91 protein-coding genes, 2 tRNA genes, 2 pseudogenes and 1 riboswitch (1 of these 96 cut by a window edge) are annotated in these 115343 nt (G+C 70.6%); of the genes and pseudogenes, 60 read left to right on the forward strand and 35 right to left on the reverse strand.

Features of this window, described 5'->3' with window-relative positions:
* Nucleotides 1–2537: the 5' portion of a S41 family peptidase gene (locus OG878_RS23560; RefSeq protein ID WP_328888613.1), read on the reverse strand. The gene continues 742 nt to the left of window position 1, outside the view; 2537 of the gene's 3279 nt are visible here — the first part of the coding sequence; its start codon is at nt 2535–2537; its stop codon lies off the left edge, out of view.
* 175 nt (nt 2538–2712) lie between these two features.
* Between OG878_RS23560 and OG878_RS23565 the strand changes: the two genes are divergently transcribed.
* Both OG878_RS23565 and OG878_RS23570 read left to right on the forward strand, forming a co-directional pair.
* A complete protein-coding gene (locus tag OG878_RS23565) occupies nt 2713–3285 on the forward strand; it encodes a TetR/AcrR family transcriptional regulator (RefSeq protein WP_328888614.1) in 573 nt (190 codons plus the stop codon).
* Between the two features lie 116 nt (nt 3286–3401).
* Nucleotides 3402–5633, forward strand: coding sequence for an MMPL family transporter (locus OG878_RS23570; RefSeq protein ID WP_328888615.1), 2232 nt, complete (start codon nt 3402–3404; stop codon nt 5631–5633).
* Nucleotides 5634–5761: 128 nt separating this feature from the next.
* Here the strand turns inward: OG878_RS23570 and OG878_RS23575 are convergent, their stop codons facing one another.
* Nucleotides 5762–6127, reverse strand: coding sequence for an SsgA family sporulation/cell division regulator (locus OG878_RS23575; RefSeq protein ID WP_328888616.1), 366 nt, complete (start codon nt 6125–6127; stop codon nt 5762–5764).
* A 187-nt stretch (nt 6128–6314) separates the two neighbouring features.
* On the opposite strand from OG878_RS23575, the gene OG878_RS23580 reads away from it, so the two are divergent.
* The 5 genes from OG878_RS23580 to OG878_RS23600 all read left to right on the forward strand — a co-directional run bounded on the left by OG878_RS23580 (nt 6315) and on the right by OG878_RS23600 (nt 10954).
* Nucleotides 6315–7361 (forward strand): energy-coupling factor ABC transporter permease, encoded by a 1047-nt coding sequence (locus tag OG878_RS23580; RefSeq protein WP_328888617.1) that lies wholly within the window; start codon nt 6315–6317, stop codon nt 7359–7361.
* Complete coding sequence (cbiQ, locus tag OG878_RS23585) at nt 7361–8122, forward strand: cobalt ECF transporter T component CbiQ (protein WP_328888618.1); 762 nt, start codon at nt 7361–7363, stop codon at nt 8120–8122. Before OG878_RS23580 ends, cbiQ begins: the two co-directional genes overlap by 1 nt.
* Complete coding sequence (locus OG878_RS23590; RefSeq protein ID WP_443049154.1) at nt 8119–8886, forward strand: energy-coupling factor ABC transporter ATP-binding protein; 768 nt, start codon at nt 8119–8121, stop codon at nt 8884–8886. The genes cbiQ and OG878_RS23590 overlap by 4 nt, the downstream gene beginning before the upstream one ends.
* Nucleotides 8887–8999: 113 nt before the next feature.
* Nucleotides 9000–10163 (forward strand): serine hydrolase domain-containing protein, encoded by a 1164-nt coding sequence (locus OG878_RS23595; protein WP_328891349.1) that lies wholly within the window; start codon nt 9000–9002, stop codon nt 10161–10163.
* A complete protein-coding gene (locus OG878_RS23600) occupies nt 10160–10954 on the forward strand; it encodes an SDR family NAD(P)-dependent oxidoreductase (protein ID WP_328888620.1) in 795 nt (264 codons plus the stop codon). Before OG878_RS23595 ends, OG878_RS23600 begins: the two co-directional genes overlap by 4 nt.
* 58 nt (nt 10955–11012) lie before the next feature.
* On the opposite strand, the gene OG878_RS23605 is transcribed toward OG878_RS23600, so the two are convergent.
* From OG878_RS23605 to OG878_RS23625, 5 genes are all read right to left on the reverse strand, one after another.
* Nucleotides 11013–11921, reverse strand: a complete 909-nt coding sequence (locus OG878_RS23605) for a helix-turn-helix transcriptional regulator (RefSeq protein WP_328888621.1) — start codon at nt 11919–11921, stop codon at nt 11013–11015.
* Between the two features lie 342 nt (nt 11922–12263).
* Nucleotides 12264–13115 (reverse strand): DMT family transporter, encoded by an 852-nt coding sequence (locus OG878_RS23610; RefSeq protein ID WP_328888622.1) that lies wholly within the window; start codon nt 13113–13115, stop codon nt 12264–12266.
* Nucleotides 13112–13621: a YbaK/EbsC family protein gene (locus OG878_RS23615; RefSeq protein WP_328888623.1), complete on the reverse strand. Its 510-nt coding sequence runs from the start codon at nt 13619–13621 to the stop codon at nt 13112–13114. Before OG878_RS23615 ends, OG878_RS23610 begins: the two co-directional genes overlap by 4 nt.
* A gap of 81 nt (nt 13622–13702) precedes the next feature.
* The gene (locus OG878_RS23620) at nt 13703–15337 is read right to left on the reverse strand and encodes a penicillin-binding transpeptidase domain-containing protein (RefSeq protein ID WP_328888624.1); all 1635 of its coding nucleotides are present in this window, start codon (nt 15335–15337) and stop codon (nt 13703–13705) included.
* A 133-nt stretch (nt 15338–15470) separates the two neighbouring features.
* Nucleotides 15471–17249 (reverse strand): dolichyl-phosphate-mannose--protein mannosyltransferase, encoded by a 1779-nt coding sequence (locus tag OG878_RS23625; protein WP_328888625.1) that lies wholly within the window; start codon nt 17247–17249, stop codon nt 15471–15473.
* A 53-nt stretch (nt 17250–17302) separates the two neighbouring features.
* Here OG878_RS23625 and rsmI point away from each other — a divergent pair, with 53 nt between their 5' ends.
* The 10 genes from rsmI to OG878_RS23675 all read left to right on the forward strand — a co-directional run bounded on the left by rsmI (nt 17303) and on the right by OG878_RS23675 (nt 29954).
* Nucleotides 17303–18196 carry a 16S rRNA (cytidine(1402)-2'-O)-methyltransferase gene (rsmI, locus tag OG878_RS23630; RefSeq protein WP_328888626.1) on the forward strand — a complete coding sequence of 298 codons (894 nt, stop codon included), beginning with the start codon at nt 17303–17305 and terminating at the stop codon, nt 18194–18196.
* 160 nt (nt 18197–18356) lie between these two features.
* A complete protein-coding gene (locus OG878_RS23635; RefSeq protein WP_328888627.1) occupies nt 18357–18728 on the forward strand; it encodes a hypothetical protein in 372 nt (123 codons plus the stop codon).
* Nucleotides 18729–18760: 32 nt separating this feature from the next.
* On the forward strand, nt 18761–19627 hold the full coding sequence (locus OG878_RS23640) for a TatD family hydrolase (protein WP_328888628.1): 867 nt from the start codon (nt 18761–18763) through the stop codon (nt 19625–19627).
* Nucleotides 19628–19781: 154 nt separating this feature from the next.
* Nucleotides 19782–21110 carry a ubiquitin-like domain-containing protein gene (locus tag OG878_RS23645; RefSeq protein WP_443049266.1) on the forward strand — a complete coding sequence of 443 codons (1329 nt, stop codon included), beginning with the start codon at nt 19782–19784 and terminating at the stop codon, nt 21108–21110.
* A complete protein-coding gene (gene rsmA, locus OG878_RS23650; protein ID WP_328888629.1) occupies nt 21107–22057 on the forward strand; it encodes a 16S rRNA (adenine(1518)-N(6)/adenine(1519)-N(6))-dimethyltransferase RsmA in 951 nt (316 codons plus the stop codon). The genes OG878_RS23645 and rsmA overlap by 4 nt, the downstream gene beginning before the upstream one ends.
* Nucleotides 22054–22947 (forward strand): 4-(cytidine 5'-diphospho)-2-C-methyl-D-erythritol kinase, encoded by an 894-nt coding sequence (locus OG878_RS23655; protein ID WP_328888630.1) that lies wholly within the window; start codon nt 22054–22056, stop codon nt 22945–22947. Before rsmA ends, OG878_RS23655 begins: the two co-directional genes overlap by 4 nt.
* Nucleotides 22948–23136: 189 nt before the next feature.
* Complete coding sequence (locus OG878_RS23660) at nt 23137–24954, forward strand: ABC-F family ATP-binding cassette domain-containing protein (protein WP_328888631.1); 1818 nt, start codon at nt 23137–23139, stop codon at nt 24952–24954.
* A 352-nt stretch (nt 24955–25306) separates the two neighbouring features.
* Complete coding sequence (locus OG878_RS23665; RefSeq protein ID WP_328888632.1) at nt 25307–27172, forward strand: outer membrane protein assembly factor BamB family protein; 1866 nt, start codon at nt 25307–25309, stop codon at nt 27170–27172.
* Between the two features lie 88 nt (nt 27173–27260).
* The gene (locus OG878_RS23670; protein WP_328888633.1) at nt 27261–29018 is read left to right on the forward strand and encodes an outer membrane protein assembly factor BamB family protein; all 1758 of its coding nucleotides are present in this window, start codon (nt 27261–27263) and stop codon (nt 29016–29018) included.
* 240 nt (nt 29019–29258) lie between these two features.
* Complete coding sequence (locus OG878_RS23675) at nt 29259–29954, forward strand: helix-turn-helix transcriptional regulator (protein WP_328888634.1); 696 nt, start codon at nt 29259–29261, stop codon at nt 29952–29954.
* Between the two features lie 36 nt (nt 29955–29990).
* On the opposite strand, the pseudogene OG878_RS23680 reads toward OG878_RS23675, so the two are convergent.
* A pseudogene (locus OG878_RS23680) lies at nt 29991–30532 on the reverse strand (sodium:solute symporter family transporter); the annotation flags it as partial.
* A gap of 201 nt (nt 30533–30733) precedes the next feature.
* Between OG878_RS23680 and galT the strand changes: the two are divergent.
* From galT to galK, 3 genes are read left to right on the forward strand one after another with little or no spacing between them, the layout of a single operon-like run.
* Nucleotides 30734–31777 carry a galactose-1-phosphate uridylyltransferase gene (gene galT / locus OG878_RS23685; protein WP_328888635.1) on the forward strand — a complete coding sequence of 348 codons (1044 nt, stop codon included), beginning with the start codon at nt 30734–30736 and terminating at the stop codon, nt 31775–31777.
* 32 nt (nt 31778–31809) lie between these two features.
* Nucleotides 31810–32790, forward strand: a complete 981-nt coding sequence (gene galE, locus OG878_RS23690) for a UDP-glucose 4-epimerase GalE (protein WP_328891351.1) — start codon at nt 31810–31812, stop codon at nt 32788–32790.
* On the forward strand, nt 32787–33965 hold the full coding sequence (gene galK, locus OG878_RS23695; protein WP_328888636.1) for a galactokinase: 1179 nt from the start codon (nt 32787–32789) through the stop codon (nt 33963–33965). Before galE ends, galK begins: the two co-directional genes overlap by 4 nt.
* A gap of 9 nt (nt 33966–33974) precedes the next feature.
* Here galK and OG878_RS23700 read toward each other — a convergent pair whose 3' ends face one another.
* Nucleotides 33975–34418 carry a GNAT family N-acetyltransferase gene (locus tag OG878_RS23700; RefSeq protein WP_328888637.1) on the reverse strand — a complete coding sequence of 148 codons (444 nt, stop codon included), beginning with the start codon at nt 34416–34418 and terminating at the stop codon, nt 33975–33977.
* A 275-nt stretch (nt 34419–34693) separates the two neighbouring features.
* On the opposite strand from OG878_RS23700, the gene OG878_RS23705 reads away from it, so the two are divergent.
* Nucleotides 34694–35467, forward strand: a complete 774-nt coding sequence (locus OG878_RS23705; protein WP_328891352.1) for a response regulator transcription factor — start codon at nt 34694–34696, stop codon at nt 35465–35467.
* Here the strand turns inward: OG878_RS23705 and OG878_RS23710 are convergent.
* The gene (locus OG878_RS23710) at nt 35426–35923 is read right to left on the reverse strand and encodes a MarR family winged helix-turn-helix transcriptional regulator (RefSeq protein ID WP_328888638.1); all 498 of its coding nucleotides are present in this window, start codon (nt 35921–35923) and stop codon (nt 35426–35428) included. The two genes, OG878_RS23705 and OG878_RS23710, sit on opposite strands and share 42 nt — an antisense overlap.
* 88 nt (nt 35924–36011) lie before the next feature.
* Here OG878_RS23710 and OG878_RS23715 point away from each other — a divergent pair, with 88 nt between their 5' ends.
* A complete protein-coding gene (locus OG878_RS23715) occupies nt 36012–36818 on the forward strand; it encodes a trans-aconitate 2-methyltransferase (RefSeq protein ID WP_328888639.1) in 807 nt (268 codons plus the stop codon).
* Complete coding sequence (locus tag OG878_RS23720; RefSeq protein ID WP_328888640.1) at nt 36818–37180, forward strand: VOC family protein; 363 nt, start codon at nt 36818–36820, stop codon at nt 37178–37180. Before OG878_RS23715 ends, OG878_RS23720 begins: the two co-directional genes overlap by 1 nt.
* Before the next feature lie 75 nt (nt 37181–37255).
* Here OG878_RS23720 and OG878_RS23725 read toward each other — a convergent pair whose 3' ends face one another.
* Nucleotides 37256–38923, reverse strand: coding sequence for an FG-GAP repeat domain-containing protein (locus tag OG878_RS23725; RefSeq protein ID WP_328888641.1), 1668 nt, complete (start codon nt 38921–38923; stop codon nt 37256–37258).
* A gap of 285 nt (nt 38924–39208) precedes the next feature.
* Between OG878_RS23725 and OG878_RS23730 the strand changes: the two are divergent.
* Nucleotides 39209–39466: pseudogene (locus tag OG878_RS23730) on the forward strand (VOC family protein); the annotation flags it as partial.
* A 75-nt stretch (nt 39467–39541) separates the two neighbouring features.
* Here the strand turns inward: OG878_RS23730 and OG878_RS23735 are convergent.
* The 3 genes from OG878_RS23735 to OG878_RS23745 form a co-directional block, all read right to left on the reverse strand.
* On the reverse strand, nt 39542–41314 hold the full coding sequence (locus OG878_RS23735) for a VCBS repeat-containing protein (protein ID WP_328891353.1): 1773 nt from the start codon (nt 41312–41314) through the stop codon (nt 39542–39544).
* Nucleotides 41315–41574: 260 nt separating this feature from the next.
* Nucleotides 41575–42261, reverse strand: coding sequence for a TetR/AcrR family transcriptional regulator (locus OG878_RS23740; protein WP_277326622.1), 687 nt, complete (start codon nt 42259–42261; stop codon nt 41575–41577).
* Nucleotides 42258–43244 (reverse strand): acyl-CoA desaturase, encoded by a 987-nt coding sequence (locus OG878_RS23745; protein ID WP_328888642.1) that lies wholly within the window; start codon nt 43242–43244, stop codon nt 42258–42260. The genes OG878_RS23740 and OG878_RS23745 overlap by 4 nt, the downstream gene beginning before the upstream one ends.
* 352 nt (nt 43245–43596) lie before the next feature.
* Between OG878_RS23745 and ppc the strand changes: the two genes are divergently transcribed.
* Complete coding sequence (gene ppc / locus OG878_RS23750; RefSeq protein WP_328888643.1) at nt 43597–46326, forward strand: phosphoenolpyruvate carboxylase; 2730 nt, start codon at nt 43597–43599, stop codon at nt 46324–46326.
* A 69-nt stretch (nt 46327–46395) separates the two neighbouring features.
* Here the strand turns inward: ppc and OG878_RS23755 are convergent, their stop codons facing one another.
* From OG878_RS23755 to OG878_RS23790, 8 genes are all read right to left on the reverse strand, one after another.
* The gene (locus OG878_RS23755; protein ID WP_328888644.1) at nt 46396–47100 is read right to left on the reverse strand and encodes an LPXTG cell wall anchor domain-containing protein; all 705 of its coding nucleotides are present in this window, start codon (nt 47098–47100) and stop codon (nt 46396–46398) included.
* 244 nt (nt 47101–47344) lie between these two features.
* A complete protein-coding gene (locus OG878_RS23760; RefSeq protein WP_328888645.1) occupies nt 47345–47815 on the reverse strand; it encodes a hypothetical protein in 471 nt (156 codons plus the stop codon).
* 86 nt (nt 47816–47901) lie between these two features.
* Nucleotides 47902–48495, reverse strand: coding sequence for an aminoacyl-tRNA hydrolase (gene pth / locus OG878_RS23765; protein ID WP_328888646.1), 594 nt, complete (start codon nt 48493–48495; stop codon nt 47902–47904).
* Between the two features lie 127 nt (nt 48496–48622).
* Nucleotides 48623–49210, reverse strand: coding sequence for a 50S ribosomal protein L25/general stress protein Ctc (locus OG878_RS23770; protein ID WP_328888647.1), 588 nt, complete (start codon nt 49208–49210; stop codon nt 48623–48625).
* A gap of 182 nt (nt 49211–49392) precedes the next feature.
* Entirely contained in the window at nt 49393–50367 is a 975-nt protein-coding gene (locus OG878_RS23775) for a ribose-phosphate diphosphokinase (protein WP_030976866.1), read from the reverse strand.
* Between the two features lie 119 nt (nt 50368–50486).
* Entirely contained in the window at nt 50487–51935 is a 1449-nt protein-coding gene (gene glmU, locus OG878_RS23780) for a bifunctional UDP-N-acetylglucosamine diphosphorylase/glucosamine-1-phosphate N-acetyltransferase GlmU (protein WP_328888648.1), read from the reverse strand.
* 109 nt (nt 51936–52044) lie between these two features.
* Nucleotides 52045–52115, reverse strand: a tRNA-Gln gene (locus OG878_RS23785).
* A gap of 11 nt (nt 52116–52126) precedes the next feature.
* Nucleotides 52127–52999: a hypothetical protein gene (locus OG878_RS23790; protein ID WP_328888649.1), complete on the reverse strand. Its 873-nt coding sequence runs from the start codon at nt 52997–52999 to the stop codon at nt 52127–52129.
* Between the two features lie 155 nt (nt 53000–53154).
* On the opposite strand from OG878_RS23790, the gene OG878_RS23795 reads away from it, so the two are divergent.
* Complete coding sequence (locus OG878_RS23795; protein WP_328888650.1) at nt 53155–54471, forward strand: sensor histidine kinase; 1317 nt, start codon at nt 53155–53157, stop codon at nt 54469–54471.
* Nucleotides 54472–54589: 118 nt separating this feature from the next.
* Here OG878_RS23795 and OG878_RS23800 read toward each other — a convergent pair whose 3' ends face one another.
* Together OG878_RS23800 and OG878_RS23805 are read right to left on the reverse strand one after the other, a co-directional pair.
* Nucleotides 54590–55138 carry an SUKH-3 domain-containing protein gene (locus OG878_RS23800; protein WP_328888651.1) on the reverse strand — a complete coding sequence of 183 codons (549 nt, stop codon included), beginning with the start codon at nt 55136–55138 and terminating at the stop codon, nt 54590–54592.
* A 10-nt stretch (nt 55139–55148) separates the two neighbouring features.
* On the reverse strand, nt 55149–55670 hold the full coding sequence (locus OG878_RS23805; RefSeq protein WP_328888652.1) for a YwqJ-related putative deaminase: 522 nt from the start codon (nt 55668–55670) through the stop codon (nt 55149–55151).
* 302 nt (nt 55671–55972) lie between these two features.
* Between OG878_RS23805 and OG878_RS23810 the strand changes: the two genes are divergently transcribed.
* From OG878_RS23810 to OG878_RS23820, 3 genes are all read left to right on the forward strand, one after another.
* A complete protein-coding gene (locus OG878_RS23810) occupies nt 55973–56950 on the forward strand; it encodes an SMI1/KNR4 family protein (protein WP_328891354.1) in 978 nt (325 codons plus the stop codon).
* Nucleotides 56951–56955: 5 nt separating this feature from the next.
* Complete coding sequence (locus tag OG878_RS23815; protein ID WP_328891355.1) at nt 56956–59499, forward strand: SUKH-4 family immunity protein; 2544 nt, start codon at nt 56956–56958, stop codon at nt 59497–59499.
* 187 nt (nt 59500–59686) lie between these two features.
* Nucleotides 59687–60580 carry a cellulose-binding protein gene (locus OG878_RS23820; RefSeq protein ID WP_328888653.1) on the forward strand — a complete coding sequence of 298 codons (894 nt, stop codon included), beginning with the start codon at nt 59687–59689 and terminating at the stop codon, nt 60578–60580.
* Between the two features lie 154 nt (nt 60581–60734).
* Here OG878_RS23820 and OG878_RS23825 read toward each other — a convergent pair whose 3' ends face one another.
* The 3 genes from OG878_RS23825 to OG878_RS23835 all read right to left on the reverse strand — a co-directional run bounded on the left by OG878_RS23825 (nt 60735) and on the right by OG878_RS23835 (nt 64570).
* Nucleotides 60735–62357, reverse strand: a complete 1623-nt coding sequence (locus OG878_RS23825) for a sodium/solute symporter (protein ID WP_328888654.1) — start codon at nt 62355–62357, stop codon at nt 60735–60737.
* The gene (locus OG878_RS23830; protein ID WP_328888655.1) at nt 62354–62815 is read right to left on the reverse strand and encodes a DUF485 domain-containing protein; all 462 of its coding nucleotides are present in this window, start codon (nt 62813–62815) and stop codon (nt 62354–62356) included. Before OG878_RS23830 ends, OG878_RS23825 begins: the two co-directional genes overlap by 4 nt.
* Before the next feature lie 147 nt (nt 62816–62962).
* Nucleotides 62963–64570 (reverse strand): MFS transporter, encoded by a 1608-nt coding sequence (locus tag OG878_RS23835; protein ID WP_443049155.1) that lies wholly within the window; start codon nt 64568–64570, stop codon nt 62963–62965.
* Between the two features lie 428 nt (nt 64571–64998).
* Here OG878_RS23835 and OG878_RS23840 point away from each other — a divergent pair, with 428 nt between their 5' ends.
* The 3 genes from OG878_RS23840 (at nt 64999) to mfd (ending at nt 72208) form a co-directional block, all read left to right on the forward strand.
* Nucleotides 64999–65787 carry an ABC transporter ATP-binding protein gene (locus OG878_RS23840; protein WP_328888656.1) on the forward strand — a complete coding sequence of 263 codons (789 nt, stop codon included), beginning with the start codon at nt 64999–65001 and terminating at the stop codon, nt 65785–65787.
* Nucleotides 65784–68369, forward strand: coding sequence for an ABC transporter permease (locus tag OG878_RS23845; protein WP_328888657.1), 2586 nt, complete (start codon nt 65784–65786; stop codon nt 68367–68369). The genes OG878_RS23840 and OG878_RS23845 overlap by 4 nt, the downstream gene beginning before the upstream one ends.
* Nucleotides 68370–68677: 308 nt before the next feature.
* Nucleotides 68678–72208, forward strand: a complete 3531-nt coding sequence (mfd, locus tag OG878_RS23850; protein WP_328888658.1) for a transcription-repair coupling factor — start codon at nt 68678–68680, stop codon at nt 72206–72208.
* Here mfd and OG878_RS23855 read toward each other — a convergent pair.
* Nucleotides 72186–72761 carry a TetR/AcrR family transcriptional regulator gene (locus OG878_RS23855; RefSeq protein WP_328888659.1) on the reverse strand — a complete coding sequence of 192 codons (576 nt, stop codon included), beginning with the start codon at nt 72759–72761 and terminating at the stop codon, nt 72186–72188. The genes mfd and OG878_RS23855 overlap by 23 nt on opposite strands.
* 105 nt (nt 72762–72866) lie before the next feature.
* Between OG878_RS23855 and OG878_RS23860 the strand changes: the two genes are divergently transcribed.
* Together OG878_RS23860 and OG878_RS23865 are read left to right on the forward strand one after the other, a co-directional pair.
* The gene (locus OG878_RS23860; RefSeq protein ID WP_328888660.1) at nt 72867–73733 is read left to right on the forward strand and encodes an SCO6745 family protein; all 867 of its coding nucleotides are present in this window, start codon (nt 72867–72869) and stop codon (nt 73731–73733) included.
* Nucleotides 73734–73881: 148 nt separating this feature from the next.
* Nucleotides 73882–74625, forward strand: a complete 744-nt coding sequence (locus OG878_RS23865; protein WP_328891357.1) for an HNH endonuclease family protein — start codon at nt 73882–73884, stop codon at nt 74623–74625.
* A gap of 334 nt (nt 74626–74959) precedes the next feature.
* On the opposite strand, the gene OG878_RS23870 is transcribed toward OG878_RS23865, so the two are convergent.
* On the reverse strand, nt 74960–75697 hold the full coding sequence (locus OG878_RS23870; RefSeq protein WP_328891358.1) for a metallophosphoesterase: 738 nt from the start codon (nt 75695–75697) through the stop codon (nt 74960–74962).
* Between the two features lie 178 nt (nt 75698–75875).
* On the opposite strand from OG878_RS23870, the gene OG878_RS23875 reads away from it, so the two are divergent.
* Both OG878_RS23875 and OG878_RS23880 read left to right on the forward strand, forming a co-directional pair.
* Nucleotides 75876–76490 carry a CGNR zinc finger domain-containing protein gene (locus OG878_RS23875; protein WP_328888661.1) on the forward strand — a complete coding sequence of 205 codons (615 nt, stop codon included), beginning with the start codon at nt 75876–75878 and terminating at the stop codon, nt 76488–76490.
* 105 nt (nt 76491–76595) lie between these two features.
* On the forward strand, nt 76596–77342 hold the full coding sequence (locus OG878_RS23880; RefSeq protein WP_328888662.1) for an N-acetyltransferase: 747 nt from the start codon (nt 76596–76598) through the stop codon (nt 77340–77342).
* 496 nt (nt 77343–77838) lie between these two features.
* On the opposite strand, the gene OG878_RS23885 is transcribed toward OG878_RS23880, so the two are convergent.
* Entirely contained in the window at nt 77839–78672 is an 834-nt protein-coding gene (locus OG878_RS23885) for a DUF4190 domain-containing protein (protein WP_328888663.1), read from the reverse strand.
* 232 nt (nt 78673–78904) lie between these two features.
* On the opposite strand from OG878_RS23885, the gene OG878_RS23890 reads away from it, so the two are divergent.
* The 3 genes from OG878_RS23890 to OG878_RS23900 all read left to right on the forward strand — a co-directional run bounded on the left by OG878_RS23890 (nt 78905) and on the right by OG878_RS23900 (nt 83379).
* The gene (locus OG878_RS23890; protein WP_328888664.1) at nt 78905–81088 is read left to right on the forward strand and encodes an N-6 DNA methylase; all 2184 of its coding nucleotides are present in this window, start codon (nt 78905–78907) and stop codon (nt 81086–81088) included.
* A gap of 207 nt (nt 81089–81295) precedes the next feature.
* A complete protein-coding gene (locus OG878_RS23895) occupies nt 81296–81850 on the forward strand; it encodes a hypothetical protein (RefSeq protein ID WP_328888665.1) in 555 nt (184 codons plus the stop codon).
* Nucleotides 81847–83379 carry a serine/threonine-protein kinase gene (locus tag OG878_RS23900; RefSeq protein ID WP_328888666.1) on the forward strand — a complete coding sequence of 511 codons (1533 nt, stop codon included), beginning with the start codon at nt 81847–81849 and terminating at the stop codon, nt 83377–83379. The genes OG878_RS23895 and OG878_RS23900 overlap by 4 nt, the downstream gene beginning before the upstream one ends.
* Nucleotides 83380–83700: 321 nt before the next feature.
* Here the strand turns inward: OG878_RS23900 and OG878_RS23905 are convergent, their stop codons facing one another.
* Nucleotides 83701–86247, reverse strand: a complete 2547-nt coding sequence (locus tag OG878_RS23905) for a YfhO family protein (RefSeq protein WP_328888667.1) — start codon at nt 86245–86247, stop codon at nt 83701–83703.
* Between the two features lie 135 nt (nt 86248–86382).
* Here OG878_RS23905 and OG878_RS23910 point away from each other — a divergent pair, with 135 nt between their 5' ends.
* The 13 genes from OG878_RS23910 (at nt 86383) to OG878_RS23970 (ending at nt 100679) form a co-directional block, all read left to right on the forward strand.
* On the forward strand, nt 86383–87342 hold the full coding sequence (locus tag OG878_RS23910) for a glycosyltransferase family 2 protein (protein WP_328888668.1): 960 nt from the start codon (nt 86383–86385) through the stop codon (nt 87340–87342).
* A complete protein-coding gene (locus OG878_RS23915) occupies nt 87339–87740 on the forward strand; it encodes a GtrA family protein (protein WP_328888669.1) in 402 nt (133 codons plus the stop codon). The genes OG878_RS23910 and OG878_RS23915 overlap by 4 nt, the downstream gene beginning before the upstream one ends.
* 138 nt (nt 87741–87878) lie before the next feature.
* Nucleotides 87879–88535 carry a SurA N-terminal domain-containing protein gene (locus OG878_RS23920; protein ID WP_328888670.1) on the forward strand — a complete coding sequence of 219 codons (657 nt, stop codon included), beginning with the start codon at nt 87879–87881 and terminating at the stop codon, nt 88533–88535.
* Between the two features lie 13 nt (nt 88536–88548).
* Complete coding sequence (locus OG878_RS23925) at nt 88549–89511, forward strand: nucleoside triphosphate pyrophosphohydrolase (RefSeq protein WP_328888671.1); 963 nt, start codon at nt 88549–88551, stop codon at nt 89509–89511.
* 9 nt (nt 89512–89520) lie between these two features.
* Complete coding sequence (locus OG878_RS23930; protein WP_328888672.1) at nt 89521–90906, forward strand: cytochrome P450 family protein; 1386 nt, start codon at nt 89521–89523, stop codon at nt 90904–90906.
* 106 nt (nt 90907–91012) lie between these two features.
* Nucleotides 91013–91942 carry a transglycosylase family protein gene (locus OG878_RS23935; protein WP_328888673.1) on the forward strand — a complete coding sequence of 310 codons (930 nt, stop codon included), beginning with the start codon at nt 91013–91015 and terminating at the stop codon, nt 91940–91942.
* Nucleotides 91943–92242: 300 nt separating this feature from the next.
* Nucleotides 92243–92414: riboswitch (cyclic di-AMP (ydaO/yuaA leader) on the forward strand.
* Nucleotide 92415: 1 nt separating this feature from the next.
* A complete protein-coding gene (locus tag OG878_RS23940) occupies nt 92416–93126 on the forward strand; it encodes a transglycosylase family protein (protein ID WP_328888674.1) in 711 nt (236 codons plus the stop codon).
* A gap of 281 nt (nt 93127–93407) precedes the next feature.
* A complete protein-coding gene (eno, locus tag OG878_RS23945; protein ID WP_328888675.1) occupies nt 93408–94694 on the forward strand; it encodes a phosphopyruvate hydratase in 1287 nt (428 codons plus the stop codon).
* A gap of 227 nt (nt 94695–94921) precedes the next feature.
* On the forward strand, nt 94922–95392 hold the full coding sequence (locus tag OG878_RS23950; RefSeq protein WP_328888676.1) for an FtsB family cell division protein: 471 nt from the start codon (nt 94922–94924) through the stop codon (nt 95390–95392).
* An 81-nt stretch (nt 95393–95473) separates the two neighbouring features.
* Nucleotides 95474–96031 (forward strand): DUF501 domain-containing protein, encoded by a 558-nt coding sequence (locus OG878_RS23955; RefSeq protein ID WP_328888677.1) that lies wholly within the window; start codon nt 95474–95476, stop codon nt 96029–96031.
* Nucleotides 96032–96077: 46 nt separating this feature from the next.
* The gene (locus tag OG878_RS23960; protein WP_328888678.1) at nt 96078–97019 is read left to right on the forward strand and encodes a Ppx/GppA phosphatase family protein; all 942 of its coding nucleotides are present in this window, start codon (nt 96078–96080) and stop codon (nt 97017–97019) included.
* Nucleotides 97020–97656: 637 nt separating this feature from the next.
* On the forward strand, nt 97657–99042 hold the full coding sequence (locus OG878_RS23965; RefSeq protein WP_328888679.1) for an NAD(P)/FAD-dependent oxidoreductase: 1386 nt from the start codon (nt 97657–97659) through the stop codon (nt 99040–99042).
* Between the two features lie 332 nt (nt 99043–99374).
* Nucleotides 99375–100679, forward strand: coding sequence for a cyclopropane-fatty-acyl-phospholipid synthase family protein (locus OG878_RS23970; RefSeq protein WP_328888680.1), 1305 nt, complete (start codon nt 99375–99377; stop codon nt 100677–100679).
* Between the two features lie 80 nt (nt 100680–100759).
* On the opposite strand, the gene OG878_RS23975 is transcribed toward OG878_RS23970, so the two are convergent.
* From OG878_RS23975 to OG878_RS23985, 3 genes are all read right to left on the reverse strand, one after another.
* Nucleotides 100760–103288, reverse strand: a complete 2529-nt coding sequence (locus tag OG878_RS23975; protein ID WP_328888681.1) for an ABC transporter permease — start codon at nt 103286–103288, stop codon at nt 100760–100762.
* A 64-nt stretch (nt 103289–103352) separates the two neighbouring features.
* Complete coding sequence (locus tag OG878_RS23980; RefSeq protein WP_328888682.1) at nt 103353–104123, reverse strand: ABC transporter ATP-binding protein; 771 nt, start codon at nt 104121–104123, stop codon at nt 103353–103355.
* 195 nt (nt 104124–104318) lie between these two features.
* A complete protein-coding gene (locus OG878_RS23985; protein WP_328888683.1) occupies nt 104319–105341 on the reverse strand; it encodes a LacI family DNA-binding transcriptional regulator in 1023 nt (340 codons plus the stop codon).
* A 222-nt stretch (nt 105342–105563) separates the two neighbouring features.
* Between OG878_RS23985 and OG878_RS23990 the strand changes: the two genes are divergently transcribed.
* From OG878_RS23990 to OG878_RS24025, 8 genes are all read left to right on the forward strand, one after another.
* The gene (locus OG878_RS23990) at nt 105564–107300 is read left to right on the forward strand and encodes an ABC transporter substrate-binding protein (RefSeq protein ID WP_328888684.1); all 1737 of its coding nucleotides are present in this window, start codon (nt 105564–105566) and stop codon (nt 107298–107300) included.
* A 142-nt stretch (nt 107301–107442) separates the two neighbouring features.
* Entirely contained in the window at nt 107443–108438 is a 996-nt protein-coding gene (locus OG878_RS23995; protein ID WP_328888685.1) for an ABC transporter permease, read from the forward strand.
* The gene (locus tag OG878_RS24000) at nt 108435–109361 is read left to right on the forward strand and encodes an ABC transporter permease (RefSeq protein ID WP_328888686.1); all 927 of its coding nucleotides are present in this window, start codon (nt 108435–108437) and stop codon (nt 109359–109361) included. The genes OG878_RS23995 and OG878_RS24000 overlap by 4 nt, the downstream gene beginning before the upstream one ends.
* A 4-nt stretch (nt 109362–109365) precedes the next feature.
* Nucleotides 109366–110307, forward strand: coding sequence for an ABC transporter ATP-binding protein (locus OG878_RS24005; protein WP_328888687.1), 942 nt, complete (start codon nt 109366–109368; stop codon nt 110305–110307).
* A complete protein-coding gene (locus OG878_RS24010) occupies nt 110307–111206 on the forward strand; it encodes an ATP-binding cassette domain-containing protein (protein WP_328888688.1) in 900 nt (299 codons plus the stop codon). Before OG878_RS24005 ends, OG878_RS24010 begins: the two co-directional genes overlap by 1 nt.
* The gene (locus OG878_RS24015; RefSeq protein ID WP_328888689.1) at nt 111203–113608 is read left to right on the forward strand and encodes a glycoside hydrolase family 2 protein; all 2406 of its coding nucleotides are present in this window, start codon (nt 111203–111205) and stop codon (nt 113606–113608) included. Before OG878_RS24010 ends, OG878_RS24015 begins: the two co-directional genes overlap by 4 nt.
* Nucleotides 113609–113910: 302 nt before the next feature.
* Nucleotides 113911–113996, forward strand: a tRNA-Leu gene (locus OG878_RS24020).
* 147 nt (nt 113997–114143) lie between these two features.
* The gene (locus tag OG878_RS24025) at nt 114144–115031 is read left to right on the forward strand and encodes a Bax inhibitor-1/YccA family membrane protein (protein ID WP_328888690.1); all 888 of its coding nucleotides are present in this window, start codon (nt 114144–114146) and stop codon (nt 115029–115031) included.
* 78 nt (nt 115032–115109) lie between these two features.
* Here OG878_RS24025 and OG878_RS24030 read toward each other — a convergent pair whose 3' ends face one another.
* Complete coding sequence (locus OG878_RS24030) at nt 115110–115337, reverse strand: DUF4287 domain-containing protein (RefSeq protein ID WP_277326568.1); 228 nt, start codon at nt 115335–115337, stop codon at nt 115110–115112.
* Nucleotides 115338–115343 lie beyond the last annotated feature (6 nt).

A 115343-nucleotide genomic window follows, 5' to 3' on the forward strand; every position in this document is an offset into this window, starting at 1 on the left:
CCGGGGCGGAAGGTGAGCTCCACGGTGGTGCCGCCGGCTGCGGCGAGGAGGGGGTAGGGGCCCGTGACGGGGTCGATCGGGCGGCCGTCCACGTGCGTGAGGATCGCGCCGTCCCGGATGCCCGTTCCGGACAGCGGTGAACGGGCCTTGGAGTCCGACGAGTCACCGGGCAGGATCCGCCGGACCACCCAGACCCCGTCCCGGCACACGAGATTTGCACCGAGCAGCCCGATCGGCCGCTGGTAGTGCGGCGGTCCTTCGTTGCGCCGGGCGGGCGCCACATACGCGTGCGAGGTGCCCAGTTCGCCGAGCACCTCGCGCAGCAGGTCGGCGAACTCGTCGGGAGTCGCGACCCGTTCGACGAGCGGACGGTACTGGTCGAGCACGCCCTCCCAGTCGATGCCGCACATGTCCGGCTCCCAGAAGTAGGAGCGGATGATGCGGCCCGCTTCCCCGTAGGCCTGCCGCCATTCCGCCGGCGGATCGACGTCGTGGAGGATCCGCCGCAGGTCGAGGTAGACCGTCGAGTCGCTGTCGCCGGTCTCGGTGGCCGGTACGGCGCGCAGGTCGCCGTCGTCCATGACGACGAGCCTGGTTCCGTCGCCGCTGACGGCGAACCAGTCGAGATGGCCGACGAGTTCGGTCTTCCTGGCTTTGGTGATGTTGAAGTGTTCGAGGGTGGGGCGCCCTGAGGTGTCGGCAGGGTTGACGAACGTCTCGCCGAGGGCGCCGGAGATCGGCCAGCGCAGCCAGACGAGCCCGCCGCCGCTGACCGGGCGGAGAGCCGAGTACTTCGAAGCGGTGACCGGGAAGGGGGTCACCCGGTTCTCCAGCCCCTCGAACTCAACCGTGACCGTGGCTCCTTCGGCCGGAGCCGTCTCCGGGGCGTCGACCGGGTCGAGGCCACCTGCCGCCGGACGTCCTTCCGGTGAGAGTGCGAACGGCGACGGGGTGGCCGAGGAGAGCGGGACCAGGTACGGGCGGCAGCCGAGCGGGAAGGAGAGGTCGCCGGTGTGGACGTCGTACACCGGGTCGAAGCCGCGCCAGGAGAGGAACGCGAGGTAGCGGCCGTCGCCGGTGAAGACCGGGTTCTCGTCCTCGAAGCGGCCGTTGGTGACGTCGACGATGATCGGTGCGCCGGGCCCCATGATCCGGGCCAGCTTGATCTGCCGCAGGGAGCGGCCGATCCCGGGATGCGACCAGGTCAGCCAGGCCCCGTCGGGCGAGAACGCCAGGTCGCGGACGGGACCGTTGGTGGAGCAGATCAGTTCGGTCGGTCCGCCGGTGGACTCCTCGGCGGTCTCCAGGAGCAGCAGACGGCCGTCGTTCGTGGCGATCGCGAGCCGTTCGCCCTCCGAGTCGGAGATGAACTCCTCGACGCGGCCCACCTGCCCGGAGGCCAGCCGGCGCGGGGCCCTGTCGCCGCTGGCGCGAGGCAGGTGGGCGATCTCGATCGCGTCCGCGCCGTCCGCGTCCGTGACGTACGCGACCTGGCCGGTGCAGCCGAGCATCTCGGGCAGCCGGACGCGGACCCCCGGGGTGTCGGCGATCGTGCGGGCGGGCCCGTCGCGGTGGGTGAGCCAGTACAGGCTGCCGCGTACCGCGACGGCGCTCGCCCGGCCCGTCTCGTCCACCGACAGCGAGTCGACATGGCTGGATGCCGGTACCTGGTACGGACGCCGTCCGGCCCGCGGCCCGCCGAGCCGCACTTCCAGCTTCCGCGGCATGGCGTCCGGTGACAGGTCGTCGACGAGCCACACCTCGCCCGCGCACTGGTAGACGACCCGGCTGCCGTCGCTGGACGCGTGCCGGGCGTAGAACGCGTCGTGGTCGGTGTGGCGGCGCAGATCGCTTCCGTCGGGCAGGCAGGAGTACAGATTGCCGACGCCCTCGTGGTCGGAGAGGAACGCGATCCGGCCCTGGACGAACATCGGCGAGTCGAGATGGCCGCCGATATCGGGCAGCAACCGCACGCCGTGCAGCCACAGCCGCCCGGTCGCCCCGCCCCGGTACCGCTTCCAGGCGGCCGGTTCGTGCGGCGGCGTGCCGGTGAGCAGCAGGGTGCGCCGCTCGCCGTCGATCTCCCCGACCGCGATGTCGGAGACCGGGCCCCAGGGGAGCTTCGCGCCGGGGGAGCCGTCCGTGGGCACGTTGTACGCCCAGGAGAAGTACGAGAACGGCTGGCCGTGCGAGGACACGGCGAGGATCTGGGACTGCTCGCCCGGATCGGGGGTCCAGCCGCAGACCCGTGCGTCGGTCGACCCCCAGTAGGTGAGCCGGCGGGCCGGCCCGCCGTCGACCGGGGCGAGATGGATCTCGGGGTCGAGACTGCGCCAGGTCGTGTACGCGATCCGGGTGCCGTCGGGGGAGAAGCGCGGGTGGCTGACCCGCGTCCGGTCGACGGTCACCCGCCATGCCCGGCCGGGCCGCTGCCCCTCGGGGACGAGGGGGGCGACCCAGAGGTCGTCCTCGGCCGCGAAGCAGAGCAGGTCCTCGTGGAGGTGCGGGAAACGGAGATACGCGACGTCGTCACTCACCCCCCAATGTTTTCCGGGTCGGGGGGCCGCGGCAACTTGTGGTGCAACACACAAGCGAAACGATGCAGTTTCGCTGTAGCGGCGGAGTACCGTCGAGGTGTACGAAACAGTTTCGTTCGGCGAACTGCCGTACGAAACCGGCCGGCGCGCAAGCCGAAGAGCAGGAGGTTGCACCATGGCACGCACCAGGCTCACCGCTGAGCGCGAGAGCGAGATGTACGCCGCGGTGCTCGACCTGCTGCGCGAGGTCGGCTACGACGCCCTGACCATGGACGCCGTCGCCGCCCGCACCCGTTCCAGCAAGGCCACCCTCTACCGCCAGTGGGGGAGCAAGCCCGAGCTGGTCGTCAAGGCGCTGCGGCACAACAAGCCGGGCGGCCTCGCCGAAGTCGACACCGGGTCGCTGCGCGGTGACTTCCACGCAGCACTGGGCCGTACCGACGACTGTCAGATGGAGAAGGACTCGGCGCTGATGCGGGGCCTGATGCATGCCGTTCACGACAATCCCGATCTCCACCAGGCGCTGCGCGAGCTGCTCATCGAGCCGGAGATGACCGGCCTCGACATGCTGCTGCGCCGAGCCGTGGACCGAGGTGAGCTGCGCCCGGACAACCCGGCGCTGCCCTATGTACCGCACATGCTGATCGGCGCCTTCGCCGCTCGGCAGCTGGTCGAGGACCGCGCCGTCGACCAGGCGTTTCTCGTCGATTACGTCGACTCCGTGATCCTCCCCGCTCTCGGTGTCTGACCCCTCGTCCCTCCCGTACGGCCCTCCCCAAGCCTCACCTGACACGCCGCTCTCGTCGTCGGGCTGGTTCCTCACGCCCTTTTCCACTCATACGACCTGACCGGGAGTACGCCTCCGTGGCCACATTCCTCTACAAAATCGGACGGTTCGCCTTCCGGCGCCGACGCTATGTCGCCCTCGTCTGGGTGGCGCTGCTGGCGCTCGCCGGATTCGGCGCGGCCTCCGCGTCCACCGCCACCTCCAGCTCCTTCTCCATTCCGGGCACGGAGGCTCAGAAGGCCTTCGACCTGCTGGAACAGCGCTTCCCCGCCGCCAGCGCCGACGGCGCGACCGCACGGGTCGTCTTCAAGGCGCCCGACGGCGAGAAGATGACGGACCCGGCCAACAAGGCCGAGGTGCGCAAGATCGCGGACGAGTTGAAGTCCGGCTCGGACCAGATCGCCTCGGTGACCGACCCGTACACGGCGCATGCCGTCAGCAAGGACGGTTCCACCGCCTACGTCTCCGTCTCCTACAAGGTCAACTCGATGGAGCTGACCGACGCGACCCGGGACGACCTCCAGGACGCGGGCAAGGCGGCGCAGCACAGCGGGCTCACCGTGGAGATCGGCGGTGACGCGCTCCAGGTGATGCCGGAGACCGGCGCCACCGAGATCATCGGTGTGGCGATCGCGGCGGTCGTGCTGGTCATCACCTTCGGGTCGCTGATCGCGGCCGGGCTGCCGCTGCTCACCGCGCTCATCGGCGTCGGCATCGGTGTCTCGACGATCACGGCGCTGGCGAACGTGCTCGACCTGGGTTCCACCACCTCCACCCTCGCGATGATGATCGGCCTCGCGGTCGGCATCGACTACGCGCTCTTCATCGTCTCCCGCTACCGCGCCGAGCTGGCCGAGGGCCGCGAGCGCGAGGAAGCGGCGGGGCGGGCGGTCGGCACGGCCGGTTCCGCGGTCGTCTTCGCCGGCCTCACCGTCGTCATCGCCCTGGTCGGCCTGGCCGTCGTCAACATCCCGATGCTGTCGAAGATGGGCTTCGCCGCAGCCGGTACGGTCGCGATCGCCGTCCTGATCGCGCTGACCCTCGTCCCGGCGATGATGGGCTTCGCGGGCAAGCGGGTGATGGGACGCAAGGCGCGCAAGGCCGCCGAGGCGGAGACCGCGGTGGCTCCGAAGCCGAACATGGGCACCCGGTGGGCGCGGTTCGTGCTGCGCAGGCCGGTCTGGGTACTGCTGGTCGGAGTCATCGGCCTCGGGACCGTCGCCGTACCGGCCGCCTCGCTGGAGATGGGCCTGCCCGACGACGGTTCGCAGCCCACCAGCACCACCCAGCGCCGCGCCTACGACCTGCTCTCCGACGGCTTCGGCCCCGGCTTCAACGGGCCGCTGATGGTCGTCGTGGACACGGCGAACAGCTCGGACGGCAGGACCGCGGTCACTCGGGTCACCGACGACATCTCCGGTATCCCGCACGTCGTCGCCGTCTCCCCGGCCACCTTCAACAAGGCCGGCGACACCGCGATGATCACCGTCGTCCCGCAGGACCGGCCGAGCTCCGCCGAGACGGAGAACGTGGTCCACGCGATCCGCGACGCCGGCAAGGACATCAAGTCCGACACCGGCGCCGAGGTCCTGGTCACCGGCTCCACGGCGATGAACATCGACTTCTCGCAGAAGATGAACGACGCGCTGCTGCCGTATCTGGCGCTTGTCGTCGGCCTGGCCTTCCTGCTCCTGATGGTGGTCTTCCGGTCGGTTCTGGTGCCGCTGAAGGCGGCCCTCGGCTTCCTGCTCTCGGTCGTCGCGGCCCTGGGCGCGGTCGTCGCGGTCTTCCAGTGGGGCTGGCTCGGCTCGCTCTTCGGCGTCGAACAGACCGGCCCGATCATGTCCATGATGCCGATCTTCATGGTGGGTGTGGTCTTCGGTCTCGCCATGGACTACGAGGTCTTCCTCGTCACCCGGATGCGCGAGGCGTACGTCCACGGGGAGAAGCCCCCGCAGGCGATCGTCACCGGCTTCAAGCACGGTGCCCGCGTCGTCACCGCCGCGGCCGTGATCATGATGGCGGTCTTCTCCGGGTTCATCGGCTCCAGCGAGTCGATGATCAAGATGATCGGCTTCTCGCTCGCCATCGCGGTCTTCTTCGACGCGTTCGTCGTCCGGATGGCGATCGTGCCCGCGGTCCTCGCCCTGCTCGGCAAGCGGGCCTGGTGGCTGCCGCGCTGGCTGGACCGGCTGCTGCCCAACGTGGACGTGGAGGGCGAGGGGCTGCGCAAGCAGCTCGGCGAGACGCCCACCGACGGTGACGGCCGCGGTGACGCCCAGGGTGAGCGCGAGCTGATCCGCGTCTGATCCTTACGGGCTCCGGGGCCCGCGTGTGAGCGGAGCGCGGCCCCGGACTGCGCCGGTTGCCTGTGGGGACGGGGGGCCGGAGCGACGATGAGCCCCCGTGCGAGCGGCACGGGGGCTCATCCATGCCGTCACGTCCGGGTGGTCACCGTCCGTGCGGCCTCAGGACTGCTCTCGTCGTGAATGCGGTCCAGGAAGCGGTTCATCGACGCGTTGTCGAACTGCACCACCTCGACGCCGTCCGCCGAGTGCTTCTCCACGACCAGCTGCGCCCGGCCGCAGGGCCATATCCGGATGGCGCCGCGCCTGGCGGGGGAGCGCATCCCGCCTTCCAGCAGGTCGCGGCCGAAGGCCCAGTCGGTGCCGCCGGGGAAGGAGACATGGACGGTACGGGGGTCGGAGGTGGCGTCGTACCGCAGGTCGACGGGGACCGCGAAGGTGTCGGTGGCCTCGGTGATGAGCCGGGCTTCTGTGTGCTCTTCGATCACGAGGGACATGGCCGACTGCTCCTTTTCGTTCATTCTTGCCCTCTAATGTCCCATATTTTGACCGGTCGGCGCGGCGAGGGCGTGGGATGGCGGGCGCAGCTGTGAAGTATGCGCTCTTGCGAATGGTTCGCAACAAGGCCCTATTATCGAGAGGTTCATGCCCCCGCGCAGCAACGCAGGAAGCGGAGCCTCCTCTATGCATGTACCCGACGGATTCATCAACGCACCCGTCTCCGCCGCCGCCGGTGTCGTCGCCGCGGGTGCCGTTGCGGTCAGTCTGCGGGGCGCCCGCCGCGAGCTCGATGAGCGCACCGCGCCGCTTGCGGGCCTGGTCGCCGCGTTCATCTTCGCGGTGCAGATGCTGAACTTCCCGGTCGCTGCGGGTACCAGCGGCCATCTCCTGGGCGGGGCGCTGGCCGCGATCCTGGTCGGTCCCTGTACCGGAGTGCTCTGCCTATCCGTCGTCCTGCTCATGCAGGGCATCCTCTTCGCGGACGGCGGGCTCACCGCGCTGGGCGTCAACATCCTCGACATGGGCATCACGACCACCGTCGTCGCCTACGCCCTCTTCCGCGGCCTGCTCCATGTACTGCCGCGGACCCGCCGCTCCGTGACGGCCGCGTCGTTCGTGGCCGCGCTGGTCTCCGTACCGGCCGCGGCGGTCGTCTTCACGCTGATCTACTGGATCGGCGGCACCACCGACATCCCGATCGGCAAGGTCTTCACCGCGATGGCCGGCGTGCACGTCCTGATCGGGATCGGCGAGGCCCTGATCACCGCACTGACCGTCGGCGCCGTCATCGCCGTCCGCCCCGACCTGGTGCACGGCGCCCACGGACTCACCGCACCGCTCAAGCTCCGGGTCGGCGGCGAGCTCGTCGACGCACCGGCCCGGGAGACCGCCCCCGTCGCCCGGTCGACGCGCAAGGTCTGGGTCACCGGACTGGTCACCGCCCTCGTCCTCGCCGGCTTCGTCTCCTTCTACGCCTCCGCCAGCCCGGACGGCCTGGAGAAGGTCGCCGCCGACCAGGGCATCGACAAGAAGGCCGAGCCGCACGCGTCCAAGGACTCCCCGCTCGCCGACTACGGCGTCCGGGACGTCTCCGACGCCCGTGTCTCCGGCGGCCTCGCCGGAGTGATCGGGGTCGGTGCCACGATCGTGGTCGGCAGCGGGGTCTTCTGGGCCGTACGCCGCCGCCGTACGGCGGACGCCCTTGCAATGCGCACCGAGGAGACCGTCTGATGGGCGCCGGCCATGCGCACAAGCTCTACCGGCACGGGCACTCCCCGGTCCATGAGCTGCCGCCGCACTGCAAGCTGGCCGCCGTCTTCTGCTTCGTGGTGGTCGTCGTCTCGACGCCGCGCGAGGCGGTCTGGGCGTTCGCGCTGTACGCGGTGCTGATCGCCGGGGCCGCCGGGGTGGCCCGGATCCCCGCCGGCTTCCTCCTCAAGCGGCTGCTGATCGAGGTGCCGTTCGTCGCGTTCGCGCTGCTGATGCCGTTCGTGGTGCCCGGCGAGCAGACCGAACTCCTCGGGATCTCCGTCAGTGTCCCCGGCCTCTGGGGCGCCTGGAACGTGCTCGCCAAGGGCACGCTCGGTGTCGCCGCCTCCGTACTGCTGGCCTCCACCACCGAACTGCGCGCCCTGCTGCTCGGCCTCCAGCGGCTGAGGCTGCCGCCGCTGCTCGTCCAGATCGCCTCGTTCATGATCCGGTACGGGGATGTGGTCTCCGGCGAGATGCGGCGGATGTCGATCGCCCGCCGCTCCCGGGGTTTCGAGGCACGCGGCGTACGGCAGTGGGGCGTGCTCGCCGCCTCGGCGGGCGCGCTCTTCATCCGGTCCTACGAGCGCGGTGAACGCGTTCATCTCGCCATGGTCAGCCGTGGCTACACCGGCACCATGCCGGTCATCGACGACGTGACGGCGTCCCGTGCCCAGTGGGCGTACGCCTCGGCACTCCCCGTCCTCGCCCTTGTCGTCTGTCTGCTGGGATGGAACCTATGAGCCTGCCCCCTGTCACCGCACCGTCCCTCGAGGTCGGCGGCCTCGCCTACGCCTACCCCGACGGTCACCAGGCGCTCTTCGGCGTCGACCTGACCGTCGGCCGCGGCGAACGCGTCGCCCTGCTCGGCCCGAACGGCGCCGGCAAGACCACTCTCGTTCTCCACCTCAACGGCATCCTCGAGGCGGGTGCGGGTACCGTCCGCGTCGCCGGGCTCCCGGTGGAGAAGCGCAACCTCGCCGAGATCCGGCGCCGCGTCGGCATCGTCTTCCAGGACCCCGACGACCAGCTCTTCATGCCGACCGTCCGTGAGGACGTCGCTTTCGGGCCCGCCGCCTCCGGGCTGCGCGGTGCCGAACTGGAGCAGCGGGTCGTCGAGGCGCTCGAGCAGGTCGGCATGGAGGGGTTCGCCGACCGGCCCCCGCACCACCTCTCCTTCGGCCAGCGCCGCCGTGTCGCCGTCGCCACCGTGCTCGCGATGCGCCCGGAGATCCTCGTCCTGGACGAGCCCTCGTCCAACCTGGACCCCGCATCCAGGCGTGAGCTCGCCGACATCCTGCGGTCGCTGGACGTCACTGTGCTGATGGTCACGCATGACCTGCCGTACGCCCTGGAGCTCTGCCCGCGCGCCGTCATCCTCAGCGACGGTGTCATCGCCGCCGACGACCGCACGCAGGAACTGCTCTGCGACGAGGAGCTGATGCGCGCCCACCGGCTGGAGCTGCCCTTCGGCTTCGACCCGCGCTCGGTGACCGTGGGCGCGTGACCGGCGCGGGACGTGCGACCGCCCCGGTCGTACCGGGATGAAGGTCACCCGCGGTACAGCTCACCTGCGGCGCGATGCACCATGGGGGGATGAGCGGGAGTGCAGGAGCAGGCGTGGACGTACGGGGCACGGTGGCCGCCGGATTCGAACCGGTCAGGGACGCGTTCATCCGTAACTTCGAACAGCGCGGCGAGCGGGGGGCCGCGGTCGCCGTCTACCGGGACGGGCGCAAGGTCGTCGATCTGTGGGCCGGCACGAGGGACGTCGACGGCGTCGAACCGTGGGCGGTCGACACCGTGCAGATCGTCCGCTCGGCGGGCAAGGGCATCGCGGCCGCCGTACCCCTGCTGCTGCACCAGCGCGGCCAGGTGGACCTGGACGCGCCGGTCGGCACGTACTGGCCGGAGTTCAAGGCGGCCGGCAAGGAACGGGTCCTCGTCCGCCATCTCCTCGCCCACCGGGCCGGAGTCCCCGCCCTCGACCGTCCGCTGACGCCGCAGGAGGCCGCCGACCCGGTCTCCGGGCCGCTGGCCGTCGCCGCGCAGCGCCCGCAGTGGGAGCCCGGCACCGCACACGGCTACCACGCGCAGACGTACAGCTGGCTCGTCGGCGAGCTGGTGCGCAGGGTCACCGGGCGCACCGTGGGCCGCTGGATCGCCGAGGAGATAGCCCGCCCGCTCGGCCTGGACTTCTGGTTCGGGCTCCCGGCGGACGAGGCGCACCGGGTGGGCCGGATCGGTCCGGTCGAGCCTCCCGCCCTCCCGGACAACGGCGGTGCACTGCGGATACGCCCCAAGCGGTCGGTCGTCGACGCCTACCGCGACCCGGAGTCGCTGACCCGCCGTGCGTTCGGGGCGATCGACCCGCTGCCCGACGAGAACGACGACGCCTACCGGGCGGCCGAACTTCCCGCCTCCAACGGCATCGCGACCGCCCGCGCCCTGGCCCGCTGCTACGCCGCGATGATCGGCCCGATCGACGGCCACCGGCTGTTCGCCCCGGCCACCCTCACCCTGGCCCGCACCGAGGAGTCCGCGGGCCCGGACCGGGTGCTCGTCGTGAACACCCGCTTCGGCCTCGGCTACATGCTGCACGGCCCGGCCGCCCCGCTCCTCGCCCCCGGCTCCTTCGGCCACCCGGGACGCGGCGGTTCGCTCGGCTTCGCGGACCCCGAATCCGGCATCGCGTTCGGCTATGTGACGAACGGTCTGCAGAAGGGAGTCACCGCCGACCCCCGTGCCCAGGCCCTGGTCCGAGCAGTACGGTCGGCGCTATGACTCCTACCGGTGATTCCAGGTTCGACGGATACGGCGTACTCATCACGGGCGCGGGACAGGGCATCGGCGCGGCAACCGCCCGCCGGCTGGCCGGCGAGGGCGCGCGCGTCCTGGTGACCGATCTGGACGGTGACCGCGCCGAGCGCGCGGCGGCGGCGATACGCAAGTCGGGCGGCACTGCGGAGGCGCTCGCCTGTGACGTGGGCGACCGGGCGGCGGTCGAGGCGGCGGTGGCCCGTACCGTCGACGCGTTCGGCTCGCTCGACGTCCTGGTCAACAACGCTTACGGGTGTACCCCCGACGCCCCCCTCTTCGAGGACGAGCCCGACGACGTATGGCAGCGTGATCTGGACGCCACGCTCACCGGCCCGTACCGCTGCTCGCGCGCGGCGCTGCCGCATCTGGTGGCGTCGGGGAGGGGAGCGATCGTCAACATCGGCTCGGTCAACGGCGAGCAGAGTTTCGGCAATCACGCCTACAGCGCCGCCAAGGCCGGCCTGGGCAGTCTGACCCGTACGCTCGCCGGCCATGCCGGTCCGCGCGGGGTCCGGGTCAATCTGGTGGCGCCCGGCACGATCCGCACGGACGCCTGGGCGGGGCGCGACGCCGAACTGGACCGGGTGAGTACGGTCTATCCCCTCGGCCGGGTCGGCGAACCGGACGACATCGCGGCAGCGGTCGCTTTCCTCGCCTCGCGCGACGCGTCCTGGATCACGGGGACGACGCTGCGGGTGGACGGCGGCCTGCTCGCGGTGAACACGGGCTTCCGCAGGGCGATCGCGCAGGAGTGAGCCCGATGGCGGCCGCCGGCCTTGCCCGTTGCGTACGCACGTGCCGGGCGGTCCTCGGTCAGTGACTGTTGCGTCGTTCCGCCGGACGCGGCGCTCGATGTGCATGCCGCGGTGGAACATGTGCCCGGCGCGGACGCCAGGAGAGTGCCGTCAGTTTGCTCTCGGTCTCGGTGCCGGGCTGCGGAATCCCGAGAACGATCCGCTGCCCCGAGCAGTCGTCGACGACGAGTGCGATCTCCTCCAGCACCAGCCGGCCGACACGGGGGTGCTTCACTTCTCGTGCGGTGACGCGGTGCCGCTCGACCTCGTGCTGCTGCCACCATCCGTTGAATTCCGCGCTGTTCCAGCTCAGTTCACCGACCAGATCGGTGAACCACGGTTCGTGGACGTACATTCCGGTGGCCGCGCGGAATTCGGCCAGCAGGGAGCGGGCGCTCGGCTCCCAGTTCAGAATGAGTTCGCGCAGATGGCCGCCGAAGAAGAGCCGCAGCATGTGGCGGTGCTCGGGAGGAACGGCGGTCAGATCGCCGTAGACATCGGTGGTGGCGCGGTTCCAGGCGAGAATGTCGAAACGGGGACCGAGAACGAATGCCGGATGCGGCTGCTGGCTGTCCAGGATGCGCTGGAGCGTCGGCGGCACACCGTCCGAGGGAGCGCTCGCGCCGGCACGCGTGTCACCGCCCTCGCTGGCCAGGGCGAAGAAGTAGTCGCGCTCCTCGGCGTTGAGGCGCAGCGCCTCGGCCAGCGAGGTGAGGACGTGCTCGGACACCCGGATGTCCCGGGCCTGCTCGAGGGAGGAGTACCAGGAGACGCTGATGCTCGCGAGGTCCGCGACGTCTTCCCGCCGCAGGCCGGGCGTCCGTCGCCGCGACGCCCGGGATGCCAGGCCGACCGCTTCCGGTTGAAGGGCCAGCCGTCGTGTCCTGAGGAAATCCGCGAGCTCCGCTCGCCGTTGGTCGTGATTCATCCGTTGTCCCCTGTGCTGGGTGGACAGTTGCGGACATTCATTACCCTGCGATCCCCGGTACCAGGATAATGGCTTGCTGTGCGCACCGCCTCGCGTGACGACGCAAAGGCGCTGCCGCCCGGTTCGGCAGCGGAAACCATTCAAAGTCCACCGACGGGCGCCTGTATTTCGTATGTCATTCCGCAGCCGGAAAACCTCTCCAGCACGCCCGTCGGCCCGCCGTACCGGCGGCCACGGACCGGGATTGCCGCGCACCGTGAGCGTGTCGTTCCGGAGTGTGACCGCGCGTGGCCGGCCCCGCTGGCCGCCGCTCGCCGGGCCCGTCACGGCAGGTCCGCACGCTCAACTCGTGTGCAGCATCAGTCCGATCCCGACGACCATCAGCCCTGCCGCCGCGATCCTCGGTGCGCCGAACCGCTCCTTGAAGAACACCGCCCCTATTGCCGCGCCCACGATGATGGACGATTCGCGCAGGGCGGCGATCGGGGCCAGCGGTGCCTTCGTCTGCGCCCACAGGACCAGCCCGTACGCGGTCACCGACAGGGCCGCGCCGAACAGTCCCCGTACCGCGAACGGCCTCAGCTGGGTCATCAGTTGCCGACGGCGGCGGTACAGCGCGTACGCCGGCACGGCGAGCCCCTCCAGGATCATCAGCCAGGCGATGTAGCCGAGCGGGGTGCCGGAGGCGCGGACGCCCACCCCGTCGACGGTGGTGTACCCGGCGATCGACAGACCCGTTGCCAGCGCGGCGACGATCGCCGGCCATTGCGGGCGGCTTCGTCTGTCGCGGATGCCCCACAGTGCGATGCCGAGCAGCCCCGCGCAGGCGACCGCGACCCCCGTCGTCGCCCAGCCGTCCGGCCGCTCGCCGATGAAGACCGCCGCCAGCACCGTCACCACCAAGGGCGCGGTGCCGCGCGCGATCGGGTACATCTGGCCGAAGTCGCCCAGCGTGAACGACCGCATCAACAGCACCATGTAGCCGACATGGAGTACCGCCGAGGCGACGAGACTGGGCCACGCCTCCGCGGCGGGCAGCGGGACGAAACAGGCCGTCACCGCACCGATCAGTACCCCGCCGCCGGAGATCAGGGTGAAGGAGAGCAGTTGGTCCTTGATGGCGTGGGCGATCGCGTTCCAGCTGGCGTGCGTGACGGCCGCGACCAGCACCGCGAGGACGACCAGCGGCGTCACTCGGACTGCTCGCGCACGTCCACCACGGTGCCGCCGGCGTGCTTGATGACCGAGGTGGGGTCGAGCGGGAAGACTGTGTGCGGGGTGCCTGCCGCGGCCCACACCACGGGGTGGTCGAGCAGTCCGCGGTCGGCCAGCACCCGGGTCTTCGTACGGTGACCGAAGGGCGGCACCCCACCGATCGCGTACCCGGTGGTCTCCCGGACCAGATCGGCCCCGGCGCGCTTCACCTTTCCGGCGCCCAGCTCCTGCCGTACGAGCTCCACGTCGACGCGGGACGAGCCGTCCATCAGGACCAGTACCGGCGCTCCGTCCGCCTCGAAGACCAGCGACTTGACGATCGCGCTGAGCTCGCAGCCGATCGCGGCCGCGGCCTCGGCGGCGGTGCGCGTGGCATCGGGGAAGCGGCGGATCTCGACCTCCAGGCCCAGTTCGCCGAGGGCCTCGGCGAAGCGGGGGTGGGCGTCGGAGGGGGAGGCGGCGGGGGTGGTGTCGGGTGTACTCATGCCTTGCACGCTAGCGGTCGGTGTACCGGGCATGCGACGCGGTTTCGGAGTGCCTCCGGATCGTCCGTCCGATGAGGCCGCTCAGGACCCCGCCCGCAGCACCGCCGCCACCACCGGGCCGGCCGCGTCGCCGCCGTGGCCGCCGGACTGGACGACCGCCGCGGCCGCGAGGTCGTTGCTGAAGCCGGTGAACCAGCTGTTGGAGGTGGCCTGTCCGTCGACCTCCGCCGAGCCGGTCTTGGCGCCCTTGTCGCCGCCGACCGGGGCCATCGCCGCCTTGGCGGTGCCCCAGCTCGCGGTCTGCCGCATCATGTTGGTCACCTGCTGGGAGACGGACGCGGGCAGCGAACGGGACGCGGTGGCGAGGGGGCGGCCGTCCAGGTCCTGGGGGACCAGGACCGGCTGGCGGAAGGTGCCGTTCCGTGCGGTGGCGGTGATCGACGCCATGTTGAGTGCGTTCATCTGGATGGTGCCCTGGCCGATGTACTGCGCGGCGGCCTCACCGCCGACGGCCTCGGGCACGCTGCCGTCGAACGAGGCGATGCCGGTCTGCCAGTCGAGGCCGATCCCGAAGACGTCCCGGGCCTCCTTGGCGAGTGCGGCGTCGTCGTGCGTGTCGTCGATCAGCTTGATGAAGGCCGTGTTGCACGAGCGGGCGAAGCTGGTGGTGAGCGTGTCGGTGGCCGGGAGCGAGAAGTTCTCCAGGTTGTGGAAGGTGCGGCCCTGGTACATCACGTCCTTCGGGCACTCGACCGGACGGTTCGCGGCGGCGACCCCCTTCTCGATCAGCATCGACGCGGTGACGATCTTCATCGTCGAACCGGGCGCCTGCTTGCCGAGCATGGCCGCGTTGAAGCCGGTCGCAGGGTTGTTGGCCACCGCGCGGATCGAGCCGGTGGACGGCCGGACGGCGACCACCGAGGCCTGGCTGTACTGCTTGACGGCCTTCTCGGCCGCCGCCTGGACAGTGGCGTCCAGCGTGGTCTGCAGCGTGCCGGGCTTCCCCTTGGACAGCGTCAGCAGCGTCTCGTCGGGGGTGTCCTCGTTCGAGGACTCGATCCAGGTCTCGATGCCCGCGGTGCCGCCGGCCCTCTCCCCGTACTTCTCGCGCAGCGTGTCCAGGATCGGCCCCAGCGACGGGTACTTCTCCTTCGTCAGCACCCGGCCGTTGTGGTCGAGCGCCTCGATGGACGGGGTCGACGCCTCGCCGGTCTTCAGCGACTCGCCGTCCGCCAGCTCCGGATGGATCACCGAGGGTTTCCAGTCGACCAGCGGCCGGCCGGTGGTCAGGCCGCGCACCACGGTCAGCTCGGAGGAGTACGACCAGGGCTTGGACTTCCCCTCGTAGCTCACGGTCGCCTTCACCGTGAACGGCACCGTCGTGCCGGTCGCCGGGCCCGGCGTGATCACGGCGTCGGTGACATGGGCATCGGTGCTGTATCCGCTGAGCGCCGTTTCGGCCTCGGTCGCGTTGTTGGTGAGCTGGGACGCCTGCGCCGCCTCTCCAGCCGCCCAGGCGTCGAGGAACTTCTTCGACGTCTCGCCGATCTCCGCCTTGCTCGGCGGCCCCGTCTTCACCTCGGCGGAGGTGGAGCGGCTGTCCGTGCTGCCCCCGCCGCCCAGCCCGTCGAGCACGTTGTACGCCCCGTACCCCACCCCGCCGACCACCAGCGCGAACACTCCGCCGACCACGGCGACCTTGGCTCCACTGCGCATCCCTGCAGTCCCCCTCCCCAGGAGGCTCCCTTGAACATGTTCAAGAGAGCGCTTGTGGGCACTCTACGGGACGGTAGTGACGGGGGAGGCAGTTGTTATTGGACTGCTATCGGCAATGGCGTGAACGGGCCGGTCAGATCCAGGTATCCAGCCACATGCGGTTGCGCCAGGAATTCTCGGGAATCGACATGCCCGTATACAGCGGCCAGAAGTAGATGAAATTCCAGATGATGAGCAGGACGAGCACGCCCGCCGCGATCGCCCCCACGGCCCGGCGCCGTTCACCGGACGGATCGCCCGTCACCAGGCCCAGTTCCCGCTTGGTCCCGGTGCCCGCCGCAGGACCGATCATCGCGCCGATCATCATCGCGACCGCGAGACAGAGGAACGGCACGAAGACGACCGCGTAGAAGAAGAAGATCGTCCGTTCCTGGTAGAAGAACCACGGCAGCCAGCCCGCCGCCACACCGCAGGCGATCGCGCCCGCCCGCCAGTCACGCCGGAAGAACCACCGCCACAGCACGTACACGAGGGCGAAGCAGCCGGCCCACCACAGCAGCGGCGTGCCGAGCGCCAGCACCTCGCGGGCGCACTTGCCGGTCTCCGAGGCGGCGCAGCCGTTCTGCTCGTCGTAGAAGTACGAGACGGGGCGGCCCAGGACGATCCAGCTCCAGGGGTTGGACTGGTAGGTGTGGCCGGACGTCAGGTTCACATGGAACTCGTAGACCTGATACTCGTAGTGCCACAGGCTGCGCAGCCAGTCCGGCAGCCAGGTCCAGCTACCTCCCCTGCCGTCGGTGGTGGCCCAGTTCCGGTAGTAACCGTGGTGTGCCGGATCGTTTCTGACGATCCAGCCGGTCCACGACGCGAGGTACGTCAGGATCGCGACCGGCACCGTCGAGACGAACGCGGGCAGCAGATCCCGCGTGATCACCGCCTCGTACGGCCGTACCGCTCCCGCCGTCCGGCGCGCACCGACGTCCCACAGGACCGTCAACAGGCCGAACGCGACCAGGATGTACAGGCCGTTCCACTTCGTGCCGAACGCCAGACCCAGCGAGAGACCCGCCGCGATCCGCCACGGCCGCCATCCCAGCCGCAGTGTCCGGGCGATCTGCGCGTCCGGGCGCAGCACCCCGTCGGCGTCGACGGGCAGCGCCGCGGCGAGCCTGCGCCGCGCCCAGTCCCGGTCGATCAGCAGGCAGCCGAACGCCGCCAGCACGAAGAACATCAGCACGAGGTCGAGCAGCGCGGTGCGGCTCATCACGAAGTGCAGGCCGTCGACGGTGAGCAGCGCGCCCGCCAGGCACCCCAGGAACGTCGACCGGAACAGCCGCCGCCCGATCCGGCACAGCATCAGCACGGACAGCGTGCCGAGCACTGCCACCATGAACCGCCAGCCGAACGGTGTGAACCCGAAGAGCTGCTCGCCGAACCCGATGATCCACTTGCCGACCGGCGGATGTACCACATAGCCGGGATCCGTCGGCACCGGCACCGCCGAGGGATCGGCCAGGATCGACTTGTCGACGTCCTTCGGCCAGGACCCCTCGTACCCCTGCTTGATCAGTGCCCAGGCGTCCTTGGCGTAGTACGTCTCGTCGAATATCACCGCCTTCGGGCTGCCCAGGTGCCAGAACCGCAGCACCCCCGCGACCAGCGCCACCAGCAGCGGCCCGCCCCACGCCGACCACCGCACCAGCCGGTCGGCGGTCGGCGGCGACACCCCCAGCACCGCCCACAGCTGCGGGCCCGGCCGCGTGTACGGCGGGACCAGCCGTTCCCGCAGCCCGATTCCGGGGCGCGGCGAATGGCCGAAGCGGCGCAGCCGCTGCTGCCAGGAAGGCGGCTCTTCGCAGCGCTGTTCCCTGGCGTCTTGACCCTGCTGGGCTTCGGGCGCAGTACTCGTCACCGCGCCATCGTAGGGAACGCATCTGTGCGACTGCTGTCGCCCGTGCTGCGAGGATGGCTGATGTGACTGGAACGACTGGAACGCTGGTACTCGCAGGGACCCCCATCGGTGACGTGGCGGACGCCCCGCCACGGCTTGCCAAGGAACTGGAGACGGCGGACGTCGTCGCCGCCGAGGACACCCGGCGGCTGCGCCGGCTGACGCAGGCGCTCGGCATCCACACCACAGGGCGTGTCGTGTCCTACTTCGAGGGGAACGAGTCGGCGCGTACGCCCGAACTCGTCGAGGCGCTGAGCGGCGGGGCCCGGGTACTGCTGGTCACGGACGCCGGGATGCCGTCCGTCTCCGACCCCGGCTACCGGCTCGTCGCCGCCGCCGTGGAGAAGGACATCAAGGTCACCGCGGTGCCCGGCCCGTCCGCCGTGCTCACCGCGCTCGCCCTGTCCGGTCTGCCCGTCGACCGGTTCTGCTTCGAGGGTTTCCTGCCGCGCAAGGCGGGCGAACGGCTCGGCCGGCTCCGCGAGGTCGCCGACGAGCGCCGCACCATGGTCTTCTTCGAGGCCCCGCACCGGCTCGACGACACCCTCGCCGCGATGGCCGAGGTGTTCGGCGGCGACCGCCGGGCCGCTGTGTGCCGCGAGCTGACCAAGACGTACGAGGAAGTCAAGCGCGGCCCGCTGGCGGAGCTGGCGGTCTGGGCGGCCGAAGGCGTACGCGGCGAGATCACCGTCGTCGTCGAGGGCGCGGCGGACACGGCCGAGGAACTGGACGCCGCCGAGCTGGTACGCAGGGTGCAGGTGCGCGAGGAGGCGGGGGAGCGGCGCAAGGAGGCGATCGCCGCCGTCGCCGCGGCGGCGGGGCTGCCCAAACGGGAGGTCTTCGACGCCGTCGTGGCGGCGAAGAACGCCTCGCGCACCGGTCCAGCGGAGGGCAAAGGACTATCCTGAAAAGCAAAGCACGAGCCGCGCACCTGCCCCTTTTTGCCACGAGATGGCCAAGACCGCTCCAATACTCGACAGGGCTTGGTGCGCTCCCGCCGGTATGGGCGTCCACTGGATCAGGGACACACTCTCCGGAGTGCTTGTCCGGCGGACAAGAGGAGCAGGCATGAGCGAGATCGCAGCAACCACCGTGCATGAGGCGTACGCCTTCGCGTGCATGAGGTGCGGATACGGCTGGGAACAGGCCTACGAGATCGAGCACCACGTCGACGGTTCCAACAACGACTTCATCATCTACAAGGCGGACGGGGAACGTGTGCCGTCCCCCCTGTCCAGGCCCACCTGCATGAACTGCGGAGGCCATGTGGTCCGGATCATGCGGTCCGGCCGGGTCTCGACCGTCCAGCGGACGCTCTTCCCGGAGGAGAACGGACCTGCCGAGGGCGTCGACACCCGTGAACGCGAGGCCGCCGCGCCGGCGGCCTCGGAGCACCACTGGCACCTCTCCGACCTGCTGCACCCCTTCCACCGCAAGTGAGGGCGGCGCCACGGTCCTCGTACGATCGTGGCATGAGCCGTACGGAAGCCCCGCCGCTGCCCGAACCCCTGCGGGTACCGGTCGCCGATTCGCACACCCATCTGGACATGCAGGACGCCACCGTCGAGGAAGGCCTGGCCAGGGCCGCCGCGGTCAACGTCACCACAGTGATCCAGGTGGGCTGCGACGTGCAGGGGTCGCGCTGGGCGGCCGAGACCGCGGCCGCGCATGCCGGTGTGTACGCGGCGGTGGCCCTGCACCCCAATGAGGCGCCGCGCATCGTGCACGGGGACCCGGACGGGCGGTCGCGCCAGGGGGCGCGGGAGCCGGGCGGGAAGGCGGCGCTGGACGAGGCGCTCGCCGAGATCGACAAGCTGGCCGCCCTCGACCGGGTGCGCGGCGTCGGCGAGACCGGGCTCGATCACTTCCGTACCGGACCGGAGGGCATGGCCGCCCAGGAGGAGTCCTTCCGGGCCCATATCGAGATCGCCAAGCGGCACGGCAAGGCGCTCGTCATCCACGACCGCGAGGCGCACGCCGATGTGCTGCGCGTCCTCGCCGACGCGGGCGCGCCCGAGCGGACCGTGTTCCACTGCTACTCCGGTGACGCCGAGATGGCGCGGATCTGTGCGGACGCCGGGTACTTCATGTCCTTCGCGGGGAATGTGACGTTCAAGAACGCCCAGCCGCTGCGGGACGCGCTCATGGTCGCGCCGATCGAACTGGTGCTGGTCGAGACGGACGCGCCGTTCCTCACCCCCGCCCCGTACCGCGGACGGCCCAACGCGCCGTATCTCATTCCCGTGACGCTGCGCGCCATGGCGGAGGTGAAGGGCGTCGACGAGGACACCCTGGCGTCGGCGATCAACGACAACACCGCTCGCGCATTCGATTACTGACGGATCACACAGCGACGGTGTGTGGTCGCGCCGCTTTGGAGAGTGACCGAAGCTCCACTATCGTCCCGGACGCCCATCGGGCCACCGGGACGAACGGACCTTCTGGAGCGTCGTGATCAATGCGCAGGGCAGTCACCGTGCGAAGCCGGGCGGAGTGCGTACGGGACGTACAGCGGTGGCGACACCGCCGTACGTCCCCGCGCCCCCGCCGTTCCACGAGGAGCAGACACTCGGTGCTCCCTGGCCGCTCCACGACCCGACCGTCGTGGACGGTGCGGTCCCGCCCCGCCCGGCGGCCGGGCCCGGGACCGGCGACCCTCGCACCGTCCCCCGCCCCGGCGGCCGCGCCGAGGCCCGGCGGGCCGCGCGCCGGCGCAAGGCCGCCGCCCGTCCCGAGAACCTGCGACGGCTCGTCCCGCAGGCCCTGGTCGTCGCCTTCCTGGCCGGCGGCACCAGCGCGTTCGTCGCCCACGACAAGGCGGTCAGGCTCACCGTCGACGGGGAGCCGCGCACCTTGCACACCTTTGCGGACGACATCGGTGAACTCCTCGACGACGAGGGCATCGCCGTCGGCGCCCACGACGTCGTCACCCCAGCGCCCCGCGGCGACCTCGACAACGACGACGAGATCACCGTCCGCCACGGACGCCCGGTGACCCTCACCCTCGACGGGGTACGGCACGTGGTGTGGACCACCGCAGGCACCGTGGACGGCGCCCTGCGCCAGCTCGGGGTGCGCGCCGAGGGCGCCTACCTCTCCGTCGCCCGCGCCTCCTCGATCGGCCGCACCGGGCTCGCTCTCGACGTCCGTACCGAACGCACCGTGACCCTCATGGCCGACGGCCGCGAGCGCACCGTCCGCACCAACGCGGCGACCGTGGCCGAGGCACTCGCCGAGGCGGGCATCACCCTGCACGGCGAGGACACCACCTCCGTGGCCCCGCAGAGCTTCCCGCGCGACGGCCAGACGGTCTCCGTGCTGCGGATCACCGGCTCCCGCGAGGTGCGCGAGGAGTCCATCCCGTACAGCGAACAGAGGTCCGAGGACAGTTCGCTCTTCGCCGGCACGGAGGTCGTCGAGCGCGAGGGCAGAACGGGCGCCCGCCGGGTCACGTACGCGCTGCGGACCGTCAACGGCGTCCGGCAGCGGCCGCGGGTCCTGGACGTGGACGTCGTCCGTTACCCGGTCGACCGGATCGTGAAGGTCGGCACCAGGGTCCGTCCGCAGTCGGTGGCGGGCGCCGACGGGCTGAACTGGCACGGGCTCGCGGCCTGCGAGTCCGGCGGCCGGTCCGACGCGGTCGACTCCAGCGGTACGTACGGCGGGCTCTACCAGTTCGACACGCAGACCTGGCACACCCTCGGCGGCCGCGGACGCCCGCAGGACGCCCCGGCGTCCGAGCAGACGTTCCGGGCGAAGAAGCTGTACGTGCAACGGGGGGCGAGCCCGTGGCCGCACTGCGGCCGTAGGCTTACCGGGTGAGCACCACAGAGCCCGACGCCCTCCTGGGCCCCGCAGACATCCGCGAACTGGCCGCGAAGCTGGGGGTACGCCCCACCAAGCAGCGCGGACAGAACTTCGTCATCGACGCCAATACCGTCCGCAGGATCGTGCGGACCGCGGAGGTCCGCGCGGACGACGTGGTGGTCGAGATCGGACCCGGTCTGGGCTCGCTGACGCTGGCGCTGCTGGAGGCGGCGGACCGGGTCGTCGCCGTCGAGATCGACGATGTGCTGGCCGCTGCGCTGCCGGACACGGTCCAGGCCCGGATGCCGGGCCGCGCCGACCGGTTCTCGCTGGTCCACTCCGACGCGATGCTGGTCACGGAGCTGCCGGGCCCGGCGCCCACCGCCCTGGTCGCCAACCTGCCGTACAACGTGGCCGTGCCGGTCCTGCTGACGATGCTGGAGCGGTTTCCGACCATCGAGCGGACCCTGGTCATGGTGCAGGCCGAGGTCGCCGACCGGCTGGCCGCCCGGCCGGGCAACAAGGTCTACGGCGTGCCGTCGGTGAAGGCCAACTGGTACGCGGAGGTCAAGCGGGCCGGGTCCATCGGCCGTACGGTCTTCTGGCCCGCCCCGAACGTCGACTCCGGGCTGGTGTCGCTGGTCCGGCGTACCGAGCCGATCACGACCACCGCGAGCCGGGCCGAGGTCTTCGCGGTCGTCGACGCGGCGTTCGCCCAGCGCCGCAAGACGCTGCGGGCGGCCCTGGCCGGCTGGGCGGGCTCCGCACCCGCCGCCGAGGCCGCCCTGGTCGCGGCCGGGATCTCGCCGCAGACGCGGGGCGAGGCGCTGACGGTCGAGGAGTTCGCGGCCATCGCGGAGAACAAGCCCGCAGCGCAGAAGCCGGACACGGACGAGTCCGCCACGACCGGGTCCGACACGGGCGGGTCCACCGGGAACGAATCCGCCGGGAGCAGCGAGTGAGCGTCACCGTCCGCGTCCCCGCCAAGGTCAACGTGCAGCTCGCGGTCGGCGCCCCGCGCCCCGACGGCTTCCACGACCTGGCCAACGTGTTCCTCGCCGTCGGCCTGTACGACGAGGTCACCGTCACCCCCGCCGACGCGCTGACCGTCACCTGCTCGGGCCCGGATGCCGCCCAGGTTCCGCTGGACGCCACGAACCTCGCCGCCCGCGCCGCGATCGCGCTCGCCGAACGTCACGGCATCGCGCCCGACGTGCACATCCACATCTCCAAGGACATCCCCGTGGCGGGCGGCATGGCGGGCGGCAGCGCCGACGGCGCGGCAGCCCTGGTGGCCTGCGACGCCCTCTGGTCCACCGGCGCCACCCGGGACGAGCTGCTCGCCATCTGCGCGGAGCTCGGCAGCGACGTGCCGTTCTCCCTGGTCGGCGGCGCCGCGCTCGGCATCGGCCGCGGTGAACAGCTGACCCCGGTCGAGACCGGCGGTACGTTCCACTGGGTGTTCGCGGTGGCCGACGGCGGGCTCTCCACCCCGGCCGTCTACGGCGAGTTCGACCGGCTCACCGCGGGCACCGACGTCCCTGTACCGGAAGCCTCCCCGGCGCTCCTCGACGCCCTGCGCACCGGCGACGCCACCGCGCTCGCCGAGGCGCTCTCCAACGACCTGCAGCCCGCCGCGCTCTCCCTGCGGCCCTCGCTCGCCGACACCCTCGCCGCGGGTACCGGGGCAGGTGCCCTGGCGGCACTGGTCTCCGGCTCAGGGCCGACCACCGCGTTCCTGGCGGCGGACGCGGAGTCGGCACGGAAGGTCGCGGACGCGCTTCTGGCGTCGGGAACCTGCCGCACCGCGCGGGTCGCGGAGTCCCCCGCGCCGGGTGCCACGGTCGTCTGACGGCGGCTGCCGGGCGGGCACCGGGCACGGTGGCCGCACCGCACCTGCTCGGCGAGCCCGTCGCCCGTACCCGTACAGGGTTTCGCGCCGCGGAAGTCCCCGTCCCTGCCCCTGAGGGATCACCGCACGCTGTCCCAGCCGCGCGGCGACTACCCTGGGATGTCGATCGATCCCCCTGTCAGGAGTGAAATGGCCGTCAATCTGGTCAATGTCGAGCAGGTCAGCAAGGTGTACGGCACCCGTGCCCTGCTCGACGGTGTGTCCCTCGGTGTGTCCGAGGGGGACCGGATCGGAGTCGTCGGCCGCAACGGCGACGGAAAGACGACCCTCATCCGGATGCTCGCCAAGCTGGAGGAGGCGGACAGCGGCCGCGTCACCCACAACGGCGGCCTGCGCCTCGGCGTCCTCACCCAGCACGACTCGCTCGACCCGAAGGCGACCATCCGCCACGAGGTCATCGGCGATCTCGCCGACCACGAGTGGGCGGGCAGCGCCAAGATCCGTGACGTACTCACCGGACTCTTCGGCGGCCTCGGCCTGCCCGGCTTCGAGCACGGCCTGGACACCGTCATCGCGCCGCTCTCCGGCGGCGAGCGGCGCCGGATCGCCCTCGCCAAGCTGCTCATCGCCGAACCGGACCTGATCGTCCTCGACGAGCCGACCAACCACCTCGACGTCGAGGGCATCTCCTGGCTGGCCCGGCACCTGCAGAACCGGCGCTCGGCACTGGTCTGCGTCACCCACGACCGCTGGTTCCTCGACCAGGTCTGCACCCGCATGTGGGACGTCCAGCGCGGCACGGTCCACGAGTACGAGGGCGGCTACAGCGACTACGTGTTCGCCCGGGCCGAGCGGGAGCGGATCGCCGCGACCGAGGAGTCCAAGCGGCAGAACCTGATGCGCAAGGAGCTGGCCTGGCTGCGGCGCGGCGCCCCCGCCCGTACGTCGAAGCCCCGCTACCGCATCGAGGCGGCCAACGAACTGATCGCCGACGTGCCGCCGCCGCGCGATACCAGCGAGCTGATGAAGTTCGCCAACGCCCGGCTCGGCAAGACCGTCTTCGACCTGGAGAACGTGACCGTCCAGGCCGGACCCAAGACGCTGCTCACCCACCTCACCTGGCAGCTCGGCCCCGGTGACCGGATCGGGCTGGTCGGGGTCAACGGCGCGGGCAAGACCTCGCTGCTGCGGGCGCTGGCCGAAGCGGCCCGCACCCAGGGCGACGAGCAGCCCGCCGCCGGGAAGATCGTCGTCGGCAAGACGGTCAAGCTCGCCTACCTTTCCCAGGAGGTCACCGAGCTCGACTCGAACCTGCGGGTGCTGGAGGCGGTGCAGCAGGTACGGGACCGCGTCGACCTCGGCAAGGGCCGCGAGATGACCGCGGGCCAGCTCTGCGAGCAGTTCGGCTTCTCGAAGGAGAAGCAGTGGACCCCGGTCGGCGACCTGTCCGGCGGCGAGCGGCGCCGGCTGCAGATCCTGCGCCTGCTGATGGACGAGCCGAACGTCCTCTTCCTCGACGAGCCCACCAACGACCTCGATATCGAGACGCTGACGCAGCTGGAGGACCTCCTCGACGGCTGGCCCGGATCGATGATCGTGATCTCGCACGACCGGTTCTTCATCGAGCGGACCACGGACCGGGTGATGGCGCTGCTCGGCGACACCTCGCTGCGGATGCTGCCGCGCGGCATCGACGAGTACATCGAGCGCAGGCTGCGCATGGAGGCGGAGTCGATGCCCGCCTCGGCCGGCGCACCGGCGGCGAAGGAGGCCTCGGCCGCGACGGCCGTCTCGCCGCAGGCCGCGCGTGCGGCGAAGAAGGAACTGCAGAAGATCGAGCGGCAGCTCGACAAGGTGTCGAGCAGGGAGACGACCCTGCACGCCCAGATCGCCGACCACGCAACGGACTTCGAGAAGGTGGCGAAGCTCGACGCGGAGCTGCGTGAACTGGTCGCGGAGCGCGACGAGTTGGAGATGCGCTGGCTGGAGCTGGCCGAGGAGGCCTGATCCGGCAGGGGACTTGCCGGCTCCGGTGCCGCTGTTCGACGAGCGGCGCCGGAGCCGGTTCCGGTGGACGGGCAGGGAGCGGCTTCGTGGCGGCGGGCCCGAACCGGCGGCCGTTCACGAAGAGTTGAATCGGCTGCGTAACGGCGGCATCACGGGGCGGTTCTCCCTTGGGAACAGGGGAGGGACCGATTCGGCGTGCGATGTGTTGCGGGTGGTACAAAGAAGCCCCGCTCGACTGTCGTAACGCCGCGGAAGCCATGCCCGATTCGCTCCTTTCCGAGGGGAATTCAGCCCAGCGGAATCGCGGGGGAGACCGGAACGGACACCGGACCGCACGAAGGGGGACGTGCTGATGACCCAGCCGCCCAGCCAGCAACCGCCGCAGGGAGGCTTCGGCGCTCCGCAGGAGCCGCCGCAGGGGAGTCCTCAGCCGGCGGCACCCGGGCAGCCGCCGCAGAGCCCGCCGCCGCAGGGTCAACCGCCCGCCCAACCACCGCAGATGCCGGCCGCGCCACCGACGCCGCCGCCCGCCCAGACGGGTTACGGCTACCCGCAGCCGCCGGCTCAGGCCCCTGGCTACGGCTACCCGCAGCAGCCGGGGCCGTACAACCAGCCGGGTCCGTACGCCCAGCAGCCCGGTCCGTACGGCCGGCAGCCGGGTCCGTACGCCCAGCAGCCCGGCCCCTACGGCCAGCAGCCGCAGCCCGGTTACGGCTACCCGCAGCAGCAGTACCCCGGCGCCCCGGTCCCCGGCGGTACGGGCGGTGGCAACCCCTTCAAGGGCAAGCCCGCCGTCATCATCGCCGCCGCGGTCGCGGCCGCGGTGGTCATAGCCGGTGGCGTGTTCCTCGCGACCGGCGGTGGTGACGACGACAAGAAGCCCGTCGCGCACGAGAGCAATGACGGCAAGGCGCCGAGCGGTTCGCCCTCCGTCGACGAGGGCGACGGCAACGGCGACGGACGGCAGGCCGACGACGACCTCAACGCCGGGCGCAAGCCGGGCGAGGCGAAGGCCCTCTGGCTGCAGACGAACGATGTCGACCTGCCGCGCAACGGCGCGGACGTGTACGGCCCCTGGGTCGTCGGTGACACCGTCGTCAAGGGCATGTACCGCGCGGTCTCCGGCTACTCGGTGGCCGACGGCAAGCAGAAGTGGACGCTGAAGCTGCCGGCCGACATATGTGCCGCGCCCGCGCAGCCCACCACCGACGGCAAGATCGTCATCGGGGTCGAGAACGGCACCACCGACAAGGCGGACTGCTCGGACCTCCAGATGATCGACCTCAGCACCGGCAGGGCCGGGTGGAAGAAGTCGATCACGAAGAACGGCATCTGGGACATGATGTCGGACATCTCCCTCGCCATCAGCGCCGACACCGTCACGGTCGGCCGGACCGGCAACTCCAACGCGTACCGGGTCAGCGACGGCAAGGAGCTGTTCGGTAAGCAGGAGGGCAACTGCCAGCCGTTCGCCTTCGCCGGCGGCTCCAAGCTGATTGCCGCGTCCAGCTGCCGTACGGACGACGTGGACAACCCGCAGCACCAGCTCCAGGAAGTCGACCCGGTCACCGGCAAGCCCAGGTGGACGTACCGGCCGGCCCGCGGCTGGGAGATCGACCGGGTCTATTCGGTGAGCCCGCTCGTCGTCTCACTGACCCAGCGCGAGAAGAAGAAGTGGAGCATCCTCGCCATCAAGGAGAACGGCACGCTCCGCTCCCAGCTGATCGGCGACAAGGGTGACAAGTTCGCCCCGGACTGCGGCAGCACGTTCGCGGTCTTCGGCAAGTCGCTGGACGGCTGCACCGGTGTGACCGCCGACGCCAACACCTTCTACATGGCGACCCAGCCCGACTCCAGCGGCTCCGCCCGTACGAACAAGGTCGTCGCGTTCAACCTGAACACCGGCAAGCCGAAGTGGAAGGCCGCGGCCCCGGCCGAACAGACCGTGAAGCCGCTGCGGATGGAGGGCGGCAACGTGCTGCTCTACGTGGAGTGCGGCTACAACAAGGGCGGCGGGATCGCCACCCTCGCCCCGACCGGCGGCGCCCCGCAGATGCTGCTCCGGCACCCCGAGTCGACGTCGCAGATCGAGAGTTCGTTCTGGGAAGCGAAGATCGTCTATGCGGGCGGCCGCTCCTTCATCGCGAGCGGACGGGTCAGCGCGAGCAACGACAAGGAAGAGCTGGAGACGAAGACCATGATGGCCTTCGGCAAGTGACGGCTCACGCAGGCCCCCGACGGACCCCGGCCGACCACGACGGGTTCCGACCGACCGACTTCCCTTCCTCCGACGAGGTACGTACGCCATGACTCAGCCGCCCCAGCCGCCCAACGAGCCGCCCCAGGGCGGTTTCGGCGCCCCGCAGACCCCGCCCGCCGGTGGTTTCGGCGCTCCGCAGACGCCGCCCGCCGGTCCGCCGCAGCAGCCAGGGTACGGATACCCGCAGGCGCCCCCGCAGCAGCCCGGCTACGGCTACCCGTCCGGCCCCCCGGCCGGACAGGGGCTGCCGCCCGGTCAGCCGCCGCAGCAGGGCTACGGTTACGGCTATCCGACCGCACCGATGCAGCCGCAGTACGCGTCGCCGCAGCAGGGCGGGAACGGCGGCAAGAAGTTCTCCACGCAGACGCAGATCATCGTGGCCGCGGTCGTCGCGGTGGCGCTGATCGTCGGCGGCGGGATCTTCCTCGTCTCCGGCGGCGACGACAAGAAGGGCGACACGTCCCAGTCCGACTCCGGCGGCACCACCGGCGGGGACAAGGGCGGCGAGGACCAGGGCATCGGTGGCGGCGGCAAGGAGAAGGCGCCGGCGAACACCAAGGCCACCGTCGGGTTCCAGCTCCCGCAGCCGAAGGTCACCGACGTCACGAAGCTCGACGGCTCCTGGCTGACCGACAAGGCCTATGTGAAGACCGGCGTCTACGAGATCGTCGGCTACGACAAGGCCAAGGGCACCAGGCTCTGGTCGATCCCGCTGCAGGGCCAGCTCTGCGCCGCCTCCCGGCACATGTCGAAGGACTACAAGACGGCCATCGCCTTCGAGGCGAGCAAGCCGACCAAGGAGCAGAAGTACCCGCAGTGCAACCAGATCGGCGCACTCGACCTGAACACCGGCAAGCTGATGTGGAGCAAGTCGGTGACCGCCGCGACCGGCGGTGACGAGCCGATCAGGTTCGACGAGATCACGCTCAGCGGTACCACGGTCGCCGCGGGCGGCACCGACGGCGGCGCCGCCTTCGACCTGAACACCGGCGCCGAGCGCTGGAAGCCGAAGGTCGCCACCGACGGCTGCTACGACAAGGGATACGGCGGCGGCGACGCGCTCGCGGTGGTCCGCAAGTGCGGTACGTACGAGAGCCCGCAGCTCGTCATCCAGGCGCTGAACCCGACTACGGGCGCCCCGCTCTCGTCGTACAAGATGCCGCCCGGCGTCGAGTACGCGAGCATCGTCTCCACCAAGCCGCTGGTCGTCGCGGCCGATGTCGGCGACACCGCCGGTGACGGCAGCGGGATCTCGGACTTCTTCTCGATCGACGCATCGACCGGCAAGCTCCTCACGAAGATCGCCGCGGACGCCGAGAAGTACGCCGCCAGCTGCCGCTCCACCGAGGTCGAGAGCTGCCAGCAGCTCGTCGTCGGCAACAACCGGCTCTACCTGCCGACCGAGGAGCACGAGGGCACCGGCGACTACGGCAACACCAACGAGATCGTCTCGTTCGACCTCACGACCGGCAAGCCGACCAGTGACAAGGCCGACGCGGGCGACCGGTACACGATGTTCCCGATCCGTATGGACGGTTCCAACATCCTTGCGTACAAGGCGCCCCCGTACGACAAGGGCGGTCAGATCGTCTCCATCGACGGCGCCACCTTCAAGCAGACCGTGCTGATGGAGAACCCGAGCGACGAGTCCGTCCGGGAGGCGGAGACCAGCTACTCCCTCGACTACGCGGAGATCCTCTTCGCGGACGGGCGGATGTACATCTCCGAGGTGATGGCGAGCAAGCCGACCACGACCACGCTCGACGACAAGCGCTACCTCGCGCTCTCGTTCGCCACCGGCTGACCCGGCGGCGGCACCGCGCGCACACCGGCCCTGCCGGTCGATCACTCGACCGGCAGGGCCGGTCGTTTCTGTACGCCCACTGATCCACTTGTGTCCGTCCCGCACCCGTCAACCGAACCGGAACGGCACATAATTCGGCTTTCCGGGGGTCTTCTGCCTGGTAAGGGGCGCGCCACGTCGAACAAGCGTGTAGCTTGCCGGGTCAAAGGGCCGGGGGGCCCAGGCCTTGGGGGTCAATCAATGGGCGTGCGGCTCATGGTGGTCGATGACCACCGACTGCTCGCCGAGGCGCTCGCCTCGGCGCTGAAATTGCGGGGTCACCGGGTGCTCGCGGCCGCCGCGCCTACCTCCGGTGCGGCGGAGCTCGTGGTGAGCAGGGCCCCGGAGGTCTGCCTGTTCGGCACGGCGACTCCGGCCGAACCGGGTGCGTTCGACCCGATCGCGCGGATCAAGCGGGAGCGCCCGCAGGTGGCGGTGGTGGTGCTCGGGCCGGTGCCCAGCCCCCGCGGGATCGCGGCGGCGTTCGCGGCCGGAGCCGCCGGTTACGTCCGGCACGACGAGCGGATCGAGGGGGTCGAGCGCGCGATGGTCAGGGCGCGCTCCGGGGAGGCGGCGATCGCACCGCAACTGCTGCAGGGCGCCTTCGCGGAGCTGCTCAACCCGGCCGCCCAGCCGGACGACGAGGGGCAGCGGCTGCTGCAGATGCTCACGCCGCGCGAGATCGAGGTCCTGGTGCGGGTCGCGGAGGGCGAGGACACCCGGCTGATCGCGGCCGGGATGCGGATCGCGCCGAGCACCGCGCGCACCCATGTGCAGCGGGTGCTGATGAAGCTGGGCGTCGGCTCCCGGCTGGAGGCGGCGGCGCTGGCGGCCCGCACCGGGCTGCTGGACCGGGCGCCGGTGGTCCCGCAACAGCAGGGGCCGGACGCCGGGTGACATCCGGCCCCTGCTGTGCGGTGCACTTGATCAGGCGAAGTAATTGATCACCGCGGCGATGGTGCCCGCGACGAGCCCCCGGACCCCGGACTTCATCGAGGCGCGCTTCCAGAACATGCCGATGATGAGGACCGCGGACATCGGGACGCCGAAGAACGAGAACGGCGTCCGGAGGTAGCTCGTGATGTTCGAGAAGCCGGCGGCGACGAAGGCCGTGCCGACCGAGGCGAGCATCCCGGCCGCCGTGATCATCCGGCCGAACCGCAGGTGGTACGCGGCGGGCCGGTCCTTCTGCACGTAACGCGCCCGGACGTCGGTCGTGACCACCGCGTGGAACGACGAGACGTCGGCCGCCATGCCGGCCATGAAGGCGGCCGGCAGACCGGTGACCGCGATGCCGGGCACGCCGTTCGGCAGCAGCTCCTGCATCAGCAGCGCGATGGCGTCGTCGTACGTGAGGCCGGACCCGGCACACCGATCTTCGGTACGAGCACGGCGGCGACCGGGCCCGGGATCATCACGAGGAAGACGATGAAGATCTTCGGGAACGTGGCGATCAGCGGTGTGCGCCGGGCGAACTGCAAGGAACGTGCGCTCCGACCGCCACAAATGAACAGTTCCGATGGGGACCTTTGTCGGATTCTGATCGCATGAGTGCGAATCCCTGTTTCCGGGGGCATGAGTGTGCGCGAGATCCGGGTCACATGCGGTGGTGTCGGACCATTGACGTGCGTGTTGGCTTGTGATTTGTTGTGTGCGGTTATGTTTGGAGGAACCTGGTGAAGAAGACGGTTACGACGCTCGCCGACGGCCGTGAGCTGCTCTACTACGACAGCCGCGACGACGTGGTCCGCGACGCCGTCGACCGGCGGCCGCTCGACGCCGTGTCGACCTCCTCCGAAGTCCGCCGCGACCCGCTTCTCGGCGACAGCGTCGCCATCGCCTCGCACCGCCAGGGCCGCACGTACCATCCGCCGGCCGACGAATGCCCGCTCTGCCCGTCCCGGGACGGGCGGCTCAGCGAGATCCCCGACGACCAGTACGACGTGGTCGTCTTCGAGAACCGCTTCCCCTCGCTCGCCGGCGACTCCGGCCGCTGCGAGGTCGTCTGCTTCACCTCCGACCACGACGCGTCCTTCGCCGACCTCACCGAGGAGCAGGCGGCTCTGGTCCTCGACGCCTGGACCGACCGCACCGCCGAACTCGCCGGGTTCGAGCAGGTCAAGCAGGTGTTCTGCTTCGAGAACCGGGGCGCCGAGATCGGTGTGACGCTCGGCCATCCGCACGGGCAGATCTACGCGTACCCCTTCGTCACCCCGCGCACCGAGCTGATGCTCCGCTCCATGGAGGCGCACCGCGAGCGGACCGGCGGCAATCTCTTCGACGACGTCGTGGCCCGCGAGCTGGCCGACGGCGACCGCATGGTGCTGACCGGCGAGCACTGGGTCGCCTTCGTCCCGTACGCCGCCCACTGGCCGTACGAGGTCCATCTGTACCCGCGCCGCCGAGTCCCCGACCTGCGGGCACTCGACGACGCCGCACGCACGGAGTTCGCACAGGTCTATCTGGAACTCTTGAGGCGATTCGACCGGATCTTCGGCCCCGGTGAGCCGCCGACCCCGTACATCGCAGCCTGGCACCAGGCGCCGTTCGGGGTTGCGGGTCGTGAGGAGTTCGGGCTCCACCTCGAGCTTTTCACCATCCGACGCACCTCGGGCAAGCTGAAGTTCCTCGCGGGTTCCGAATCCGGCATGAGTGTGTTCATCAACGATGTGCCGCCGGAGGCCGCGGCCCAGCGACTGCGAGAGGTAGCGAGCGAGTGAGCAAGCCCCGGAGCGACGTCCAGAGCGACCCCCTGCCCAGCCCCCGGAAGAAGTACCTGGTCACCGGCGGCGCAGGCTACGTCGGCAGTGTGGTCGCCGCGCATCTGCTCGAAGCCGGTCACCGGGTGACCGTCCTCGACGACCTGTCGACCGGATTCCGCGAGGGCGTCCCCGCCGGTGCCGAGTTCATCGAGGGCCGCATCCAGGACGCCGCGCGCTGGCTGGACCCCTCCTACGACGGGGTGCTGCACTTCGCCGCGTACTCCCAGGTCGGCGAGTCCGTCGTCCACCCCGAGAAGTACTGGGTGAACAACGTCGGCGGCACGACCGCGCTGCTCGCCGCGATGCGCGACGCCGGGGTGCGGACCCTGGTCTTCTCCTCCACCGCCGCGACCTACGGCGAACCGGTCTCCAGCCCCATCACGGAGTCCGACCCGACCGCCCCCACCAACCCGTACGGCGCGACGAAGCTGGCCGTCGACCACATGATCAGCGGCGAGGCGGCCGCGCACGGACTGGCCGCGGTCTCGCTGCGCTACTTCAACGTGGCCGGCGCGTACGGCAGCCACGGGGAGCGGCACAGCCCCGAGTCGCATCTGATTCCGCTGGTCCTCCAGGTCGCGCTCGGCCGGCGCGAGTCGATCTCCGTCTACGGCGACGACTACCCGACCCCCGACGGCACCTGCGTCCGCGACTACATCCACGTCGCGGACCTCGCCGAGGCCCACCTCCTGGCCCTGGACGCGGCCACCGCGGGCGAGCACCTGATCTGCAACCTCGGCAACGGCAACGGCTTTTCGGTACGCGAGGTCATCGAGACCGTCCGCAAGGTCACCGGCCACCCGGTCCCCGAGACCGCGGCCCCGCGCCGCGCCGGGGACCCGGCCGTGCTGGTCGCCTCCGCCGCCACCGCCAGGGAACGGCTCGGCTGGCAGCCGTCCCGCGCCGACCTGGCCGGAATCGTCACCGACGCCTGGACGTTCGCCCGCCGAGAGGAGCCCACCGCGCCATGACCGACCACACGGCCGACAACGCAGAGCTGGTCACCGCCTTCACCGAGCTGTACGGCGCTGCCCCGGAAGGAGTCTGGGCGGCGCCCGGCCGGGTCAACCTGATCGGTGAGTACACCGACTTCAACGACGGTTTCGTGATGCCGCTCGCGCTGCCGCACACCGCGCGCGCGGCCGTCGCCCGCCGTACCGACGGAGAGCTGAGGCTGCACTCCACCGACGTGCCGGGCGGTGTCGTCCGGCTCCGCGTCGACGAGCTGGCCCCGCACTCCGGGCACGGCTGGGCGGCCTACCCGGCCGGCGTCGTCTGGGCGCTGCGCGAGGCCGGCCACCAGGTCACCGGCGCGGACATCCAGCTGACCTCGACCGTCCCCACCGGCGCCGGACTCTCCTCGTCCGCCGCCCTCGAAGTGGTCACCGCACTCGCCCTCAACGACCTCTTCGAACTCGGCCTGTCCGCCTCCGAACTGGCGGTCCTGTCGCAGCGCGCCGAGAACGCGTTCGTCGGCGTGCCGTGCGGCGTCATGGACCAGATGGCGTCGGCCTGCTGCACCGACGGCCACGCCCTGCACCTCGACACCCGCGACCTCACCCAGCGCCAGGTCCCGTTCGACCTGGCCGCGCACGGACTGCGGCTGCTGGTCGTCGACACCCGGGTCAAGCACGAGCTGGGCGACGGCGCGTACGCGGAGCGGCGGGCCGGCTGCGAGGCGGGTGCGCGGGCGCTCGGCATAGGGACGCTGCGCGACCTTCCGTACGAGGGTCTCGGCGCTGCACTCGACACCCTCGCCGAGGCCGGCGCGGACGAGTCGGTCGTGCGGTACGTACGCCATGTCGTCAGCGACAACGCGCGGGTGGAGCAGGTCATCGCACTGCTCGACGCGGGCGATGTGCGCTCCGCGGGCCCCGTTCTGACGGCCGGCCATGTCTCGCTCCGCGACGATCTGCGGGTCTCCTGCCCCGAACTGGACCTGGTGGTCTCCGCGGCGAATGCGGCCGGGGCGCTCGGCGCGCGGATGACCGGCGGCGGCTTCGGCGGCTCGGCGATCGTGCTGGTGGAGGAGAGCGACGCGGACGCGGTCACCAAGTCGGTGCTGGAGGCGTTCACTTCGGCGGGATACGCGACGCCCGGGGTCTTTCCGGCGGTCCCGTCGGCCGGCGCCCGCCGCACCGGCTGAGCCCGTGGGTCAGCCGAAGGACTTCGTCAGGATGAACTCGGTGACTCCGGGCGGGTAGTCGTCGACCTGCCCGCTCACCTCGTACCCCCGCTTCCGGTAGAAGCCGGGAGCCTGGAACCCCCAGGTCTCCAGCCGGGAGCGGGTGCAGCCGCGGTCCGCCACGGCCACCCGCTCCGCCTCGGCGAGCAGCTGCGAGCCGAGGCCGGAGCCGCGGTGCTCCTCGCCGACCCAGAGCAGATCCACATGGAGCCAGTAGGCCCAGGTGCGTCCGGCCAGCCCGCCGGCCAGCGCACCTCGGTCGTCCATCGCCCACACCTCGAGCGGGAGTTCGTGCTCGGCCGGCGTGGCGAGCAGGGTGCGGAGCTCCGGTGAGCGCTCCGTATTGCTGTGATGCAGCCGTTCACCCAGCAGAAGACGACGATCTTTGTCTACTTCTGTCTCAAGACGAAACATGAACCACACCCTAAACACCGAGGTCCATCAGTTCTGTCAATTGCCTTCCGCTTCGGGCCCTCAGCCGTACGCTGATGCACAGCACCGGTGGGGGCCGGTGCTGATTCAGGGGTACGAGACGGTCGGGTACGACGCCCGGGGCGGGGTGGCAGCCGGCACACGGCGGCGGCCGTGGCATTGCGGTTCACCTCAGCGCTCCGGGCGTCGTACCCGCACTTGTCCGCCCCGTCGGGGTGCCGGGGGTGGCCCCGGGCCAGACGCAGCTGGGGGTTCCTGTGGTCCGTATCCGGGTTCTCGTGGTGGACGACCACCGCATTTTCGCCGAATCGCTTGCGGCGGCCCTCGCGGCCGAGCCGGACGTCGAGGTGTCCGCGGCGGGCAGCGGCCCCGCCGCGCTGCGCTGCCTGGAGCGCGCGGCCGCCGAAGGCCGCACGTACGACGTGATGCTCGTCGATGCCGAACTGGGCAGCCTGTCGCCGGGCGGACGCGCCGTCCCGGGCCCGGTCCCCGTCCCGCGCAGTGGTGACAGCCCGGTCGACGGGATCTCGCTGGTCGCCGGGGTCCGTGCGGGCCAGCCGTCCGTCCGCACGGTGGTGCTCGCCGAGAAGGACGACGCGCGCCGGGCCGCGCTTGCGCTGCAGGCCGGAGCGTCGGGCTGGGTGGCCAAGGACTGCTCGCTGCAGCGGCTGCTCACGGTCATCCGCGGGGTGCTGCGCGACGAGACGCACCTTCCGCCCGCGCTGCTCACCGGCGTGCTGCGGGAACTGACGGCGGCCCGCAAGCACCGCACCGAGAGCGAGCGCCTGGTCGAGTCGCTGACCCCGCGCGAGCGCGAAGTGCTGCGCTGCATGGTGGCGGGACTGGGCCGCAAGGCGGTGGCGGAGCGGCTGTTCCTCTCGCCGCACACGGTGCGTACGCATATGCAGAACGTGCTGGGGAAGCTGGGCGTGCACTCGACCCTGGCCGCGGTCGCCCTGGCCCGGCGGGCCGGTGTCGGACCTGCCGAGCTAGCCGGGGATGTTGTCGAACGGGGCGGTCAACTGGCGTAGCAGCGAGGCCAGTTCGAAACGCTGCTGACGGGAGAGTTCGCCCAGGATGGCCCGTTCCTGGGCGAGCAGCCCGGCCAGCGACTGGTCGGCCTTGTCGCGCCCCTCGGCGGTGAGCCGGACGAGGACGCCGCGCCGGTCGCTGGGGTCGGGGAGCCGCTCGACGAGGTTCTTCTTGGTCAGCCGGTCGATCCGGTTGGTCATCGTGCCCGAGGTGACCAGGGTCTGGGTCAGCAGCTGGCCGGGGGAGAGCTGGTACGGGGCGCCCGCGCGGCGCAGCGACGTCAGCACGTCGAACTCCCACGGCTCGAGGTTGTGCTCGGCGAAGGCGATCCGGCGGGCCCGGTCGAGGTGACGGGCGAGGCGCGAGACGCGGCTGAGCACCTCGAGCGGTTCCACGTCGAGGTCGGGGCGCTCGCGGCGCCATGCTGCGACCAGTCGGTCGACCTCGTCCTCCATGTGGATCAGTGTAAAGGGTCTGTCGACATGAAGTCTCTTGAATTCAAGTGTCTTGACATCAAGATAGTGGGCTGGTGATCCTTGCTGCATGACGACACCCACCTGGGACCCGCAGCAGTACCTGCGCCACGCCGACCACCGCACCCGCCCGTTCCACGACCTCCTGGCCCGCATCCCCGAGCCCCCGGCCGCCCCCGCACCGCGCATCGCGGACCTCGGCTGCGGAGCCGGCAACGTCACGGCCCTCCTCGCCGACCGCTGGCCCAAGGCCCGCATCACCGGCTACGACAACTCCCCCCAGATGCTGGAACGGGCCCAGGCCCACGCCACCCCCCTCCTGGACTTCGCCGAGGCCGACGCGACGACCTGGACGCCGCCGGAGCCGCACGACGTGATCGTCTCCAACGCGCTGCTCCAATGGGTCCCCGGCCACGCCGACCGCTTCCCGGCCTGGCTCGACGCCCTCACCCCCGGCGGTACGTTCGCCTTGCAGGTCCCCGGCAACTTCGACCAGCCCACCCACGTCCTGATGCGCGAACTGGCCGAGTCGCCCCGCTGGCGCTCCCGCCTGGGCGGCATCCTGCGCCACGGCGACGCGGTCCTGACGCCCACCGCCTACCTCGACCGCCTCACCGCCCCCGGCATCACCGCCGACGTCTGGGAGACCACCTACCTGCATCTCCTCCAGGGCGAGGACGCCGCCCTGGACTGGGTCAAGGGCACCGGTCTGCGCCCGGTCCTGACGGCGCTCGCGGACGACCCGCAGGCCAGGGACGCCTTCCTCGCCGAATACCGCGATGCACTGCGCACCGCGTACCCGAAGGGCCCGCACGGCACGGTCTTCCCGTTCCGCCGCATCTTCGCCGTGGCGCACAAGTCCCGGCGGGAGAGCTGATGATCGCCGCCCTCGACCACGTCCAACTGGCCGCCCCGGAAGGTGCGGAGGACCTTCTGCGCGCCTACTACGCCGGCACCCTCGGCATGACGGAGATCCCGAAGCCGCCGGTCCTGGCCGTCCGCGGCGGCTGCTGGTTCCAGGCGGGTCCGGTCCAGCTCCACCTGGGCGTCGAGAAGGACTTCCGCCCGGCGAGGAAGGCGCACCCCGGCCTGCGTGTCACGGACATCGAGGCGTATGCGTCGCGGCTGGAGGCCTGCGGCGCGGAGGTCCGCTGGGACACCGGTCTGCCGGGCCACCGGCGTTTCTTCTCCCACGACCCGGTGGGCAACCGGCTGGAGTTCCTGGAGCCGGTGGGATGAGTCCCGGCGCGGGCACGCAGGAGCGCCCTGCCGCCGGAAGCCCGGCCGCAGGGCGCTCTGTGTGGTGCGGGGTGCTCAGTACAGGTTGCGGTAGGTGTTCCAGCCGCCGCCGACCCGGACCTTCGCCGCGAACTTCCCGGTTCCGGTCGAGGTGTAGCGGTAGAGGTCGCCGGCGGAGTTGACGCCGACGATGTCGCCCTTGCCGTCACCGTTGATGTCGCCGGGTGCGGCGAGCTTGTTGTAGGTGTTCCAGCCGGCGCCGATGGAGACCCGCGACTTGAACGGGGCGGAGGCGTTGCCCGTGCCCGCGTACAGGTAGAGGGTGCCGCCGGTGGTGCGGGCCAGGAGGTCCGTGCGGCCGTCACCGGTGTAGTCGCCCGCGCCGAGGAGCTTGTTGTACGCACCCCAGCCGGAACCGACCTTGATCCGGGTGGCGAACGCGCTGCCCGTGCCGTTGCCGCGGTACAGGTAGAGGTTGCCGGACCGGTCCCGCGCCAGCAGGTCGCCCTTGCCGTCGCCGCTCAGGTCGCCCGGACCGACGAGGCTGTTGTAGATGTCCCAGCCGTTGCCGATCGTGTAATCGCCGTTGTAGAGCGTGCCCTTGTACACGATCGGCAGGTCGGACTGGCCGTCCTTGTCGAAGGACGAGGCCAGTGTGAAGCTGAGGCCCGACGGGAACTGGTCGATGAGCTGGCGGTCGCCGAATGCCCCGTTGTTCTTCGCGTAGTACCAGTACAGGTTGTTCTTGCCGTCCAGCCCCATCAGGTCGTTCTTGCCGAAGTCGGGGTTTCCGCCCGCTCCGAGGAACAGCGATGCGACGTTCCAGTTCGTCCCCCACGTGCTGCGGGGGAGGAAGGTGCCGTACCCGGTCGACTCGTAGTAGTACATCGTGCCGGACTGGGTGCGCACGAGGAGGTCGGCCAGGCCGTCGCCGGTCTGGTCGTCGATCCCGATGAGCTGGTTGTACGCGTTCCAGCCGTTGCCGACCTTCACCCGGCCCTTGAACGGGGTTGCGGCGGTGCCGGTGCCGGCGTAGAAGTACAGCTCGCCGGCGGTCGTACGGGCGATCAGGTCGCCGATGCCGTCGCCGTTCATGTCGTTCGCGCCGACGAGCTGGTCGTACGCGCCCCAGCCGTTGCCGACCTTGACCCGCGAGGTGAACGGGTTGCTCTCGACCGCGCCCGTGGTCGTGTAGAGGTACAGCTCACCCGAGGGCGTACGGGCCAGGACGTCGCCCCGGCCGTCCCCGTTCAGGTCGCCGGGAGCGAAGACCTTGTTGTAGATCTGCCAGCCCTTGCCGGACCAGGTGGCGTAGCCGGTGCTGTCCGCCCCCCAGCTCTGGAAGAGCGAGAGGGTGCCGGTCGCCGACAGGGTGAAGAAGTCGGGACCGCCGCCGCCGTCGAGGTCGCCCGGCGCGATGATGTCCTTGTACTGCTCCTCGTAGTCGCCGTTGATCGTGTAGGTGTGGCTTTCGGCACCGGCCGACGGGTAGACGTACAGCTGTCCGTCGATGCCGCGTTCCATCAGGTCGCTGTACCCGTCGCCGTCCACGTCCTGACGCGGCTTCGCCGGGATGACCGCGTCGGCCTCGCCCGCGACACGCGCGGCCGGGGACTTCTTGGCGGTGCGCTGCGGCAGCGTGAGCGTCGGCAGCCGGTCGAGCCGGGGCTGCGCGGGCCGCTCGACGGCCGGGGCGTGCGGTGCGGGTGTGGCATCGGCCGAGGCCGGGGCGGCCAGCAGCATGCCGGCCGAGAGAACAAGAGCGGTGCAAGCCGCGATCCGGCGCGCGCGCTTCGGGCGCGCGGGCACGGACAGGGCGGGTTCCACAGAAGACAAAGCCCCCCCAGGGGTCAGTGGTGGAACCGGGTCGAACGGATTCACAGATGCGTTACATGCATGGTGAATCAATGCCCGGGATAGCCACAGACTCTACAGCTGTGACCCACGGGACTGAAGTGGTTTAACGATTGAGTAATAACGGAGTTCCCGCCGTTCGGAACGGCAGGGCGGCAGTACAGAAGCCGCGACCCGCCGGTCCTGGCCGCTCGTGGCGGCTGCTGGTTCCAGGCGGGCCCGGTCCAGCTCCACCTGGGCGTCGAGAAGGACTTCCGCCCGGCGAGGAAGGCGCACCCCGGCCTGCGCGTCACGGACATCGACGCGTACGCGTCGCGGCTGGAGGCCCGTGGCGCGGAGGTCCGCTGGGACACCGGTCTGCCGGGCCACCGGCGTTTCTTCTCCCACGACCCGGTGGGCAACCGGCTGGAGTTCCTGGAGCCGGTGGGATGAGTCCCGGCGCCGGCACGCAGGAGCGCCCTGCCGCCGGAAGCCCGGCCGCAGGGCGCTCTGTGTGGTGCGGGGTGATCAGTTCAGGATGCTGTACGTGTTCCAGCCGCCGCCGAGCCTGACCGGGGCGGCGAACTGGCCGGAGCCGTTCGAGATGTAGAGGTAGAGGCTGCCGTTGCGGTCGACCCCGACGAGGTCGGCCTTGCCGTCCCCGGTGAGGTCGCCGGGCGCGGCCAGCTTCGTGTAGGTGTTCCAGCCCCTGCCGACGGGGAACGGGGACTGGAACGGCTTGTACTTGTCGCCGGTGCCCCGGTACATCTTGAGCACCCCCGCGGAGTCGCGGGCCACCACGTCGGTGCGGCCGTCCCCGGTGAAGTCGCCGGCGCCGATGATCATGTTGTACGCGTTCCAGCCGCCGCCGACCCTGATGCGGGCATCGAAACCGCTGCCTGTGCCGTTGCCGGGATGGATGTACAGGTAGCCGTCGGTGTCGCGGGTCAGCACGTCACCCTTGCCGTCGCCGGTCAGGTCGCCGGGGCCGACGGTGACGTTGTAGCTGCCCCAGGCGCTGCTCATCCTGTGAACGCTGTCCATGTAGGTGTAGTTGTAGAGCCCGCCGTCGAACACCTCCAGCAGACTGGCCAGGGTGGTCTCCTTGAGCGAGGACGCGCCGACGGGCTTGGCGCCCTTCCACCCGCCCACGTCGCTCCAGCGGGCACGCGGGCTCAGCTTGCCGTTGTTCAGCGACCAGTAGGCCCAGAGCGTGCCCTCGGAGTCGAGCCCGAGGAGATCGCTCTTGCCGTAGTCAGGGGCGCCGCCCGTGCCGGCGATGAGCGATGCCACGTTCATACCGGTGCCGCCCGCCACACGCGTCGCGAGTTCGCCGCCGGTGCCGGTGGCGAGGTAGACGTAGACGTCCCCGTTGACCGCGCGGCCGAGCAGGTCGCCCCGGCCGTCGCCGTTCAGGTCGTCGACGCCGATGACCTGGTTGTAGATCTTCCAGCCACGCCCGACGTGGTCGGGATCGGTGAACGGGGCTGCCGTGGAGCCGGTGCCCGTGTAGAAGTACAGCTCGCCGGAGACGGTCCGCCCGTAGAGGTCGGCGATGCCGTCCCCGGTGACGTCGTTCGCCCCGATGAGCTGGTCGTACGCGCCCCAGCCCTTACCGATCAGCACCCGTGCGGAGAAGGGGGAGGCGGCCGTGTTGCCGGTGGCCGCGTACAGGTACAGCTCGCCCGCAGGCGTGCGGGCCAGCAGGTCGGACCGTCCGTCGCCGGTCAGGTCACCGGGCGAGAGCACCTTGTTGTAGATCTGCCAGCCCTTGCCGGTCCAGGTCGAGTTCCCGGTGCCCGCCGCCGACATACCCGCATGGAACGAGAGCGAGCCGTACGGCGACAGGGTCAGGACGTCCGCGACCCCGTCGCCCGTCTGGTCGCCGACCGGAATGACGTCCTTGTGCACGTCCGGAGCCTTGCCGGGGATCTCGAACGCATGCGCCTGATCGGCGGTGCTCGGCGAGATGAGGAGTTCGGCGTCGTACGTCCGGTAGATCAGGTCGGAGTAGCCGTCGTCGTCGAAGTCCGCACGGGGCTTCGCCGCAACGGCCGCGCCGCCCGCACCTTCCGCCGCTGCCGCCTTCTGCTTCCGGGCGGTGTGCTTCGGCAGGGTCAGGGTCGGCCGCAGGCCCGTCGAGGACGTGGGCCGCTCCGTCACAGTGCGGTGCGGTGCGGGTGTGGCATCGGCCGAGGCCGGGGCGGCCAGCAGCATGCCGGCCGAGAGAACAAGAGCGGTGCAAGCCGCGATCCGGCGCGCACGCTTCGGGCGTGCGAGCGCGGACAGGGCGGGTTCCACAGAAGACAAAGCCCCCCCAGGGGTCAGTGGTGGAACCGGGTCGAACGGATTCACGGATGCGTTACATGCATGGTGAATCGGTGCCCGGGACAGTCGCAGACTCTACAGCTGTGACCCACGGGGCCGAGGTGGTTTAACGATTGAGAAGTAACGGGGTTCTGCTGTTCGGAGTGGCGGTACGGAGGCCGCAGAAGCCGCAGAAGCCGCAGAAGCCGCGTAAGCCGCAGGCGCGCGGGTGCCGGGTGGGCGCCCCGCGCCGCTCAGCTCTTGCGGTGTCCGATCAGCCGCGGCTTCGACTCCAGGTTCTCCAAGCCGTGCCAGGCCAGGTTCACCAGATGCGCCGCCACCTCGGCCTTCTTCGGCTTGCGCACGTTCAGCCACCACTGACCCGTCAGCGCCACCATGCCGACCAGCGCCTGCGCGTACAGCGGCGCCAGCTTCGGGTCGAAGCCGCGGGCCTTGAACTCCAGGCCCAGAATGTCCTCCACCTGAGTGGCGATGTCGCTGATCAGGGACGCGAACGTACCCGTCGACTGGGCGACGGGAGAGTCACGGACCAGGATGCGGAAGCCGTCCGTGTACGTCTCGATGTAATCGAGCAGCGCGAACGCCGCCTGCTCCAGGAGCTCACGCGGATGACCCGCCGTCAGTGCGCTGGTCACCATGTCGAGCAGCTGGCGCATCTCACGGTCGACCACCACCGCGTACAGGCCCTCCTTGCCGCCGAAGTGCTCGTACACGACCGGCTTGGAGACACCGGCGCGGGCCGCGATCTCCTCGACCGACGTGCCTTCGAAACCCTTGTCGGCGAAAAGGGTGCGGCCGATGTCCAGCAGCTGCTCGCGGCGTTCCTTGCCCGTCATCCGCACGCGGCGGGTGCGCCGGGTGGAGGAAGGCCGGTTCTTCTCGCTGCTCGTGCTGCCGTCGGTCGCCACGCCGTCAATCATGCCGCGTCGGCCCGTGCGGGCTTGCGCCGGGAGTCGATCCGGGACGCGTCCGGCCAGCGCACGTCGTACGCCCAGCCGAGCTTCTCGAACCACCGGATCAGCCGGGCACTGGAGTCGACCTGGCCCCGCAGCACCCCGTGCCGGGCGCTCGTCGGGTCCGCATGGTGCAGGTTGTGCCACGACTCGCCGCAGGACAGAACCGCCAGCCACCACACATTCCCGGACCGGTCACGGGACTTGAACGGGCGCTTGCCGACCGCGTGACAGATCGAGTTGATCGACCACGTGACGTGGTGCAGGAGCGCCACCCGTACGAGAGAGCCCCAGAAGAACGCCGTCGCCGCACCCCACCACGACATCGTCACCAGACCGCCGACCAGCGGCGGAACCGCCAGCGAGACGATCGTGAAGGTGAGGAAGTGACGGGAGACCCCGCGAACCGCCGGGTCCTTGATCAGGTCCGGGGCGTACTTGTGCTGCGGCGTCTGCTCCTCGTCGAACATCCAGCCGATGTGCGCCCACCACAGGCCCTTCATGAGCGCCGGGAGCGACTCCCCGAACCGCCACGGCGAGTGCGGATCGCCGTCGGCGTCGGAGAAACGGTGATGCTTGCGGTGGTCCGCCACCCAGCGCACCAGCGGCCCCTCCACCGCGAGCGACCCGGCGACGGCCAGGGCGATACGGAGCGGGCGCTTCGCCTTGAACGAACCATGGGTGAAGTAGCGGTGGAAACCGATCGTGATGCCGTGGCAGCCGATGTAGTACATGGCGACCAGCAGACCCAGATCGAGCCAGCTCACCCCGCGCCCCCACGCCAGCGGCACCGCCGCGACCAGGGCCACGAACGGCACCACGATGAACAGCAGCAGGGCGATCTGCTCGATCGACCGCTTGTCGTCGCCACCGAGCGTGGCGGAGGGGAGATCCGGACCGTCGGCCGCCGGTTCCCGGGCGTCGCCGATCACGTCGGGGGTGGTGTTCATGGGGAGCCCCTGGAGGGTGAGGAGTACGACGGAAAGCTCTGGCTACGCATCCGTAACCTACGGCTTCGTAAGTATGACAGCGCGGAGGCCCGCAGCACGAGAGCCCGACCGGGCGGGTGCGAGCCCCCGGGCCCGACGGAACACCGAGCGGGCCGCGAACCGCACCGACGCCGTCGACACCTATCCTGGAACCGTCGGACAGCGCGGTCCGCACTCTGCTTTCCCGGGCGGGTGACCGCATCATGCGCCCCCCGGACCCCCTGACAGACGTGCCCACCCGTCTCCCGCCACCACCCTTGTAGGGAGACGCTTCGCCACGCACCTCCTCATCCGCTGCAAGGAGCCGCACACTGTGAGCAGTGCCGACCAGACCCCCGCCGCCAGCCCCGAACTGCGCGCCGACATCCGCCGCCTGGGTGATCTGCTGGGCGAGACCCTCGTACGCCAGGAGGGCCAGGAACTCCTCGACCTCGTCGAGCGCGTCCGTGCCCTGACCCGCACCGACGGCGAAGCCGCCGCCGAACTCCTCGGCGACACGGACCTGGAGACCGCCGCACAACTCGTGCGCGCCTTCTCCACCTACTTCCACCTCGCCAACGTCACCGAGCAGGTCCACCGCGCCCACGAGATGCGCGACCGGCGCGCCGCCGAGGGCGGGCTCCTGGCCCGCACCGCCGACCGGCTGAAGGACGCCGACCCGCAGCACCTGCGCGAGACCGTCAAGAACCTCAACGTGCGGCCCGTGTTCACCGCCCACCCCACCGAGGCCGCACGGCGCTCCGTGCTCAACAAGCTCCGCCGCATCGCCGAACTGCTCGACACCCCCGTCATCGAAGCCGACCGGCGCCGCCACGACCTGCGGCTCGCCGAGAACATCGACCTCATCTGGCAGACCGACGAACTGCGCGTGGTCCGCCCGGAACCCGCCGACGAAGCCCGCAACGCCATCTACTACCTCGACGAACTGCACGCCAACGCCGTCGGCGACGTACTCGAGGACCTCGCCGCCGAGCTGGAGCGGGTCGGCGTCCAGCTGCCCGCAGGCACCCGCCCCCTGACCTTCGGCACCTGGATCGGCGGCGACCGCGACGGCAACCCCAACGTGACCCCCGCCGTCACCTGGGAAGTACTGATCCTCCAGCACGAGCACGGCATCACCGACGCCCTGGAACTCGTCGACTACCTGCGCGCCCAGCTCTCCAACTCCATCCGCTACACCGGCGCCACCGACGAACTGCTCACCTCCCTCGAAGCCGACCTGGAACGACTCCCCGAGATCAGCCCCCGCTACAAGCGGCTGAACGCCGAGGAGCCGTACCGCCTCAAGGCCACCTGCATCCGGCAGAAGCTCGTCAACACCCGCGAACGCCTCGCCGGCGGCACCCCGCACCGCCCCGGCTGCGACTACCTCGGCACCAGCGAACTCATCGCCGACCTCGCACTCATCCAGACCTCCCTGCGCGAGCACCGCGGCGGCCTCTTCGCCGACGGCCGGATGGACCGCACCATCCGCACACTCTCCGCATTCGGCCTGCAGCTCGCCACCATGGACGTACGCGAACACGCCGACGCCCACCACCACACCCTCGGCCAGCTCTTCGACCGGCTCGGCGAGGAATCCTGGCGCTACGCCGACATGCCGCGCGACTACCGGCAGAAGCTCCTCGCCAAGGAACTCCGCTCCCGCCGCCCGCTCGCCCCCACCCCGGCCCCCCTCGACGCCGCGGGCGAGAAGACCCTCGGCGTCTTCCACACCATCAAGGAAGCCTTCGAACGGTTCGGCCCCGAAGTCATCGAGTCGTACATCATCTCGATGTGCCAGGGCGCCGACGACGTCTTCGCCGCCGCCGTACTCGCCCGCGAAGCCGGACTGCTCGACCTGCACGGCGGCTGGGCCAAGATCGGCATCGTGCCGCTCCTGGAGACCACCGACGAACTGCGCGCCGCCGACGTCATCCTCGACGAAATGCTCGCCGACCCCTCCTACCGGCGACTCGTCTCCCTGCGCGGCGACGTCCAGGAGGTCATGCTCGGATACTCCGACTCCTCCAAGTTCGGCGGCATCACCACCTCCCAGTGGGAAATCCACCGCGCCCAGCGCCGGCTGCGCGACGTCGCACACCGCTACGGCGTACGCCTGCGCCTCTTCCACGGCCGCGGCGGCACCGTCGGCCGCGGCGGCGGGCCCTCGCACGACGCGATCCTCGCCCAGCCCTGGGGCACGCTGGAAGGCGAGATCAAGGTGACCGAACAGGGCGAGGTCATCTCCGACAAGTACCTCATCCCGGCACTCGCCCGGGAGAACCTGGAACTGACCGTCGCGGCCACCCTCCAGGCCTCCGCGCTGCACACCGCACCCCGCCAGTCCGACGAGGCCCTCGCCCGCTGGGACGCGGCCATGGACACCGTCTCCGACGCCGCCCACGCCGCCTACCGCAAGCTGGTCGAGGACCCCGACCTGCCCGCGTACTTCTTCGCCTCCACCCCCGTCGACCAGCTCGCCGAACTGCACCTGGGGTCCCGCCCGTCACGCCGCCCCGACTCCGGCGCCGGCCTCGACGGACTGCGCGCCATCCCGTGGGTCTTCGGCTGGACCCAGTCCCGGCAGATCGTGCCCGGCTGGTACGGCGTCGGCTCCGGGCTCAAGGCACTGCGCGAAGCCGGCCTGGACACCGTCCTGGACGAGATGCACGAACAGTGGCACTTCTTCCGGAACTTCATCTCGAACGTCGAGATGACACTCGCCAAGACCGACCTGCGGATCGCCCGCCACTACGTCGACACACTCGTCCCCGACGAACTGAAGCACGTCTTCGCCGACATCGAGGCCGAGCACGCACTGACCGTACGGGAAGTCCTCAAGGTCACCGGCGGAACCGAACTGCTCGGCACCAGCCCGGTGCTCCAGCAGACCTTCGCCATCCGCGACGCCTACCTCGACCCGATCTCCTACCTCCAGGTCTCCCTGCTGGCCCGCCAGCGCGCGGCCGCCGAACGCGGCGAGGAAGCCGACCCGCTGCTCGCCCGAGCCCTGCTGCTCACCGTGAACGGAGTCGCCGCAGGTCTGCGCAACACCGGCTGACCCTCTCACCCGCAGCACGACAGTGCCCCCACCGGACGCATCCGGTGGGGGCACTTCGCTGCGCGGACGTCAGTGCTGCTGAGCCTTGCGGCGACGCATCACCAGGAAGCCGCCGGCCGCGGCGAGCGCCACGGCGACTGCCGCCAACATGCCGACCGGGGCACTGCTTCCGGTCTCGGCGAGGTTGCCGGACGCGCCGTCCTGGGTAGCCGAAGCGCCGGCCGGGGTGCTTTCCGAGGGCGACGGGGCGCCGGACGGCTGCTCGCCACCGGGAGCGGAAGGGCCGGTGGACGGCGTGGCCGAGGGCTCCTCGCCGGGCTTCGTGGGCTCTTCACCGGGCTTCGTGGGTTCCTCGCCGGGCTTGCCCGGCTCGCAGTCGCTCTTGAAGACCTTGTGCTTGGCCTTGCCGTTCTCGCCCTCGAAGTTCCAGAACAGCTTGTACTGGCCGTCGGGCAGGGTCATGTCGGTGGTACGGCCGTGGCCGGAACCATCGAGCGCGAAGTCGCCCGTCCTGACCGTCTCGCCCTTGTCCAGGTCGTTGTTGGCCCAGGCCTCGATGTGCCACTGGACCTTCTGGGTGGCGTCGAAGCCGAAGGCGTCGAGGTAGAAGGAGCAGACCTTCGGCTCGTTCCTGCGAAGCTCCTCGCCGGTCTTGGCGTCGTGGATCTTCACCGTGCCGTTGTCGCCCTTGGGCGTCGCGGAGGCGGAAGGTGCCAGCAGCAGCGAGGCGGTCACCGCGGTGACCAGAGCGCCGGCGGGAATGAGTATGCGCATGGGCAGTCCAACGTGAGAGATGAGGGATGCCGTGGGGGGGAGGGCTCAGCTTCCTGTGGCTGCTTCAGCCCGTCAAGGTTGATGTGTTCACATCCGCCCCCTGTGCATCGCTCTGCCCCAATGGTCTCGGATAACGATCGGGCGAACACACAGCTCCCGCACAGGCGTCCGCGCCTCTGGGCGTTCGGGGGAAGGGCCCGGAGTGCGGCCCGGGAGTCGCTCGGGGCGCGGCTCGGGGCACGGCTCAGAGGGCGATGAACGTCGCCACCAGCAGGACCGCGCCCGCGATCCCGGTTCCCCATGCGGTCCGGGTGAGCCGCAGACCGCCGCCGATGACCAGGGCGGCGAGCAGCAGTGCGCCGCCGAGCGGCACCCAGGCATGCAGAAACCCCGGAAGCCCCGTGCGCACGACAACGTCGGTCCCGGGCTTCACCACGACCGGATACCTGCCGCCCTTCCGCACCGCGACGGACTTCTCGACCCTCACACGCGCACGCGCGGTTGCATCGTCGGCCGGGGCGAACGAACCCGTACAGACATCCGCGCCGCAGCCGGTCACCGTCATCGTGCCGTGCTCACGGCCCTTGGCGAGGACGATGTGCTGCGCCGAGGACCAGGACGACAGGACGCCCGCGACGAGCAACAGCAGGACGACGCAGCCCAGGGCGGCGCTGCGGCCGTAGAGCAGTGCGCGGTGGGAAGTGCTCCGCTTCATGGGGAGCGATCCTTGGGCAGGCGAACGCTTTCGGTCAACTTCACGTCGGACCCTGGTCGGAAATGATCCGGGATCGCCCTGCTATCTCATGAGTTGTACGCGCTCTGTGCGCGCTCAAGACCCTCCGCGAGCAGGCACTCCACCGAGTCCGCCGCCCGGTCCACGAGATAGCCGAGCTCCTTGCGCTCGGTGGACGAGAAATCCTTCAGCACGAAGTCGGCGACCTGCATCCGGCCCGGCGGGCGGCCGATCCCGAACCGGATCCGGTGATACTCCGAGCCCATCGCCTTCGTCATCGACTTCAGCCCGTTGTGCCCGTTGTCGCCGCCGCCCAGCTTCAGCCGCAGCATCCCGTAGTCGATGTCCAGCTCGTCATGGACCGCCACGATGTGATCGGTCGGCACCTTGTAGAAATCGCGCAACGCCGTGACAGGGCCACCGGAAAGATTCATGTACGACATCGGCTTGGCCAGAATCACCCGGCGGTTCGCCGGCCCCGGCGGACCGATACGCCCCTCGACGACCTGCGCCTGGGCCTTCTGCGCCCGCTTGAACTTCCCGCCGATCCGCTCCGCGAGAAGGTCGGCGACCATGAAGCCGACATTGTGCCGGTTCGCCGCATACTCGGGACCGGGATTGCCGAGGCCCACGATGAGCCAGGGGTCGGTGGCTTCGGACATCTGCGCTCGGTCTCCTTCGCGTACGGATGGTTCCGGATGGCCCGGATACAGGCCGACGGGGCGGCAGGTCCCCGGAGAAGGAACCGCCGCCCCGTCAGTCAAGCAGGTCAAGCGTGAAGGGCGAGGCTCAGGCCTCGGCGCCCTCGGCCTCGGCCGACTCGGCGGCCGGCTCCTCGGCCTGCGCGGCGACGACCTGCAGGACGACAGCGTCCTCGTCGCCGGCCAGCACCGAGCCGGACGGCAGCGGGATGTCCTTGGCGAGGATGGAGTCACCGGCGTCCAGGCCCGCGACGGAGACCGTGACGGACTCGGGGATGTGGGTGGCCTCGGCCTCGACGAGCAGGGTGTTCTGCACGTACTCGAGAAGGTTGCCGCCCGGGGCCAGCTCGCCCTCGACGTGCACCGCGATCTCGACGTTGACCTTCTCGCCGCGCTTCACGGTCAGCAGGTCGACGTGCTCGATGTCGCCCTTGAGCGGGTTGCGCTGCACAGCCTTCGGGATGACCAGCGCGTTCTTGCCGTCGAGCTCCAGGCCGATCAGAACGTTCGGGGTACGCAGCGCCAGCAGCAGCTCGTGGGCCGGCAGCGTGATGTGGACCGGCTCGGCGCCGTGGCCGTAGACGACCGCGGGAACCTGGTTGTCACGACGGGCGCGGCGGGCAGCACCCTTGCCGAACTCGGAACGGGGCTGGGTGGCGAGCTTGATCTCGGCCATGACTGCACTCCTCGTGGGGTGACGAAAACGGGATGGTCACCCGGCCCACGACAGGCCTGCTACGAAGAGCGCGTCGATAACGGACCGCCGTACCCATGAGTACGGCCTCCCTCGCCGAGCAACTCGCTGAGTCTACCCGGCGGGGAGGCCGCACCCAAAGTGGATCTTTTCCGCAGTGCTGCTTACTGCTCCTCGAAGAGGCTCGTCACCGAACCGTCCTCGAAGACCTCACGCACCGCACGCGCGATCGTCGGCGCGATCGACAGCACCGTGATCTTGTCGAGCTCCAGCTCACCCGGCGTCGGCAGCGTGTCCGTGAACACGAACTCGCTGACCTTCGAATTCTTCAGCCGGTCCGCCGCCGGACCCGACAGCACACCGTGCGTCGCCGTCACTATGACGTCCTCGGCACCATGCGCGAACAGGGCGTCCGCAGCGGCACAGATCGTGCCACCGGTGTCGATCATGTCGTCGACCAGGACACACACCCGACCCTTGACGTTGCCGACGACCTCGTGGACGGTCACCTGGTTGGCGACGTCCTTGTCGCGGCGCTTGTGGACGATCGCCAGTGGCGCGTCCAGGCGGTCGCACCAGCGGTCGGCGACGCGCACACGTCCGGCATCCGGGGAGACGATCGTCAGCTTCGAACGATCGACCTTCGCACCGACGTAGTCGGCAAGGATCGGCAGCGCGAAGAGGTGATCGACCGGACCGTCGAAGAAGCCCTGGATCTGGTCGGTGTGCAGGTCGACCGTGAGGATGCGGTCCGCACCCGCGGTCTTCATCAGATCAGCGACCAGACGAGCCGAGATCGGCTCGCGGCCACGGTGCTTCTTGTCCTGGCGCGCGTAACCGTAGAACGGCACGATCACCGTGATCGAACGGGCCGACGCGCGCTTCAGCGCGTCCAGCATGATCAGCTGCTCCATGATCCACTTGTTGATCGGAGCCGTGTGGCTCTGGATCAGGAAGCAGTCGGCGCCGCGGGCGGACTCCTGGAAACGGACGTAGATCTCACCATTGGCGAAATCGAAGGCCTTCGTCGGCACGAGGCCGACACCCAACTGGTGCGCAACCTCCTCGGCCAGCTCGGGGTGGGCGCGGCCGGAGAAGAGCATCAGTTTCTTCTCGCCGGTCGTCTTGATCCCGGTCACAGCACAGTCTCCTCAGACGTGTTCCTGGCGCTGCACGCATGTGTCCGATGTGCAACGAGCCAGCCGAAATGGGGTGAGCATCTATCACGGTACGCCGTGCGCGACGCAGCCGTTTCCGGTCAGCTTTCGTCGTCGCCTTCCTGCGCCGCCGCCTGAGCCGCTTGCGCAGCCGCACTGCCCGGACGCTTACGAGCCACCCAACCCGCGATATTCCTTTGCTGGCCACGGGCGACAGCCAGCGAACCGGGCGGTACGTCCTTGGTGATCACCGAGCCCGCAGCGGTGTACACACCGTCCCCGACCGTGACAGGTGCCACAAACATATTGTCCGAACCGGTCCGGCAGTGAGACCCGATCGTCGTGTGGTGCTTCGCCACACCGTCGTAGTTCACAAAGACACTCGCGGCACCGATGTTCGTGTGATCACCGATCGTCGCGTCACCCACATAACTCAGATGCGGCACCTTCGTGCCCTCACCGATCGTGGCGTTCTTCATCTCCACATACGTACCGGCCTTCGCCTGCGCACCGAGCCTCGTACCAGGACGCAGATACGCGTACGGGCCGACCGTCGCCCCCGGCCCGATCTCCGCCCGGTCCGCAACCGTGTTGTCCACCCGCGCCCCCGCATGGACGGTCGTGTCCGTCAACCGCGAGTTCGGACCGACCTCCGCGTCCTCCGCAAGATGCGTGGTGCCCAGCAGCTGCGTACCCGGGTGCACGATCGCGTCCTGCTCGTACGTCACCGTGGCATCCATCGCCGTCGTCGCCGGATCCACCACGGTCACACCCGCCAGCATCGCCCGCTCCAGCAGCCGCTGGTTCAGCAGCGCACGGGCCTGCGCGAGCTGCACCCGGTTGTTGATCCCGAGAATCTCGCGGTGGTCGGCCGCGACCGACGCACCGACACGGTGCCCGGCCTCACGCAGGATGGACAGCACGTCGGTGAGGTACTCCTCGCCCTGGCTGTTGTCGGTACGGACCTTGCCGAGCGCGTCCGCGAGCAGCCGCCCGTCGAACGCGAACACGCCGGAGTTGATCTCACGGATCGCGCGCTGGGCGTCGGTCGCGTCCTTGTGCTCGACGATCTCGGTCACCGCACCGCTCGCCGCGTCGCGGACGATCCGGCCGTAACCCGTGGCGTCCGGGACCTCCGCGGACAGCACGGTGACGGCGTTGGCATCGGCCGAGTGGGTGGCCGCGAGCGCGGTGAGCGTGTCGCCGGAGAGCAGCGGGGTGTCGCCGCAGACGACGATCACGGTGCCCTCGATCACGCCGCCGAGCTCTTCGAGCGCGACGCGCACGGCGTGGCCTGTACCGCCCTGAACGGCCTGGTAGGCGGTCCGCACCTGACTGTCGACGGTGGCGAGATGCGCGGTGACCTGCTCACTCGCATGGCCCACGACCACGACGAGGTGCTCGGGGTCCAGCTCGCGGGCTGCGGTGACGACATGCCCGACGAGCGAGCGCCCGGAGATCTCGTGCAGGACCTTGGGGGTCTTCGACTTCATGCGGGTGCCCTCACCCGCTGCGAGGACGACGACGGCTGCCGGGCTGTGGACGCTCACAGATATGCCCTTCGGCTTTGGGTGGTGGACAACCGCAGGATACCGGGGGCGTACGGGGCGGACATGAGTGCGGGCCCCGACCGGTGAGGTCGGGGCCCGCACTCAGGGGCTCCCGGGGAAGGAATCGAACCCTCATTCAATGGACCAAAACCATTTGTCCTGCCATTAGACGACCCGGGATGGTGTGCGCCTTATGTCCGATTTTGATGATCGGCTCGTTTTGCAGCCCCTACTATGCCGCACCACCAGCCTTCGATGCGACGGTACAGGTCGGCGCTTTTGAGAACGCGTACGACCAGGCAGCCCCGGTAGCCCTCGCCGACGTTCTTCCGGTTCGTCCTGGGGTTGTGTTTCTTGATCGACGTCTTGCCGAACGACGCGCTGTCGGCGCCGGTCAGGTCCCTCCAGTACTGCTCGGCCGCGGTCACGTCCGCCGTCTCGTGGATGTGTACGTGAAAGCGCAACTGCTGCGCACTCACGCCGAGGAGCTGGAGCCATGTCAGGAAGACCTCGATCATTCGAGGGTCGCTGTTGATGAAAGTGACTCTCTCCGCGAGGCGGTGAGGTTTGGACTTCGACCCCTCCGACCAGTAAAGGCCGACGCCCAGCAGGAAGAGTTCGCGATCGCTCATCGCACCGATCTCGTCCGTCGCATCCTGCTGCGTCTTCCGGCGTTCCGTCTCGCGCCTGTGAAGCGTTGCCTCCCAGCCGCGCCGGGCGATGGCTGAGGCTTCCTCCTGCGTTCGGTTGCGCGCCGGCTTCGGCAGATCCCGCACCCACAGCGAGATGGAACTCTTGGAGCAGCCCAGCTCCACCTGTATCCGGTCATAGGTCATGCCCCGGCGGCGCAGCTCCCGGGCCTTTTCCCGCAGCTCGTCCTTGGTGTTCGGGCGCTTCGTCCACTCCGGGGCGGGCTCGCCCTCGAGGAGGCGGTTGAGGATGTCGTTGTTGTTCACGAGCAGCCGGTCGCGGATCTGGCGGCGGCTGAGGCCTTCGCGATGCAGAGCGACGGCTTGTTCGCGGAGGCTTTCGAAGTCGGCGTATTTGCTGGTGATGTCTGTCACGGATCAAGTGTTGTCCGGAATGCGGACGTCTGGGTCGAATGAGCGGTCGATTCGCCATTTCGGGCGATCGTCGCTCATTTCGTCGCCGTTCGAACGCGGTACGTGCTGTCCAGGTCGCCCGAAAATGGGATGCGGCCGCCCGTAGTCTGGATGCCATGACCGCAACGGGGGAACACCGGGAAGGCGCGGGATCGACCACTCGCGGCTATGCGTGGTGGGAGCGACGGCGCAGTGTCGTCCTGGATGTGTGGCTGGCGCTGCTGTCCGCGCTGGAGTGCGCGTTGGAGGGGGTGCGTTTCGCGGGGGACGCCGGGGTGCCGGTGCCTTTCGGAGTGGTTTTCGGGCTGCTTGCAGGGTCCGTGCTGGTGGTGCGGCGGCGCTGGCCGATCGCCGTGGTGCTGGTCTCGATCGCGACGACGCCCGCCGAGATGGGCTATCTGATGGGCCTGGTCGGTCTCTACACGCTGGCCGCGTCGGATGTGCCGCGCAGAATCACCGCGGTGCTGACGGGGATGTCCTTGGTGGGCACGTTCATCGTCGCGTACGTGCGGTTGCAGCAGAGTGTCTCGGTGCACGCCGGGGACCTGGGGCACGGTGACTGGTATGTGCCCGTGCTGTCCCTTCTGATGTCGCTGGGGCTGACGGCCCCGCCGGTGCTGTTCGGTCTTTACATAGGGGCGCGGCGCCGGCTGATGGAGAGCTTGCGGGAGCGGGCGGATTCGTTGGAGCGGGAGTTGTCGCTGCTCGCGGACCGGGCCGAGGAGCGGGCGGAGTGGGCGCGCACGGAGGAGCGGACGCGGATCGCGCGGGAGATGCACGATGTGGTGGCGCACCGGGTCAGCTTGATGGTGGTGCATGCGGCGGCTCTGCAGGCGGTGGCACCGAAGGATCCGGCGAAGGCGGTGCGGAACGCGGCGTTGGTCGGCGATATGGGCCGACAGGCGTTGACCGAGTTGCGCGAGATGCTGGGTGTGCTGCGCACGGGTGATCCGGCGGTGGCGCGGGTGGCGAAGGTGCCGTTGGCCGCGGTGGGCCGGGCGGCGGCTGCGGCGGCTGCGGCGGCCACGGAGGAGGGGCCGCGGCTTCGCGAGGTGGAGGTGCTGGTCGGGCAGTCCCGGGCGGCGGGGATGACGGTGGAGTTGTCGGTGGACGGTGAGGCGCGCCCGTATGCGCCGGAGGTGGAGCAGACGGCGTACCGGGTGGTGCAGGAGGCGTTGACGAACGTCCACAAGCATGCGGCGGGTGCGAGGACGTGGGTGCGGTTGGCGCATCGTGGTTCGGAGGTTGCGATGCAGGTGGAGAACGGTCCGTCGGACGGTGCTGCGGCGGATGCGGGGCTGCCGAGCGGTGGCAACGGTCTGGTGGGGATGCGGGAGCGGGTGCTGGGTCTGGGGGGTGTGTTCGTGTCGGGTCCGACGGACGCGGGTGGTTTCCGGGTTTCGGCGGTGCTGCCGGATCAGGGACCGGCGTAGCGGGCGACGGGGCGGTCGTGCCGGACCGGGGGCGGGCTGTCGAGCCCGTCCGGCGATCGAGGGCGGGACGGCCGCGGGGCGGGCGTGGCCTGCCGTTGTGCCCGCCGCGGAATCCGGTTCAGCCGGACGTCAGCCGTTCCGGCTGGATTCCCCCGACCAGCGTTGCCAGTGCTTCGTCGATGCCGGCGCCGAGGTACCAGTCCCCGGTGTGATCGATGCTGTAGACGCGTCCTTCGATGTCGATCGCGAGGACTGCCTGTCCGTTCCCTTCTTCGCCGAGCGGGCTGACCTCGGTCTCCAGTGCCCGCCCGAGGTCGGCGAGTGTGCGGGCCATGTGCAGGGCGCTGAGTGGGTCGATGCGTACGGAGGCGGGTGCGATGTGCCGCCCGGGTGCGGAGGCCGTGATGAGCAGGCCGCCGAATTCGGCCCATGCCTCCACCGCTGCGGGGAAGACTGCGTGCTGGTGGCCGGCGGGGGAGGCGTGGGCGCGCAGTGCGTCGGCCCATTCCTCTGCTTGCCGGATGTCCCAGCGGCCGGGCTGCCAGCCTGCGGTGCGCAGGGCGGCGTCGACGTCGGCGGGGAAGCGTGCGGTCGTGGCGGTGCGGTCCGCGTGGGTGGTGCGGTCGGCCTGTTCGGGCAGGTCGGGATGGTCGGTTCGGTCGTGCATCGGCGCGCGATCAGCCCTTCTCGGCGGTGGTTGCCGCGCTGGTGGTGAGGTCGACGGGGCGTACGCCGAAGTGGGCGAGCATCGCCGTGCAGGATCGGCAGGGCGGTGCGTAGCTGCCGTGCAGGGGGTCGCCGTCCTCGCGGATGCGGCGTGCGGTGAGCCGTGCGTGTTTGAGTGCGCGGCGGGCTTCGCCGTTGGTGAGCGGTTTGCGCTGGGCGCGCTTGGACCGTTCGGTCTCGGCGGCGGTGAGTTGCCGGGAGAGCAGTATGGCTTCGGGGCAGCGGCCGGTGAAGCGTTCGCGCTGGTTGCTGGTGAGGGTGTCGAGGAAGTCCTGGACGAGTGGGTGGAGTACGGGCGGTTGGTCGCCTTTGCCCGCTGTGCAGGTCAGTGTCTCGCCGCGGACGGACAGTGCTGCGGCCACGGCGGGCAGGATGCCGTCGCGGCGGTGGTGCAGGCGGGGTGTGCGGCTGGTCTCGGTGCTGCTCCAGCTGAGGCGCGGGTCCCCGGATGTGACTGTTTGTGCTGTGTGCATGGTGTGGATGTCCCTCCCGTGCCCGCAGCGGCAGCTGCAGGTGTGCACGTCCCCGGGTTGCGGTGACAGCCTGCCAAATGTGCCAGGTGGTGGGGAAGCTGGGGCGGTGAAACGTGTCTGCGTGTCGCGGGGAGTGGCCGGACCGTCGCTTGTCCGTCACCCGCTCGTGACGGTTCGTGATCGGAACGGGGGGTGAAGTGGAGGGGCGGGTCCCCCTGTTGCGCCACCGCATAGGCTGTGCGAGGACCGCCCCCATGGGCCGGTCGGTCCTCATCGGTCAGACGCAGCAGGGGGCAACCGCCATGACGACAGGTCGGCTCGGGCAGCAAGCCGCGCCACCGAACGCGGCCTATGCCGGGCAGGTCGTGCACTTCCCGGATCCGGTCCGGGCGTCGCGCCACCCGAGGGGTGTGCGCGTGGACGAGAACGGCTGTCCGGTTTTCACGCCGTATGCGCGTGCCGCCGCCGAGATAGCGGAGCCTCCGCAGGGCTTCGGTGTCGATGAGTTGAGGCTCACCGATTACGTTTCGGCCAATGCGGCGTTGGCTGCGGCCGGTCATGAGCTGTGGGACACGATTCCGGCGGTGGCCACTCCGCATGGTTGGACCTGGCATCACGTGCCGGGCGGCCGGCGGATGGAGCTCGTGCCGGTCGAGGCCAAGGCGTTGCTGCGGCATCACGGTGGTCTGGCCACGGCTGCGGTCGATCAGAGCAAGCGGGGTACGCGTCCGTTGCAGGAGACGCGGCCTGCGCACTTCCGGCTTCCGAAGGGGTCGGTGGCGGTCGGTGAGCAGCAGATCCTGGGTGTGGAGGAGGATCTCGGATACCGGCTGCCGGGTGCGTATCGCTCGTTCTTGAAGGCGGCGGGTGGTTCGGCGCCGGTCGGTGCGGCGCTGTATGCGGAGCTGGGTCTCCTGGTCGACCAGCCGTTCTTCACGGTGCGCGACGAGGCCGCGGTGAATGACCTGGTGTATGTGAACAAGTGCCTGCGGGACCATCTGACCAAGGACTATCTGGGGGTCGGTTTCGTCCAGGGCGGCATTCTCGCGGTGAAGGTCCGGGGTGACGGGGTCGGTTCGGTCTGGTTCTGTGCGTACGACGATGCCAGGGATCAGGACGGCTGGGGTGTGCAGGAGCGCGTGGACCGGCTGTTGCTGCCGTGCGGTGCGGACTTCGACGCGTTTTTGCAGCGGTTGGCGGGCAACCCGCCGGAGTTGGAGACCGTGGCAAACCTGATGGTGGACGGTGGCTTTGCGTACGCCGTCCCGGTGGAGGGGTGAGCGCGATGGTGACCTTCGCGCAGGCGCAGGAGCGGGCGGACGAGTGGGTCAACGGTGAGGTGCCCGCGTATCAGCATCGTGAGGTGCGGGTCCGTGAGTTCGAGCTGGGTTTCGTGGTGTGGGCCGAGGACCGTGCGGAGGGTCCGGTCTCGGACGGTGGCCGGCAGCGGCTGGTGATCGCGCGGGACAGCGGTGAGGCCACGTTGTGGCCGGGGTTGCCGGTGGGTGAGGTGATACGGCGGTACGAGGAGGAGTACGGCGCGGTCGATGCGGCGCCGGCGGCTCCGGAGCCGCCGCAGCGTGTCGATCTGAATCAGACGTCGTTCCTGCTGAGTCCGCCGGAGTGGCTCCAGGAGGCGGCGGACAAGCTCGGGATTCCGGATCGCCGGGCGGAGCGTTCGGGGGAGACTCCCCCTCCTTCTCCGTCTTCTTCCTCTTCTTCTCCTCAGGCTGTGGATGCTTCGGGGGCGCCGTCGGGTGGGACGCCGTGGGCGGCTCCCGCTGGGCAGGTCGCGTACGAGCCGACGGCGCAGGACGGCGTTCCGGCGTCGTCGCCGAGCGGGTCGACGCCGTGGGCGGGTACCGATACCAATGCGGACTCCGACGACGGGGCGGTCGAGCTGCCGGCCACGGTGTTCGCGCCGCCGCTCTCGGGCGCCGATGACGACGGCACTCCGCCGCCGGTGGTGTCGGCGGATGCGCCGACCGCGCTGATGTCCGGCGGCAGTCAGCTGCCGCGGACGGCGGTCGCTCCGGGGCTGAATCCGCAGGGTCCGGGTGCGCAGGGTCCTGGTGCGCCGGCCGGTCCCGGGAGCGGTGACATCGCGGATGCGGCGACCAGCAAGGCCGTGCGGCCGCCGCGTGGTGCGCGTGGGGGCGGTCCGACGGCTCCGCCGCCGCCGGGTGCTCCCGGTACGCCGGGTGCCCGGCCGGGTGTGCCGGTGCCGCCGCCTTCGGGGCCGGGTACGCCCGGTGTTCCGGCGGGCGGTTATGTGCCGACGCAGCTCGTCTCGCAGGCCGGTCCGCCGGGTGCGCCTCAGCGGCCCGGTCCTCCCGGCCCGCCCGCGCCCCCTGCTCCTGCTGCTTCGACGCCGCCGCCCGGTGGCGGTTTCGACCGGGCGGCGACGATGCTGGCCGATCCGGGTCCGGGTGGTCCGAGTGCGCCGAGGCCTCCGGGTCCGCCCGGTGCGCCCGGTGTTCCGCAGCCTCCCGGTCCGCCCGGTCCTCCTGGTTCGACGCCGCCGCCCGGTGGCGGTTTCGACCACGCTGCGACCGTGCTGGCCGATCCGAGCCTGGGTGGTCCGAGTGCCCCGAGGCCTCCGGGTCCGCCCGGTGCGCCGCAGCCGCCCGGCCCGCCCGGTTCCACGCCGCCGCCTCCGGCGCCGCCCGGTGGCGGTGCGCACCATGCCGCCACAATGCTCGCGGGTCCCGGCCAGGCCGGGCCGCCCGCTCCGCAGCCTCCTGGTCCGCCCGGTGCGCCCGGGATGCCGCCGGTCGGCGCCCCCGGTCCCGTACCGCCGAATCCGCACACCCCGCCGCCCCCGGCGTACGGCTATCCGCAGGCACCGGCGGGTCAGCCGACCGTCGGCCCCGGGTATCAGGCCGTGCTGCGTTTTCGCGCGCCCGACGGCAGCGAGCAGCAGTTGATCCGCCGGTCGGCGCCCGGCACCCCGCACCCCGAGTGGCAGATGCTGCACGAGTTGCGGGCCATGAATGTGCCGCCGCAGCAGGTCATCGAGCTGCACACCGAGCTGGAGTCGTGCGAGCTGCCCGGTGGCTACTGTGCGCGGATGATCCGGGAGACCTGGCCGCAGGTCCGGATCACCAGCGTGGCTCCGTACGGCACCGATCACGCCAGTCGTCAGCAGGGCATGCAGCATCTGCTCACGCACCAGGGCGAGCTGCACCAGGTGGCGGACGGTCCGGCGCGGCCGGCGCCGGTGCGGGCCCCGTTGCCGCAGATGCCGCCGGCGATGCCGCTCCCGCCGGAGGCCGTCGCGGAGGAGCTGATGCAGTCCTTCGGGCCGCAGGGTGTGCTCCGTTTCGACCAGCGTGCGGTGTCCCGGCAGGGGGTGCCGGAGATCGTGGCGCGGACGTTGGTGTGGGCGGGTCTGCCCGCCGACTTCGGTCCGTTCTTCTGGGCGCAGCCGGGTCAGCCGGTGGTGCCGACGCTGGCGGAGCTGGCTGTGCAGCGGCAGGTGCAGCCGGCTGCCGATGCGGGGTCGTATCTCGTCATGGGGTCCGACTTCGGGCGGGCGATCTGTGTGCAGTACGGCACGGCGAACATCGTGGCCGTGCCGGTCGAGGCGGGTCCCGGTGGGCAGTCGGTGCCGCCGCAGTTCGTGAACACCGGGTTGCCGGAGTTCGTGCGTTCGATGGCGCTGCTGGGCCGGATGTGGCGGCTGCGCTTCGGTCTGAATCCGGAGCAGGCGGGTCGCTGGACGGTCGATTTCCAGGCGCAGCTGGTGGCGCTGGACGCGGCGGCGCTGGCGTCGCCGGAGAGCTGGTGGTCGGTGCTGCTGGAGCAGATGTGGGACGGCCTGATCTGACCTGCTGTTCTGTGTGAGAGGCGCCCGGACCCCGTGAGGGGCCGGGCGCCTTTCTGTGTCCGGTGCCGGTCCTGTGAGACCCGTCGCTTCCGTCCGGAAAGAAGCGAAACGATTCGGACTTCTCAGCCAATTGCCGCATCCTTGGCGTATTGCTTGGTGGTCGGAGAGTCGGAGAGAGGCGTCAAGGATGAGTGCTGCACCGGTGTCCGCGCATGGCTTCGTCGCGGTGCGCGGACGTGGTTACCGCCCGGAGCAGGTGGACGGGACCGTGGCCGGTCTGTCGGCGGAGCGGGACGCGGCGTGGGCGATGCTGTCCCGGCTGACCGCGCGGGCCGAGGAGCTGGGGGCCGAGTCGGCCCGGCTGGCCGAGGCCGTGGCCGCGCTCGCTCCGCCGACGTACGACTCGCTCGGTGAGCGGGCGCAGGAGATCCTGTCACTCACCGAGGGGGAGGCCGAGGCCGTGCGCAGTGCCGCGCTGGAGGAGGCGCAGGCGCTGCGGGATGCGGCGGATGCGGCAGCGCGTACGCTCCGCGACTCGGCCCGTGCGGATTCCGACGCGATCCGGTCGGCCGCCGAGGCGCAGGCCGACCGGACGGTGTCCGCCGCGCAGCGGAGCGCCGACGAGATGGTTGCCGCGGCCCGCAAGGGTGCTGCGGAGGTGCGCGACGAGGCGGAGGCCGCGATGTCCGGGACGCGCCGCCGTACTGCGGGCGTGCTGGCCCACCAGGAGCAGGAGCACAGCGAGCGGTGGCAGGCGTCCGAGCGTGAGCTGGCCGACGCCGAGGCGGCGCAGGCCGTGCGTCTCGACGCGCTGACGGAGCAGGCGGAGGCCCGCCTGGACGAGGCGCGGCGGGCGCTGGCGGAGACGGTGGAGGCGGCGCGGCACGGCCAGCAGGACGCCGAGGCGCAGGGCGCGGAGCTGATCGCGGTGGCGCGGGTGCGTGAGGAGCGGGTGGTCCGGGAGACGGAGCGGGTCCTGCGGGAGCACGACGAGGGCCGCGAGGAGGTCCAGGCGCACATGGCGCACGTACGGAACTCGCTCGCGGCGCTCACCGGGCGTGGGGCTCAGGTGGGGGACTGAGCACCCCGGGACCGAGCACCCCGGGACCGAGCGCCCCGGGGCCGAGCGCCCCGGGGCCGGGTGTCGCGGGGCCGGGTGTCGCGGGGCCGAGCGGACGGAGACGGAGTCCGCGCGTGGACCGGTCCCGGTCGGTCCGTGCAGGGGTGCGCGAGGGTCAGCGGCGTGTCGCTGCCGGGGGTGCGCCTGCCAGGATCCACGGTTCGACGGCCTCGTACTGGCTGCGTTCCTCGGTGGCCGTACGCCGGCTGCGTACCGTGCCCAGCCAGCCCGCCAGGAAGCCGATCGGGATGGAGACGAGGCCCGTCGTGGTGAACGGGAACCAGTTGAAGTCGTGTCCGGGGAAGACGGCGCCGGGGGAGCCGGAGACCAGATTGGTGCCGGTGATCAGGACGAATACGGCGGTGGTGCCGCCGATGAGGGTGCAGAGCAGGCCCGTACGGGTGTAGCGCCGCCAGAACATGCTGTAGACGAGCGCGGGGGCCAGTGCCGATGCCCCGACGCAGAAGGAGAGCGTCACCATCGCCTGGAGGTTCCAGTGCCGGGCGAGGACCGCGAGAGTGATCGCGAGCAGGCCGACGGCGACTGCGGCTCCTTGCGCCGTGCCCATTTCGATGCGGCCGGCGACCGGTTCCTTGTTCCGGTTGCGTGTTCCGTGCAGCCCGTGGGCGAACAGGTCGTGGGCGAGGGAGTTCGCGCAGGCCAGGATCATGCCGGCGACGGAGGCGAGCAGTGTCAGGAAGATGGCCGTCGTCATGGTCGTGACGACCAGCGCGCCGAGCCCGCTGCTGCCCGCGACCGCCCCGCTGACCTGCAGGATCGCACCGTTGCCCTGGGCTCCGGCGGCGACGATCAGGTCGTGGCCGACGAGAGCCGCGGCGCCGAAGCCGATCACGGTGAGCAGCAGGCAGAGTCCGACGACCACGGAGATCGCCCAGGACAGTGAGCGGCGGACGTCCTGTGCGCTGCGGCCGCTCGACATGCGCATGGTGATGTGCGGCAGGCAGGCGGCGCCGAGCACCACGGTCAGTTCGGAGCTGACCATGTCGAGGCCGCTGCCGCCGAACTGGAGCCCCGAGTGGAGATAGGCGGCCCCGGCGCCGCTGCCGTGCTGTGCTGCTGCGAGGAGTGCGCCGGTGGACCAGTCGTAGTGGTTCATGACGAGTACGGCGATGGTGAGGCAGGCGGCGACGAGGAAGACCGTCTTGAGGATCTGGATGAGGGCGGTGCCCTTCATCCCGCCGATCGCCGCATAGCTGATCATCACGATGCCGAGCACGATGATCGCGCCGGTGCGGAACCCGGAGTTGTCGAATCCCAGGATGAAGGCGAGCAGGTCACCGCTGCCCGCGAGCTGTACGACCATCAGGGGGAGGAGTGCGGCGAGGGTGACCGCGCACGCGGCGATGCGGACCGCGCGGCCGGGGGCGCGGCGGGTGAGTATGTCGCCCATCGTGAACCGGCCCGCATTGTGCAGGGGTTCGGCGAGCAGGAACATCAGCAGGACGAGCGAGAGGGCGGTGCTCAGGGCGAGTACGAGCCCGTCGTATCCGGTGAGAGCGATGATTCCGGTGGTGCCGAGGAGGGTGGCGGCGGAGAGGTAGTCGCCGGCGATGGCGAGGCCGTTGCGGATCGGGGAGAGCGAGCGGTAGCCGGTGTAGAACTCGTCGAGGTCGTCGCGGTCCGGGCCGGTCATCACGCAGAGCAGCAGGGTGACGGTGGCCACGGCGATGAACGCCACCAGGGACATCGTCTGTGCGGACTCGTTGAATCCGTTCATCGGGCCCCTCCTGTTCTGCGGAGTTCGGCGGAGAGCGGATCGACCGTGTGCCGGGCGGTCCGTTCGTACAGGGCGATCGCGAGCAGGGTCACCGGGAGCTGGCACAGCCCGAGTGCGAGTCCGGTGGTGACGCCGCTGCCGAGGGGGTGGGTCATCAGGCCCGGTGCGAAGCCGGACAGCAGGAGGAAGAGCGTGAAGAAGCCGAGCGCGGTGAGCGTCGCGCCGCGCCGCAGTATGCGGTAGGCGGCGCGCAGTCTGCGCAGGTCGCTGTGGTGGCCGGGGGCGGGGACGGGGGTGACGGGCGGATTCGGCCACTGCGGTGGGGTCGCGGGCGCCGAACTCTGCCAGGGCAGCAGGAAGCCGGGGTCCTGGGGAGGCTGGTACTGGGGCCGGTGGGAGGGCTGCGGCCGTTGGTGGCGGGGCTGGTACCGGGGGTGGTTCGGAGGCTCGTACGACATGAGGGTGCTGCTCCTTGCATGGCTCGGGCCCGGGGAAGGACTGCAAGGCAGAAGCGCGTGTGCGCTGTTGGAAGCGCGTACGTTACTAGCGAGTATCTCCGCTGGGGAGGGGTTGGTCGAAACTACCTACGGTAACCCTTCAGATGTCTAGTCCCGTGGTGCTTCGGCGGCGCTCTCGGTGGCGGCGTCGGTCTCCTCGGCAAGGACCGGGAAGCGTCGCGGCGCCACGAAGACCAGCACCAGCAGAGCCACCGCCGCGGCCGCCGCGGCCCCGAGGTAGACCTGGTCGACGGCCGCGTCGACGGCCCGCCGCAGATAGTCCGTCGCCGCGGCGGAGATCGCCCCCGGGTCGTCCAGTGCGTGGGAGATCGCATCGAGGTCGCCGGGCAGTCCGGCGACGGGCGCGTCGGCGAGACGGTTCGCGAGGACGCCGTTGGCGACGGCCCCGAACAGCGCGGCGCCCAGGCTCTGGCCGACCTGCCGGCAGAAGAGCACGGAGGCCGTCGTCGTACCGCGTTCGGACCAGCCGACCGTCGACTGGACCCCCACGATCAGCGGCAGTTGGAACAGCCCCAGTGCCGCACCGAGCAGCAGCATGATCAGGGCGGGCTGCCACGGTTCGCCGGGATACGGCAGCAGCGGGAAGGACAGCAGGATCAGCAGGGCGGCGCCCATGCCGATGATCGCGGTACGGCGGAACCCGATGCGGTTGTAGACCCGGTTGGACAGTGCCGCCGAGACCGGCCAGCTCAGCGTCATCACGGAGAGCACGAAACCGGCGGCGATCGGGCCGAGGCCGAGGACCGACTGGGCGTACGTCGGCAGGAAGACGGTCGGGGCGACCATCAGCAGGCCCATCGCGCCCAGGGCCAGATTGACCGAGGCGATGGTCCGCCGCCGCCACACCCAGCCGGGGATGACCGGGTCGGCGGCGCGCCGCTCGATGACGACGGTCAGTGCGGCCAGGGCTGCGCTCGCGGCCAGCAGGCCGAGCGACGGCGCCGACAGCCAGGGCCAGGCGACACCGCCCTGCACGAGTGCGGTCAGCAGCAGGGCGCCGGTGGCGAACACGGCGAGGGCGCCCGCCCAGTCGATCCGGAGCCGGGGTGTGCCGGGGGCGGGGCGGGTGCGGGAGGGTTCCTGGAGGTGGCGTACGACCAGCCAGAGGGCGACCGCCCCGACCGGCAGATTGATCAGGAAGATCCAGCGCCAGTCCGCGTACGCCGCGAGGAGTCCGCCGATCACCGGTCCTGCGACGGCGGAGGTGGCCCAGACGGTGGACAGCTTGGCCTGGATCCTGGGGCGTTCCTTGAGCGGGTAGAGGTCGGCGGCGATCGTCTGGACCGTGCCCTGCAGCGCGCCGCCGCCGAGTCCCTGGACGACGCGGAAGGCGATCAGGGCGGCCATGCTCCAGGCGGCGGCGCACAGGACCGAGCCGGCGAGGAACAGGATGATGCCGGCGATCAGGACGGGTTTGCGGCCGAAGGTGTCGGAGAGCTTGCCGTAGACCGGCAGGGTGACGGTGACGGCCAGCAGATAGCCGGAGAAGAGCCAGGAGAAGACGGCGAAGCCGCCGAGATCGCCGACGATCTGCGGGACGGCGGTGGAGACGATGGTGCCGTCGATCGCGGCCAGGGCCATGCCGAGCATCAGCGCGGCCACGACCGGGCCGCGGCCCCGGGGCGCGGCGGTGGAGGGTGCCGGGTCCAGTCCGGACCCGGAGATCGCTTCGGTACCGCCGCCCGCGCCGTTCACAAAGATCCCTTCCCTATGCACGTACTTTCCCGGGGACACTGTCTCACCTGCTGCCGCGCCGGTGCGGCGGAACGGTCCTCCGCCACCTCCGGGTGGAGTCCCTGAGAGCCGGCTCCGCCCGGGGGCGCAGACCCCTAGGGGTAGCTCCTCACTTGTGCCCAGGGGCGGTTCCTCCCGGCGGAGGAGGTGGGGCCGGGGAGCCGTTCCCTAACGTGGTTGTGCGCCGCGATTGCGGCTGACCGCAGGGGGCGGGGTGGGGAAAACCCCACTCCAAGACTGCACTGGGCACCAGCGCGCCGGACCACTTCCGGACGCGAGACTCAGTGCGTACACCACGACGTTCCGGGCATGGCCCGCCATCCGGGGTCCGACCCGGCACAACGGCATCAACTGCCGTACAGGCATCGACCGACACAAGGAGAATCACCGTGACAACGGCTGTAACCATTCCCAGGCACGGGGGCACTGGAGGGCGTACGGCCGTCGCTGCGCGGGCGCGGCAGGTCGTCAAGGCGTACGGGGCCGGGGAGACCCGGGTCGTGGCGCTCGACCATGTCGATGTGGACATCGCCCGCGGGCAGTTCACGGCGATCATGGGGCCGTCCGGCTCCGGCAAGTCGACCCTGATGCACTGCCTGGCCGGTCTGGACACGGTGACCTCGGGCGAGATCCATCTCGACGAGACCGAGATCACCAAGCTCAAGGACAAGAAGCTCACCCAGCTGCGCCGGGACCGGATCGGCTTCATCTTCCAGGCGTTCAACCTGCTCCCGACGCTCAATGCGCTGGAGAACATCACGCTGCCGATGGACATCGCGGGCCGCAGGCCCGACGCGGGCTGGCTGCAGCAGGTCGTGGAGACGGTCGGCCTCGCCGACCGGCTGAAGCACCGGCCCACCGAGCTGTCCGGCGGCCAGCAGCAGCGGGTCGCGGTGGCCCGGGCCCTCGCCGCCCGACCGGAGATCATCTTCGGTGACGAGCCCACCGGGAATCTGGACTCGCGGGCCGGCGCCGAGGTGCTGACCTTCCTGCGCAAGTCCGTCGACGAGCTGGGCCAGACCATCGTCATGGTCACCCACGACCCGGTGGCCGCCTCCTACGCGGACCGGGTGCTGTACCTCGCGGACGGGCGCATCGTCGACGAGATGCAGAACCCGACGGCCGACCAGGTCCTCGACCGCATGAAGGACTTCGACGCGCGCGGGCGGACGTCATGACCATCTGGAAGACCTCGGTACGCAACTTCTTCGCGCACAAGGGGCGGATGGCGCTCTCCGCCGTCGCGGTCCTGCTGTCGGTGGCGTTCGTGTGCGGCACGCTCGTCTTCACCGACACGATGAACACCACGTTCGACAAGCTGTTCGCGGCGACCTCGGCCGATGTCACCGTCAGCCCCAGGAACGCGCAGGACGTCGACGACATGCCGCAGAGCGGCAAGCCGGTCTCCCTGCCGGCCGCCGCCGTCGAGCAGGCCGGGAAGGCGGACGGGGTGAAGACCGCCGAGGGCGCGGTCACCAGCATGTCCGTCACCGTCGTCGACAGCCACGACAAGAACATGGGCTCCTCGACCGGCGCCCCGACGATCGCGGGCAACTGGACGCAGAACGACCTGCGTTCGATGGAGATCACCTCCGGCCACGCACCGCGCGGACCGACCGAGGTCATGGTCGACGCCGACACCGCGGACAAGCACCACCTGAAGATCGGTGACGAGCTGCGCACCATCGCCGTCACCGGCGACATCAGGGCAAGAATCAGCGGTATCGCCTCCTTCAAGGTCACCAACCCGGGTGCGGCCGTCGTCTACCTCGACACCGCCACCGCGCAGACCAAGCTGCTCGGCAAGCCCGATGTGTTCACCCACATCTCCGTCACCGCCGAACCCGGTGTCAGTGACACGCAGTTGAAGAAGAACGTCGCCGCCGCCCTCGGTGACAGCGCCGCGTACAAGCTCCAGACCCAGCAGGAGGCCGCGGACGCCAACAAGGACTCGATGGGCTCCTTCCTCGACGTGATGAAGTACGCGATGCTCGGCTTCGCCGGGATCGCCTTCCTCGTCGGCATCTTCCTCATCGTCAACACCTTCTCGATGCTGGTCGCCCAGCGCACCCGCGAGATCGGCCTGATGCGGGCCATCGGCTCCAGCCGCAGGCAGGTCAACAGGTCCGTGCTGGTCGAGGCGCTGTTCCTCGGCATCGTCGGCTCGGTCCTCGGTGTCGGCGCGGGCATCGGACTCGCCGTCGGGCTGATGAAGCTCATGGGCGCCATGGGCATGGAGCTGTCCACCGACGACCTCACCGTCGCCTGGACGACCCCCGTGATCGGCCTGGCGCTCGGCGTCATCGTCACCGTCGTCGCCGCGTACGTCCCGGCCCGCCGGGCCGGGAAGATCTCCCCGATGGCCGCCCTGCGCGACGCCGGAACCCCGGCGGACGGACGCGCCGGACGGGTACGGGCCCTGATCGGTCTGGTCCTCACGGCCGCCGGTGGCGCCGCCCTGTACACCGCGGCGCAGGCCGACGAGGCGACCGACGGTTCGCTCTTCCTCGGTGCGGGTGTGGTCTTCACCCTGATCGGCTTCATCGTGATCGGCCCGCTGCTGGCCGGCTTCGTGGTCCGGGTGCTCAGCACGGTGGTGCTGCGGATGTTCGGCCCGGTCGGACGGATGGCGGAGCGCAACGCGCTGCGCAACCCGCGGCGTACCGGAGCGACCGGAGCGGCCCTGATGATCGGCCTCGCGCTGGTCGCCTGCCTCTCCGTCGTCGGCTCGTCGATGGTCGCCTCGGCGACCGAGGAGCTCGACAGGTCGGTCGGTGTGGACTTCATCGTCCAGCCGAGCGGCAACCCGCCCCAGCCGATCGTGCCGCAGGCCGCGAAGGCGCTGGAGGCCGTCCCGGGTATCGAGCACATCACCCACTACAAGTCGGTCGGTGCCAAGCTCACCTCCCCCGACGGTGCGGTCGAGGACGAGGGTGTCGTCGCCGCGGACCCGACGTACAGGGACGACCTGCGCCGGGAGACGGTCTCCGGGAACCTGGCCGATGCCTACGGCAAGGACGCCATGTCGGTCGGCGACGGGTACGCCACCCGGCACAAGGTCGAGGTCGGCGACCGGATCACCGTCGCGTTCAAGGACGGGGAGACGGCGAAGCTGAGGGTCGCCGCGATCACCTCGGACGACACGAACGTCGACAAGGGTGCGATGTACACCAACATCACGACCGCCGAGAAGTACGTCCCCGCCGACAGGATGCCGAAGAACATGCTCATGTTCGCCGAGGCGCAGGACGGCAAGGAGAAGGAGGCGTACGCCGCCCTCAAGGACGCGCTCGCCGCGTACCCGCAGTACAGCGTGCAGAACCAGGCCGACTTCAAGCAGGACCTGAAGGACCAGATCGGCCAGCTGCTGAACATCGTCTACGGTCTGCTGGCGCTCGCGATCATCGTCGCGGTGCTCGGCGTGGTGAACACCCTGGCCCTGTCGGTGGTCGAGCGGACCCGTGAGATCGGTCTGCTGCGCGCCATCGGCCTCTCCCGCCGCCAGCTGCGCCGCATGATCCGCCTGGAGTCGGTGGTCATCGCCCTCTTCGGAGCCCTGCTCGGCCTCGGTCTGGGCATGGGCTGGGGCACGGCGGCCCAGAAGCTGCTGGCCCTGGAGGGTCTCCAGGTCCTGGAGATCCCGTGGCCGACGATTCTCACGGTCTTCGTCGGCTCGGCCTTCGTCGGTCTGTTCGCGGCCCTGGTCCCGGCGTTCCGGGCGGGCCGGATGAACGTGCTGAACGCGATCGCGACCGAATAGCGGGCGCAGGTCCACGTAGGATGACGGATCCGGCCCCGGGGTGTTCCTCCAAACACCCCGGGGCCGGGCGCGTTGCGGCTGCGGCGGTGCGCCGTCTCGCCGGGAGAAAACTTGTTCACCCAGGTGAGGGCAGACGTGCCGGCGGCGCCGCAATCCGGCCCGGTGCGCCGGATTGCGGGCGCGGGTGTCACAGGGGAGTCGTACGCTGGGAACCCCCGGCCCGTGATACGTGTCGGGCCCTTCGCGTTGCCCCCTGGCAGCAGCCGGCTGCCGGAACCTCGCCCTCGTAACCCGGACGGAAGCGCTTCATGAGCCTGCACGGTCTGCTGGATGCCGTCGTACGTGACCCGGCACTCGCCGAAGCGGTGAAGGCCGCCACCGACGGCCACCGCATGCATGTCGACCTCGTCGGCCCGCCCGCCGCCCGCCCCTTCGCCGTGGCCGCGCTGGCCCGTGAGGCCGGGCGGACGGTGCTTGCCGTGACCGCGACCGGGCGGGAGGCCGAGGACCTGGCCGCGGCCCTGCGGACGCTGCTGCCGCCGGACAGCGTCGCCGAGTTCCCGTCCTGGGAGACCCTGCCGCACGAGCGGCTCTCGCCGCGCTCGGACACGGTGGGCCGCCGCCTGGCCGTGCTGCGACGGCTCGCGCACCCGAGGGCCGACGATCCGGAGACCGGCCCGGTGAGCGTCGTCGTCGCACCGGTGCGTTCCGTGCTGCAGCCGCAGGTCAAGGGGCTCGGCGACCTGGAGCCCGTGGCGCTGCGCATCGGCCAGGGCGCCGATCTCGGCAAGACCGTCGACGCGCTGGCGGCAGCCGCGTACTCCCGGGTCGAACTGGTCGAGAAGCGCGGCGAGTTCGCCGTCCGCGGCGGCATCCTGGATGTCTTCCCGCCGACCGAGGAGCACCCCTTGCGGGTGGAGTTCTGGGGCGACGACGTCGAGGAGATCCGTTACTTCAAGATCGCCGACCAGCGGTCGCTGGAGATCGCCGAGCACGGACTGTGGGCGCCGCCCTGCCGTGAGCTGCTGCTGACCGACGAGGTACGCGCACGGGCCGCCGCGCTCGCCGAACTCCACCCGGAGCTGGGCGAACTGCTCGGCAAGATCGCCGAGGGGATCGCGGTGGAGGGCATGGAGTCCCTCGCGCCGGTCCTCGTCGACGACATGGAGCTGCTGCTCGACGTGTTGCCGAAGGGCTCGATGGCGCTGGTCTGCGACCCGGAGCGGGTCCGCACCAGGGCGGCTGACCTGGTCGCCACCAGCCAGGAGTTCCTGCAGGCTTCGTGGGCTGCGACGGCCGGTGGCGGCGAGGCACCCATCGATGTCGGTGCCGCGTCCCTGTGGGGGATCGCGGACGTCCGCGACCGGGCCCGTGAGCTGAACATGATGTGGTGGTCGGTCTCGCCGTTCGCCGCCGACGCAGAGCTCGACGAGGACACCCTGAAGCTCGCGATGCACGCCCCGGAGTCGTACCGCGGCGACACCGCCCGGGCGCTCGCCGACACCAAGGGCTGGCTCGCCGACGGCTGGCGCACGGTGTACGTCACCGAGGGGCAGGGCCTCGCCTCCCGCACCGTCGAGGTGCTCGGCGGCGAAGGCATCCCGGCCCGTTTCGACCCGGACCTGGCGGAGATCGCGCCGTCCGTCGTCCATGTCTCGTGCGGTGCGATCGACCACGGCTTCGTGGACCCGGTGCTGAAGCTCGCCGTGCTCACCGAGACCGACCTGACCGGTCAGCGCACCGCCACCAAGGACCTGGGCCGGATGCCGGCCCGCCGCCGCAAGACCATCGACCCGTTGACGCTGGAGACGGGCGACTACATCGTCCACGAGCAGCACGGCGTGGGCCGCTACATCGAGATGGTGCAGCGCACGGTGCAGGGCGCCACCCGCGAGTACCTCCTCGTCGAGTACGCCCCCGCCAAGCGCGGCCAGCCCGGCGACCGCCTCTACATCCCGACGGACCAGCTGGAGCAGGTGACCAAGTACGTCGGCGGCGAGGCGCCCACGCTGCACCGGCTCGGCGGCGCCGACTGGACGAAGACCAAGGCGCGCGCCAAGAAGGCCGTCAAGGAGATCGCCGCCGACCTGATCAAGCTGTACTCGGCGCGGATGGCGGCTCCCGGCCACGTCTTCGGCCCCGACACCCCGTGGCAGCGCGAGCTGGAGGACGCGTTCCCGTACGCGGAGACGCCGGACCAGCTCACCACGATCGCCGAGGTGAAGGAGGACATGGAGAAGTCGGTTCCGATGGACCGGCTGATCTGCGGCGACGTCGGTTACGGCAAGACGGAGATCGCGGTGCGCGCCGCGTTCAAGGCGGTGCAGGACGGCAAGCAGGTGGCCGTCCTCGTCCCCACGACGCTCCTGGTCCAGCAGCACTACGGCACGTTCACCGAGCGCTACTCCCAATTCCCGGTCAATGTGCGGGCGCTCAGCCGCTTCCAGTCCGACTCCGAGTCGAAGGCGACCCTGGAGGGCCTGCGCGAGGGCTCGGTCGACCTGGTCATCGGCACCCACCGCCTGTTCTCGTCGGAGACGAAGTTCAAGGACCTGGGGCTGGTCATCGTCGACGAGGAGCAGCGGTTCGGCGTCGAGCACAAGGAGCAGCTGAAGAAGCTGCGGGCCAACGTCGACGTCCTGACCATGTCCGCGACGCCGATCCCCCGGACGCTCGAGATGGCCGTCACCGGTATCCGCGAGATGTCGACGATCACCACCCCTCCGGAGGAGCGCCACCCGGTCCTGACCTTCGTCGGGCCGTACGAGGAGAAGCAGATCGGCGCGGCCATCCGTCGTGAACTGCTGCGTGAGGGGCAGGCGTTCTACATCCACAACCGTGTCGAGTCCATCGACCGTGCGGCCGCGCGGCTGCGCGAGATCATCCCCGAGGCCCGGATCGCGACGGCGCACGGGCAGATGTCGGAGCAGGCCCTGGAGCAGGTCGTCGTCGACTTCTGGGAGAAGAAGTTCGACGTGCTCGTCTCCACGACGATCGTCGAGTCCGGCATCGACATCTCCAACGCCAACACCCTGATCGTGGAGCGCGGCGACAACTTCGGTCTCTCCCAGCTCCACCAGCTGCGCGGCCGTGTCGGCCGCGGCCGCGAGCGCGGCTACGCGTACTTCCTGTACCCGCCGGAGAAGCCCCTCACCGAGACGGCCCACGAGCGTCTGGCCACGATCGCCCAGCACACCGAGATGGGCGCGGGCATGTACGTGGCCATGAAGGACCTGGAGATCCGCGGCGCCGGAAACCTCCTGGGCGGCGAACAGTCCGGCCATATCGCGGGCGTCGGCTTCGACCTGTACGTCCGCATGGTCGGCGAGGCCGTCGCCGACTACCGGGCCTCGCTCGAGGGCGGTGTCGAGGAGGAGCCGCCGCTGGAGGTCAAGATCGAGCTCCCGGTCGACGCGCACGTCCCGCACGACTACGCCCCCGGAGAGCGGCTGCGCCTGCAGGCGTACCGCGCGATCGCGTCCGCCACCACGGAGGACGACATCAAGGCGGTCCGCGAGGAACTCACCGACCGCTACGGCAAACTCCCGGAGCCGGTCGAGAACCTCCTCCTGGTCGCGGGCCTGCGGATGCTCGCCCGCGCCTGCGGTGTCGGCGACATCGTGCTCCAGGGCCCGAACATCCGGTTCGCCCCGGTGGAGCTGCGCGAGTCGCAGGAGCTGCGGCTGAAGCGCCTCTACCCGAAGACGGTGATCAAGCCGGCCCTCCACCAGATCCTGGTGCCGCGCCCGACCACGGGCAAGATCGGCGGCAAGCCGGTCGTCGGCCGCGAACTGCTGGCGTGGACCGGGGAGTTCCTCACGACGATTCTGGGTTCCTGAACAGCAGCCCGGCGAGCGACCGGAACACCTCCTCGGAGTTCCGGTCGCCCAGCGGGTCGTCCAGATTGCCGCTCAGGAGCAGGGTGGCGTAGCCGTGGGCCAGGGACCAGGCGGCGATGCCGGCGAGCCGCGGGTCGTCGCCGCGTCCCTCGGCGGGGAGGCCGGTGACCCCCGCGCGCAGCGCCTGCGCCGCGCGAGCCTTCGCCGCGAGGAGTTCCGGGTCGTCCGGGTGGTGGAGTTCCGGCCGGAACATCACCTGGAAGTGCGCCGGGTGGCCGGTCGCGAACCGTACGTACCGCACGCCCCTTTCCCGCAGGTCCGGCGCATCGGCGAGGGCGTCGGCGAAGAGCCCGTACCCCTCGGCGGCGATGGCGGTGAGCAGGCCCGTGCGGTCCTTGAAGTGGTGGGCGGGGGCGGCGTGGGAGACGCCGGCCCGGCGGGCCAGGTCGCGCAGGCTCAGGGCGCCGGGGCCCTCGGTGCGGATGACGTCGAGTGCGGCGGTGAGGACGGCCCGTCGCAGGTCGCCGTGGTGGTAGGTGCGCTCGCTGCTCATGACAGCACAGTACGCGGAATCTAGTCATTGACAAGTTGGTGGAGGGCGAGGATTCTCTAGAACTAGTCAGCGACAAGATGCAGGTTCGGCCGGAGGGGCGGAGACATGTCCGAAGAGTTGGGTCGCGTACGTCAGATGTGGCACCTGCTGGAGCCTCTGCACGCGGTGCTCTACTACGCGCCGGAGGTCTTCGAGGAGGCCGCCGCGCTCGGCTACCGCACCGATGAGCGCTGGCCGAGCTACTTCGCCTGGCGCGCGGCGCCGCTGGGGGCGGCCGGTGCGGAGCGTGTCGTCGACACCTTCTACAGCTTCAGCCCGCAGACGGTGCGGGAGCACGTTCCGGCGGCCTGGTCCGTCGCCTCGCCCGACGCCGTGCTCGCGGCCCGGGCGAGGGCGGTCGACCGCGCGTACCGTGCGCTTCTCGGGGAACAGGCCGCCGGCCCGGAGACCGCCGAGGCCGCCGCACTGACCCGGCGCGTCGCGGAGGCCGCGGACGTGACCGGCCGCCCGCTGGCCGAGGCCAACGCCGCCCTGCCCTGGCCGGACGAACCGCACCGGGTGCTCTGGCATGCGGCGACGATCCTGCGCGAACACCGCGGGGACGGGCATGTCGCCGCGCTCGCCGAGGCCGGACTCGACCCGGTCGAGTCGCTGGTCTCGTTCGCCGGCATCGGCGCCGCACGTCCCGAGGTGTTCGCGAGCCGGGGGTGGAGCGACAAGGAGTGGAACGCGGCCCGTGAACGACTGACCGGGCGGAGGCTGTTGGAGGAGGACGGTACGGCGACGGAGGCGGGCCGGGCGCTGCGTGCCGAAGTCGAACGGCGGACGGACGAGCAGGCGGCCGCCCCCTGGCGGGCGCTCGGCGCGGGGGAGCGGGAGCGGCTGGTAGAGCTGCTGGGGCCGCTGTGGGTGGCGGCGCTCGGGTCCGGGCTGCTGCCGTCCGAGACGACGCTCGGCATCGGGAAGGTGTGAGGCGCGGCGCGGTGTGATGCGGGCCGCATCCCTCACGTACCGCGGCCTTGAACGTCCGTGGACGGGGAAGACGTCCGTAGGATTCCCGGGTTCGGCTTTCTCCCCGTCAGGACGGTCTCGAGTGATAACTCCCCGCGCGTACCGAGTGATGCTGCCCGCCCTGAGCGCGGCGGCGGTCCTGGCCCTGACGGGCTGCGACCCCGATGACGTGACCGCCGGCGACAGCGGATCGGCGGGCGGCGGGCAGCAGGCGGGCGGCTTCGGTGTCAGCCCGCTGACCAACGAGGACGGTACGAAGCCCGGCCTCGCGTCTCTCACCACCGAGGCGGACCGGACCGCCGCCCGGAAGATCGTCGAGAAGGTGGCCACCAAGGGGCGCGGACCGAAGACCGGTTACGCACGGGACGAGTTCGGCTACGCCTGGATGGACACGGCGGACGGGGTGCCGCTGGCGCGGAACGGGTGCGACACGCGAAACGATCTTCTGCATCGCGATGGCCGGAACCTCCGTTTCCGCTCCGGCTCCGACTGCGTGGTCGTCGCCATGACGCTGCACGATCCGTACACCGGGAAGACCATCGAGTGGCGCAAGGCGAAGGCCGCCGAGGTGCAGATCGACCATGTGGTGCCGCTGTCGTACAGCTGGCAGATGGGCTCGTCCCGCTGGCCGGAGAGCAAGCGCAAGCAACTGGCCAATGATGTGCTCAATCTGATCCCGGTCGAGGGACGGGCCAATTCCGCCAAGAGCGATTCCGGGCCCGCGTCCTGGCTGCCGCCGAACAAGCAGATCAGGTGCGCCTACGCGGTCCGGTTCGCCCAGGTCGCCATCAAGTACAGGATGCCGGTCACTGCGCCGGACAAGCAGACGATGCTGCGCCAGTGCGGCGGTTGAGGAGCCGCACGTCTCGACCGGGGCGGGTCGGCAGGCTGCCGGCAGCGGCCCGTGACCGGCTCCTCGTCGCTCGGGGCTCCCGGGCGCACGGCGCGACCATGCGGCGGGCGAGGGCGAGCACCCTGAGCTGCGCCACGAGTGCGCCTCAGGCCGGCCCGCCGGGGCCGCCCAGGCTCGTCCGTCCGGGCCGCGGCGCGGCCACGCCGCGGACCACGCCGCCGGCGCCCCGCGCGACGGCCCTTGCCACGCTGCTCGGTTCGGGGCCGGTGTGCGTCCGCTTCCAGGGCCCCGGCCCCGGGGCGCTCGGCCCCCGGGGCTCCAGGAACCGCGGGGATCAGAGCACGACGCGAAAGTGAGTGGTCAGACGGCGGTCGTCGCCCAGGACGTGAAAGGCGAGACCGGGCGGCTGGTCGCGGTCTGCGGCGTCGTCGCCCTCCCAGGGCATGCGCAGCGTCCAGGTGACGGCCGGTCCGACGATCAGCGGACGTGCGGCGAAGGTCGAGGCGGCCGCGGTGTGGGCATGGCCGGTGAGCACGGCGACCACCTGCGGGTGTGCGTCGAGCAGGGCGGCCAGCTGCTCGGGCTGTTCGAGTCTCCCGGAGTCGGGCAGGGGGTGGTGGAGTTCGACCGGCGGCTGATGGAAGGCGATCAACGCCGGGCGGTCCTCGGGCAGTCCGGTGAGAGTGGCGTCGATCCAGGCCAGGGTCCGGGCGTCGAGGCGTCCCTCGTCGCGCCCCGGGATCGTGGAGTCGCACATCAGGACCGCGGTGCCGGAGATGTGGTGGACCCGGTTGACGGGGCCGCCGTCGGGTGACTCCCCGAGCAGGACCTTGCCGTACGCCTGGCGCACATCGTGGTTCCCGGGGCAGGCGAGCACCGGGAAGGGGGAGTCGAGGATGCGGGCCGCTTCCTCGTACTCGGCCTCCTCGCCGTGATCGGCGATGTCTCCGGTGACCAGAAGAGCGTCGACCGGGCGGGGCAGCGCCCGCAGATGGTCCATGACGCGAGTGGCCCGCCTGGTCGCCCTTTCGCTGCCGTCCAGGTGCAGATCACTGATGTGGGCAAGCAACAGCGTCACTGTTCTCTCTCCTTCTGTGGCGGGCCCGGGCGGCGGTGCGTGCCGCCCCGGAGTGCGGGTGCGCACTCCGTCCCTAACGGAAGTTCTCAGTTATCCGTTAGGGACCTTAGACTGTGCCCGCAGGTGCCATCAAGTGGCCGGCGACCGGGCACGGGAGGAACAGGGAGGCCTTGTGGAGCGCTGGACGGCTCTGGAACTGGCGAGCACGATCCGCCATGACGGAAACGGCGGCGTCACCGACGACCTCGCCACGGTCGAGGGGACGACCCGCTGGATTCGCCGGCAGAGCGACCTGCTGGCCGGCCACGTCCCGGCCGGAGAGATCACGGCCGACGAGGACCTCAGGAGCCGGATCGTCGGACTGCGGCGGGCCGTCCGGACACTGTTCGCCCGAACGGTCAGCCCGGCTCCGCCCAGCCCGGCGGACGCCCATCGGCTCATGACCGTCGACCAGGCCCTGGCCGGCCTCAACGCGGCAGCCGGCCGGGAACTCGTCGCCCCGCAACTGGACTGGCCCGCCGAAGGGGCCCCCACGACCCGGCTTCTCTCCGCCGAGAACGATCCGCACGTGGGGCTGGTCGCTGCCCTGGCCCGCGCCGCCATCGACTTCCTGGGCGGTCCGCAGCGCGAGCAGTTGCGGGCCTGCACCGCGCCCCGCTGTGTGCGCTACTTCGTCAAGAGCCACGGACGGCAGGAATGGTGCAAGCCGTCATGCGGAAACCGTGCACGACAGGCCCGCCACTACTCGCGCCGCAGCGCGGCATCCGACGGCCCGGCCCCGTCCTGACGCGCCCCGGAAGAGGGCCCGTCCCGGTGCGGGAGCGCGTGGGTGTGCGGGGCACCGGATGCGGATCGGGCCGGTCGTTCCGGTCACAGCACTAGCGTGTGGTGGATGGAACTGACGATCACCACCCTCGCCGTGCGCCCGGAGCTTGCCCGGCCCATGTATGAGATGCCCGAAACCTGGCCGGAGTTCGTCCTGGAGGATCTCGTCGGGTGGGCGAACTACCCGAGGCTCGCCGTCGATTTCCCGGAGTACGCGCTCGTCGCGACCGACCCGGACGGCACCGTCGTCGCACGGGCCTACAGCGTGCCGTTCGCGCTGCACGCACCGGGGCGCGGGAAGTTGCCCGAGGGCGGCTGGGACCAGGTGCTGCTGTGGGCGTTCTCCGACCTGCAGCACGGGCGTATGCCGGACACGGTCAGCGCGATCGAGATCTGCGTCGCCAAGGGGCTGCAGGGGCAAGGGATTTCGGGGCGGATGGTCGCCGCGATGCGGGAGAACGCCGGACGGCTCGGGTTCCGGGAGGTCGTCGCTCCGGTGCGGCCGAACGCCAAGCACCTGAACGCCTCGGTTCCGATGGAGGAGTACGCCCGCCGGACCCGGACGGAGGACGGGCTTCCGTACGACCCCTGGCTGCGTGTCCATGTGCGCGCGGGCGGGGTGATCGAGGCGGTGGCGCCGGTGTCGATGACGGTGTCCGCCTCCCTCGCGCGGTGGCGGTCCTGGACCGGGCTGCCGTTCGACGAGGACGGTCCGGTGGAGGTGCCGGGGGCGCTGGTGCCGGTGCAGTGTTCGGTGGCGCACGGGTACGCGGTGTATGTGGAGCCCAATGTGTGGGTGCGGCACCGGGTGTGAACGCGGCAGGAACCCGCCGGGGTGGACGGGTTCCGCACGTGTCAGCCGGCCGGTCTCTTCACTGAACGCTTCGTCGGCCACGGAGAACGCGACGGCGACCGGGGTTCCGGTGCTGAAGTCCGGCGTCAGGCGGTGGGGTCCTCCCGCCGTGGCGGCCGTCGCCCGCCACGATCCCCTGCCCGCTGTGCGGGTGAGGGCCGGAGCGGGGAGGGAGCCGGCGGCCGTCGGCCCGCCCTTGCGGGCGGTGCCGCCGTTCGCCGCCGGGCGGTCGAGGAGACCCTGCCGGTCGCAGGAGCGCAGGGCCTCGCCGCCGGGGCCTTGTCGGCGCCTTGTCGGCGACCCCCGGGGCCCGACGGCCGGGCGAACGAAGCTGTGTCCTGCTGCTGGGCGAACACCGGGTCGCAGGCTGTGAGCGCCAGGGCCTCGGCGGCGCAGAGTGTCGCGGTCCGCGGGGTGGCGGCGGGGCGGCGCGTGGCGGGCCTCCGGCCGGGGCGCTCTACAGCTTCAGGTCCCACTGGGTGGCGGCGTAGGTGAAGCCGGGGTTGACCTCGACGGTCAGGTTCTCGGCGTCCGCCGGGGCGTCGAAGGCGAACTGGACCGTGACCTTCTTCCCCGGCAGGACCGTGCCGCTGAAGCCCTCGCCGACCTTGCCGTCGAAGATCTGCTCGGCGTTCACACCGTCCTTGCCGGCCCTCGCCTCGACGTTGACGAGCGCCGCGTCGAACTTCTCCTTGCCCGCGTTCTCGACGACGACGGCGATCCGGTACGCCCGGTTGCCCTTGGTGTGACCGGAGGCGAACGAGTCGGGGGTGTACGAGGTCGCGTCGCCGACCGTGACCGTCAGATCGTCGTCGTACACGGCGGAGTCGCCGGCCTCCAGCGCCTTCCCGGTGTCCTTGTCCTTGCCCTTGTCCGCGGTGGAGCCCGCGTCGCCCGCCTCCGGCTTTGCGGATGCCGTGGTGTCCGCCACCGCCTTGCTGAGGTCGTTCACGGCGTCGTCCACCGCCTTGAAGGTGATCACTGCACCGACCACCGAGAGGATCAGTGCGACCAGCCCGAGGACGGCGCCGAACGTGGCCGTGCCCTTGTTGGTGGCCTCGCCGCGCTTGGCGCGGCCCCGTCCGACCAGGCCGAGGATCAGAGCGATGACGCCGAGGATGCCCGCCAGCCAGAAGAAGAACGGGATCAGGCCGGAGACGGCGCCGATGATGCCGAGGATCAGCGCGGAGACGCCGAGCCCGTTGCGGGCCGGGCGCAGGCCCGGCGTGTGGGCGGGGGTGTACGGCTGCTGGGGCTGCGGGGACTGCGGCGGCTGCGTGAACTGGGACATGGCTGTGCCCTCCGGCATGTGCAGGGGTGAGTGGTGAGCGGTCTGCTGCGCCACCTGATGTAGCGACAGGTCAATAACAGCAGAGCTTGTGAACCGAGTCAACACCGTTCACGCGTGACGGGTTAATGCACGCCGTGAATCGGTTCTGCGTGAACAGCTCGGTATGCTCGACAACACAGCAGGCAGCGCGGACGGATCAGGACCAGGACACCCAGGACCAGGGAGACAGTCAGTGCCGGAGAACTCGACAGAGGTGACCGCGGCCGGGATCGCCCGGCTCGCCGGAGTGGGGCGTGCCGCCGTCAGCAACTGGCGTCGCCGCCACGCCGACTTCCCCAAGCCGGTCGGCGGCACGGAGACCAGCCCTTCCTTCGCCCTGCCCGAGGTCGAACAGTGGCTGCGCGCCCAGGGGAAGCTCGCCGAGGTCCCGCTCCGTGAGCGGGTCTGGCAACAGTTGGCGGGCCACCCCGCCGGCGCCGTTCCCGCCCTCGTCCACACCGGCTGCGCCCTGCTGTACGTCCGGGACAGGCCCACCGCCTGGCTGGAGATCACCGCGGTGTCGGACGAGCGGATGGCCGAGGTGCTCCACCTTGCCCTGGGCGACCTGCTCACCGCGCGCTTCGGCCCGGCCGCCGCGGACACGACACCGGGCACGTCACCGCAGGCGGACCGCGAAACCGGCTGGGTGCGGGCCGTGCGCGCTCCCGGCAGGGACGAACTCCTGCCGTCCGTCCCCCTTCTGCGCGCCGCCGCCGAACTCGCCGCCGAGACCGGCGCCCACCAGGCCTTCGAGTTCCTGCTCGGCCGCCAGCTCGATGCCAACCCCCGCCAGTTCACCCTCACCCCGCCCGGCCTCGCCGAACTGATGGCAGCCCTCGTCGGGACGGGCAGTCGGCCCGCCCGCACGGTTCTCGACCCGGCGACGGGCACCGGCGCCCTGCTGCGTGCCGTCAGCCGTCCGTCCGCCCTGTACGCGCAGGACGCCGACCCGGACCTCGCCGCGCTCAGCGCCCTCCGCCTCGCCCTGAACTCCGCCCCGGAGAGCTGCACGCTGGCGGTACGGGCCGGTGACACGCTGCGCGCCGACGCGTTCCCGCAGCTCGCCGTGGACGCCGTGCTCTGCCATCCGCCGTTCAACGAGCGCAACTGGGGCCACGACGAGCTCGCCTACGACCCCCGCTGGGAGTACGGCTTCCCCGCCCGGACCGAGTCCGAACTGGCCTGGGTCCAGCACGCCCTGGCGCATCTGCGCGAGGGCGGCACCGCCGTCCTGCTGATGCCGCCGGCCGCCGCGTCGCGCCGTTCCGGCCGCCGGATCCGCGCCGATCTGCTGCGCCGCGGCGCCCTGCGTGCCGTCGTCGCCCTTCCGGCCGGCGCCGCACCCCCGTACGGCATCCCGCTCCACCTCTGGGTGCTGCGCAAGCCGGGCGCCGGTGTCCGGCCCTCGCCCGAACTGCTGCTCGTGGACACCTCGGAGCCCACCGAACCGGCCACCGCCACGCCCGCGCCGGGCGGCCGCGACCGGCTCGACTGGCAGGCGGTGCACAGCGCGGTACTGGACGCCTGGAAGCCGTTCGACCGGGCGGAGCGGAACGGGGCGGGCGCCGGGCCGGACGGCGCCGCGGGCCGAACGGGCCGGGACCGTCCGGGAGTCAGCCGGGTGGTCCCCGTCATCGAACTCCTCGACGACGATGTGGACCTGGCCCCCGCCCGTCATCTGCCGCCCCCGACGGCCGGAGGGGGACCCGCCGAACTCACCCATGTACGTTCCCGGCTGACCGACACGCTGCGGCAGACCGCCGCCCTCACCCCGTCGCCCGCGGACCCGTCCGACCCGGCCCGCTGGCCGCTCACCACCGTCGGTGAACTCGCCCGGGCCGGCGCCCTCCAGCTCCGTACCGGTGGCTCCGGCACCGGACAGGGCCCCGTCCTCACGGAACACGACGTCCTCGGCTCCACCGCCCCGTCCGGAACGCTTCCCGCCGCCCCCGCGACCACCGACGGGCCACCCGAGGAACCGGTCCTCGTCGAGCCCGGTGACGTCGTCGTCCCCGTCCTCGGCGGCGGCACCGTCGCCCGGGTGATCGACGAGGCCACCGCGGGCGCCGCGCTCGGCCGCAACCTCCAGCTGCTGCGCCCCGATCCGGCTGCCCTCGACCCGTGGTTCCTCGCCGGGTTCCTGCGCGGTACGGCCAACAACCGGCAGGCCAGCAGCTATGCGTCCACCGCGACCCGGCTCGACGCCCGCCGCCTCCAGCTGCCACGGCTGCCACTCGCGGAACAGCAGCGGTACGGGGCGCAGTTCCGCGCTCTGGCCGCGTTCGAGGACGCGCTCCGGCTTGCCGGACGGCTCGGCGGACAGCTGGTCCAGGGGATGTACGACGGGCTGACGGACGGCACGGTCACGCCGAAGTGAGCCGAACCACAACGGTTCGGTACAACCCCGGGACCGTTGTCGGTGTCGCCCTTTACGCTCAGGTCAGCCAGATCTGCGCGCGCTGACAGGTGCGCCCAGCACGTTCCCCACCAGGTACCAGGAGCAGCCATGTACGCCCCGGGGCATCCACCGACGCCGACGCCGATGCCGCCGCGTCGGATGCCCAGCAGGGCTTGGATCGTCTCGATGCGTGTGCTGTTCGTCGTGCTCACGGTGGGCTCGATCGGTCTGCTGCTGTGGGCCCCGCTGCTGCGCCTCGCGATCGTGCGCCGCAGGACGAGCGACTGGTGGCTGACCGGGGCCGGCTTCGTGCTCATCTGTGTCCTCGTGCCGACCATCGGCAGGGACGGCGAGAACGCCGAGGCCAATGGCATCGACTTCGTCCTCATACCGTTGCTGTTCCTGGCGATGCTGGGTGCCTGCGCCTACTACCTGACAGCGGACGTCCGCCACTACGAGCAGCTCGCGAGGCAGCAGTTCACCGGCGGGTACGTGCCGTCGGTGCAGGGGTACGGGTATCCGACGGTGCCCGTACAGCCGCCGCTGGCCGTGCAGCCGCAGCAGTACCCGCAGCCCCAGCCGCCCCGGTACCAGCCGGGGACCGTGCCGCAGCCCGCACAGCCCCGCACGCCGCCCGAGCCGCAGCACGCGGCGGTACCCACCCCGCCGCACCGCATCGACCAGGTCCGCGCCGAGCTCGACGAGCTGAGCGACTACCTCCGCAAGGAGGAGGGCCGTTGAGCGGCCGTGTCATCGCAGGGCGGTACGAACTGGCGACGATCCTCGGCCAGGGCGGCATGGGCCAGGTCTGGACGGCGTACGACCAGCGCCTCGACCGCCGGGTCGCGGTGAAGCTGCTCCGGCCCGACAAGGTTGCCGGTCCCGCCGGCAGCGACGCCGTCGACGAGCTGCGGCGCCGGTTCGTGCGCGAGTGCCGGGTCACCGCCCAGGTCGACCATCCGGGCCTGGTCACCGTCCATGACGCAGGCAATGACGGCGACGACCTGTTCCTCGTCATGCAGTACGTCGAGGGCTCCGACCTCGCCGACCATCTTGCCGAGCACGACCCGTACCCCTGGCAGTGGTCCGTCGCCGTGGCCGCCCAGCTCTGCGCCGCGCTCTCCGCCGTGCACGCCGTGCCGATCGTCCATCGCGACCTCAAGCCCCGCAATCTGATGGTGCGTCCGGACGGCACGGTCACCGTCCTCGACCTGGGCGTCGCCTCCGTCCTGGACAACGACACGACGCGCCTCACCCACACCGGCACCCCGATCGGCTCCCCGGCCTACATGGCGCCCGAGCAGGCGATGGGCGGCGCCGTCGGCCCGTACACCGACCTGTACGCGCTCGGGGTGCTCCTCCACGAACTGCTCAGCGGCGACGTGCCGTTCTCCGGATCCACCGCCCTCGGCGTGCTGCACCGCCACCTCTACGAGCCTCCGCTCCCGGTCCGTCAGCTCCGGCCGGAGATCCCCGAGCCCCTCGAGGCGCTGGTGCTGCGGCTGCTCGCCAAGGACCCGCAGCACCGCCCGGCGAGCGCCCAGGAGGTGTACGAGCACCTCACCCCGCTCCTCCCGTCGCGTTCCACCGGACTGCCGTCCGGCCCGCTCGACCCGACGCGCCCCTTCCTGCGGCCGCACGCGCCGTGGCCCGACCGTGTCACCACCCCGCCCGCCGCGCAGCCCGCGCCGATGCCCGCCCGGCCGGATGTCGCGGCCGCCGTCGACGAGGTGAAGCAGCTGCTCGGACAGGGCCGGATCACCCAGGCCGTGGACATCCTCGGCGGCATCCTTCCGGCCGCCGCCGAGCAGCACGGCGAGGGCTCACCGGTGGTCCGCATCCTGCGCAAGCAGTACGCGGCGACGCTCATGGACGACGGGCAGTACCGCCGCGCCCTGCCCGAACTGCGCCGCCTCGCCGACGACCGGGCGGCGGAGTCCGGCCCGGCCGACACGCAGACGCTGCAGTACCGCTACGACGCGGCGCAGTGCCTGGAACAGCTGGGCGAACCGGCGGCCGCACTCGCGGAGTACCGCGCGGTCCTGCCGTACTACGAGAACCAGTACGCGACCGGCAACGACCCGGCCCGCTCCTTCGAGATCCGCCAGCGCATCGGCTATCTGCTGCTCGCGGTAGGCGACCACGCGGCGGCGCGCGGGCAGCTCCAGGCGCTGCTGTACGACACCGAGCGGATGTACGGGCCGCACCACCCGCTGCCGGTGGAGCTGCGCCGCCAGCTCGACCGCCAGGTGCGGGTCCGCGGCGGCTGAGCGGACGGGCGGCTGCCGCCGCGATGCAACGCGGCGCCCGGCCCCTTGTGCCGGTCACCGCCGAGAGAGTGCGGTGCTGGAAACGGGCCGGATGGCCGGTGGGAGCAAGGCCGGTGTGCTGATCGACCACCTTGCATCACGTCCGGGCCGGCTCGTCGGTGCCCGGCCGGTCAGGGACGACGCCCCGAAGGTGCCGCCGGGGCCGGGTACGCCTGCCGCCCGTCCTGCTCCGGCTCCCGCCTGCGCGCCGCCGGTCCCGGACTTGGTGTCACCGGCACCCGCACCGGCCGCACCTCACGCGCGTGCACCGGCGGTGGTCCGTCAGTCCGGACCCGCCAGCACCAGCTCCCGTCGCCTGGAGCGCCGGCGCAGCAGTGCTCCGCGCACTCCCAGCCCGATCAGGACGAGCAGCCCACCCGCCGCGGCCGCCGATCCCGCCCGCAGGCCGGGCGGCCGGAACGTGCAGTCGACGGTGGTCGTGTGGGCGGGAACCGGGACCGCGACCAGGCCCAGATACGAGTCGGCGGGGTGCCCCTGGCAGCTCCAGCCCGCGATCCGGGGTGCGGCGAGCACGACGGTTCCGTGGCTGCCGGGCGGCAGGTCGGCCCGTATGCCGTCGTCGGTGACGTGGACGGATGTCGCTCCTGTGCGCTGCAGCCCGGTCACGGCCTTCGCCAGCCGGCCCCGGTCCAGGCAGCCGAGGGACTCGTGCGGCACGGTTCCCGTGTGGGCGGACGTCAGGGTGATGACGACCGGAACGCTCCCGGCCACGGCCTGCCCGTCGCCGCCCGCCACGCGCCCCAGCGACTCCATCGCCGCGCGCCGGGACGGCAACAGCCCGCGGATCTCGGTCTCCTGTGCGCCAGGCTGATCGCCCAGCCGGGCCGAGCCGAACAGTCCGGGCGCCCACAGGAACGCCTCGCTGCCCGCCGGGCAGAGGGCGGTCAGCCGGTAGGTGCCGTGCCCCACCACGTACGTGTACGGGTCCTGCTCCTTGACCGGTCCACCGCTCATCCTCCGGAGCGTCTGCTGCGGCACCGTATAGACCTGCGAGCCCAGCAGCGCCTCCTGGTTGCGGTACGGCGACCGGCCGAACGACGGCGCCGAGCCCGGCTGCCGCACGGTCACCAGCGGGGGGACCTCCTGCCGGGTCACCGTCACCGGCCGGTCGTCGGGCGGCATGTTCGTCCGCTGGTGCGGGTCGCGTGGCCCGTACACCCGCGCGCCGACCGAGAAGATCGCGTCGGTGACGGGGTTGTTCAGGCTGTGCATGGCCCGGCCGTTGGACGTCCAGCCGGCGCCGAGGGCGGCGAACGTGCGGGTCAGCACGTCCGGTGTGTGGCTGCTGTAGTACGCGGCGCCCTGACCGCCCACGAGCAGCGGATCGTTGGAGGTGCTCAGCTCCCCGCCGGGGTCGGTCCGGTATGCGGGCCAGCCGTCCGCACCGGCCACTGCGGCGGCCTCCACGCTCTGCCGCTCGCCCCACGGCGCGTAGTCGTCGAGGTTCGCCACGCGCTGACGGTCGGCGAACGCGGTGGCCGCCGCCGCCTGCCCCACCAGCGCCCCGGCCAGCAGCACGGCGGCGACCGGCGCCCAGCGGCCCCGGCCGGGCAGAGCCAGCCCGGCGGCCGTCGCCACCAGACCGGCCGCGAACAACAGGTACGCCCAGTTCGTGATCTCGACCTTGTCGCTGAAGGTCGCTCCCGCCGCGACCAGCGCCAGTACCCCGCACCCGGCGATCAGGGCGCGCCGTCCGGGCCGTCCGTACGAGAGGGAGATCCAGGCGGCCATCACGACCAGACCGGCGAACACGAACGTCTGCCGGTACGGACTGCCGTTGGGCGTCGCGAACGCGTGCCAGAGCAGATGGGTCGGCCTCCACTGCAGGGACAGGCCGACCACCGCCACCAGCCCCACCCACGCCCACCGTTCGCGTCCCGGCACCCGCCGGTGGAAGACGAGGGCGCAGGCCGGGAGCAGCGCGACCGTGGCCAGGAAGAGGGCGGGGGTGAAGAAGCTGTATGTGGTGGGGAGCAGCCGGGCGAACACATCGGGCCAGGGCGCGGGCTGGAACGTGCGGACCCAGCCGGGGTAGGCGTGTTTCGTGCCCAGGTAGACGGGAAGCAGGACGGGCGCCGCGAGAGCGACCCCCAGCAGCACGGTCCCGACCGCGCGCGCCAGCCCCCGTACCGCCGCCCTGCCCTTGTCGCCCTCCGTCAGCAGACGCACCACCAGCACCAGAGCGGCCCCCAGGGTCGCCATGTACGCCGTGTAGAAGTTGGCTGTCCACACCACGGCGACGATCAGCGGCGCCACCACCCGGTGGCGCCCGGTCCGGGCCCACTCGGCGGCCAGGCAGAGCAGCGGCAGGGCGATCAGCCCGTCCAGCCACATCGGGTTGTACGACGCCTCGATGACCGACCAGCCGCACAACGCGTACGCGGCGCCGAGCACCCCGGCCACCCACCAGCGCCCGCTCCGCAGCACCGGCAGCAGCCACGCCATGGCCGCCGCGGCCGCCGCCATCTTCAGCACCGTCACCACATACACCGCAAGGTCGATGCGGTCGCGCGGGAACACCCCCACGAGCAGTGCGAACGGGCTGGTCAGATAGGTGCCGAGGTCCGGCAGGAAGCTGGTCCCGTACCCGGACGACCAGTTCAGGAGCACCCCGCCGTCGCCGCGGCCGTGCAGCAGGTCCCAGAGCCGGGCGTGGAACGGCACGAACTGGTTGCCGAGGTCATTGACGCTGCGGGTGCGCGGCCCGAAAGGAAAGGTGCGGGCCACGGCGTCGCCCGCGCACACGGCGGCCGTGGTGATCAGTGCGGCGAGCGCGGGTGCGGCCGTACGGGAGCGAAGGGTCGGCATGCGGACGAATATCGCATTCTCGAAAGCAATGCTCAGCGTCGAATTGGTCCTTTAATCATTCAATTCATGTGATGGTCGCTCGTTGTCCATCTGCAGCCCTCCGGACCGGTCCCGTTGCCGGGATGGGATACCCACGTGCTGATCTCGCTGGTAGTGCCCTGTTTCAACGAGGAGGAGATCCTCGAACGCTTCCATGAGCGCGTCACGGACGAAATGACGCGCCTGGGACATGACTTCCGGCTCGTCTACGTCGACGACGGCAGTGCCGACCGCACGCTTGCGGTCCTGGAGGAACTCGCCGCCGCCGACCCGCGGACCCGGTACCTCTCCTTCAGCCGCAACTTCGGCAAGGAGGCCGCCATGCTCGCCGGTCTCCAGCACGCCGAGGGTGACGCGGTCATCATCATGGACGCCGACCTCCAGCACCCGCCCGAGCTCATCGGACGCATGCTGGCGGAACACGCCCAGGGCTACGACCAGGTGATCGCCCGCCGCACCCGCAAGGGCGACCGCGTCACCCGCACCCTCAGTGCCCGCGCCTACTACTGGCTGATCAACCGCTTGGTGGACGTGGAGCTGGTCGACGGTGTCGGTGACTTCCGGCTGCTGTCCCGGCGCACCGTCGACGCCGTCCTCGAACTCACCGAATACAACCGGTTCTCCAAGGGCCTGTTCGCCTGGGTCGGATTCCGGACGACGACCTTCGGTTACGAGAACGCGGTCCGTGAGCAGGGCCGCTCCGCCTGGACCTTCGGAAAGCTTCTCAACTACGGGCTGGACGGGCTGCTCTCCTTCAACAACAAGCCGCTGCGTGCCGCCCTGTACCTGGGGATGGTGCTGATGTCCCTCGCCTTCGCCTACGCCGCCTGGATCGTCGGCGTCGCCCTGGTGCAAGGGGTGGACACCCCCGGCTATGTCACGCTGATCGTCGTGCTCACGGCCCTCGCCGGTGTCCAGATGGTGATGGTGGGTGTGGTCGGCGAGTATGTGGGCCGTATCTATTACGAGGTGAAGCGGCGCCCGCACTTCCTGGTGAAGGCGTCCAACACCGGCGTACCGAATCAGCAGAGGACCCGGGAGCTCGCGCGCCGATGAAGGTCACGGTCCAGATGGCGCGCTTCGCCCTCGTCGGCGTCGTCAACACCGGTACGTACTACGGCTGCTACCTGGCCCTGCTGACCGTGCTGCCGTACCTGGCCGCGCATGTGATCGCGTTCGTGTCCAGCATGATCGGGTCGTTTCTGCTGAACTCGTACTTCACCTACCGGATACGTCCCACCTGGCGGAAATTCCTGCTCTTCCCGCTCACCAACGCCGCCAACTTCGTGATCACGACCGGTGGCGTCTGGCTGCTGGTCGACCGGGCGGGGTTCAGCAGCCGCTACGCACCGCTGGTCGCGGCACTGGCGGCCATCCCGATCACCTTCGTGGTCTCGCGCGCGATCATGCTGCGGCCGGACACGCGGCCGAAAGCGGTCGAACAGGTGCGCTGAGTGCACCGGATCAGGCCCACATCCCCAACTCCTCCCGAATCGTTGGTCGAACCAGTGGCCCGGATCACGCCCACTGCCTAACATCGATCACCGCAAGGCTTTGTGCACCGCCGCACAATCTCTCCCCGGGAGGCTCCTTTGCACCGCCGCCGTCGCACCGCGCTCGTCGTCTCCGCTGCCACGCTCATCGCGGCGCCGCTGCTCTCCGCCTGCGGCAGCCAGGCCCACCCAGGTGCCGCAGCCGTGGTCGGCGGGGACCGGATCGAGGTGTCCACCGTGCAGGCGCAGGTGGCGGACGTACGCACCGCGCAGGGCGACTCCGACGATTCGGTCCAGCTGATCAGCAAGTCCGGGCAGCTCGGCCGGGCCAAGCTGCACGGACTGATCTTCGACCGGATCCTGGACAAGGCCTCGGCGGACGCGGGCGTGACGGTCAGCCGCAAGGAGATCCAGGAGATGCGGCAGGCACAGGCCGCGCAGAGCGGTGGAGAGAAGGCGTGGCAGCAGCAGCTGCTCACGGCGAGCTGGCTGGCCCCCAGCCAGATCGACGCCGCTCTGCGGGAGCAGATCCAGGTGCAGAAGCTGGCCGACTCGCTCGGCGCCGACCTGCAGACCCCCGATGGCGTGGCGGCCGTCAGCAAGGCGCTCACCGCTGCGTCGACGTCGCTGCACATCGACGTCAACCCGCGCTTCGGCACGTGGAACAACAAGCAGACCCAGCTCGCCGACTTCAAGGCCCCGTGGATCACCCAGGTCACCAAGCCCGCCCAGCAGGAGACCGCCGCCGGCGCGTAGGTAGGTTGGTGGGGTGAACGCTGAAGATCCCGGTCGTATCGTCCTGCTCACCGCCAGCCACCGGGTCGCGCCCGGACTGCTGTCCTGGCCGGCCTGGCAGACGCTGCACGCCGCCGACCGGGTGCTCTGCGCCGAGCCGGACCACCCCCAGCTGCCCTATCTGCGCGAGGCGGGTGTCACGGTCGCGCACGCCGCGCCCACCGCGCAGGAGCTCGTCGACGCCTGTGCGGGCGGCCGGACCGTCGTGGTCCTGACCGGCGGCGAGGGCAACCAGCCGCTGACCGACGGGCTGGCCCGGCTGGCGGGATCGGGCAGGGTCCGGATGCCGAACCTGGAGCTGCTGCCCGGCTCCTACGACCTGCCGGGCGCCCGGCTCCTCGATCTGGTCCAGGTCATGGACCGGATCAGGGCCGAGTGCCCCTGGACGTCGCAGAAGACCCACCAGGGGCTCGCCAAGTACGCCATCGAGGAGGCGTACGAACTGGTCGAGGCGATCGAGGACGGCGACCGCGACGAGCTGCGAGAGGAACTCGGCGACGTACTGCTCCAGGTCGTCTTCCACGCCAGGATCGCGGAGGAGGACGAGGACGCGCCGTTCTCTGTCGACGACGTCGCGGCCACCCTCGTCGAGAAGCTGATCCACCGCCATCCGCATGTCTTCGGCGACGAGACCGCCGAGACCCCGGAGGACGTGCACGCGCACTGGCTGCGCACCAAGGCCATCGAGAAGCAGCGCGCATCGGTCACCGAGGGCGTGCCGCTCGGCCAGCCCGGTCTGGCGCTGGCGGCGAAGCTGGCCGGGCGGGTGCGTACCGCGGGACTCGATGTGGCGCTCCCCACGGGCGACGGCATCGGGTACGAGCTCCTCGCCCTCGCCGTACGCGCGGAACGGGACGGCACCGACCCCGAGGCCGCCCTGCGCGCAGCGGGCCGTGCCTACCGGGACGCGATTCTTGCCGCGGAGGCCAACGGATAACGTCAGGGGGTGAACGACAGCCCCGCCGACAGCCCCGCAGACCGGCCCACCGGCAGCTCCGCAGACAGCCCCGCCGAGCGGTCTGCAGGCAACGCCGCCGGCTGCCCTGCCGATCGCCCCGCCGGCGCCCCTCCCGGTGCGCCCGAACTCTTCACCTGGGAGTTCGCCACCGATCCGTACCCGGCCTACGCCTGGCTGCGCGAGCACAGCCCGGTGCACCGCACCGCGCTGCCCAGCGGGGTCGAGGCGTGGCTCGTGACGCGGTACGCGGACGCCCGGCAGGCACTCGCCGACACCCGCCTCTCCAAGAACCCGGCGCACCACGCCGAGCCGGCGCATGCCAAGGGGAAGACCGGCATCCCGGGCGAGCGCAAGGCGGAGCTGATGACGCATCTGCTGAACATCGACCCGCCCGACCACACCCGGCTGCGCCGCCTGGTCTCGAAGGCGTTCACGCCCCGCCGCGTCGCGGAGTTCGCGCCGCGTGTGCAGGAGCTGACGGACCGCCTCATCGACAACTTCATCGAGGAGGGGAGCGCGGACCTCATTCATGACTTCGCGTTCCCGCTCCCGATCTACGCGATCTGCGATCTGCTCGGCGTGCCGCGCGAGGACCAGGACGACTTCCGGGACTGGGCGGGCATGATGATCCGCCACGGCGGCGGGCCGCGCGGCGGTGTGGCCCGGTCGGTCAAGAAGATGCGCGGCTATCTCGCCGAACTGATCCACCGCAAAAGGGAGAACCCCGGCGACGATCTGATCTCGGGGCTGATCCGGGCCAGCGACCACGGCGAGCACCTCACCGAGAACGAGGCCGCCGCCATGGCCTTCATCCTTCTCTTCGCGGGGTTCGAGACGACGGTCAACCTCATCGGCAACGGGGTGTACGCCCTGCTGCGCAACCCCGGGCAGCGGGAGCGGCTGCAGCGCTCGCTGGATGCCGGGGAGACGGGGCTGCTGGAGACCGGCATCGAGGAACTGCTGCGCTACGACGGCCCGGTGGAGCTGGCGACCTGGCGGTTCGCCACCGAACCGCTCAGGCTCGGCGGGCAGCGGATCGCGACGGGCGACCCCGTACTGGTGGTGCTCGCCGCCGCCGACCGGGACCCGGAAAGGTTCGCGGACCCCGACACGCTCGACCTCGCCCGGCGTGACAATCAGCACCTCGGCTACGGGCACGGCATCCACTACTGTCTGGGGGCGCCGCTCGCCCGGCTGGAGGGCCAGGCGGCCCTCGCCACGCTGTTGAGACGCCTGCCTGACCTGCGGCTTGCAGGGGAACCTACCGATTTGCGCTGGCGCGGTGGGCTCATCATGCGCGGACTGCGCACTCTTCCCGTGGAGTTCGAACCCGGACATCGCTGCGACGAAGGTGACTCGCTGTCAACTCCGTGACTTTCACGTGATCTGTGCTGCATCGACTTGTGACAAGCGTTCGACTGCGGATACGTTCACCGTTCGACGCACCCGTCACTTTGTCAGTCACACGGAAGGCACTCCCATGGGCTCCGCGAACGGCAGGCACCGTCGCCCTCGTCAGGCACCCGCCATCGTCGTCGCCGCAGGCGTGACCGGCTCGGCCATCGCCATCCCGCTGCTCGGCGCGGCCGGTGCACACGCGGCCGACGCCACGACCTGGGACCGGGTCGCCGAGTGCGAGAGCGGCGGCATGTGGAGTGCCGACCTCGGCAACGGCTTCTACGGCGGTCTCCAGTTCTCCCAGGACGCCTGGAAGTCGTACGGAGGTGAGGCGTACGCCCCGCGTGCCGACCTCGCCAGCCGCTCGCAGCAGATAGCGATCGCCGAGAAGGTCCTGGACGACAAGGGGCCGAAGGCGTGGCCCAGCTGTGCGGTGATCTCCGGCCTCACGGTGGACGGGGCGCTGCCGGGCGTCGACCCGGGCACCGTGCCGTCGGCCGAACCGACCGAGGGCGCGCAGGAGTCCGGCGGGGTGAGCGCGTCGGACGGTGCGAAGTCGTCCACCAAGGCGTCGGAGAGCGCCTCGAAGAAGTCGTCGGGCAAGGCATCGGACAAGAAGTCGAGCGAATCGACGTCCGATACATCTGATTCATCCGATTACTCCGAATCGACCGACTCCTCTGATTCCTCGGACTCTTTCGGCGGTGAGTCGAGCGGCAAGCACCGCGGCGCGCCGGCCTCCGAAGTGGGCCAGGACACAGGGGCGGGCAACGGCCGGGAGTCGGGCCGCCATGCTTCCCGCGGGGACAGCGAGGGGCGTGACGCAGGCGCCCCGGCGGCCGACGGCTCCTACGAGGTGCGGCCCGGCGACAACTTGTGGGCGATTGCTGATGCACATCACGTCCCCGGCGGGTGGCCCGCGCTCTATGAGGTGAACAAGGACGCCGTCGGCGCCGACCCGAACCTCATTCTCCCTGGCCAGAGCCTCGCTCTCGATGTGAAGGTGAACTGAGACCGGTCTGATCAACAGCTAAAAATGCCCCCAAAATAGGGGTAGTTCAGAGGCCTATGTCCGCTTATGCGTAAGTGAGACATGGGTCTCTTTGCGTCAACTGGCGTGTCGCATCTGCGGAGTCCGTCCGCATCGCCCCCGACCTGCGAAAACGATGACGAGCCGGATGCAAGTAAGGGTTGATTGTCCGGTATGTCCATCTTTGAATATGGGGGTTGCCTATGTTTACGGTCGGAACTGCTCGCACCGCGGGCCCCGTCGATCGTCACGCCGAATCCTGCCGTCGGTCGAAGGGAACAGACGCGTAAAGCGCCGTAGGCAGGAGCGGGGGACCCAGGTAAGCCGCCGGGGCCGATGGTCGAAAGACCGTCAGCATCGGCTCGGGGTGAAGTCGCACGCCAGGACGTGCGACCGGGCAACTCACTAGGCCCGAACCCGACAGCTCACCTCGTAGGCGTCGGTGAGGAGATTCCATGCTGCTGAACAGCAAGGGCAAGCACCGTCGCCCGTCCAAGGCCGTCCGTGTCGCCACGCTCGCGGGTGTTGCCGGTGCCGCCATCGCCGTTCCCCTGATGGGTGCGACCAACGCCTCCGCCGCGTCCGTCGCCACGTGGGACGCCGTCGCCCAGTGCGAGTCCGGTGGCAACTGGTCCATCAACACCGGCAACGGCTACTACGGCGGCCTGCAGTTCTCGCAGTCCAGCTGGGCCGCCGCCGGCGGTACGAAGTACGCCCCGCGGGCCGACCTGGCCACCAAGGCCCAGCAGATCGCCACCGCCGAGGTGCTCCTCGACATGCAGGGCCCGGGCGCCTGGTCCTGTGCGGGTGCGGGCAACCTCACCAACGACGGTGTCGACCCGGGTGTCGACACCGGCGCGACGCAGAGCACCCCGGCCGCGCAGTCGAAGCCGGCCGCGCCGAAGCCCGCCGAGCACACCGAAGCCCCCGCCGCCTCCCGCTCGGACCGCGGCACCGCGGCCAGGAAGACCGTCACCACGCCGGCCGGCGAGAAGGTCGCGAAGGGCGACGGTGAGTACACCGTCAAGTCCGGCGACTCGCTCAGCAAGATCGCCGCGGCGCACAAGGTCAAGGGCGGCTGGCAGCAGCTGTTCAAGCTCAACAAGAACATCGTCGAGGACGCCGACCTGATCTACCCGGGTCAGCAGCTCCACCTGACGAAGTAGTACGACCCTGCAGAAGAGGGCTCTCCTCTCCCTGAGCACCCCGACCCGGCGCGGATTCCCCCGTACGCGCCGGGCCGGGGTTTCTGCGCTCTCCGTTCACCTGTTGTAGTTACCGGCCAGTAGATTTCTTGATCTTTGTCCGCCTATGGGGGCCCTTGGGTCCTTTTTCGTCCCAGGAGTCGGGCGGTCGCCGAACGCAGTGGTCCGGGACGGTTAGGCTCTTGTCGCAAGGCCAAAGCGACCCTGCACAAACAGCGTCATATCCCAGAAGGAGATGCCTCGTGCCGTCCATCGACGTCGTCGTAGCCCGGGAAATCCTCGACTCCCGCGGAAACCCCACGGTCGAGGTCGAGGTCGGCCTCGACGACGGCAGCACGGGCCGTGCTGCCGTTCCGTCCGGCGCCTCCACCGGTGCGTTCGAGGCCATTGAGCTTCGCGACGGTGACCCCAACCGCTACCAGGGCAAGGGCGTCGAGAAGGCCGTCCTCGCCGTGATCGAGCAGATCGGCCCGGAGCTCGTCGGCTACGACGCGACCGAGCAGCGGCTGATCGACCAGGCCATGTTCGACCTGGACGCCACCGAGAACAAGGGCTCGCTCGGCGCCAACGCGATCCTCGGCGTCTCGCTGGCCGTCGCGCACGCCGCCTCCGAGGCATCGGACCTGCCGCTGTTCCGCTACCTCGGTGGCCCGAACGCGCACCTGCTGCCCGTCCCGATGATGAACATCCTCAACGGTGGGTCGCACGCCGACTCCAACGTGGACATCCAGGAGTTCATGATCGCCCCGATCGGTGCGGAGTCCTTCTCCGAGGCCCTGCGCTGGGGCGCCGAGGTCTACCACACGCTGAAGAAGGTCCTGAAGACCAAGGGTCTGTCGACCGGTCTCGGTGACGAGGGCGGCTTCGCGCCGAACCTGGAGTCGAACCGCGCCGCCCTGGACCTCATCGTCGAGGCGATCAAGGAGGCCGGTTACGTCCCGGGCCGCGACATCGCGCTCGCGCTCGACGTCGCCGCGTCCGAGTTCTACAAGGACGGCTCGTACGAGTTCGAGGGCAAGTCCCGTTCGGCCGCCGAGATGACCGAGTACTACGAGGAGCTCGTCTCCGCGTACCCGCTGGTCTCCATCGAGGACCCGCTGTACGAGGACGACTGGGCCGGCTGGAAGGTCATCACCGACAAGCTCGGCTCCAAGGTGCAGATCGTCGGCGACGACCTCTTCGTCACCAACCCGGAGCGTCTGGCCCGTGGCATCGAGGAGGGCTCCGCCAACGCCCTGCTCGTCAAGGTCAACCAGATCGGTTCGCTGACCGAGACCCTGGACGCCGTCGAACTGGCCCAGCGCAACGGCTTCAAGTGCATGATGTCCCACCGCTCCGGCGAGACCGAGGACGTCACCATCGCCGACCTCGCGGTCGCGGTGAACTGCGGTCAGATCAAGACCGGCGCCCCGGCCCGCTCGGACCGTGTCGCCAAGTACAACCAGCTGCTGCGCATCGAGGAGATCCTCGACGACGCGGCGGTGTACGCGGGCCGCTCCGCCTTCCCGCGGTTTCGCCCTGCGAACTGAACAGGCACAGCGCCCTGCGAACTGAACAGCACAGCGCCCCGCGAACTGAACAGGCACAGCGCCCTGCGAGCTGATGCAGTGCGGCGCTCCGTGCACTGATCGGCGCAGCAAGGGCTGATCGCAGGCCGCAGGCCCGTCACGGGTCAAAGGCCCCGGCCTCCGACCGTCCCCGCACTCGGTCCCGTACCGTGTGCGGGGACGGACGTGCGTAATGGGGAGGCGGAGACATGGCCGCGAAGGACCGGGACCGGTTCTCCACCGCGACCCGGCTGCGGCTGCTCGGAGAGCAGACCGCCGCCCGCGTCTACCGGTCCCAGAACCGTCGTCAGGCGCGTCGCTCCCGGCTCACCGGACGGGCCGCGTTCCTCGCGCTGGTCGTCTGTTCCCTGGTGGTGGCGCTCGCGTACCCGATGCGGCAGTACGTGTCGCAGCGCGACGAGATCGCCGACCAGGAGCGGCTGGCGCGGGAGGCGCAGACGCGCACCGAGGAGCTGCGCGACGAGAAGGCGCGCCTCCAGGACGACGCGTACATCCGGCGGCTGGCGCGGGAGCACCTGCACTACGTCCTTCCCGGGGAGACCGGTTACACGGTGGTCGACCCGGACGCGGCCAAGGAGCGCAGCGGGGGGCCGCAGGAGACCGACCGGCCGTGGCACTCGAACCTGTGGGACGGCGTGGACTCCGCCGACCGGAACTGACCTCTCCTCCGACCGCTCTTTCGCCCCTTTCATTCCGCTGCGGAACCGCAGCTCAGCATCTCGAGTAGAACCAAGGCAGGCATGGAAACGCCCCCTCCCCAGACCGAATCAACCGCGCCCACCGAGGCGGACATCGCCGCGTTCCAGCAGCAGCTCGGCCGCCCGCCGCGCGGGCTGCGCGCGATCGCGCACCGCTGCCCGTGCGGCAACCCGGACGTGGTCGAGACGCAGCCCCGGCTGGAGGACGGTACGCCGTTCCCGACGACGTACTACCTGACGTGCCCGCGCGCGGCCTCCGCGATCGGCACGCTGGAGGCGAACGGCGTCATGAAGGAGATGACGGAGCGTCTGGGCACCGACCCGGAGCTCGCGGCCGCGTACCGCAACGCGCACGAGGACTACATCGCCCGGCGCGATGCCATCGAGGTGCTGGAGGGCTTCCCGAGCGCGGGTGGCATGCCGGACCGGGTGAAGTGCCTGCATGTGCTGGTGGGGCATTCGCTGGCGGCGGGGCCAGGGGTCAATCCGCTGGGGGACGAGGCGATTGCGATGCTGCCGGAGTGGTGGCGCAAGGGCCCGTGCGTGACGCCGTGCGGACCCGCGGACGAGCCCGGCACGTCGAGCCCGTCCGGCGATTGAGGACCAGGGTCCGGGGCGGAGCCCCGGGCACACGACAGGAGAACCCATGACCCGCGTTGCCGCCATCGACTGCGGAACCAACTCCATCCGCCTGCTCGTCGCCGACGCCGACCCCGCCACGGGTGAGCTCATCGAGCTCGACCGCCGGATGGAGATCGTCCGGCTCGGGCAGGGGGTGGACCGCACCGGCCGGCTCGCTCCCGACGCGCTGGAGCGGACCTTCGCCGCCTGCCGCCAGTACGCGGCGGTCATCAAGGAGCACGGCGCCGAGAGGCTGCGCTTCGTCGCCACCTCCGCCTCCCGCGACGCGGAGAACAGGGACGAGTTCGTCCGTGGTGTGCTGGACATCCTCGGCGTGGAGCCCGAGGTGATCAGCGGTGACCAGGAGGCGCAGTTCTCCTTCGACGGCGCCACCAAGGAGCTGGAGGGCAGCGACCATCTCGCGAAGCCGTATCTGGTGGTCGACATCGGCGGCGGCTCCACCGAGTTCGTCGTCGGCGACGACCGGGTCCTGGCCGCACGGTCCGTGGACATCGGCTGCGTACGGATGACGGAGCGTCACCTCGTGCACGACGGTGTGGTCACCGACCCGCCCACGCCGGCTCAGATCGCGGCGATCCGCGCGGACATCGACGCCGCCCTGGATCTCGCCGAGGAGACCGTCCCGCTGACCGAGGCCGCCACGCTCGTCGGCCTCGCCGGGACCGTCACCACCGTGGCCGCGATCGCGCTGGGGCTGCAGGAGTACGACTCGGAGGCGATCCACCACTCACGGCTCTCCTTCGAGCAGGTCCAGGAGATCACCGGACGGCTGGTCACCTCGACCCACGCCGAGCGCGCCGCGATCCCCGCGATGCACCCGGGACGGGTCGATGTCATCACCTCCGGGGCGCTCGTCCTGCTGGCCGTGATGGAGCGGACCGGGGCCCGCGAAGTCGTCGTCAGCGAGCACGACATCCTGGACGGCATCGGCTGGTCCGTCGCCTGAGGGCTGTCCCGTAGTCCCTGGCGGGCGCGCGACGGCAGTTGCGGCACCTCACCGCGTCGCCGGAACGCCCGAATACGGCCCGTAGGGGGACGCTCCTCCGCCTTGCGATGCACCACATCCGACGCCGCGCGCGGATCCATCAGGGATGACGGGACAGCCCTTGGCGAGGCGCCGGCGGCGAGGGGCACGGCGGGGTGCGGGGAGCGCGGTCGACGATCCGCTCATACGCACTCCCGCCTGCCCCTTTGAGGCATCTTCGGCTTCTCGCGGGCCCTTCCCGGCCCCCCTGCGAAGACACGCCGCGACGAAGTTCGTGAACTTCTTCACAAGGAATTCGGCGCTCCGGAGCACACTTCTGCTCCGTACGGGCCTCCACGGCCCTCTACGGGCGCGTCCGCCGGGTGTGCGGGAGGGTTTCGGGGATGTTGCGAGCGGGTGGGAAGAAGCGGGTGGTCCACTCCGCCGTCGGGCTCAACAGCCTGCTCACAAGCGGTGAACAACGTTCGCCGCGGCACGGTGGTTCCCTCGTGCCGTCATGACCTCGGTCACGTGGGCGGCGAAGTGTAGCAGAGGGTGGGGGAGACCTTGTGAAGGGGCTCACGAGCGTGCCCTCCGAGGGGGGTGGATACTCGATGGCATGAGCACCACGGAGCGTCCCAGGATCCTCGTAGTAGGCGGTGGGTACGTAGGCCTGTACGCAGCTCGGCGCATTCTCAAGAAGATGCGCTACGGCGAGGCGACCGTCACGGTCGTCGACCCGCGGTCGTACATGACCTACCAGCCCTTCCTCCCCGAAGCCGCCGCCGGCAGCATCTCCCCCCGGCACGTCGTCGTCCCGCTGCGACGCGTGCTGCCCAAGGCGGAGGTTCTCACCGGTCGGGTCACCACCATCGACCAGGACCGCAAGGTCGCCACGATCGCGCCGCTCGTCGGCGAGGCGTACGAGCTGCCTTTCGACTACCTGGTGATCGCGCTCGGCGCCGTCTCCCGCACCTTCCCGATCCCCGGCCTCGCCGAACAGGGCATCGGCATGAAGGGCATCGAGGAGGCCATCGGCCTGCGCAACCACGTCCTCGAGCAGCTGGACAAGGCCGACTCGACGACCGATGAGGACGTCCGCCGCAGGGCGTTGACGTTCGTCTTCGTGGGCGGCGGCTTCGCCGGTGCGGAGACCATCGGCGAGGTCGAGGACATGGCCCGCGACGCGGCGAAGTACTACACGAGCGTGAAGCGCGAGGACATGCGCTTCATCCTCGTCGACGCCGCCGACAAGATCCTTCCCGAGGTCGGCCCGAAGCTGGGCACCTGGGGCCGGGAGCACCTGGAGTCCCGTGGCGTCGAGGTCTTCCTCTCGACCTCCATGGACTCCTGCGTCGACGGTCATGTCGTCCTGAAGAACGGCCTCGAGGTCGACTCCAACACCATCGTGTGGACGGCCGGCGTGAAGCCGAACCCGGCGCTGGCTCGCTTCGGCCTGCCGCTCGGCCCGCGCGGTCACGTGGACACCTCCGAGAAGCTTCAGGTGCAGGGCACCGACTACATCTGGGCCGCGGGCGACAACGCCCAGGTTCCGGACATGGTCGGCCGCAAGGCCGGCAACCCGAACGCCTGGTGCCCGCCCAACGCCCAGCACGCGCTGCGTCAGGCGAAGGTCCTCGGCGACAACGTCATCTCCGGGATGCGCGGCTTCCCGCAGAAGGACTACAGCCACGCCAACAAGGGTGCGGTCGCCGGTCTCGGCCTGCACAAGGGCGTCGCGATGATCGTCATGGGCAAGATGAAGATCAAGCTCAAGGGCCGTCTCGCCTGGTACATGCACCGTGGTTACCACGGCATGGCGATGCCGACCTGGAACCGCAAGATCCGGATCTTCGCCGACTGGACGCTTGCGATGTTCCTCAAGCGCGAGGTCGTCTCGCTCGGCGCCATGGAGACGCCGCGCGAGGAGTTCTACGAGGCCGCCAAGCCGGCCCCGGCTCCGGTCGCCGCCAAGGCCGAGGGCGAGAAGGCCAAGGCCTCCTAGTCCGCCCGCGGATGCTCGCATCCGTGCAGCATGTGCACAACGCCCGAAGGGGCCGTCCGCCATCCGTGGTGCGGGCGGCCCCTTCGCCGTACCCGGAGTGGCCGTCTCCGGGGCCTTCGTCCTGATCGTCCCGGCCCGCGGGCGGGACCCGGAAACTCTGTGTGGTGTACAGGTATTTTGCCGATCCGTTGCGCCACTACGGGATGGCGCGGGCACCCGAGGGCGTTGACGGGGATGTGCTTCGTCGTGGCGCCGCGGGTGCCGGGCGTGGTGCACGGCATGTTTGGGCATATTGGGGCACGTTGGGAAACACCATCACGGAGGTGTACGCCATGGCAGACGCCGCCTTGCGGCTGACCGCTCTCGCCGAGGAACTGCTGGGAGAACCCGTACCGGTCCGGATCCGGGCCTGGGACGGCAGCGAATCCGGGCCGCCCGGCGCCCCCGTACTCGTCGTCCGCAGCCGCCGTGCGGTGCGCCGGGTGCTGTGGAAGCCGGGCGAACTGGGCCTGGCCCGCGCCTGGGTGGCCGGCGAACTCGACATCGAGGGCGACCTGTACGAGACCCTGGACCTGATGGCCGGGCTGCTCTGGGAACGCGGGGCGGACGCGAAGGACGCCGTCCACCCGATCCGGGACCCGAAGGTGCGCGCCGCCGCCCGCGGCCTGCTCCAACTGGCCGGGCCCTGGCCGCCGCCGGCCCCGCCCGCCGAGGAGGTCCGCCGCCGCACCGGCCCCCTCCACACCAGGCGCCGCGACAAGGAGGCCATCAGCCACCACTACGACGTGGGCAACGACTTCTACGAACTGGTCCTCGGGCCGTCCATGGTCTACTCCTGCGCCTACTGGGAGGACGGCGGGAGCCTGGAGGACGCCCAGCGCGACAAGCTCGACCTGGTCTGCCGCAAGCTCGCCCTCAAGGAGGGCGACCGTCTCCTCGACGTCGGCTGCGGCTGGGGCTCCATGGCCATCCACGCGGCCCGGGAGTACGGCGCCCAGGTCACCGGAGTGACCCTCTCCACCGAACAGGCCGCGTTCGCCCGCAAGCGCATCGCCGAGGAGGGGCTGACGGACCGGATCGAGATCCGGGTCCAGGACTACCGGGACGTCAGGGACGGTCCGTACGACGCCATCTCGTCGATCGGCATGGCCGAGCACGTCGGCTCGGTCCGCTACCGCGAATACGCCGACGACCTCTACGCGCTGCTGAGGCCCGGCGGCCGGCTGCTCAACCACCAGATCGCCCGCCGCCCCGAGAGGGACGAGTCCGCGTACCACGTGGACGAGTTCATCGACGCGTACGTCTTCCCCGACGGCGAACTCGCCCCGGTCGGCCGGACCGTCGCGACGCTGGAGGAAGCCGGCTTCGAGGTCCGGGACGTCGAGTCGATCCGTGAGCACTACGCACTGACCCTGCGCCGCTGGGTCGCCAACCTGGAGCAGCACTGGGACCGCGCGGTCGCCCTGACCTCGCCCGGCCGGGCCAGGGTCTGGCGCCTGTACATGGCGGCCTCCGCCCTCTCCTTCGAGCACAACAAGATCGGCGTCAACCAGATCCTCGCGGTGCGTCCGGCGAAGGGCGGTTCCTCCGGTATGCCGCTGCGCGCGCGTGACTGGAGGGCGTCCGCGGGCGGCTGACACATCTGCCGACGGAAGAGGGCCGGTACCCCGCGGCGTCCGCCGCCGGGTACCGGCCCTCCGTCCTGGGCGCGGCCGCGTCACTCGGTCTTGATGGCCGTCAGCATGTTCAGCTTCGCGGCGCTGCGGGCCGGCCAGAGCGCGGCCAGCACACCCACCAGCCCGGCGAGCACCAGGAAGACCGCGATCCGGTCCCACGGGACGACCAGGACGTAGCCCTCGATCTTCGACGCGAACGTCTGGCCGATCGCCCAGCCGAGGAACATCCCGAGACCGACGCCGACCACCGCGCCGAAGAGCGAGATGACCACCGCCTCCAGCCGGATCATGCGCTTGACCTTGCGCCGGTCCAGGCCGATCGCCCGGAGCATGCCGATCTCCTGCTGACGCTCGAAGACCGACATCGCCAGGGTGTTGACGACTCCGAGCACCGCGATGATCAGGGCCATCGCCAGCAGGCCGTACATGATGTTCATCGCGAGGTTCACGGAGCCGCCGAACGTGTCGCGGATGTCCTGACGGTCCATCACGCTCATGGCCGGGCTGTCGCCCAGCGCGTCCACCACGGCCTGCTCATTGGCCTCGGTGGCGCCGCCGTCCATCTTCAGCCAGATCTCGGCGATGTACGGGCGGGCGTCGTGCCGGTTCGCGATGTCCGCCGAGATCAGGATCGGCGAGACGAACTCGTTCTGCCGGTAGATCGCGCCGACCTTCAGCTTGCCCTTCTGCTCGTCGCCGAACGTCACCGGGAGGGTGTCGCCGGTCTTCCAGCGGTTCGACTCGGCGGTCTTGTCGCCGATGGCGATCTCGCCGTCGGCGAGCGAGGCCAGCGAGCCGGAGACCGTCTTCAGCGCGAAGACCTTCTCGACGTCGCCCGGGGCGACCCCCGACGCGGCGTGGAACCTGCCCCCGATCTCGAGCGAGGCGTCCTGCTGCCCGGAGACGGCCGTGACGCCCTCGGTCTTCTGCAGGGCGCCGAGCGCCGACGTGTCGAGCGGCCCGTGGCTCGCCATCGTCACCATGTAGTCGGCCCGGATGTTGTCCGTCGTCATCCGGTCGACCGCCCGGCCGAGGGTGACGCCGAGCACCGAGATGCCGGTGACCAGGGTGAGACCGATCGCCAGAGCGGAAGCGGTGGCTCCGGTGCGCCGCGGGTTGCGGACCGCGTTCTGCGCGGCCAGCTTGCCGGAGACCCCGAACAGCCGCTGCAGCAGCGGGCGGACCAGAGCGATCACCGGCCGGGACAGCAGCGGGATCAGCACGATGACACCGACGAGGGCGAGGAACGCACCGAGACCGACCTCGAGCCGGCCGGTGTCACCGGCCGTCGCCGCGCCCGTCACGATCGCGGCGGCACCGAGCAGCGTGAGCACACCACCGATCGAGTTGCGCAGCACCAGCGACTTCACGGTCGCCACCGCGTGGACGCTGCTCATCGCGGCGACCGGCGGGATCTTCGCGGCCCGGCGGGCGGGCAGCCAGGCGGCCAGCACGGTGATCAGCACACCGACGCCGAGGGCGGCGCCGATCGCGGTGGGCGAGACGATCAGTGGTCCGGCCGGGATCCGCCCGCCGAGCAGGCTCATCGCGGAGCGCAGCGCGGTGGCGAGACCGAGACCGAGCAGAAAGCCGATGACGGACGCGATGGCGCCGACGACGCCCGCCTCGAGGAGCACGGAGCGCTTGACCTGGCGGCGGGAGGCGCCGACGGCGCGCATCAGTGCCAGTTCCCGGGTGCGCTGGGCGACCAGCATGGTGAACGTGTTGGCGATCAGGAAGACGCCGACGAAGAGGGCGATGGCCGCGAAGGCCAGCAGGATGGTGTTGAGGTTGCCCAGGCCGTTCTCGATGTCCTCGGCCTGCTGGTCGGCGAGGGCCTTGCCGGTCCGGGCGGTGGCGCCCTTCGGCAGCAGCGGCTTCACCTCGGACAGCAGCGTCGCGTCCGAGGCGCCTGCCGCGGCGGTGACCGTGACGTCCTGGAACCAGCCGGGCTTCAGATAGAGCTGCTGGGCGACCGGGGTGTCGAAGAGGACCAGGCTGCCGCCCGCGTTGACGGCGCCGTCCTCGGTGGTGAAGATCCCCGAGAGGGTGTACTCCTTCACCGGCCCGTTGGTGGCGACCCGGACCCGGTCGCCGACCTCGTAGGCGCCCTTCTTCGCGGTCTCCTTGTCGAGCGCGATCCGGTCGTCGCCGGCGGGGCCGCTGCCGTCGACGAAGGTGTACGAGGCGTCCTTGCCGTTCGTGCCGGGAGAGAAGTTCCCGCCGGTGTTGGACCAGCCGTTGCCGATCAGCTTGCCGTCCGGGTCGGCGACCCCGGCGAAGCCGGAGACCCGGCCGGTTGCGGTGGCCACCCCGTCCAGGGACCGGATCCTCCCGAGCGTGGCGGCGTCGATGCCGGAGGTCTCCTCGTCGCGCCGGTCGGCGTGGCCGGTGACCGCGACGGCGACGTCGTCGTAACTCTTCGCGGACTGGTTGCGGAAGGCGTTGCCGAGGGTGTCGGTGAAGATCAGGGTGCCGGAGACGAAGGCCACGCCGAGCATCACGGCGAACACGGTCATCAGCAGTCTGGCCTTGTGCGCGAGCACATTGCGCAGGGCGGTACGGAACATGTCTGTCAGTCCTGGGATGGGGTCCGGAAGCGGGGTCGGGGAGGCGGTCGCAGCTGTACGGGACTCAGCTGGTACGGCCCTTGGCGTCGAACGCCTTCATCCGGTCGAGGACCCCGTCCGCGGTGGGCCGCATCATTTCGTCGACGACCGCCCCGTCCGCAAGGAAGATCACCCGGTCCGCGTAGGAGGCGGCGACCGGGTCGTGGGTCACCATCACCACGGTCTGGCCCAGTTCGCGCACGGAGTTGCGCAGGAAGCCCAGCACCTCGGCGCCGGAGCGGGAGTCCAGGTTGCCGGTCGGCTCGTCACCGAAGATGATCTCGGGACGGGAGGCCAGGGCGCGGGCCACCGCGACGCGCTGCTGCTGGCCGCCGGAGAGTTCGGTGGGCCGGTGCTTCAGCCGGTCGGACAGCCCCACCATCGCGATGACGTTGCGCAGCCACTCGGCGTCGGGCCGGCGGCCCGCGATGTCCATCGGCAGGGTGATGTTCTCCAGCGCGGTCAGCGTGGGCAGCAGGTTGAACGCCTGGAAGATGAAACCGATCTTGTCCCGGCGGAGCTGGGTGAGCTGCTTGTCCTTGAGGGAGCCGAGCTCCGTCTCACCGATCCGTACCGAACCGCTGCTGAAGCTGTCGAGGCCGGCGACGCAGTGCATGAGGGTGGACTTGCCGGAGCCCGACGGACCCATGATCGCGGTGAACTCGCCCTGCGGGAAGTCCACGGTGACCCGGTCCAGGGCGGTCACCTTGGTCTCGCCCTCTCCGTAGATCTTCGACAGATCCGTGGCGCGGGCGGCCACCGCGGTGGCGCGGTGAGCGGTGGAGGTGATGGTCACGGGGACACTCCTGTTCAGGACTTCGGTCGGGGCGGGGTCGGCCACTCCATCCTCATCGCCCGAAGGCCGCAGGTCGTCAGTCCCCGTGCCCGTTCGCGGGGGCCACTTGAGTCGCACCGGAGGGCCGTTTCGTCCTCCTCGGGTATGACACCGACCCTGAGTCCGTCCTTCTGCGGAAGGCCGCCCGGACGCCCGCTACCGGCGCGGCGGCGCGGTGGAGCCGCGCGGTACGAGCCGGGCCGCGGTGTCCTCGAAGCCGGGCGCCGTCCCGTGGGTGACCAGGGCCAGCAGTGTCCGTGCCGCATGGCTGCCGTATGCGGGGATGTCCCTGCTGAGCGCTGTCAGCGGCGGCCGCACCACCCGGGACAGCTGGGAGTCGTCCCAGGCGACCAGCGACAGATCGCCGGGCACGTCGAGCCCCATCTCCTGGGCGACCGAAAGGCCGGCGACGGCCATGATGTCGTTGTCGTAGATGATGGCGGTGGACCGCTGCGGCGAGCTGATCAGCTGCCGGGTCGCATGGGCGCCTTCCTCGCCGGAGTAGTCGGTGTGGATCACCACCGGCTCGCCGAGGCCCAGTTCGGCGCAGATCTCGCCCTGGGCGCGGTCGCGCAGCTGCGTATGGATCAGGTCGGGCAGCCCCGCGACGCGGGCGATGGAGCGATGGCCCAGTGCGGTCAGATACGCCAGGGTGTCCCGCAGGGCCCCGGAGTCGTCCGACCACACGGGGGTGAGCGGGCCGGCCGCCGAGGGGTGCCCGATCGCCACGGCCGGCATTCCCAGTTCGGCGACGCCCTCGATCCGCGGGTCGGGGCTGCGCAGATCGGCGAGGAACACGCCGTCCACCCGGCCCTCTCCCCACCAGCGGCGGTAGACCTCCAGCTCCTGTGCGGGGTCGTTGACGACCTGGAGCAGAAGGGCGCAGCCGCGCGGGGACAGCTCGCTCTCGATGCCGCTGATCAGTTCCATGAAGAACGGTTCCATGCCGAGCAGCCGGGCCGGCCGGCACAGGGCGAGGCCGACGGCGTCGGCGCGCGCGTGGGTGAGCGCACGCGCCGCACTGTTGGGCCGCCAGCCGATCTCCTGGGCGATGGCCTTGATGGCGGCACGGGTTGCCGGGGAGACCCCGGGCCGGTCGTTCAGTGCGTACGACACCGCCACCTTGGAGACCCCGGCGCGGTGCGCGATGTCGGCGATCGTGGGGCGCTGCTTGGGCATACGGCCTCGCTTAACCGGTTCGTGTTCAGCGGTCATCGTAACTGCCGGCGCCCGTACCTGCGGCTTCTCCCCGTGAGGTGATGATCGCTCAACTACCCCTGAAAATAAAGGAATGGGAGCGCTCCCGCGCTCTTGACACTGCCTGTCGACAGCCATAGCTTCACGGCACTTACCCGGTTCAGTGACTCCGCTCACAGGGACGGCGGAGGAATGGGAGGGACGATGGGTACGGGAATCCGGGTGCGGATCGCCACCACGCTTGCCGTGATCGGGCTCGCTGCCACCGCGTGCACGGGGGGCGGCTCCTCGTCCAACGGCTCCGGCGGTTCGGGCGGCAAGGCGGGCGGCGCACTGCCGCGCAACGAGACGCTCTATACGACCGGTACGCAGTGGGGGCCACCGGCCAACTACAACCCGCTGCACGACTGGGACCACGCGACCGGCACCAAGGGGCTGGTCTACGAGACGCTGTTCCACTTCGACCCGAACGCGGGCAAGCTCACGCCCTGGCTGGCGCAGTCGGGCGGCTGGACCGCGGACAAGACCTACGAGGTGAAGCTGCGCCCGGGCATCACCTGGTCCGACGGCAAGCCGCTGACCGCCCAGGACGTCGCGTACTCCTACGGGATCGGCAAGATCGAGGCGTCGTCCTTCCACACCCTGTGGGACTGGCTTGCTGACGTGAAGGCGGTGGACGCCACCACCGTCCGCTTCACCTTCAAGCAAGCCCGTTACCAGGAGTGGGACTTCAACCTCTACGGCCGCCCGATCGTCCCCGAGCACATCTGGAGCAAGCGCTCCGAGAAGGATGTCCTCGACGGCGTCAACGACAAGCCGGTCGGGACCGGTGCGTACACCCTCAAGAGCCACACCCAGGACCGTGTCGTGTGGCAGCGGCGCGACGACTGGTGGGGCGTCAAGGGGCTCGGCATGAAGCCCGCGCCCCGGTACATCGTCGACGTGTCCAACCCCAGCAACGAGGTGGTCATCGGCCAGCTGGGCCAGGGGCAGCTGGACCTGAGCAACAACTTCCTGCCGGGCGCCTCCTCGCTCATCAAGACCAAGAAGGTCGTCTCGTACTACGACAAGCCGCCGTACATGCTCTCCGCCAACACGGCCTGGCTGGTGCCCAACACCACGAAGAAGCCGATGGACGACGCGGCGTTCCGCAGGGCGCTCGCCGCGTCCGTCGACGTCGGGAAGATCGTCAAGGGGGTGTACGGGGAGCTGGTCAAGCCCGCCGACCCGACCGGACTGCTCCCGCAGTGGAACCAGTTCGTCGACCAGGGCCTGGTGGCGAAGGAGGGCTTCTCCTACGACACGGGCAAGGCCAGGCAGACCCTCGCCGACGCCGGGTACAGGGACACGGACGGCGACGGGTTCGTGGAGAACAAGGACGGCTCGAAGATCAGCCTCAAGCTGGCCGTGCCGACGGGCTGGACCGACTGGATGGAGGCCGCGAAGGTCATCGCCGCCTCGGGCAAGGCCGCGGGCATCCGGATCACCACCGAGTTCCCCGACCAGAACGCCCTCAACGAGCAGCGCGGCAAGGGCGACTTCGACCTCGTCATCAACAACGAGCGCCAGCTGTCCAACACCCCGTGGACGTACTACGAGTACATGTTCCAGCTGCCGGTCCAGAAGCAGCAGAACACGGTCAACTTCGGCCGGTACGAGAACGAGGAGGCATGGAAGCTGGTCCAGCAACTCGGCGGGGTGAAGACCGACGACACCGAGGGCATGAAGGCGGTCATCTCCAGGATCCAGGACATCCAGCTCAAGGAGATGCCCGTCATCCCGCTCTGGTACAACGGCCTCTGGTCGCAGTCCACCACCGGGACCTGGAAGAACTGGCCGTCGGACGCCCCGGGTGCGCCCAAGTACGCCCCCGCTCTCTGGCGCAACTGGCTGGAGATGGGCGGATTCGAGGCCCTCACCCAGCTCAAGCCCGCCAAGTGACCGGCGCGGTCTGACCGTTCGCCGCAGGTCCATGAGTCCCGGCCCGCACAGCGGGCCGGGCAGGACCCTTCCACGACCGCCCCGCCGTGCGGCCCGCGCCCTGACCGCGGCCGCGCGGCCGGGCTCTGCCCGGGGAGCCCCCTTGCGCCGCTACTTCGCCAGAAAACTCCTGATCTACGGATTCACCTTCGTCATCGCCGTCACCGTCAACTGGATGATCCCGCGCTTCATGCCCGGTGACCCGGTGGCCGCCATGGTGGCCCGCGCCAGGGTCTCCCAGCCCGAGGCGGTCGAGGCCATGCGCTCCTACTACAACAACCTGTTCGGCTTCGACGAACCCGTCTGGCAGCAGTACCTGCACTTCTGGAGCGCCCTGCTGCAGGGCGACTTCGGGCTGTCCATCTGGGTCTTCCCCAAGCCCGTCGGCGATGTGCTCCTCGACGCGCTCCCGTACACCCTGGGGCTGATGATCCCGGCCATCCTGCTCAGCTGGTTCGCCGGCAACTGGCTGGGCGCGCTCGCGGCCCGCCGGAAGGTGCTCGACAACACCGTGCTCCCGGCCGGATATCTGCTGACCGCGATGCCGTACATGTGGATCGCCGTGATCCTCGCCTGGGCGCTCGGCTCCAAGGCGGGCTGGTTCCCTCTCTCCGGCGGCTACAGCCTGGACGTCCAGCCCAGCTGGACCACGGACTTCGCCCTCGATCTGCTGCACCACTGGGTGCTGCCGTTCCTCTCCCTCTTCCTGGTCGCGCTCGGCGGCTGGGCCATCGGCATGCGAAACATGATCATTTACGAGCTCGAGTCCGACTACTCGTCCTATCTGTCGGCCCTCGGCGCACCGCAGCGGCTGATCCGCCGCTACGCCTTCCGCAACGCGGTACTGCCGCAGATCACCGGTCTCGCCCTGCAACTGGGCGTGCTGGTGGCCGGAGCGCTGGTCACCGAGATCGTCTTCGCCTATCCCGGGCTCGGCTCCCTGATCCTGGCCGCGATCCAGAACCAGGACTTCTTCCTGCTCCAGGGCGCGTTCCTGTTCATCGTCATCGGCGTACTGATCGCCAACTTTCTCATCGACGTCGTGTACGTCGTGGTCGACCCCCGGACCCGTACGGGCATGGCAGGAGGCCAGTCATGAGCACCCGGCCCGAACCGGCCACCGCGCCCGTCGCCGCGACGGCCCCCGCCGCAACGGCGCCCGCCCCCGCGGCCGGACCCGTCCGCGAGACGCTGCACTACGCCGTGCGCAACCCCAAGCTGATCATCGGCTTCACGGTGGTCGCCCTGCTGCTGGCCGTCGGCCTGGTGGGACCGGCACTGCTCGACAACGCCAACCCCAACGAATACGTGGGGGCGCAGTCCGCGCCGCCGGACGGAACGTACTGGCTGGGCACCACGACGTTCGGCCAGGACGTGTACGCGCAGTTCGTGCACGGGCTGCGCGCCACCTTCCTGGTGGGCGTCATCGGCGGTGCCATCGCCGCCGTCATTGCCATGCTGGTCGGCTTCCTCGCCGGCTACCGCGGCGGAGCCGTGGACGAGATCCTCAACATGCTCACCAACGTGGTGCTGGTGATCCCCGCCCTGGCGGTGCTGCTGATCATCAACGCCTACCTCGGTGTCCGCTCCGTCACTGTCCAGGGGATCTTCATCGGACTCACCTCCTGGCCCTGGGCGGCCCGCGCGATCCGCGCACAGACCTTCTCGCTGCGCACCCGGGAGTTCGTCGACCTGGCCCGGCTCAGCGGCAGCGGCACCTGGCGGATCGTCTTCCGTGAGGTCGCGCCCAACATGAGCTCGTACCTCTTCATGACGTTCATCCTGCTCTTCGGCGGCTCCATCCTCGTCGCCTCGTCGCTGGACTTCATCGGACTCGGCCCCACCGAGGGCGTCTCGCTCGGCCTGATGCTGCAGAGCGCCCAGCAGTGGAGCGCCCTCCAACTCGGCATGTGGTGGTGGTTCGTCCCGCCGGGCGCCGGGATCACCGCGATCGTCGGCGCGCTCTACGTCGCCAATGTCGGCCTCGACGAGGTCTTCAACCCGAAGCTGAGGGAGTCCTGAGCACATGACCCTGACCGTCACCGACCTGCGGGTCCACTACCGCACGCTGCGCGGCGAGGTCCGGGCCCTGGACGGCGTCGGCTTCGACCTCGCCGACGGAGAGATCCTGGGCCTGGCGGGCGAGTCCGGCTGCGGCAAGACCACGCTCGGCAAGTCCCTGATCCGGCTGGACGGACGGATGCGGCACGCCGGCGGCACCGTCACCCTCGACGGCGAGGACGTCCCGATCGCCGACGAGCGCGCGATGAACGCCTTCCGCTTCCACCGGATATCGCTCGTACCGCAGTACTCGATGAGCGCCCTCAACCCGACCCGGCGCATCGGCCGCATGATCCGCGAACTCCTCGCCTCACGCGGCGTCGGCGTCGACACCGGCGAACTGCACCGCCGCCTCGACCTGGTGGGCCTGGACCCCGACGTCCTGGACCGCTACCCCATCGAACTGTCCGGCGGCATGAAGCAGCGCGCCGTCATGGTGATCTCCACCCTTCTCGACCCGGCCGTGCTCATCGCCGACGAGGTCACCTCCGCGCTCGACGTCTCCACCCAGCGGGCCGTCGTCGGCGCCCTCACCGGGCTGCGCGACAAGGGGCTGGTCACCAGCATGCTCTTCATCACCCACGACCTGGCGCTGACCTCGCACATCGCCGACACGATCATGGTCATGTACGCGGGCAGGCTCGCCGAGAAGGCCCCGGCCAAGGTCCTGACGACCGAGCCCCGCCACCCCTACACCCGGCTGCTGCTCGGCTCGCTGCCCGAGGTCGGCGCCCGCCACGCGGACCGGCCGCTGAGCGGCATCGCGGGCAGCCCGCCCTCCCTGCTCGACCCACCGGCCGGCTGCCGCTTCCGCGACCGCTGCCCGCTCGCCGACAAGCAGTGCGGCGAGGAACCCCCGGTGGTCGAGATCGCCCCCCGCCACACCGTCGCATGCTGGAAGGCCTGATGCTGACCCTCGACCGCGTCACCAAGACCTACCGGGCCGGTGCCTTCGGCGGCGGCTCCGTCACCGCCGTCGACCGGGTGTCGTTCGAGGCCGCACCGGGCGAGGTCGTCTCGCTCATCGGCGAGAGCGGCAGCGGCAAGTCCACCATCGGGCGGATGATCCTCGGCCTCACCCGGGTCAGCGACGGCCGCCTCACCCTGGGCGGACACGAGGTCCGGCCCGGCAAGGACTTCTACCGACGGGTCCAGGGGGTCTTCCAGGACCCGTTCAGCTGCTACAACCCCGTCTTCAAGGCCGACCGCGTCTTCGCCCTCATCCGCCGCGCATACCATCCGGGCGTCCCCGACAGGGAGTGGGCCGAGCGCGTCGAGAAAGCGGTACGGGACGTGCGTCTCGACCCGGGCCAGGTGCTCGGCCGCTACCCGCACCAGCTCAGCGGCGGACAGCTGCAGCGCCTGCTCATCGCGCGCGCCCTCCTGCTCGGTCCGAGCTTCCTGGTCGCCGACGAGATCACCAGCATGCTGGACGCCTCCACCCGCATCGACGTGCTCAACCTGCTGGCCGGCCTCAAGGAGAACGGCCTCGGCGTGCTCTACATCACCCACGACCTGTCGCTGGGCACCTACCTCGCCGAGCGGACCGTCGTGCTGCGCCGCGGCAGGGTCGTCGAACGCGGCGACACCCAGAAGGTGTTCGGCAACCCCCTCCACCCCTACACCCGTACGCTCCTGGCCGCCGTGCCCCGGCTGAACACCCCGTGGACCCTGCCCGAGCCCCTGGAGGCGTGCGCCTTCCACGAGGCAGGGCCCCGGACGGACAGCAGCGACCTGTACGAGACGGAGCCGGGCCACTTCGTCTCCTGCGCCGGACTCCCCGACTGCGGAAGGATCTCCGCATGACCCTTCGCCACCTGCCCCTGCACGACGGCTGGACGCTCGACGCCGACGGTCCCGTACCCCTCGCACTCCCCGCAGGAGGCGTACCGGCGACCGTGCCGGGCTGCGTCCACACCGATCTGCTGGCCGCCGGGCTCATCGACGACCCGTACCTGGACGACAACGAGACCCGGCTCGGCTGGATCGGCCGCACCGACTGGACGTACCGCACCACGTTCGACTGGGCGCCCGACGGCCACGAGCGCGCCGATCTCGTCTTCGACGGCCTCGACACCGTCGCCACCGTCCTGCTCAACGGCACCGTCGTCGGCCGCACCGCAGACCAGCACCGCAGCCACCGCTTCGCCGCCCGCCCGCTGCTCGTCGAGGGCACCAACACCGTCGAGGTACGGTTCACCGCCCCGTACACCTACGCCGAGGAGCTGCGTGAACGGCTCGGCGACCGGCCGGGCGCGTACACCGAGCCGTACGCCTTCATCCGCAAGATGGCGTGCAACTTCGGCTGGGACTGGGGACCCACCCTGGTCACCTCCGGCATCTGGCGGCCGGCCGCCCTGGAGTCGTGGACCGGGCCGCGGATCGCCTCGGTGAAGCTGCTGGCCGACCTCGCGGACGACGGGACGCCCCGGCTGAGCGTGACCCTGGACGTGGACCGGGGCGGCGACGAGGCACTGGAAGCGACCGTCGAGGTGGCCGGCGAACGGGCCGGGCTCACCGTCCCGGCCGGGCAGGACAGCGCCACCACCACCCTGCCCGTCCCGCACGCCGAGCGCTGGTGGCCGCGCAGCCACGGCGAGCAGCCGCTGTACGACGTCACGGTCCGCCTCGGCGACCACACCTGGCACGGCAGGACCGGCTTCCGCGGCGTCGACCTGGAGCGCGAGGCGTTCCGTATCTCCGTCAACGGCGAGCCCGTCTTCGTGCGCGGCGTCAACTGGATCCCCGACGACTGCTTCCCGGCCCGGCTCACCCGGCAGCGGATCTCCGACCGCCTCGACCAGGCGGTGGCCGCCGGGGTCAATCTGATCCGGGTCTGGGGCGGCGGCCTCTACGAGAGCGACGACTTCTACGAGCTGGCTGACGAGAAGGGCCTGCTGGTCTGGCAGGACTTCCCGTTCGCCTGCGCCGCCTATCCGGAGGAACAGCCGCTGTACGACGAGGTGGCGGCCGAGGCCCGCGAGAACGTCACCCGCCTCGCCCCGCACCCCTCCCTGGTCCTGTGGTGCGGCAACAACGAGAACCTGGAGGGCCATGCCGACTGGGGCTGGCAGAAGGAGCTGGGGGACCGCACCTGGGGTCACGGGTACTACCACGAGCTGCTGCCCGCGATCTGCGCCGAGACCGACCCCACCCGCCCCTACTGGCCGGGCTCGCCCTACTCCGGCTCCCCGGAGCTGCACCCGCAGGACCCCGCACGTGGCACGATCCACATCTGGGACGTCTGGAACCGGGCCGACTACCGCGCCTACGCGGACCGGGTCCCGCGGTTCGTCGCCGAGTTCGGCTTCCAGGGCCCACCGGCGTACGCCACCCTGCGCCGCGCCGTCAGCGGTGAGCTCGATGCGACGGCCCCGCTGCTGGCCCACCACCAGAAGGCCGAGGACGGTGCGGGAAAGCTGCTCCGCGGCCTCGGCGACCACCTGCCGCAACCGGGCGGCTCCTTCGACGACTGGCACTGGCTCACCCAGCTCAACCAGGCCCGCGCCGTCGCCTTCGGCATCCGGCACTTCCGCTCGCACATGCCGTACTGCATGGGCACGATCGTCTGGCAGCTGAACGACTGCTGGCCGGTCGTCTCCTGGGCGGCCGTCGACGGCGACGGTCGCCGCAAGCCGCTGTGGTACGCGCTGCGGGCCGTGTACGCCGACCGGCTGATCGTTGTCAGGGACGGCGCGGTGCACCTGGTCAACGACTCGGACCGGCCATGGGCGGGCACACTGCGGACGACCCGGCACGAGCTGTCCGGTGCCGTGCTGGCCGACGAGGAGATCGCGGTGAGCGCAGCCGCACGCACGGTGACCCGGGTGGAGCTGCCGCGGTCGGTCGCCGAGCCGCGTGAGCGGACACGGGAGGTGCTCGTGGCGCGGCTGGGCGAGGTACGGGCGGTCGAGTTCTACGAGGAGGACACCCGCCTCGCCCTGGAGCCCGCCCGCTACGACGTGAAGATCACGGAGAGTGAGGAACCGGGGGCCGGATACCGCGTCGAGGTGACCGCCCGTACCCTGCTCAGGGATCTCGCCCTCTTCCCCGACCGGCTGAACCCGGCGGCCGAGGTGGACGACATGCTCGTGACACTGCTGCCGGGCGAGAGCGCCGTCTTCCGGGTGACGGGGGCGGTGCTCGCGGACGCGGAGGCGCTGGGCGCCCGCCCCGTTCTGCGGTGTGTCAACGACACTCTCGCCTAGTGCTGTGGCCGGAAGGGTTTGCCGGGCGGCGCGAGCCGGTGAACCTTTCCGGTCACAGCACCAGCGGGGGCGGCGGGCACGTGACGATCACGGCCCATGGCTGTCCGGGGGCGGCGACTTTCCGTCATTCCCGGTGGTCGATCTTCGTGCCCGCCATCCGGCCCAGGCATGTGAGGATGCCTGCTACCTGTGCTGACGGCCCCTCAAAGGGTCAATAAAATAAGACAACATCGCGCCACTGTTCCGCTGATCGGGGGACGTCCCCGGATAGGGTCATGTGCCAACGCGGAGCCGCGCGCCAGGCCCGGATGGTGGAATGCAGACACGGCGAGCTTAAACCTCGCTGCCCCTCGGGGGCGTACCGGTTCGAGTCCGGTTCCGGGCACCACCACGAGCTTCGGCGAAGACGCCGGCCGGGCGAGCGTTGCTTCAGCCCTCAACGTTCATAAAGATCCTCCTCTGGCACTAGGGTGCTTCTTTTGCCTACCCATTACTCTTGTGGGAAGGCCACGCAGGGTGGCCATGGAGGAGAGCAATGAGGAGCAGCAACCCGGTCTTCTCGCGACGGGGGTTCAGCCGCGACAACGGCTACGCGGGCTTCAACGCGGCGCCGCAGGCCGGGGCCCCTGTGACGGGCGCCGGCCCGTACGCGCAGGGCACCGCCGCGAACCCGTACGCCACCAACCCCTACGCCCAGCAGGACGCCCAGTACGGCGCCCCGCAGGCGCCCGCGCGCACCGGCGCGATGACGATCGACGACGTCGTCACGCGTACCGCGATCACGCTGGGCACCGTCGTGGTCGGCGCGGCCCTCGCCTGGGCCCTGCTGCCGGTCGACGAGGCCAATCTCGGCAAGTCCTACGGCATCGCGATCGGCGCCGCCCTGGTGGCGTTCGTCCTGTCGCTCGTCCAGTCGTTCAAGCGCAGGCCGGTTCCGGCGCTGATCGTCTCCTACGCGGCCTTCGAGGGTGTCTTCCTCGGGGTGATCTCCAGCGCGGTCTCCACGTACATCGGACCCGGCGTGGTGATGCAGGCGGTGCTGGGCACCATGTGTGTCTTCGCCGGTGTGCTGCTCGCGTACAAGATGCGCTGGATCCGCGTCACCCGCCGTTTCTACGGCTTCGTGATGGCCGCCGCCATGGGCTTCATGCTCCTGATGGTGGTCAACCTGCTGTTCGCGGTCTTCGGCGGGGGTGACGGCCTGGGCTTCCGCAGCGGCGGCCTCGGCATCCTCTTCGGCGTGATCGGCATCGTCCTCGGCGCCTGCTTCCTGGCCCTGGACTTCAAGCAGGTCGAGGACGGCATCGCGTACGGCGCGCCCCGCGAGGAGTCCTGGCTGGCGGCCTTCGGCCTCACCATGACGCTGGTGTGGATCTACCTGGAGATGCTGCGTCTGCTCTCCATCCTCAGCGGCGACGACTGACCGCCCGCACCCGCACGACGCAACGGCCCGCAGGCGCATCGCCTGCGGGCCGTTCCGCTTGTCCGGGGGCCGTCGATCCTAGAGCAGCTTCCGTGCTGCCCGCCTCAGGTCGTACTCGTGGATGAGTGCTTTTGCGTGTCCGTAGGCGAGGTCGTGTTCGCTCCGCAGCCAGCTGACTTTTTCGTCGAACCGTAGGGCGGGGCCTTCGTCGACGGTGCGAAGCCAGTCGGCGATCTCACGACCGGTGCAGCGAGGGATTCGGGAGAGCAGATTGCGATGGGTCTCTTCGGAGAAGACATGGGACATCGGCGC

The organism is Streptomyces sp. NBC_00316 (assembly GCF_036158715.1).
Lineage (GTDB): Bacteria > Actinomycetota > Actinomycetes > Streptomycetales > Streptomycetaceae > Streptomyces.

Excerpts from the sequence above, each read along its gene's own strand:
- OG878_RS23565 (WP_328888614.1), top strand. The coding sequence starts at position 2,713 with ATGGCACGCACCAGGCTCACCGCTGAGCGCGAGAGCGAGATGTACGCC.
- OG878_RS23575 (WP_328888616.1), bottom strand. The coding sequence starts at position 6,127 with ATGTCCCTCGTGATCGAAGAGCACACAGAAGCCCGGCTCATCACCGAG.
- OG878_RS23580 (WP_328888617.1), top strand. The coding sequence starts at position 6,315 with ATGCATGTACCCGACGGATTCATCAACGCACCCGTCTCCGCCGCCGCC.
- cbiQ (WP_328888618.1), top strand. The coding sequence starts at position 7,361 with ATGGGCGCCGGCCATGCGCACAAGCTCTACCGGCACGGGCACTCCCCG.
- OG878_RS23590 (WP_443049154.1), top strand. The coding sequence starts at position 8,119 with ATGAGCCTGCCCCCTGTCACCGCACCGTCCCTCGAGGTCGGCGGCCTC.
- OG878_RS23600 (WP_328888620.1), top strand. The coding sequence starts at position 10,160 with ATGACTCCTACCGGTGATTCCAGGTTCGACGGATACGGCGTACTCATC.
- OG878_RS23605 (WP_328888621.1), bottom strand. The coding sequence starts at position 11,921 with ATGAATCACGACCAACGGCGAGCGGAGCTCGCGGATTTCCTCAGGACA.
- OG878_RS23615 (WP_328888623.1), bottom strand. The coding sequence starts at position 13,621 with ATGAGTACACCCGACACCACCCCCGCCGCCTCCCCCTCCGACGCCCAC.
- OG878_RS23620 (WP_328888624.1), bottom strand. The coding sequence starts at position 15,337 with ATGCGCAGTGGAGCCAAGGTCGCCGTGGTCGGCGGAGTGTTCGCGCTG.
- rsmI (WP_328888626.1), top strand. The coding sequence starts at position 17,303 with ATGGCTGATGTGACTGGAACGACTGGAACGCTGGTACTCGCAGGGACC.
- OG878_RS23635 (WP_328888627.1), top strand. The coding sequence starts at position 18,357 with ATGAGCGAGATCGCAGCAACCACCGTGCATGAGGCGTACGCCTTCGCG.
- OG878_RS23640 (WP_328888628.1), top strand. The coding sequence starts at position 18,761 with ATGAGCCGTACGGAAGCCCCGCCGCTGCCCGAACCCCTGCGGGTACCG.
- OG878_RS23660 (WP_328888631.1), top strand. The coding sequence starts at position 23,137 with ATGGCCGTCAATCTGGTCAATGTCGAGCAGGTCAGCAAGGTGTACGGC.
- OG878_RS23665 (WP_328888632.1), top strand. The coding sequence starts at position 25,307 with ATGACCCAGCCGCCCAGCCAGCAACCGCCGCAGGGAGGCTTCGGCGCT.
- OG878_RS23670 (WP_328888633.1), top strand. The coding sequence starts at position 27,261 with ATGACTCAGCCGCCCCAGCCGCCCAACGAGCCGCCCCAGGGCGGTTTC.
- OG878_RS23675 (WP_328888634.1), top strand. The coding sequence starts at position 29,259 with ATGGGCGTGCGGCTCATGGTGGTCGATGACCACCGACTGCTCGCCGAG.
- galK (WP_328888636.1), top strand. The coding sequence starts at position 32,787 with ATGACCGACCACACGGCCGACAACGCAGAGCTGGTCACCGCCTTCACC.
- OG878_RS23700 (WP_328888637.1), bottom strand. The coding sequence starts at position 34,418 with ATGTTTCGTCTTGAGACAGAAGTAGACAAAGATCGTCGTCTTCTGCTG.
- OG878_RS23710 (WP_328888638.1), bottom strand. The coding sequence starts at position 35,923 with ATGGAGGACGAGGTCGACCGACTGGTCGCAGCATGGCGCCGCGAGCGC.
- OG878_RS23715 (WP_328888639.1), top strand. The coding sequence starts at position 36,012 with ATGACGACACCCACCTGGGACCCGCAGCAGTACCTGCGCCACGCCGAC.
- OG878_RS23720 (WP_328888640.1), top strand. The coding sequence starts at position 36,818 with ATGATCGCCGCCCTCGACCACGTCCAACTGGCCGCCCCGGAAGGTGCG.
- OG878_RS23725 (WP_328888641.1), bottom strand. The coding sequence starts at position 38,923 with ATGCTGCTGGCCGCCCCGGCCTCGGCCGATGCCACACCCGCACCGCAC.
- OG878_RS23740 (WP_277326622.1), bottom strand. The coding sequence starts at position 42,261 with ATGATTGACGGCGTGGCGACCGACGGCAGCACGAGCAGCGAGAAGAAC.
- OG878_RS23745 (WP_328888642.1), bottom strand. The coding sequence starts at position 43,244 with ATGAACACCACCCCCGACGTGATCGGCGACGCCCGGGAACCGGCGGCC.
- OG878_RS23755 (WP_328888644.1), bottom strand. The coding sequence starts at position 47,100 with ATGCGCATACTCATTCCCGCCGGCGCTCTGGTCACCGCGGTGACCGCC.
- OG878_RS23760 (WP_328888645.1), bottom strand. The coding sequence starts at position 47,815 with ATGAAGCGGAGCACTTCCCACCGCGCACTGCTCTACGGCCGCAGCGCC.
- pth (WP_328888646.1), bottom strand. The coding sequence starts at position 48,495 with ATGTCCGAAGCCACCGACCCCTGGCTCATCGTGGGCCTCGGCAATCCC.
- OG878_RS23770 (WP_328888647.1), bottom strand. The coding sequence starts at position 49,210 with ATGGCCGAGATCAAGCTCGCCACCCAGCCCCGTTCCGAGTTCGGCAAG.
- OG878_RS23795 (WP_328888650.1), top strand. The coding sequence starts at position 53,155 with ATGACCGCAACGGGGGAACACCGGGAAGGCGCGGGATCGACCACTCGC.
- OG878_RS23800 (WP_328888651.1), bottom strand. The coding sequence starts at position 55,138 with ATGCACGACCGAACCGACCATCCCGACCTGCCCGAACAGGCCGACCGC.
- OG878_RS23805 (WP_328888652.1), bottom strand. The coding sequence starts at position 55,670 with ATGCACACAGCACAAACAGTCACATCCGGGGACCCGCGCCTCAGCTGG.
- OG878_RS23810 (WP_328891354.1), top strand. The coding sequence starts at position 55,973 with ATGACGACAGGTCGGCTCGGGCAGCAAGCCGCGCCACCGAACGCGGCC.
- OG878_RS23815 (WP_328891355.1), top strand. The coding sequence starts at position 56,956 with ATGGTGACCTTCGCGCAGGCGCAGGAGCGGGCGGACGAGTGGGTCAAC.
- OG878_RS23820 (WP_328888653.1), top strand. The coding sequence starts at position 59,687 with ATGAGTGCTGCACCGGTGTCCGCGCATGGCTTCGTCGCGGTGCGCGGA.
- OG878_RS23825 (WP_328888654.1), bottom strand. The coding sequence starts at position 62,357 with ATGAACGGATTCAACGAGTCCGCACAGACGATGTCCCTGGTGGCGTTC.
- OG878_RS23830 (WP_328888655.1), bottom strand. The coding sequence starts at position 62,815 with ATGTCGTACGAGCCTCCGAACCACCCCCGGTACCAGCCCCGCCACCAA.
- OG878_RS23845 (WP_328888657.1), top strand. The coding sequence starts at position 65,784 with ATGACCATCTGGAAGACCTCGGTACGCAACTTCTTCGCGCACAAGGGG.
- mfd (WP_328888658.1), top strand. The coding sequence starts at position 68,678 with ATGAGCCTGCACGGTCTGCTGGATGCCGTCGTACGTGACCCGGCACTC.
- OG878_RS23855 (WP_328888659.1), bottom strand. The coding sequence starts at position 72,761 with ATGAGCAGCGAGCGCACCTACCACCACGGCGACCTGCGACGGGCCGTC.
- OG878_RS23860 (WP_328888660.1), top strand. The coding sequence starts at position 72,867 with ATGTCCGAAGAGTTGGGTCGCGTACGTCAGATGTGGCACCTGCTGGAG.
- OG878_RS23865 (WP_328891357.1), top strand. The coding sequence starts at position 73,882 with ATGCTGCCCGCCCTGAGCGCGGCGGCGGTCCTGGCCCTGACGGGCTGC.
- OG878_RS23880 (WP_328888662.1), top strand. The coding sequence starts at position 76,596 with ATGGAACTGACGATCACCACCCTCGCCGTGCGCCCGGAGCTTGCCCGG.
- OG878_RS23885 (WP_328888663.1), bottom strand. The coding sequence starts at position 78,672 with ATGTCCCAGTTCACGCAGCCGCCGCAGTCCCCGCAGCCCCAGCAGCCG.
- OG878_RS23895 (WP_328888665.1), top strand. The coding sequence starts at position 81,296 with ATGCGTGTGCTGTTCGTCGTGCTCACGGTGGGCTCGATCGGTCTGCTG.
- OG878_RS23905 (WP_328888667.1), bottom strand. The coding sequence starts at position 86,247 with ATGCCGACCCTTCGCTCCCGTACGGCCGCACCCGCGCTCGCCGCACTG.
- OG878_RS23915 (WP_328888669.1), top strand. The coding sequence starts at position 87,339 with ATGAAGGTCACGGTCCAGATGGCGCGCTTCGCCCTCGTCGGCGTCGTC.
- OG878_RS23935 (WP_328888673.1), top strand. The coding sequence starts at position 91,013 with ATGGGCTCCGCGAACGGCAGGCACCGTCGCCCTCGTCAGGCACCCGCC.
- OG878_RS23940 (WP_328888674.1), top strand. The coding sequence starts at position 92,416 with ATGCTGCTGAACAGCAAGGGCAAGCACCGTCGCCCGTCCAAGGCCGTC.
- OG878_RS23950 (WP_328888676.1), top strand. The coding sequence starts at position 94,922 with ATGGCCGCGAAGGACCGGGACCGGTTCTCCACCGCGACCCGGCTGCGG.
- OG878_RS23955 (WP_328888677.1), top strand. The coding sequence starts at position 95,474 with ATGGAAACGCCCCCTCCCCAGACCGAATCAACCGCGCCCACCGAGGCG.
- OG878_RS23960 (WP_328888678.1), top strand. The coding sequence starts at position 96,078 with ATGACCCGCGTTGCCGCCATCGACTGCGGAACCAACTCCATCCGCCTG.
- OG878_RS23965 (WP_328888679.1), top strand. The coding sequence starts at position 97,657 with ATGAGCACCACGGAGCGTCCCAGGATCCTCGTAGTAGGCGGTGGGTAC.
- OG878_RS23970 (WP_328888680.1), top strand. The coding sequence starts at position 99,375 with ATGGCAGACGCCGCCTTGCGGCTGACCGCTCTCGCCGAGGAACTGCTG.
- OG878_RS23975 (WP_328888681.1), bottom strand. The coding sequence starts at position 103,288 with ATGTTCCGTACCGCCCTGCGCAATGTGCTCGCGCACAAGGCCAGACTG.
- OG878_RS23985 (WP_328888683.1), bottom strand. The coding sequence starts at position 105,341 with ATGCCCAAGCAGCGCCCCACGATCGCCGACATCGCGCACCGCGCCGGG.
- OG878_RS23990 (WP_328888684.1), top strand. The coding sequence starts at position 105,564 with ATGGGTACGGGAATCCGGGTGCGGATCGCCACCACGCTTGCCGTGATC.
- OG878_RS24000 (WP_328888686.1), top strand. The coding sequence starts at position 108,435 with ATGAGCACCCGGCCCGAACCGGCCACCGCGCCCGTCGCCGCGACGGCC.
- OG878_RS24005 (WP_328888687.1), top strand. The coding sequence starts at position 109,366 with ATGACCCTGACCGTCACCGACCTGCGGGTCCACTACCGCACGCTGCGC.
- OG878_RS24010 (WP_328888688.1), top strand. The coding sequence starts at position 110,307 with ATGCTGACCCTCGACCGCGTCACCAAGACCTACCGGGCCGGTGCCTTC.
- OG878_RS24015 (WP_328888689.1), top strand. The coding sequence starts at position 111,203 with ATGACCCTTCGCCACCTGCCCCTGCACGACGGCTGGACGCTCGACGCC.
- OG878_RS24025 (WP_328888690.1), top strand. The coding sequence starts at position 114,144 with ATGAGGAGCAGCAACCCGGTCTTCTCGCGACGGGGGTTCAGCCGCGAC.
- OG878_RS24030 (WP_277326568.1), bottom strand. The coding sequence starts at position 115,337 with ATGTCCCATGTCTTCTCCGAAGAGACCCATCGCAATCTGCTCTCCCGA.